Annotated in this window: 91 protein-coding genes (1 of these 91 running past the window's edge); 60 read left to right on the top strand and 31 right to left on the bottom strand. The window is 36.4% G+C overall.

Annotated elements, in window-relative coordinates; genetic code table 11:
- From A8L32_RS07950 to A8L32_RS07925, 6 genes are all read left to right on the top strand, one after another.
- A protein-coding gene (locus tag A8L32_RS07950) for a cellulase family glycosylhydrolase (protein WP_066629913.1) crosses the window boundary here: on the top strand, positions 1-748 show its 3' end. It extends 770 nt beyond the left edge of the window; 748 of the gene's 1518 nt are visible here — the last part of the coding sequence; its start codon lies off the left edge, out of view; the stop codon is at positions 746-748.
- 81 nt (positions 749-829) lie between these two features.
- A complete protein-coding gene (locus A8L32_RS07945) occupies positions 830-2464 on the top strand; it encodes a sodium:solute symporter (RefSeq protein ID WP_066629910.1) in 1635 nt (544 codons plus the stop codon).
- A 143-nt stretch (positions 2465-2607) separates the two neighbouring features.
- The gene (locus tag A8L32_RS07940; RefSeq protein WP_066629907.1) at positions 2608-3726 is read left to right on the top strand and encodes an alpha/beta hydrolase-fold protein; all 1119 of its coding nucleotides are present in this window, start codon (positions 2608-2610) and stop codon (positions 3724-3726) included.
- Between the two features lie 645 nt (positions 3727-4371).
- Positions 4372-6345 carry a sialate O-acetylesterase gene (locus A8L32_RS07935; RefSeq protein WP_066629904.1) on the top strand — a complete coding sequence of 658 codons (1974 nt, stop codon included), beginning with the start codon at positions 4372-4374 and terminating at the stop codon, positions 6343-6345.
- Positions 6346-6458: 113 nt separating this feature from the next.
- The gene (locus tag A8L32_RS07930; protein WP_066629902.1) at positions 6459-8477 is read left to right on the top strand and encodes a glycosyl hydrolase; all 2019 of its coding nucleotides are present in this window, start codon (positions 6459-6461) and stop codon (positions 8475-8477) included.
- 281 nt (positions 8478-8758) lie between these two features.
- On the top strand, positions 8759-9646 hold the full coding sequence (locus A8L32_RS07925; RefSeq protein WP_066629900.1) for a hypothetical protein: 888 nt from the start codon (positions 8759-8761) through the stop codon (positions 9644-9646).
- Between the two features lie 53 nt (positions 9647-9699).
- Here A8L32_RS07925 and mgtE read toward each other — a convergent pair whose 3' ends face one another.
- Together mgtE and rsmA are read right to left on the bottom strand one after the other, a co-directional pair.
- Positions 9700-11064: a magnesium transporter gene (gene mgtE, locus A8L32_RS07920; protein ID WP_066629897.1), complete on the bottom strand. Its 1365-nt coding sequence runs from the start codon at positions 11062-11064 to the stop codon at positions 9700-9702.
- Between the two features lie 23 nt (positions 11065-11087).
- The gene (rsmA, locus tag A8L32_RS07915; RefSeq protein WP_066629894.1) at positions 11088-11873 is read right to left on the bottom strand and encodes a 16S rRNA (adenine(1518)-N(6)/adenine(1519)-N(6))-dimethyltransferase RsmA; all 786 of its coding nucleotides are present in this window, start codon (positions 11871-11873) and stop codon (positions 11088-11090) included.
- 199 nt (positions 11874-12072) lie between these two features.
- On the opposite strand from rsmA, the gene A8L32_RS07910 reads away from it, so the two are divergent.
- The 4 genes from A8L32_RS07910 (at position 12073) to A8L32_RS07895 (ending at position 16447) form a co-directional block, all read left to right on the top strand.
- The gene (locus tag A8L32_RS07910) at positions 12073-13056 is read left to right on the top strand and encodes a lysylphosphatidylglycerol synthase transmembrane domain-containing protein (protein ID WP_066629883.1); all 984 of its coding nucleotides are present in this window, start codon (positions 12073-12075) and stop codon (positions 13054-13056) included.
- The gene (locus tag A8L32_RS07905; RefSeq protein WP_066629877.1) at positions 13056-13997 is read left to right on the top strand and encodes a lysylphosphatidylglycerol synthase domain-containing protein; all 942 of its coding nucleotides are present in this window, start codon (positions 13056-13058) and stop codon (positions 13995-13997) included. The genes A8L32_RS07910 and A8L32_RS07905 overlap by 1 nt, the downstream gene beginning before the upstream one ends.
- Before the next feature lie 126 nt (positions 13998-14123).
- Positions 14124-15251: an SPOR domain-containing protein gene (locus A8L32_RS07900; RefSeq protein WP_066629875.1), complete on the top strand. Its 1128-nt coding sequence runs from the start codon at positions 14124-14126 to the stop codon at positions 15249-15251.
- An 89-nt stretch (positions 15252-15340) separates the two neighbouring features.
- The gene (locus A8L32_RS07895) at positions 15341-16447 is read left to right on the top strand and encodes a glycosyltransferase (protein WP_066629866.1); all 1107 of its coding nucleotides are present in this window, start codon (positions 15341-15343) and stop codon (positions 16445-16447) included.
- A 65-nt stretch (positions 16448-16512) separates the two neighbouring features.
- Here the strand turns inward: A8L32_RS07895 and A8L32_RS07890 are convergent, their stop codons facing one another.
- From A8L32_RS07890 to A8L32_RS07870, 5 genes are all read right to left on the bottom strand, one after another.
- The gene (locus A8L32_RS07890) at positions 16513-17619 is read right to left on the bottom strand and encodes a 3-oxoacyl-ACP synthase III family protein (RefSeq protein ID WP_233145468.1); all 1107 of its coding nucleotides are present in this window, start codon (positions 17617-17619) and stop codon (positions 16513-16515) included.
- A 75-nt stretch (positions 17620-17694) separates the two neighbouring features.
- Positions 17695-18462, bottom strand: coding sequence for a UDP-2,3-diacylglucosamine diphosphatase (locus tag A8L32_RS07885; protein ID WP_066629864.1), 768 nt, complete (start codon positions 18460-18462; stop codon positions 17695-17697).
- An 89-nt stretch (positions 18463-18551) separates the two neighbouring features.
- Positions 18552-19655 carry a TlpA disulfide reductase family protein gene (locus A8L32_RS07880; protein ID WP_233145467.1) on the bottom strand — a complete coding sequence of 368 codons (1104 nt, stop codon included), beginning with the start codon at positions 19653-19655 and terminating at the stop codon, positions 18552-18554.
- Between the two features lie 128 nt (positions 19656-19783).
- Complete coding sequence (locus tag A8L32_RS07875; RefSeq protein WP_066629858.1) at positions 19784-20944, bottom strand: TlpA family protein disulfide reductase; 1161 nt, start codon at positions 20942-20944, stop codon at positions 19784-19786.
- A gap of 52 nt (positions 20945-20996) precedes the next feature.
- Positions 20997-21719: an RDD family protein gene (locus A8L32_RS07870; RefSeq protein WP_066629854.1), complete on the bottom strand. Its 723-nt coding sequence runs from the start codon at positions 21717-21719 to the stop codon at positions 20997-20999.
- 132 nt (positions 21720-21851) lie between these two features.
- Between A8L32_RS07870 and A8L32_RS07865 the strand changes: the two genes are divergently transcribed.
- From A8L32_RS07865 to bioD, 13 genes are all read left to right on the top strand, one after another.
- Positions 21852-22841 carry a stage II sporulation protein M gene (locus A8L32_RS07865; protein WP_066629851.1) on the top strand — a complete coding sequence of 330 codons (990 nt, stop codon included), beginning with the start codon at positions 21852-21854 and terminating at the stop codon, positions 22839-22841.
- Between the two features lie 10 nt (positions 22842-22851).
- Entirely contained in the window at positions 22852-23724 is an 873-nt protein-coding gene (locus A8L32_RS07860; RefSeq protein ID WP_066629838.1) for a hypothetical protein, read from the top strand.
- The gene (locus tag A8L32_RS07855) at positions 23717-24451 is read left to right on the top strand and encodes a DUF4129 domain-containing protein (RefSeq protein ID WP_066629835.1); all 735 of its coding nucleotides are present in this window, start codon (positions 23717-23719) and stop codon (positions 24449-24451) included. The genes A8L32_RS07860 and A8L32_RS07855 overlap by 8 nt, the downstream gene beginning before the upstream one ends.
- Positions 24452-24453: 2 nt before the next feature.
- Entirely contained in the window at positions 24454-25656 is a 1203-nt protein-coding gene (locus tag A8L32_RS07850) for a DUF4350 domain-containing protein (RefSeq protein WP_066629832.1), read from the top strand.
- Positions 25657-25666: 10 nt separating this feature from the next.
- On the top strand, positions 25667-26647 hold the full coding sequence (locus A8L32_RS07845) for an AAA family ATPase (protein WP_066629829.1): 981 nt from the start codon (positions 25667-25669) through the stop codon (positions 26645-26647).
- Positions 26648-26698: 51 nt separating this feature from the next.
- Complete coding sequence (locus tag A8L32_RS07840; RefSeq protein WP_066629827.1) at positions 26699-28039, top strand: DUF58 domain-containing protein; 1341 nt, start codon at positions 26699-26701, stop codon at positions 28037-28039.
- Between the two features lie 362 nt (positions 28040-28401).
- Entirely contained in the window at positions 28402-28719 is a 318-nt protein-coding gene (locus A8L32_RS07835) for a hypothetical protein (RefSeq protein WP_066629825.1), read from the top strand.
- A gap of 37 nt (positions 28720-28756) precedes the next feature.
- Positions 28757-29734 carry a biotin synthase BioB gene (gene bioB / locus A8L32_RS07830; protein WP_066629821.1) on the top strand — a complete coding sequence of 326 codons (978 nt, stop codon included), beginning with the start codon at positions 28757-28759 and terminating at the stop codon, positions 29732-29734.
- A 107-nt stretch (positions 29735-29841) separates the two neighbouring features.
- Positions 29842-31128: an adenosylmethionine--8-amino-7-oxononanoate transaminase gene (gene bioA, locus A8L32_RS07825; protein WP_066629819.1), complete on the top strand. Its 1287-nt coding sequence runs from the start codon at positions 29842-29844 to the stop codon at positions 31126-31128.
- A gap of 2 nt (positions 31129-31130) precedes the next feature.
- A complete protein-coding gene (locus A8L32_RS07820) occupies positions 31131-32297 on the top strand; it encodes an aminotransferase class I/II-fold pyridoxal phosphate-dependent enzyme (RefSeq protein WP_066629817.1) in 1167 nt (388 codons plus the stop codon).
- 33 nt (positions 32298-32330) lie between these two features.
- Positions 32331-32990: a DUF452 family protein gene (locus tag A8L32_RS07815; protein ID WP_066629814.1), complete on the top strand. Its 660-nt coding sequence runs from the start codon at positions 32331-32333 to the stop codon at positions 32988-32990.
- Positions 32991-32992: 2 nt separating this feature from the next.
- On the top strand, positions 32993-33772 hold the full coding sequence (bioC, locus tag A8L32_RS07810; RefSeq protein WP_066629812.1) for a malonyl-ACP O-methyltransferase BioC: 780 nt from the start codon (positions 32993-32995) through the stop codon (positions 33770-33772).
- A 66-nt stretch (positions 33773-33838) separates the two neighbouring features.
- Positions 33839-34519 carry a dethiobiotin synthase gene (gene bioD, locus A8L32_RS07805; protein ID WP_066629810.1) on the top strand — a complete coding sequence of 227 codons (681 nt, stop codon included), beginning with the start codon at positions 33839-33841 and terminating at the stop codon, positions 34517-34519.
- Between the two features lie 58 nt (positions 34520-34577).
- On the opposite strand, the gene A8L32_RS07800 is transcribed toward bioD, so the two are convergent.
- From A8L32_RS07800 to priA, 8 genes are all read right to left on the bottom strand, one after another.
- Positions 34578-36143 carry a lytic transglycosylase domain-containing protein gene (locus A8L32_RS07800; RefSeq protein ID WP_066629807.1) on the bottom strand — a complete coding sequence of 522 codons (1566 nt, stop codon included), beginning with the start codon at positions 36141-36143 and terminating at the stop codon, positions 34578-34580.
- 27 nt (positions 36144-36170) lie between these two features.
- Positions 36171-36827: a DUF5683 domain-containing protein gene (locus tag A8L32_RS07795; protein ID WP_143525037.1), complete on the bottom strand. Its 657-nt coding sequence runs from the start codon at positions 36825-36827 to the stop codon at positions 36171-36173.
- A 54-nt stretch (positions 36828-36881) separates the two neighbouring features.
- The gene (locus A8L32_RS07790; protein WP_066629803.1) at positions 36882-37763 is read right to left on the bottom strand and encodes a ParB/RepB/Spo0J family partition protein; all 882 of its coding nucleotides are present in this window, start codon (positions 37761-37763) and stop codon (positions 36882-36884) included.
- 121 nt (positions 37764-37884) lie between these two features.
- Positions 37885-38685, bottom strand: coding sequence for a ParA family protein (locus A8L32_RS07785; protein ID WP_066629800.1), 801 nt, complete (start codon positions 38683-38685; stop codon positions 37885-37887).
- A 230-nt stretch (positions 38686-38915) separates the two neighbouring features.
- A complete protein-coding gene (locus tag A8L32_RS07780) occupies positions 38916-39917 on the bottom strand; it encodes a bifunctional heptose 7-phosphate kinase/heptose 1-phosphate adenyltransferase (RefSeq protein ID WP_066629797.1) in 1002 nt (333 codons plus the stop codon).
- Between the two features lie 68 nt (positions 39918-39985).
- A complete protein-coding gene (locus A8L32_RS07775) occupies positions 39986-41032 on the bottom strand; it encodes an NAD(P)/FAD-dependent oxidoreductase (RefSeq protein WP_066629794.1) in 1047 nt (348 codons plus the stop codon).
- Positions 41033-41145: 113 nt separating this feature from the next.
- Positions 41146-43185: a TonB-dependent receptor plug domain-containing protein gene (locus A8L32_RS07770; RefSeq protein ID WP_075590278.1), complete on the bottom strand. Its 2040-nt coding sequence runs from the start codon at positions 43183-43185 to the stop codon at positions 41146-41148.
- Between the two features lie 293 nt (positions 43186-43478).
- On the bottom strand, positions 43479-45947 hold the full coding sequence (gene priA, locus A8L32_RS07765) for a replication restart helicase PriA (protein ID WP_066629784.1): 2469 nt from the start codon (positions 45945-45947) through the stop codon (positions 43479-43481).
- A 336-nt stretch (positions 45948-46283) separates the two neighbouring features.
- On the opposite strand from priA, the gene A8L32_RS07760 reads away from it, so the two are divergent.
- From A8L32_RS07760 to pfkA, 6 genes are all read left to right on the top strand, one after another.
- The gene (locus A8L32_RS07760) at positions 46284-47171 is read left to right on the top strand and encodes a DMT family transporter (RefSeq protein ID WP_066629781.1); all 888 of its coding nucleotides are present in this window, start codon (positions 46284-46286) and stop codon (positions 47169-47171) included.
- A complete protein-coding gene (locus A8L32_RS07755) occupies positions 47168-47656 on the top strand; it encodes a YkgJ family cysteine cluster protein (RefSeq protein WP_066629773.1) in 489 nt (162 codons plus the stop codon). Before A8L32_RS07760 ends, A8L32_RS07755 begins: the two co-directional genes overlap by 4 nt.
- 75 nt (positions 47657-47731) lie before the next feature.
- The gene (gene porQ, locus A8L32_RS07750) at positions 47732-48757 is read left to right on the top strand and encodes a type IX secretion system protein PorQ (protein ID WP_066629766.1); all 1026 of its coding nucleotides are present in this window, start codon (positions 47732-47734) and stop codon (positions 48755-48757) included.
- A 154-nt stretch (positions 48758-48911) separates the two neighbouring features.
- Positions 48912-49616: a (d)CMP kinase gene (cmk, locus tag A8L32_RS07745; protein ID WP_066629763.1), complete on the top strand. Its 705-nt coding sequence runs from the start codon at positions 48912-48914 to the stop codon at positions 49614-49616.
- Between the two features lie 88 nt (positions 49617-49704).
- Positions 49705-50586, top strand: coding sequence for a 4-hydroxy-3-methylbut-2-enyl diphosphate reductase (locus A8L32_RS07740; protein WP_066629761.1), 882 nt, complete (start codon positions 49705-49707; stop codon positions 50584-50586).
- A 5-nt stretch (positions 50587-50591) separates the two neighbouring features.
- Positions 50592-51575 (top strand): 6-phosphofructokinase, encoded by a 984-nt coding sequence (pfkA, locus tag A8L32_RS07735; RefSeq protein WP_066629759.1) that lies wholly within the window; start codon positions 50592-50594, stop codon positions 51573-51575.
- Between the two features lie 79 nt (positions 51576-51654).
- Here pfkA and A8L32_RS07730 read toward each other — a convergent pair whose 3' ends face one another.
- Complete coding sequence (locus A8L32_RS07730; RefSeq protein WP_083631224.1) at positions 51655-52908, bottom strand: ABC transporter permease; 1254 nt, start codon at positions 52906-52908, stop codon at positions 51655-51657.
- Between the two features lie 238 nt (positions 52909-53146).
- Between A8L32_RS07730 and purH the strand changes: the two genes are divergently transcribed.
- The 9 genes from purH (at position 53147) to A8L32_RS07685 (ending at position 63965) form a co-directional block, all read left to right on the top strand.
- On the top strand, positions 53147-54736 hold the full coding sequence (gene purH / locus A8L32_RS07725) for a bifunctional phosphoribosylaminoimidazolecarboxamide formyltransferase/IMP cyclohydrolase (protein ID WP_066629758.1): 1590 nt from the start codon (positions 53147-53149) through the stop codon (positions 54734-54736).
- 12 nt (positions 54737-54748) lie between these two features.
- Positions 54749-55771 carry a rod shape-determining protein gene (locus A8L32_RS07720; RefSeq protein WP_066629756.1) on the top strand — a complete coding sequence of 341 codons (1023 nt, stop codon included), beginning with the start codon at positions 54749-54751 and terminating at the stop codon, positions 55769-55771.
- 189 nt (positions 55772-55960) lie between these two features.
- On the top strand, positions 55961-56788 hold the full coding sequence (gene mreC, locus A8L32_RS07715) for a rod shape-determining protein MreC (RefSeq protein ID WP_066629753.1): 828 nt from the start codon (positions 55961-55963) through the stop codon (positions 56786-56788).
- Positions 56785-57303 (top strand): rod shape-determining protein MreD, encoded by a 519-nt coding sequence (gene mreD / locus A8L32_RS07710; RefSeq protein WP_066629750.1) that lies wholly within the window; start codon positions 56785-56787, stop codon positions 57301-57303. The genes mreC and mreD overlap by 4 nt, the downstream gene beginning before the upstream one ends.
- Positions 57304-57315: 12 nt before the next feature.
- Positions 57316-59157 (top strand): penicillin-binding protein 2, encoded by a 1842-nt coding sequence (mrdA, locus tag A8L32_RS07705; protein WP_066629747.1) that lies wholly within the window; start codon positions 57316-57318, stop codon positions 59155-59157.
- The gene (gene rodA / locus A8L32_RS07700; protein WP_066629745.1) at positions 59144-60562 is read left to right on the top strand and encodes a rod shape-determining protein RodA; all 1419 of its coding nucleotides are present in this window, start codon (positions 59144-59146) and stop codon (positions 60560-60562) included. The genes mrdA and rodA overlap by 14 nt, the downstream gene beginning before the upstream one ends.
- A gap of 288 nt (positions 60563-60850) precedes the next feature.
- Entirely contained in the window at positions 60851-62158 is a 1308-nt protein-coding gene (locus A8L32_RS07695) for a KamA family radical SAM protein (protein WP_066629743.1), read from the top strand.
- A gap of 103 nt (positions 62159-62261) precedes the next feature.
- Positions 62262-62942: a phosphatase PAP2 family protein gene (locus A8L32_RS07690; RefSeq protein ID WP_075590277.1), complete on the top strand. Its 681-nt coding sequence runs from the start codon at positions 62262-62264 to the stop codon at positions 62940-62942.
- A gap of 69 nt (positions 62943-63011) precedes the next feature.
- A complete protein-coding gene (locus A8L32_RS07685) occupies positions 63012-63965 on the top strand; it encodes a lysylphosphatidylglycerol synthase transmembrane domain-containing protein (RefSeq protein ID WP_066629739.1) in 954 nt (317 codons plus the stop codon).
- Positions 63966-64008: 43 nt separating this feature from the next.
- Here A8L32_RS07685 and A8L32_RS07680 read toward each other — a convergent pair whose 3' ends face one another.
- From A8L32_RS07680 to metH, 5 genes are all read right to left on the bottom strand, one after another.
- Positions 64009-65421: an LPP20 family lipoprotein gene (locus tag A8L32_RS07680; RefSeq protein ID WP_066629737.1), complete on the bottom strand. Its 1413-nt coding sequence runs from the start codon at positions 65419-65421 to the stop codon at positions 64009-64011.
- Between the two features lie 16 nt (positions 65422-65437).
- Entirely contained in the window at positions 65438-65899 is a 462-nt protein-coding gene (locus tag A8L32_RS07675) for a regulatory protein RecX (protein ID WP_066629735.1), read from the bottom strand.
- Positions 65899-67269: an NAD-dependent succinate-semialdehyde dehydrogenase gene (locus A8L32_RS07670; RefSeq protein WP_066629730.1), complete on the bottom strand. Its 1371-nt coding sequence runs from the start codon at positions 67267-67269 to the stop codon at positions 65899-65901. The genes A8L32_RS07675 and A8L32_RS07670 overlap by 1 nt, the downstream gene beginning before the upstream one ends.
- A 182-nt stretch (positions 67270-67451) precedes the next feature.
- Complete coding sequence (gene metF, locus A8L32_RS07665) at positions 67452-68405, bottom strand: methylenetetrahydrofolate reductase [NAD(P)H] (protein ID WP_066629728.1); 954 nt, start codon at positions 68403-68405, stop codon at positions 67452-67454.
- A 67-nt stretch (positions 68406-68472) separates the two neighbouring features.
- Complete coding sequence (gene metH, locus A8L32_RS07660; RefSeq protein ID WP_233145466.1) at positions 68473-72282, bottom strand: methionine synthase; 3810 nt, start codon at positions 72280-72282, stop codon at positions 68473-68475.
- Positions 72283-72575: 293 nt separating this feature from the next.
- Between metH and A8L32_RS07655 the strand changes: the two genes are divergently transcribed.
- From A8L32_RS07655 to A8L32_RS07640, 4 genes are all read left to right on the top strand, one after another.
- Positions 72576-74030: an SGNH/GDSL hydrolase family protein gene (locus A8L32_RS07655; protein ID WP_066629727.1), complete on the top strand. Its 1455-nt coding sequence runs from the start codon at positions 72576-72578 to the stop codon at positions 74028-74030.
- 62 nt (positions 74031-74092) lie between these two features.
- Positions 74093-75601 (top strand): MBOAT family O-acyltransferase, encoded by a 1509-nt coding sequence (locus A8L32_RS07650; protein ID WP_066629725.1) that lies wholly within the window; start codon positions 74093-74095, stop codon positions 75599-75601.
- 200 nt (positions 75602-75801) lie between these two features.
- A complete protein-coding gene (locus tag A8L32_RS07645; RefSeq protein ID WP_083631223.1) occupies positions 75802-79599 on the top strand; it encodes a sensor histidine kinase in 3798 nt (1265 codons plus the stop codon).
- Between the two features lie 64 nt (positions 79600-79663).
- Positions 79664-80359, top strand: coding sequence for a zinc metallopeptidase (locus A8L32_RS07640; protein ID WP_143525036.1), 696 nt, complete (start codon positions 79664-79666; stop codon positions 80357-80359).
- A 160-nt stretch (positions 80360-80519) separates the two neighbouring features.
- Here the strand turns inward: A8L32_RS07640 and A8L32_RS07635 are convergent, their stop codons facing one another.
- The 5 genes from A8L32_RS07635 to A8L32_RS07615 form a co-directional block, all read right to left on the bottom strand.
- Entirely contained in the window at positions 80520-80711 is a 192-nt protein-coding gene (locus tag A8L32_RS07635) for a hypothetical protein (protein ID WP_075590276.1), read from the bottom strand.
- 237 nt (positions 80712-80948) lie between these two features.
- On the bottom strand, positions 80949-81497 hold the full coding sequence (locus A8L32_RS07630) for an FMN-binding protein (protein WP_066629714.1): 549 nt from the start codon (positions 81495-81497) through the stop codon (positions 80949-80951).
- A gap of 86 nt (positions 81498-81583) precedes the next feature.
- A complete protein-coding gene (locus A8L32_RS07625) occupies positions 81584-82792 on the bottom strand; it encodes a hypothetical protein (RefSeq protein ID WP_066629712.1) in 1209 nt (402 codons plus the stop codon).
- Positions 82793-83136: 344 nt separating this feature from the next.
- Positions 83137-84777 (bottom strand): hypothetical protein, encoded by a 1641-nt coding sequence (locus A8L32_RS07620; RefSeq protein WP_066629710.1) that lies wholly within the window; start codon positions 84775-84777, stop codon positions 83137-83139.
- 26 nt (positions 84778-84803) lie between these two features.
- A complete protein-coding gene (locus A8L32_RS07615) occupies positions 84804-85694 on the bottom strand; it encodes a glycosyltransferase (protein ID WP_083631222.1) in 891 nt (296 codons plus the stop codon).
- 275 nt (positions 85695-85969) lie between these two features.
- Here A8L32_RS07615 and A8L32_RS07610 point away from each other — a divergent pair, with 275 nt between their 5' ends.
- Positions 85970-86977 (top strand): DUF4097 family beta strand repeat-containing protein, encoded by a 1008-nt coding sequence (locus A8L32_RS07610; protein WP_066629705.1) that lies wholly within the window; start codon positions 85970-85972, stop codon positions 86975-86977.
- Between the two features lie 89 nt (positions 86978-87066).
- Here A8L32_RS07610 and A8L32_RS07605 read toward each other — a convergent pair whose 3' ends face one another.
- Positions 87067-87885 (bottom strand): prohibitin family protein, encoded by an 819-nt coding sequence (locus A8L32_RS07605; RefSeq protein WP_066629702.1) that lies wholly within the window; start codon positions 87883-87885, stop codon positions 87067-87069.
- 112 nt (positions 87886-87997) lie between these two features.
- Between A8L32_RS07605 and A8L32_RS07600 the strand changes: the two genes are divergently transcribed.
- Positions 87998-88867 (top strand): DMT family transporter, encoded by an 870-nt coding sequence (locus A8L32_RS07600; RefSeq protein ID WP_066629699.1) that lies wholly within the window; start codon positions 87998-88000, stop codon positions 88865-88867.
- A 437-nt stretch (positions 88868-89304) separates the two neighbouring features.
- On the opposite strand, the gene A8L32_RS07595 is transcribed toward A8L32_RS07600, so the two are convergent.
- From A8L32_RS07595 to carB, 4 genes are all read right to left on the bottom strand, one after another.
- The gene (locus A8L32_RS07595) at positions 89305-89850 is read right to left on the bottom strand and encodes a GNAT family N-acetyltransferase (protein ID WP_066629697.1); all 546 of its coding nucleotides are present in this window, start codon (positions 89848-89850) and stop codon (positions 89305-89307) included.
- A gap of 382 nt (positions 89851-90232) precedes the next feature.
- Entirely contained in the window at positions 90233-91666 is a 1434-nt protein-coding gene (locus tag A8L32_RS07590) for an MATE family efflux transporter (RefSeq protein ID WP_083631221.1), read from the bottom strand.
- Between the two features lie 435 nt (positions 91667-92101).
- Positions 92102-94732 carry a T9SS type A sorting domain-containing protein gene (locus A8L32_RS23510; protein WP_066629694.1) on the bottom strand — a complete coding sequence of 877 codons (2631 nt, stop codon included), beginning with the start codon at positions 94730-94732 and terminating at the stop codon, positions 92102-92104.
- Between the two features lie 279 nt (positions 94733-95011).
- Entirely contained in the window at positions 95012-98236 is a 3225-nt protein-coding gene (carB, locus tag A8L32_RS07580) for a carbamoyl-phosphate synthase (glutamine-hydrolyzing) large subunit (protein ID WP_066629691.1), read from the bottom strand.
- Positions 98237-98518: 282 nt separating this feature from the next.
- Here carB and A8L32_RS07575 point away from each other — a divergent pair, with 282 nt between their 5' ends.
- The 16 genes from A8L32_RS07575 (at position 98519) to A8L32_RS07500 (ending at position 114987) form a co-directional block, all read left to right on the top strand.
- On the top strand, positions 98519-98995 hold the full coding sequence (locus A8L32_RS07575) for an arginine repressor (RefSeq protein WP_066629688.1): 477 nt from the start codon (positions 98519-98521) through the stop codon (positions 98993-98995).
- Positions 98996-99020: 25 nt separating this feature from the next.
- Positions 99021-99701, top strand: coding sequence for a GNAT family N-acetyltransferase (locus tag A8L32_RS07570; protein WP_066629685.1), 681 nt, complete (start codon positions 99021-99023; stop codon positions 99699-99701).
- 50 nt (positions 99702-99751) lie between these two features.
- The gene (locus A8L32_RS07565; RefSeq protein ID WP_066629682.1) at positions 99752-100954 is read left to right on the top strand and encodes an argininosuccinate synthase; all 1203 of its coding nucleotides are present in this window, start codon (positions 99752-99754) and stop codon (positions 100952-100954) included.
- Between the two features lie 7 nt (positions 100955-100961).
- Positions 100962-101927, top strand: a complete 966-nt coding sequence (argC, locus tag A8L32_RS07560) for an N-acetyl-gamma-glutamyl-phosphate reductase (RefSeq protein WP_066629961.1) — start codon at positions 100962-100964, stop codon at positions 101925-101927.
- Positions 101928-102124: 197 nt separating this feature from the next.
- A complete protein-coding gene (locus A8L32_RS07555) occupies positions 102125-103246 on the top strand; it encodes an aspartate aminotransferase family protein (protein WP_066629679.1) in 1122 nt (373 codons plus the stop codon).
- A gap of 53 nt (positions 103247-103299) precedes the next feature.
- The gene (locus A8L32_RS07550) at positions 103300-103887 is read left to right on the top strand and encodes an NUMOD4 domain-containing protein (protein WP_066629677.1); all 588 of its coding nucleotides are present in this window, start codon (positions 103300-103302) and stop codon (positions 103885-103887) included.
- Between the two features lie 63 nt (positions 103888-103950).
- Positions 103951-104751 (top strand): pyrroline-5-carboxylate reductase, encoded by an 801-nt coding sequence (proC, locus tag A8L32_RS07545; protein WP_066629675.1) that lies wholly within the window; start codon positions 103951-103953, stop codon positions 104749-104751.
- A gap of 63 nt (positions 104752-104814) precedes the next feature.
- Positions 104815-105900 carry a glutamate 5-kinase gene (gene proB / locus A8L32_RS07540; RefSeq protein ID WP_233145465.1) on the top strand — a complete coding sequence of 362 codons (1086 nt, stop codon included), beginning with the start codon at positions 104815-104817 and terminating at the stop codon, positions 105898-105900.
- 24 nt (positions 105901-105924) lie between these two features.
- Complete coding sequence (locus A8L32_RS07535; RefSeq protein WP_066629666.1) at positions 105925-107172, top strand: glutamate-5-semialdehyde dehydrogenase; 1248 nt, start codon at positions 105925-105927, stop codon at positions 107170-107172.
- A gap of 70 nt (positions 107173-107242) precedes the next feature.
- A complete protein-coding gene (locus A8L32_RS07530) occupies positions 107243-108196 on the top strand; it encodes an N-acetylornithine carbamoyltransferase (RefSeq protein WP_066629663.1) in 954 nt (317 codons plus the stop codon).
- A 91-nt stretch (positions 108197-108287) separates the two neighbouring features.
- Positions 108288-109067, top strand: a complete 780-nt coding sequence (gene argB / locus A8L32_RS07525; RefSeq protein ID WP_066629959.1) for an acetylglutamate kinase — start codon at positions 108288-108290, stop codon at positions 109065-109067.
- Positions 109067-110149 carry a M20 family metallo-hydrolase gene (locus A8L32_RS07520; RefSeq protein WP_066629660.1) on the top strand — a complete coding sequence of 361 codons (1083 nt, stop codon included), beginning with the start codon at positions 109067-109069 and terminating at the stop codon, positions 110147-110149. The genes argB and A8L32_RS07520 overlap by 1 nt, the downstream gene beginning before the upstream one ends.
- A gap of 201 nt (positions 110150-110350) precedes the next feature.
- A complete protein-coding gene (gene argH, locus A8L32_RS07515) occupies positions 110351-111685 on the top strand; it encodes an argininosuccinate lyase (RefSeq protein WP_066629658.1) in 1335 nt (444 codons plus the stop codon).
- Between the two features lie 9 nt (positions 111686-111694).
- A complete protein-coding gene (locus tag A8L32_RS07510; protein ID WP_066629655.1) occupies positions 111695-113035 on the top strand; it encodes a citrate synthase in 1341 nt (446 codons plus the stop codon).
- 341 nt (positions 113036-113376) lie between these two features.
- Positions 113377-114483, top strand: coding sequence for a glutamine-hydrolyzing carbamoyl-phosphate synthase small subunit (carA, locus tag A8L32_RS07505; RefSeq protein ID WP_233145464.1), 1107 nt, complete (start codon positions 113377-113379; stop codon positions 114481-114483).
- A gap of 87 nt (positions 114484-114570) precedes the next feature.
- Positions 114571-114987 (top strand): DUF6146 family protein, encoded by a 417-nt coding sequence (locus A8L32_RS07500; protein WP_066629652.1) that lies wholly within the window; start codon positions 114571-114573, stop codon positions 114985-114987.
- Positions 114988-115343: the final 356 nt, after the last annotated feature.

Raw genomic sequence — 115343 nt, 5'->3', positions numbered from 1 at the left:
TTACGAAGTGCACGATTATACAGATTATGAATTAGTGCGAAGCGGAGGTTTTAAAAAATACCATGGCGACATTGCTCAATTAATGAAGCATACCAACAAACAAATCATTTTTGGCGAGTTGGGTTTTAGTCGCAATGGAAAAGAGAATCAGGAAAAAGCAGCTCAAGATCCGTATGCTTGTGAAGATAGTCAGTTTGATGTTTTTAAATATAGCTATGGTGTAGATATGGCCGATGCTGTTATTCAAAGTATGAATGCAGGTTACTCAGGTGCTGCGGCTTGGGCTTTGGATGACGCGATGCATACCTGTGGCGATTTGGGTAACAAAAACGAATTGAAGCGTTGGGGAATGTGGAATAGCTTAGGTGCAGAGTTATGCAATAATCCCGAGGATGAGAATATGAGACCTTGGTTTTATTCATGGTCTTTGCTATGTCGCTATTTTCCTACAGGAAGCGAAATTGTAGAAACAGATACCACAGGTATTGAAGGACTGCGTTTAACAGCTGGCGTATACAAGGATGATGTTACTGTTGCTTTAGTAAATAATTCGGGTATGGCACAATCGATATCACTTGGCGTGCAAAGCTCAAAGCCTTTAAAGAAGTTTGTTTATATGGATGGAGAAAGAGCTGTTGATGAGAATGGTTTTCCTGTTCCTACAGAGAAGGATATTAAAGCAAAAAACGGACTTAAACTGGATGTGCCAGCCAATAGTTTTATTCTTCTTACATCACTTGATTATTAAATTAATAGAACTGTAAAGTCTTATTTTTTAGGATGATTTCTAGGTCTTAATACTTTATACTTTTGTCTTTATACTAAAAATATGAATATAGGTGCAATAGATATTACTATTCTGGTGGTTTTCATCGTTGGAATTGTATGGTGGGCTTTAAAAAATGGAAAAAGTGAGGATTCAGATTCTTACTTTCTAGCAGGAAGAAATATGACTTGGCCTGTGGTTGGTTTGTCGCTTTTTGCGGCAAGTGTGTCAAGTTCTACCCTAATGGGACATTCAGGCGAAGGATTTATTAGTGGAATAGCTGTTTTTAATTATAACTGGATTTCAGTTTTAGTAATGGTGTTTTTCGCGTTGTTCTTTCTGCCATTCTATATTAAGTCGGGCATTTTTACCATGCCTGAGTTTCTTGAAAAACGATTCGATAAACGTTCGAGATATTACTTTTCGTTTATAACAATATTTGGTAATGTATTCCTTGATGCGGCAGCCACTCTGTATACTGGAGCTCTAATTATTAAATTAATCTTTCCGGAAGTAGATTTGTTTTGGATTATTGTAATTATGGCTGCTGTAGCGGGATCTTACACTATTGTAGGAGGTTTATCTTCTGCCATTAATGCCGATATGATTCAAGCTACTATCCTTATCATTGGTTCTGGTATTCTTTATTTCTTCGCTTTGGATGAAATAGGTGGATGGGAAGAATTGTATAATCGCTTTGGTGAAGGTGTTTGGCTAAAGCTTACTCGTTCTTTGGATGATCCTACCGTACCTTGGTTAGGTATGTGGGTCGGAATACCCATTTTAGGTTTCTATTTTTGGGCCAATAACCAGGTAATGGTGCAACGTGTATTGTCGGCCAAGTCCATCGATCAAGGTCGTAAAGGAGTTTTGTTTGTAGGCTTTCTTTATCTATTCACTCTATTTATTTTCATCTTACCTGGATTAATCGGGCGAGGTATTAACTTATTTGGAGTTGAGAATCTTCCTACGGATATGATTAGTGGTGGAGCCTTAAAAGAAGGTTTTGGAATTAATACCGATCAGGTTTATCCTCGATTAATCGTGAAGTTATTGCCAGTAGGCTTGATTGGTTTAATATTAGCTGCCATGATTTCCGCTTTAACCTCTACCTTAAGTGCTACCTTAAGTTCGGTATCTACCTTATTTACCATGGACTTTTACTCGCGTTTCGATAAAAAAGCAGATAGCAAAAAGTTAGTTAAAGTGGGTAGAATAACATCCATTGTTGTTTTAGTTTTTGCCGTAGTATGGGCGCCATTTATCGCCAGTTTCGATTCTTTAGTATCGTATTATCAAGAGGTGGTTTCGTATTTAGCACCACCCATTGTAGGTACTTTCTTTTTAGGATTATTTTGGAAGCGTTCAAATCAATTTGGTGCCCTTTGGGGATTAATATCAGGTATATTAGTGGCTATAATTATTATGGTGGCCAAATATGTAATGGATGTAACTATCCCGTATCACTTCTTAATTATTGCGCCTGTAGTAATGGCCTTTAGTATGAGTGTAAATGTGTTGGTGAGCTTATTGACTCGTTTGCCAGATGCAGAAAAGGTGGCGCAAAACACCTGGACGGTTAAAATATGGCACGAAGAAACAGAAGAGCTTAAAGGGGTGGTTTGGTACAAGAATTTTAGAGTGCTGTCACTGCTTTTAGTCATCGCATGTTTTACCATGTATTTCATTTTTAGATAAAACCAAATATTAACTACCACTTCAAAAACAGCTTATTTTATTTAGAATAGGCTGTTTTTGTTTTTCAAAATAGCGACGAACTAATTCTTGAAAGATAGTGTTGTTGCATTCTTCAATCTATAAACCTTAATTTTAATAAAATCATGAAAAAGCTAATCTTCATAGTTATGTGTTGTATGAGCATGTTTGTTTTAGTGCAAGCTCAGCAAGCCATGTCAGACAAAAATTTTAAGTCAACCGAGGTGTTGCCAAATAATAAAGTGGCGTTCCGTATTTATGCCCCAGAGGCAAACAATGTAAAATTAGTTGCCGATGGCATTTGGGATAAAGTAGAGTTCAAGAAAGATAAAGATGGCGTTTGGGAAGGGATTTATAGCAATGTGCAAAAAGGGGCTTATCATTATCACTTTGTGGTGGATGGTGTAAACGTATATGACCCAATGGCCTCGTCTTCACAAGAAACAAAAGCATTGTTGCTGGTTGGTAATGGGCATGACTTTTTTGGAATGAGAAAAGATATTCCTCATGGAGCAATGTCGCAGCGTTATTACTTTTCAAATACTTTGAATAAAACCCGTAGAGTGCACATTTGGACGCCAGCAGGTTTTGAAAAATCAAAAGAAAAACTGCCTGTGTTATACCTGATACACGGAGGTGGAGGAACGGATATGGCTTGGTCAACCATTGGTTGTGCAGGAAATATCTTCGATAATTTATTGGCCGAAGGTAAGATTGAGCCTATGATTGTGGTAATGCCTAATGGCACTATTGAAACAGAGCATATTTTAGATCGAGTTCCTTTGTTTAAAAAGGATTTTATGAATGATCTTGTTCCATTTATAGAAGAAAATTATCCTACTTATGCAGATGCTAAGCACCGTGCCATTATGGGGTTATCAATGGGCGGTTTAGAAACGCTTGAAGTGGTCACTAATCATCCTGATGAATTCAGTTACATAGGCGTGTTAAGTTCTGGTTGGTGGTTAAGTGATAGTTGGAAGGCAAAAAGAGGAACCGTTGATGATAAACAAGCTCGATTGGATCAGCTCAAAAAAGTATCTAAGGTATTTAAGCAGTCTGTGGAGCTCTTATATTTTACGCAAGGAGGAAAGGAGGATTTAGCTTATGATAATGGAATGGAAACACTTGATCTTTTTAAAGAAGCAGGTATAACTTATAAATATAGCGAAAGACCAGGAGGTCACTCTTGGTTGGTATGGCGAAAAGATTTGCGGGATATTTCTCAGCTTCTTTTTAAGTAAATATATAGTATTGAGTATGATTAGAGGAGTCCAGCATTGGGCTCCTTTTTTTCGTTTAACCCGGATTATGTATTAGAATATTGTAATGAGGAATGAAAGTACAATTATTGCGATAAGAGAAGGCAAATTTAAGCTTGATTAAACTTTGCTGAGCGTAGCAATAATCAGAAACTAAATAATCAAGGACTTGTTGAGACGAATCATAGCACCGCTATGGTAAGTTGAGACAAGTTAGTTTACTTCTTGATTAGAAGTAGTTTCATTTCGTAATAGATTTTCTAATGCATATTGCGGGTTTAAGAAGTATTCAACTATGATGATTTCAGGAAATCATTAGTATTTAGTTTTAATTACAAATTTATATTGAGTTGATATTTAGATTTTTGATGTATGTAATTTAATGAATGTTTTTTGATGTAATAGTGAAAATATTAATAAAAATAGGAAGGCGTAAGGAGATCTTGATAGCTAAAATGTACAGGTGCATATCAAGTGTTTTCTTACAAATACTGTTAATAAATTCCCCTCCTTAATTAAGGAGGGGAATCGATTTACATGATTCTAAAATGTTTAATTCATTAGCTTGACGACTATGGCCTGCCGCAAGCAGGTTTATACTTAGTCTTAATATTAATTTATACACATATGAAAAAATTATCTACACTTATTTTATTAGCGATTCTAAGCTTTTTTAATGCTTATTCAAATACGACTAGTTCATCTATTGACGGAACTTGGTATGTAAAAGAGATTGGTATTTATGCCAATAACTTCAACTGGGAAGAATGGGGATGGGACAAGTATGAAATGATTACAAATTATTTGCCTGCTCTTAATCCTGAATTGGATAATGTAATTACGTTTACCGAAACAGGAACTAATGGCGATGGCAAACCAATTGGAACCTATGAAAATAATGTTGGTGAAGATGGGCTTAATGGTGCATTTACAGATACTGATAAGAGTTGGGACTTTACAGATCGTTTACGTACCGTACCTACTGGAACAGGTACATGGGTGTTGGACGGAACGGCTGTAACCATTACAGTTGGAGGCGTAGATTATATATTGAATATCGAAGCAGGTTCAAGTGCTGATGAAATGTCTTTGGCAACACCTCTAGATTATTTATCAGATCAGGTTAGTTGGACTGATACCGACTGGAGTTACGAGGAGTTGGCACACACTTCGCAAAAAATGTGGTATAGTCTTACCAAAACAGTGAGCGAGCCTGATCTAGAGCCTGTAGCGCCTATGAATGTGCAGGTAACGAATGTTACTAGTGATAGCTTTACTCTAACGTGGGAGAATGATCCACTTTCTACGGGAACAAATATTTTTATTGAAGACCCTGAAGCAGCTTCTGGGAATATATATGTAACAACGGCAGCACAAGGCGTTACTAGTTATGTTTATACGGGAGATCAAAATGGCGTAACCATCAGTGGTGATAAAGTGTATATTGCCCGACTTGAGGCACTTCCAGATGCGGATTACAATGCATACACTGAAGCTCTAGTGAATATGAACGAGCCAAATGGAAATACCTTCGCTTACGATCCTAACTTTCATATTTATATTTGTTTCGGACAATCCAATATGGAAGGAGCCGCTATACCTGAAGCGCAAGACAGAGTGGCCAAAAGTCGTTTTCAAGTGATGCAATCATTAAGCTGTCCTAACTTAGGAAGAGAAAGCGGCAAGTGGTATTCTGCCATTGCTCCTTTGTGCCAATGTTATACAGGCCTGTCTGTGGCTGATTATTTCGGACGCACCATGGTAGATAATCTTCCAAATGAGGTAAGTGTTGGAGTGGTGCATGTAGCTATTGGAGGTTCCGATATTCGAGTGTTTGATAAGGATATTTACGGAGATTATTTAGATACTTATCCTGATGCCTGGTTTCAGGATAAATTAGATGCTTATGGCAGAAATCCATATCAGCACTTAATCGATTTGGCCAAGGAAGCACAAAAAAGTGGGGTCATTAAGGGTATTCTTCTTCATCAAGGAGAAACCAATGCTGGAGATGCAAATTGGCCATCTTACGTACAGTCTGTATATAATAATATGCTAACAGATCTTTCCCTGAATGCAAATGAAGTTCCATTACTAGCTGGGCAAGTAGGCCATTCCGACCAAGGAGGTCAGCTTTCAGATATGAATACAATCATCGATCAATTACCTTCTACCGTTTCAACGGCTCATGTCATTTCTTCAAGTGGATGTACTATTCAAGATGATAATATTCATTTTGATGCCGCTGGTGTAAGGGAGTTAGGAAGTAGATATGCCAATAAAATGATGGAGATATTAAATGGAGGTGCTACTGATGTAAATGACAATAGGTTTGAAGGATATAAATTAGGCCAAAACGTGCCGAATCCTGTTTCTAACTCTGCAAAAATATCATTTAATATCGCTCAAGCTGGTCAGGTGTCTTTAAAGGTATATAGTGCTCAAGGAGCTGAAATTACAGAGCTGGTTGGGTCGTCTTTAAATGCTGGATCTCATTCTGTCGAATTTAATTCAGACAATCTTTCTTCAGGTATTTATTTTTATACGATCAAGGTAAATGGTTATGTAGAAACCCGAAAAATGATTGTTTCATCTCTTTAACTTAAGGGTTTCATATAAGTAACTGGCATGGTTTTAAGTATCATGCCAGCTAGCTTATGTAATTATGTATCGGTTTATGTCGAACTCAGGTTATTAATTAAAACTAATGATTTATGAAAAACTCTACCTGCTTGATATTTGCTTTGTTTATTAGTGTTTTAATCCCTACGCTAAGTACAGCTCAAACAAAATTCAAAACACTTAACTACCTGTATAGTATCTCAGGAAATCAATTACTATCTGGTCAGCATAATGATCAAAAGCCCTATCAGGGTTCACCCACCGACGCCAGTTATTGGACAGAAGAGGTATATAATGTAACGGGTAAATATCCTGCTATCTATGGTTGTGATTTATTGTTTCATGGCAATGCTGATATGCGATGGGAAATAACCTACGAAGCCGAAAGTCAATGGAATAAAGGAGCCATGGTAAACATGATGTGGCATGCTTGTCCTCCAACCCAATCGGAACCATGTAACTGGAACGGAGGAATAATAAGTGCGCTCTCTTCCGTGCAGTGGAGCGACCTGTTAACAGATGGCGGAACTTTAAATGGTATCTGGAAAGACAGAATTGATAACATAGCTGCTCCTTATTTACAATACTTAAAAGGTAAGGGTGTTGAGGTTGTTTGGCGTCCTTTTCACGAACAAAACCAAACTATATTTTGGTGGAATTCAATGGGTGCCGAAAATACGAAGGCGCTTTGGAAAATGACGCATGATTACATGAGCAACGACTTAGGTTTAACTAATCTAATTTGGACTTGGGATGTGCAAGATATTCATGCCAACTATGCTCAGTATAATCCTGGCGAAGATTATTTTGATATTGCAGCGGTTGATATTTATGGCAATGGTTTTTACGATTTAAGCTTTTATAATTCCTTAGTAGCTGAAGCCAATGGAAAGCCAGTTGCTTTTGGAGAATGTTTTCATCTTCCATCAGAGTCGGTTATCAACAATCAGCCTCAAATGTCGTTTTTTATGACTTGGGCCTATGGCTTATATGTGGATGCGAACGATAATGCCACCAATACCGTTCAACAAATTATAGATACGTACAACAACCCTAAGATAATTACCCTTGATGAGATGCCCGGATGGCAAGGGGATATAGTCACAAAGCCTACTGCTATTGTCGATTTTGAAGATATTCCGTACCAACAAGGCGGATGGAATGGAACGGCTGAGGTAGTTAATAACTCAGATGCAAGTCAGGTGAACTCTTCGGCTAATGTGTGTAGATATACTACCCCAGCTAATAAAGCATGGAACAATTGTGCGTGGGTTATTTTTGAAGAAGATATCAAATACTCGGAGTTAGATTACATTGAGTTTGCTGTGCGTGCGCCGTCAGCTTCGCAAATGTATGTAAAGCTCGAAAATGATGATGTGACTGGCGAAACGCAGATTGATGCATATGTCACACCCAATGAAGATAGTGATTGGCAGCTGGTTCGACTTGATTTTTCTGAAATTGTTGGAGCTGAAAGTGCTACGGCTACTTTTAATAAACTGGCCTTCTTTTTTAATGTGAATGATAATGTAGGAGGTGAAGAATGGCTGTACGATAATGTGATAGTCTATAAGCAGGAATTAAATACAAGCCCTGTTGCTGATGCAGGTACCGATTTAAATGCACAAGAAGGAGAATTGGTTGTATTGGATGGTTCAGGTTCTGTAGATTCTGATGGGGATGAGTTAAGTTATAATTGGTATGCACCTGTTGGTGTTAGTCTGGATTTGTCTGATCCAGCAAAACCTACATTTATGATTCCTCAGAATACCGATGTTTCGGAATATGAAGTTAAGCTAGTGGTAAACGATGGTTTTACAGATTCGGAAGAAGATAAGGTAGTCGTTAAAATTGAAAATGCCACAGTGCTTGTAAAGAAGAATGTAATGCAAGTATCGGTATATCCTAATCCATCCCAAGGGATTGTTTTTGTAGATGTCACTAATGACGCAAGACTGGAAATATATAGTCTAACAGGTATTAAAGCAATGTCTATTCAGGGATTTAAAGGTAGAAACGAGTTGGATTTATCATCTTTAAATAAGGGTATGTATTTTTTATTGATTCAGGATGAGTATTATAAAGAAGTAGTTCATCTAGTGCTGAAATAGAAATTGCTATTGCGTTTTAAAAGCTATTTAAAAGGAACTCGTTTGGGTTCCTTTTTTAGGTTTCAATAAACTCCAAAGTTATTTTTGGAAATAAAAAATATAAAAACATTCCTTTTGTAAGTACTGTAAATAAAGGATTCGTGCATAAAACTATCTTTTTTTATAAAAAATATTAATCCTCGTTTAAACCTTTTTAAAGTTTTTATATCCAAGAATACGAAGAACGAAAAAAGAAGATATTCTTAAAACGAATGAATAAATCAGTTTAAAAAAGATAGGTTATGAAAACGAAAAATTTATTACTAAGCGGAGCCCTTTTTGCAGGATTATTAATGTTTAATGCATGTGATGATAGCCCAACGGTTGATACACCTGCAGAGCCAACAGTAGATACCGATATTACCGAACAGCAGATAGCTATCGACGATGTGGTAGAAAGTGTATTTGATGAGTTAGATGCAACTTTATCTACAGATTATGAAATGGGAAGTACTACGGAGTTGAAAAGTGCAGGTGAGCAAGTTGGTTGCCCTACTGTAATTGTAGATAGACCTGAAGATGCTAAATATCCTAAAACAGTGACCTTTGATTATGGTACCGAGAATTGCGAAGATAAGCATGGTCGTTTAAAAAGAGGTAAAATCATTGTTACTAAAACTGGGCCACATTGGCAAGCAGGTTCTGAGAGAACGGTTGTTTTTGAAGACTTTTTTGTAAACGATAACAGCGTTGAAGGATCTCGTAAGTATAAAAATGAAGGTTTAAACGAGGATGAAAATTGGGAATTCTCGGTGAATATTGATGTAACCGTTGAAACGACTGAAGAAATTAGCTGGACCAAAAAAGCTGACAAGATTAGAACGTTGATTGCAGGTGGCGACACAAAAGGGTATCCTTGGGATGACCAGTTTTTAATCACTGGTACTTCTTCAGGAACAAGCTCAATGGGTTACTCCGTGGCACGAGAAATTACAACTCCAATTCTTCGTAAAAGAGACTGTCGTTTTGCAGTGTCAGGAATCATTGAAATTGTAAAAACAAAAGACGGTGAAGCTAAAACTACTTGGTTAGATTATGGCGATGGAACATGCGACTACAAAGCTGTAGTAACAGACGAGGAAGGAAACACAAAAGAAATAATGCTAGGCAAAAGATTTAAGAAAAAATAGTTAGTAAACTTGTTGATTATTGAAAGGGTGCTTCGTTTGAGGCATCCTTTTTTTTATACGAAAATATTATAACAAATAGTGGCAATAGTCAAATAAACAAACATGCCAATAATGTCATTTAACGTGGTAACGAAAGGCCCCGTTGCAACTGCAGGGTCAATGTTAAGTCGTTTCATAAATAGCGGAATAAAGGTGCCAAATAGGGAGGCAAATACAATGACTGAAAATAAGGCTACCGAAACCGTATAGGTTAAGGCAATATCTTCTCCAATAATTAAATTATAGGCCAGTATGATAGCTGAAAGAATGGATGCGTTTAATAAAGCGATACCTAATTCTTTAAACAGTTTACCCCATGTGGTATCAAGTCCCATGCTTCCTGAGGCTAGCGACTGTACAATGATAGCAGACGATTGCATACCAATGTTTCCGCCCATAGCACCAATTAATCCCATAAAAATAGCTAGTTCAGGGTGTGAGTCCATCAGTTCTACAAAACCGCTGACAACTCTCGAACTCAATACGCCACCTAGCATTCCAATTAATAGCCATGGCATACGCGCTCTGGTGTGTACCCAAACGCTATCCGAAGTTTCAACGTCATCGGTAATACCCGATGCTAACTGGTAATCTTTTTCTGCTTCTTCACGGATAAAATCTACCACATCATCAATGGTAATGCGGCCCACTAAACGGCCTATGCTATCAATAACAGGCAGGGCTACCAAGTCATATTTTTCCATGATGGTACTAACTTCTTCAGCAGCAACATCTGTCTTTACCGAAATGAGATCATCGTTATATATATCTTTTACGGTTTGTGTTTCAGGAGTTAACAAGAGACGTTTTAAAGATAGGGTTCCTTTTAGTACACCATCATTATCCACCACATACACATAATACACTTCGTCCATCTCCTCACCCTGACGACGCATACTTCTGAGGCAAGTTGTCAAATTCCAAGACTCTTTTACCTTGATGAATTCTTTGGCCATTAAACCACCCGCCGTATCTTCGTCGTAGTTCAGTAGATCTACAATGTCGCCAGCCGACTTAACGTCATCCATGTGCGAAAGCACCTCCTGCTGGCGGTCGTCATCCATCTCACCAAGTACGTCCGCCGCATCATCTGAGTCCATTTTGTCGATGAAGCGCTTGGCAATGACTTCACTCGGTAAAGCACCTAAAAAACGTTTACGCTCATCTTCCTCTAGTTCGGTAATTACATCCGCAGCAGTTTCGTCATCTACCAGCAGGTAAACGAATTTAGCTTGCTCCAGATCGAGTTCCCTAAATAATTCAGCAATATCTGCAGGGTGCAGTTCATCCAGCTTAGTAAGGATTTTCTTTTCCTCTTTCAGCTCAATTAAGCCTATTATCTCATCTACGTATACACGTGTTAAAGTAAACTTTGCCATAAGTGAGGTGGTTACTTAAATGGTTATTGCTGTTGCAAATTAGCTTCTATAAATTGAGTTAACTCAACAAACTCTTGAACGCTTAATTGTTCAGGACGTTTCTTGAAAATTTCCATTTCAGGTACTTTTTCTCTGTTAAACTGAATGGATTTTAATGAATTACTCAAAGTTTTTCTGCGCTGATTAAAGCCTGTTTTTACAACTCGAATAAATAACTTTTCGTTACAGTCGAGTTTTTTAACATCGTTTCTTAAAACTCTAATCACCCCCGATTTTACTTTTGGAGGAGGGTTGAAAACGTGCTCTGGTACAGTAAATAAATACTCCACCGTATAGTAAGCCTGTAAAAAAACACTTAAAATACCGTATGTTTTGCTACCTGGTCCAGCAGCTAATCTTTCGGCCACTTCCTTCTGTAACATTCCTACTACCTCAGGTATTTGGTCTTTATACTCCAATACCTTAAAAAATATCTGGCTCGATATATTATATGGAAAATTACCTATAATGCTAATAGGCTCTTGCGTTATTGTTGTTAAGTCCATTTTCAGGAAATCGCCCGAAATAATGTTTCCTTGTAACGAAGGAAAGTTTTCTTCGAGGTAGGCAACCGATTCAGTATCAATTTCAACAACCTTAAAATTGATGCCTTCCTGAGGAATCAGATACTTCGTTAAAACCCCCATTCCAGGACCAATTTCTAATACATTGGTTTTGTGGTTGGTTAAACCATCTGCAATTCTTTTTGCAATGCTTTCGTCAGTTAAAAAGTGCTGACCTAGATGTTTTTTAGCTTTAACGTTTCTCATCCTTCTGTTTGTATTTAAAAATCAGTTCAGTACAGGATTTACTTATTTGTTATCAAAATGTATAAACTATTGTCAAAAGGTTTTGTCAAACAAATAATCTTTTATAAAATTGCACTCGCAAAAATCTGCCGCAAAGGTAAACTTTTATATCTAATTTTCCTTTTTAATTGCAGTAGGGGCCTCATATAAAACAAACGCATTGAAAAAAACATTACTGAATATTTTAAAATTTCTGATATACTTTAGTATCGGAGGATTCTTAATGTGGTATGTATATCGTAATTACGATATGCAAGAAATAAAAGCAACCTTAAATAAAGGGGTCAACTTTTGGTGGTTATTTCTTTCAATGGTAATTGGTTTAATCAGTCATTTTAGCAGAACGGTAAGATGGCAAATGCTCATAGAGCCAATTGAAAAGAAAACCAGCGTAACCAATACTTTTTTTGCAGTAATGGTAGGATACTTTGCTAATCTTTTGATTCCGAGAATGGGAGAGATTTCGAGATGTGGGGTGTTAAGTCGTTACGAAAAGATATCCGTTTCAAGATTAATAGGTACCGTAGTAGTTGAGCGTTTGATGGATGTTATTATGTTACTGCTTTGCTTGCTGTTGACATTAGCCTTGCAGTTTAATGTGGTTACAGATTTCCTGTTTAAAAATGCCGATTTATCAAAGGTTACCAATATATTTACTTCTGTTTGGACCTACGTTATAATTTTTGGAATAGTAGTTTTACTTCGATTCCTTAAAAAATGGTTCTCTAAAACTTCGCCTTATATGAAGTTAAAGGGACTATGGGCTAAGTTTTCAGAAGGTTTTTTAGCGGTTAAAAATGTAAAGAATAAACCTGCCTTTGTATTTCATACGGTATTTATTTGGGTAATGTACTTCCTGATGATTTACGTATGCTTTTTTGCATTTGAGTTTACTTCTCATCTATCTCCAATGGCTGGTTTAGCTGCTTTTGTATTGGGTAGTTTGGGCATGGTTGCTCCTGTTCAAGGAGGAATGGGGCCTTGGCATTTTATGGTAATTTCAACCTTACAAATGTATGGGATTGCAAAAAATGAAGGTGCTGCATTTGCCTTAATCGTTTGGAGTTCTATCAATGCTATGATTGTAATTATGGGAATTATATCCATGATTATTTTGCCTATTATAAATAGAAAAAAAGCATAATGAAACTCTCGTTTAAAACGGGAAAATGGTTTGGGGTTTTAATAGCCACCATTAGTTATGCGTATATCATTTATCGACTTTTAAACTTTAAAAGTGAGGTGCCACTTTCTTCTATCTCGCCAATAGAAATACAAGACTGGCTTTGGCTAATTCTTGTGCAGATAATACTACTCTTATTCAACTTATTTTTGGAAAGTAAAAAGTGGCAAGTACTCCTGAATTCATTAAAACAGGTGGGCTTTAAAGCATCATTCAAGATGGTTTTAGCAGGCTTTGCTTCCGGAATCTTCACGCCTGCTAAAATTGGAGAGCCAGTGGGTAGGATCCTATTCTTGCCAAAGGAGATTTGGGCAAAAGCCAGTTTGTTAAATTATATAGGTGGAGCTATTCATAATCTTGTAATTGGCGCAGTAGGTTTACTTTGTCTGTTAACATCCTGGAATATACTTTCCGAAAGTGGAGCACTGGCTTTAAATGCGATGCTTTTATTTTTAGTTATATCTTTTTGCGGACTGTTGCTGTGGTTAAAAAGGAGTTGGTTAAAAAAACAGTTGTTGCGATGGAGTAAATTTGGGACAACAATTGTTAAACTATGGGATTTTTCAAAGTCAATATCTAGGAAGGATTTGAATAATGCCTTTCTTTTAAGTATTGCTCGTTTTGCAGTTTATTGCGTGCAGATGATTTTACTTTTATATTTTTTTGATGCGCAATTAAATATTATTCTACTGGCCTTGGTACCAGTGTATTTTTTATTGATTACACTAATTCCTTCTTTTTTTCTAGCAGATGTAGGAATTAGAGGGTCTGTGGCGCTTTATGTGTTTTCGCATTTAGCCATGTCGGATGTAACTATTGTGTTAATGGTTTCTATACTTTGGTTTATTAATCAAGTTGTTCCTGCCGCACTTGGATCATTGTTAATACTAGGTAAAAAGTAAAAGAATAGTTGATTTTTAACCTGCTAGCACTAAAGTTTTGTATTTAGTTATCCTTAATTCTTAAAAATCATTATCTTTAGTTCGATTTTTCCGCGTACTAACCTAATAAAACCGATAAACACCATAATGGAAAAATATATTCTTGATTTAATTTCAGAAAATAATAGAGTTATCATTCCCAACTTTGGAGCATTCATTGTTTCTAAAGAGCATGGGCCTAGTATACTATTTAATAATTTCTTAAGTTTTAATGATGGCCTTTTGGTTAACTATGTTGCCGAGCAAAAGGGTATTGAGACTGTAGCTGCTACCGATGAGGTATTTAACTTCGTTGACGGACTGAAGAAAGAATTAGATGAATCAGGCGAGTATGTCATTAAAAAGCTAGGTACTTTTAAGAAAGATGAAAATGGTATTCTTCGATTTAATCAATCGGATGATTTTGCAGCTCAGTTTACTGAAGGCTTAGTTAAAAGTGATGAAGCTTCTGAAGAAAAGTTGGAGGGAGCAGAAACTTCTGAAGAAACATCAGAAACAAAAGACGGGGTTCTGATACTAGATGAGGAGAAATCTGAAGATACTAGTATTAAGGATGAGGTAGAAGAAAAGGCTGTTGATGTTGAAAAAACTAAAGTTGATGATGAGCCAGCTAAACCTATTGTAAAAGAATTCCCGAAGAAGGATAATAAGGTGATTGTTACTCCTCCTGTATCTACTAAGGCTGTGGAAGAGAAGAAAAAACCAGAGCCTATCAAAAAAACAACTTATAAGAAAACAGTAGTTAAACAAAAAGAAGATAAGCGAGGTTTAATTGCATTTATTGCAATAGCTGTTATAGTTGTTTTGTGTGTTGTTGGCTACTTCGTATTTTTTAATAAGCCTGAAAAGGAGCCAATTAAAATTGCACAGAAGGAAATTGTAAAGCCTAAACCTAAAAAAACACCTGTTAAAAAGGATACTACTCTAGCTGAGAAAAAGAAGGTAGTGAAACCCAAAGAAGAAGCTAAGCTTGTAGTTCCAGCTCTTGCTAAGGGACAGTTTCATATTATAGTAGGTGGATTTAAAAATGTGGAGAATGCCAATAAAATGGTAGATAAGCTTAAAAGCGAAGGTTATACAAATGCACAAATGATTGTAAAAGATAAAATGCATTTGGTTAGCATTGATAATAATGTTTCGTACTCAAAGATGGAAGCTAAGCAGCAAGAAATCTTAAGCAAGCAGATGGGAAGTTGGCTATATAAAGTAAAATAAGCTAGCAAAAGATATATTTAATCCCGAATCTATTCATTGGATTCGGGATTTTTGTTTACTCAAAACAGTAGTATATTCTCGAAAGTGTTATGTGGTTTAGTATAATAGTTATAAGCGTATTGTTGGTTTATATAGGGCTGATTGCTAATTTTATATTAGGCTGGAATAGAATAAAACCATTTAAGGCTTCAGGAACCTCAAATGCAGAAGCGCTACTTTCTTGCATAATTCCTTTCCGAAATGAAGAACATCATTTAAAACAACTGATAACAAATCTAAATCGTCAGCAAAATGCTAATTACGAAGTTGTTTTAGTAGATGATAATAGTACCGATGGTTCGTATGCTTTGGTTGAGCAATTAATAAGTTCATTGGATCATTTTAAGCTCCTTAAAAACAATCTCGGGGAAGGGAAAAAGTTGGCGCTTAAGCAAGGTGTTACAGTGGCTAATGGAGAATATATCGTATTCTCTGATGCGGATTGTATGCATCCTCCATCATGGTTAAGTACCATTGGATCCTTCTTAAATAGCAAAAATACAGATTTGTTAATTGGTCCCGTAAAATATCATTCACCATCAAACTTCTTCGAGTGGTTTCAGGCAGTTGATTTTTTGAGTCTGATTACGTCTGGCGCTGGTGCCGCTGGACTTAATAGGGCTATTATGTGCAATGGTGCCAATTTAATTGTAAAAAAAGCGCTCTGGTTACAAGCGCAGGATTCATTAAACGAAAGCTATGCATCAGGTGATGATATATTTTTATTGCAGTATTGCAAAGATCAAGGGAAGCAGATTGAATTTTTAAAGTCATCAGCAGCTATAGTGCAAACGTTTTGCGAAAAAACGCTTAAAGGGTTTTTAAGGCAGAGAGTTAGATGGGCTTCTAAAAGTAAAGCCTATACCGACAAGTTTACCATATGCGTAGCATGGATTGTTTTTATTTCAAATATGGTTATGCTTACAATTCCTTTGTGGTTTTTCTATAATATATCAATGGCCTCTGTGGTGGCTGTGTTTGCGATGTTCAAAATTCTGATTGATTATATATTGCTAAAAAAAGGAGCTGCTTTCGTTCAGGATAGAATTAACTTTTTTAGCTATATAAGCATTGCCATTATCTATCCTTTTTATATAGTTGCTTCTGTTTTAATGGCTGTAAAAGGGCCTCGTATTTGGAAGGGTAGAAAAATTTAATAATAAGAAAGGGATATCCCGTAAAGAATATCCCTAATATATTTTAATAGTTTTATCTATTATACTTATGGCATTTTGTACATGTAGGCATTAATGTTCATACCCGCACCTACAGAAGTCATCATCACATAATCGCCACTTTCTAAGGATTGTCCTTCGAGTTTGCCACGAACAATTAAATCGAACAAAGTAGGAACAGTTGCTACTGAGCTATTTCCTAAAGTGTTAATAGTCATTGGCATAATGCTGTAGTCTACATCTTTTACTTTGTACAGCCTATATAACCTTTTTAAGATAGCTTCGTCCATTTTAGCGTTTGCTTGATGAATTAGTACCTTTTTAACGTCAGTTAAAGTTAAGTTGTTGGCATCAAGACACTCTTTGGCAACAGAAGGAACCGTAGTAAGGGCGTAGTTGTATAGTCTACGACCGTGCATTTTAAGGTACATATGGTCATCATCCAAATCTTTATTGTATGAATTACCCATCTGTAATAAATCAATATGTTCTTCTGAATCTGTTCTGGCCGAATGTTTCAGGATACCTACAGGCTCTTCGCTTTCAACGCCTTCTAATAAAGCAGCCCCTGCACCATCTGCAAAAAGCATAGAGTCTCTATCGTGCGCATCCATCATTCTGCTTAATGTATCTGCTCCAATTACCAAGGCGCTTTTAGCATCGCCTGATTCAATGTAGTATTTGGCCTGAACCATGGCTTGTGTCCAGCCAGGACAGCCAAAAGTAATATCGTATGCTATGGTTTTAGGATTCTTGATTTTTAGTTTTTGCTTTACTCTGGAAGCCAGTGTAGGAAGCATGTCAGGAAAGTGGCTGCCATGTTTAATGTCGCCCAAATTGTGCGCAACAATAATATAATCCAACTTCTCCCTGTCGAAGTTTGCTGCTTCAAGAGCATTTTCTGCAGCAAAGGTGGCAATGTCTGAAGTTACATGTTTTTCATCAGCACATCTACGCTCCGTGATATCAGTAATTTGTTCAAACTTTTGAACGATCTCCTCGCCAGGAGTTTCAATTTTGCTACCATCACTGTTTAAAAATAATTGATTAGCGAAATCAATGTTTTTAACTACTACAGGAGGGATATAAGATCCCGTACCAGTAGCTACAGCATAAATTTTCATTATTTCCGATTTTTGCATATGTATATCCATACCTCTTGCTTTTTACCCTATGCATTTGGTAAGGATATTTATTGCCTGCGCTAACGCAAACAAAACAACTACTATTTATTTTAAAAACTTTAACTCAAATTTAGACCCATCCCAAACTCCATATGATCTGTGATTTACCCAATCTCCCAGATACACAAACTGGCTACGTTCTTTAAAATCTTGATGTAGCGCAAGGTGGCGGTGTCCAAATATAAAGTAGTCAAAGTGTTCTTCTTCTAATATATCTCTGGCATGAAGCATCAACCATTCTTTGTCTTCACCCAAATATTGGTTCTCATCAGAGTTTTCATTTTTAATTCTGCTTTGCTTCGACCATTTGCGGGCCAATCCAACACCAAAGTTGGGGTGGACTCTAGCAAACATCCATTGAAGCAATTTGTTCGTGAAAACTTTTTTAAGCCAATTGTAACTTTTGTCGTACGGCCCTAATCCATCGCCATGAGCCAGATAAAATGATTTACCATTAAACTCTGTCTTTACAGGATCTCGATGTACAATCATACCTGTTTCTTTAGGTAGATAATCGAAAACCCAAATGTCGTGATTACCCGTAAAAAAATGAACTGGAATACCACTATCGGTGAATTCGCATATCTTACCAAAAAATCGACTAAAACCTCTTGGTACCACATGACGATACTCAAACCAAAAGTCAAAGATATCACCTAACAAATATAAAGCCGCAGTATCTTCCTTGATTGAATCCAACCAGTCAACAAATACTTTTTCGTGTTTACGGCTATCTTTAATGGAAGGAGCACCTAGATGAACATCCGATGCAAAATATATCTTTTTCCCTTTTTCCAACTCTTTCTCTATCATAAATCAACGCACAAAGATATTAGATTTATTTACGCAAAAAAGGGAAATTCGAAACGAATTTCCCTCATAAGTATTTTAACGCAAAAACTTTAGTTTAATACGTCAGCTAGTTTTTCATCCAAAATTCGTCCAAACAAATCTTTACCAATGATTTCACCCTCTTTGCTAATTAAGAAATTAGCGGGTAATTTACTGATATTGTAGGTTGTAGCTGGCACAGAACTGGTAAATCTTAAGTCGCTTACATTTATCCATGGAAGCTTATCTTTTTTAACCGCCTCTTCCCATAAAATTTTACTTTTATCAAGCGAAACTTGGTAAACTTCAAAGCCTTTAGGTTTGTATTTACTGTAAATTTTTAAAAGTCTTTTGTTTTCTTCCATCGATTTTTGATCCCAAGAGGCCCAAAAAGAAAGTAACACCATCTTTCCTTTTAACGATGAAAGCTTTATTTTTTTGCCATTTAAGTCTTCCTCTTCAACTTCTGGTATGCTTCTTACTTCATTGGCCTGTGATAATAGTTCTTCACGCAATTGTCTTGTTCTTTGCTCCTTTTTAATGCCTAGAATAAATGATTTTAATTGCTTTACTCTAGGTGCTTCTGGATACATCAAATCTAAACTTGTAGCTACTGCAGTGTACATGTTTAAATCCTTTTTTTGATTAGGGTCAAGAATTAGAGATCCATCATCAAAACGTTGGAAAACAGCGTAATAACTGGCAAAGGAGCGAGGGTTTGTCATAACAAAATCAAAAATAAAGTTCTTTTGATTGTTTATTGACTTAATCATTTCGTCCCTAACTGCTTTACGTTGTTCGGTTTCTAGTTCTGGAATATTGTTATAAACTGTAATTAAGCTATCAATATCGTTTTTAGTTGTTTCTAACTTTTGATTAAGTGTTTTAATGTATTTAGAACCCATCGAGTTTTTAACAGAATAAGATTCTGTTAAATTTTTAGCATTAGCAGTTACTTCAATTTTTTCGGTAGAATCAGCTAAAAGCGTAATTAGGTTGTTATCTGCCAATTTTAATAAAAGAAAAGTAGGGTGCTCTAGTTTTTGCATAGAAAACTTAAAGCTTCCATTTTCTTTTAATTGAACAGAGTCTAAATCCTCTGTACCATCTAAGTTTAGCTTTTGAAAATATAATGTCTTTCCTTCTGCATCAGAAATGTTACCACTTACCCTCATGGTGTCCTTGTTTGAACAAGATGAAATAAGGAATATAAATCCTAGGAAAAGAATAATTCGAAATGTATTCATTTGTTTATTAGTGTTTTGTGTTATTTGTGTCTATGTATGGAAGCACCAAAGATACATTATTTTTTAATATAGCTAAGGATGCTTTGATTGAGCTGATCTCCCCAAATATTTCGTTGTAAAATGACACCTGTACTATCCACAACAAAGTTGCAAGGTAAAGATCTTACTCCCATTTCTACAAGATCTAACGATTCAACAGAATTGGTATCTAGTAAATGCCAATATGGTAATTTATACTTTTTGATGGCTCCTAACCAACTCTCTTTATCTTTGGTATAAGCCACCATAATGGTTTTTAATCCTTTGGGGCCATACCTATACATCAGTTGTTTGCTTTGCTTAAGTTTGGCATCGTCCATTAAATCCTTGCCCGACCACAATATGATATGACATGGCTTACCTTTTACTTGGTTTAAAGTAACTATTTCATTCCAGTTGGTTCTCGCCCTTAGTTCAGGGAAAGTACCGCCTTGATGATAGCGTTGCTCAGCTCGGATAGCTGTGAATGCTTGCATGATTTGTTGATCGTATGCTTGGAATAATTCAGCCGTTTCTGGATTACTGGTTAGTTTCTCTGCATTATCTATAAATAACTGAATGTCTTTTTGCAAGTTAAATATGGAAATGTTGCCCGCTTTTTGATTTAGCATGATATATTCCAATATGGGCGATTCATTTCCCTTAGTAATATCTATACTTTGCTTTCTGTATTGTTCAATCAGTATTTCTTTTTGCTTATATAATGCTTTGTATATCGAGTCATTGTAGTTTTCTGAATCAATCTGATTAAGCCTATCTGATAATTGATCCATCTCTTTGGCAAAAGCTATTCTGTTTTTATTGAGCTTCCAAAGTGTTGTGTGGAACTTTGAATTGTTGCTTTTAATCGAATTGGTGAGTTGGCTGGCATCTGCATTCAGATTAATGTAGTCGCTGGGTTTTAAAAAGAGATTTATTCTACTTGCATCGGCAAAATCTAAATAGTAGAACCCCGCTTTTTTAATGCTTTGTTTGGCAACTGAAAAAGTGCCTTCTGTATCAATGGATATAGTATCTAGCGCATTGGATGTATCAGATTCGTTGAAGAGATAGATCTGTTGGTGTGCATAGTTAGAAACCAAACCTTCTATTAAAGGAATTTGTTTTACTTTTTTTTCAGAGCACGAGAACAGTAATAATGTAATTATGCCAAATATACTATAGGTGAAGTTGCGCATCTTGTCAAGTTTAGAATTCTATTACCGAATAAATATCACGAAAATATTGATATTACCTATGCATGTAATTAAAATCCTTCAATAAATCTTGTAAAAATTGTTTGGCGGAACCATTAATCTCCGTAATGCCCAATTTCTTTTTTAAGGCATTTTGTAGTTTTACTTGCATGGGGTGGTAAGCTATGTCAGTTCCTGTGTCATTTTGCGAATTGACAAAGTTAAGTACCTCGTTAATGGTTGTAGCGTCTTCGTCGCTCAGGTTGGATGACTGAACATAAACAGGTGTGTAGTCGTCAGGAACTTCTACATAATTGGTATCTTCAAAAAGATTTTTACTCGATACTTTAACTACTGTAGTGTCTGTTGCCAAGTCGCCTAATCTTTGTGATTTTTTACTGCTGATGATAGAAATAATGGCTACGGGGCCAAAAAACAGATAGATATCGATAATACGCATGACCCATCTGATAAGGCATGTTCCCAAGGTTAATTCCGATCCATCTAGCTTAGCTACTTTTATTTTAAGTACCATTTTTCCAAAGGTTTGTCCATTCATAAAAACCTCAGATAATAAAGTGTAAAATACAACGGGTATGGTAAAAATACTATGCCATAACTGCAAATCACCTGATTGCTGAAGTATAACTATCCAAATGATAGACCAAGCAGTGGTAACAAGAGAATCAAAAAGAAAAGCAAGAATTCTATCTCCAACTCCAGCAATTCTATATTCTAAATCAATGTTTTGTGTAGTAGAAACATTTACAAACTCCATAAGTGTACAATGTAATCGGTTATGATTAAAATATCGCTTGCCAAATGTAACAAATTTACATTGATTAGTTATATTTGAAAAATCGTTGAAAGCCTGTTTTATTTAATTTATACTTAACCCCAAGTAACAATTGTGAAAGAGATAACCTTTATTAACCGAAATAAATCTCGGTGGAGTAGCTTTGAGGAAAATATGAAAAAGGGCGATCAGTTAGAGCCTGATCAATTGGCAGATCAGTTTATTCAGTTGACCGATGATTTAGCTTATGCCCGTACTTTCTTTCCCAAGTCAGGTTCTATTTCTTACCTTAATGCGCTTACGGTTAAAACCCATCAAGAAATTTATAAAAACAAAAAGGAAAAGTCTAGTCGATTAAAATCCTTTTGGTTGACTGAATTGCCACTCGAACTTTATCATAGTAGAAAGTATTTCATTATTTCGATGATTATTTTTGGATTGGCTGCTGCCTTAGGTGCTGTTTCTGCATTAAATGACGATAGTTTTTTAAGGCTAATTCTGGGAGATTCTTATGTAAACACAACACTTGATAATATTGAAAAGGGCAATCCTATGGGTATATATGAATCGATGGGTGAGTTTGAAATGTTTTTTAGAATTACCTTCAATAATATAAGAGTTTCGTTTATTGTATTTGTGAGTGGTATGCTAACTGCTATAGGTGTAGGTATGCTACTAATGCAAAATGGTATTATGCTTGGAGCATTTCAAACATTTTTTGTGCAAAAGCAACTTTTTTCTGTATCTACGCTGGCTATTTATATTCATGGTGCCTTGGAGATACCAGGTATTGTAATAGCTGGAGGTGCTGGCATAATATTGGGTAATAGCTTTTTGTTTCCAGGTACGCTGCCTCGTTCTACCTCATTAATGATAGGTGTAAAAAGAGGTGTGAAAATAATAATTGGTCTTATTCCTGTGTTTTTTGTGGCAGGCTTTTTAGAAAGTTTTGTTACCCGACATTACGATACTATGCCATTGGTTATTAATCTATTTATAATTATTGGATCATTATTTATGATAATGTGGTACTTTTTTGTGTATCCTAATAGAATATATAAACGTGTAAAGGCACACGCCGCGAGTAGTAACAAAGATATTTAATAGATAATTTATGATTGAAGAAAAAGTTGTAGTTAGTAAAAAAAGAGATTTTAGCGATGTGCTAAATGTGGCTTTTGCATTTATACGTCAGGAGTATAAAAAAATGGGGCGTATGTTATTAATATATGCAGGTATACCTGTATTGGTGCAAGCAATTTTAGCCACATTGTTTCTAAATAGCACAATGTCTACTATTTTAGGTAATATTAATAACCCTGAAGTAGCAAACGAATTTGTTAGTCAAATTCCAGTTAAGGTTATATTATTAGTATTGATATTTGTTGTAGTTCAAGTATTATTAACCGGAATGACTTACTGTTATGTTGTATTGTACAAGGAAAAAGGAGCAGATAATTTTGAGATAAATGAAGTGTGGGATAGATTTACCGGGCTATTCTTGTCAATTATTGGGTTTAATATACTTTCTGTTATTATTATCTTTTTTGCGGCATTTATGCTATTTTTTCCGGCTATATATATTGCCGTACCATTATCTTTAATATTAATAGTTAAAGTTGCAGAAAATAATGGTTATGGTGACTCTTTTTCAAGGTGTTTTTATTTAGTTAGGAGTCATTGGTGGCAAACTTTTGGGCTTGTTATTGTAACGGTTCTTATTGTTTATGCTATTGGTCAAGTTTTTAATATTCCGGCACGGTTGGTAGGAGGAATGGGAGGTATATTAGTTGAGGATTTTTCATTTAGTAAGTTGCCAATGTTATTAATAATGATTTTTTCAACTGTAGGCAATGCTTTATTGGCTCCATTATCACCGCTGGTAGTTTCCTTTCAATATTTTAGTTTAGTGGAGCATAAAGACAATACTTCATTATTAGATAAAATTGATAAAATAAACGAAGCTCCTAATTCAGAGGATGAATAAAAAGTCGGTATATATTCTTTTTGTAATGTTCATCCATTTTGTGGGTGGTTTCCATTTGCTTGCCCAAGATTCGCTTAAAGTGGATGCTTGGGATAGATCTGCTGTGGATTACAGGCCAGCCTCCAAGGAAGTTATGGAGGAGTATAAACAAATGGATGAATATATCTACGACCGATTTCAAAAGCCTGAGAGTTTTTGGGATAAGGTTAAACGTTGGTTAATTGCCAAGTTATTTTCTTCAAAATATAGTGGAAATATAGTTTTTTATCTATTGATAGGGTTTGCAGTTTTAATATTACTGTTTGTGGTGTTGAAGCTACTCGGTGTTAGGATTTCTGGGCTATTTATTTTTGCCCAAGATACCAAAGTGGATAATTTAAAGTTTAAGCTGGGGGAAGATGATATTTACAATGAGAATTTAGAGCGCACCCTAAGTGCTGCAATAAAAAATAAGGCTTATCGCGAGGCGGTTCGTTTAATGTACTTACTAGCTTTACGTCACATGGATAGTGCTGAGCTAATAGATTGGAAACCATGGAAAACCAATAAGGAGTATTATTACGAGTTAAAATCAGCCCATCAAAAGGAGATGTTTAGTCAACTAGTGTTGAGCTACGAATATATCTGGTATGGCCAGTTTGAGGTGTTAGATGATAAATTCTCTGAGGTGCATAGCTTGTTTCAGCGATTTGAACAAACCTTAAGTAGTGGTAAAAAAACGGCGTAGATATGGCAAAGCAGATGAAAAATAAGGTTTTAGTTTATGGGGTTGTGGCTGTGTTTGCACTTTATGTCGTGATTCTAACGCTAACCCCAACGCCAATTAATTGGAGCTACAGTTTCTCTAAAAACGATAAAATACCTTTTGGTAATAGTATTCTTTTTGAGGAGTTGGGGCAGTTATTTCCTGCCGAACAAATAAAAACTAGTCACTCGGCTATCTATAACTTTCTGGAAGATTCAGTAGACGAAAAGCAGAGTATCATTTATATTAACGATCGATTTAATGCAGACGAATTAGACGTTGGAAAACTACTTGATATAGTAGAAGGTGGAAGCAGTGTATTTGTAGCTGCCATTCATTTCTCCGAAGTATTTAAAGATACTTTAGGTTTTAAGGTGGATGAGTCTATGGATTTTAACTTTATGGGGCAGGACTCCACTGTACTTAAATTGGTCAATCAAAAACTAAAAACACCTTGGGGTTACAAGTACACAAAAGGTTTTCATAAAGTAAGCTTCGAATCATACGATACGCTTCGGACGAGCGTTTTAGGGATTAATGAGCAAGCTAAAACCAATTTTGTGCGAATAAATTACGGCAGTGGAAACTTTTATATTAATACCAATCCACTAGCATTTACCAATTACAACTTATTAAAGGATAATAATTACGAATACGTTTTTAAAAGTTTATCTTATTTACCTTATTCTTCTGTTATTTGGGATGAACACTATAAGCAGAAGGCTTTGTCAGCATCTCCGTTCAGGTATATTTTATCCCAAAAAGCTTTGAGGTATGCCTGGTATTTGTTGTTATTTGGTATTCTTACCTATATGGTTTTTGGGGCTAAGCGTCGTCAGCGTATTATACCTATAGTTACCGCACCGCAAAATACCACCCTCACTTTTATTGAAACCATAGGCCGTTTGTATTTCAGAAAACAAAACCATTTAGACATTGCTAAAAAGAAGTATACTTACTTTTTAGAGTTTCTACGCTCAAAGTATTTTATACAAACATCTGAAATTAGCACGGAGCTGTACAATGAGATTGCAGAAAAATGTGATGTGCCACATCGCACAGTGAAACAGCTTTTTGAAATAGCACAAAAATTAGAACTGGTTAAATCAATTTCTGAGGAGGATTTAGATCAGTTCAATAAAAAAATAGAATTCTTTTACGATAAATGTAAAGCAAACAAAAAATAAAACTCACGATATGGAGAATCAAACCCCGTTTGAAAATAGACTTAATTTAGAAGAGTTAAATAGGGCTGCATACCAAATAAAAAGCGAGATAGCCAAGGTTATTGTTGGGCAAGAGAAAATTGTGGACTTGATGCTTACCGCCTTATTGGCTAACGGGCATATTTTGTTAGAAGGTGTGCCAGGAGTGGCAAAAACGATGCTGTCAAAGCTCATGGCCAAAAGTATATCCACCGAGTTTACGCGTATTCAGTTTACACCCGATTTAATGCCTTCGGATGTGTTGGGAACCTCCATTTTTAATATGGGAAAGTCGGAGTTTGAATTTAAAAAAGGACCAATTTTTTCTAACTTGGTTTTAATAGATGAGATAAACCGTGCTCCTGCCAAAACACAAGCTGCTTTGTTTGAGGTGATGGAAGAGCGTCAAGTGACTATTGATGGTGATTGCAAACAGATGGATGCTCCATTTATTGTGTTTGCTACTCAAAATCCAGTAGAACATGAAGGAACATATCGTTTGCCCGAAGCGCAATTGGACCGTTTTTTATTTAAGATTGAATTAGATTATCCTTCGTTAGAGGATGAAGTGCAGATTTTAAGTAATGCGCAGAATAGAGAAAGCGTAAAGGAAATTTCTTTGGTTAATCCAGTTATATCAGCCGAGCAAATTATTGCTTTACAGGCCTTAGTAAAAAAAGTATTGGTAGAGCCTAACCTAATCAGATACATCGCACAAGTGGTGGAGAAAACTCGTAAGTCAAATGCCTTGTTTTTAGGAGGTAGCCCGAGGGCTTCGCTGGCCATATTAAATGCCGCTAAAGCTTTTGCTGCTATCGAAGGACGCGATTTTGTTACGCCTGAGGATATTAAATTTGTGATGATTCCAGTGCTTACCCATCGTGTTATACTTACACCCGAAAAAGAGATGGAAGGCGTAAAGACCAATACGGTAATTCAACAAATTGTTGATTCAGTTGAAATTCCTAGATAGTATAAATAACTAGAGCTATTGACTAAACACTAATGACTATTATCTCATTTCATGCGTAAATTCTGGAAGTCACTATTCTTAACAAATCGATTTTTTCTATCCCTAGCCATAGTGATGGTGTTAATGGTGTTTGGCCAATATTATAAAATGTTTTTATTGGCCGGGCAATTAGCATTTGGGCTATTAATCTTACTTTTTGTTATAGATATGATGCTTCTGTTTACGGGTAAAAGTTCAAACAGAATAAAGGCTGCCAGAATACTTCCTGAGAGGTTCTCCAATGGAGATGAAAATGAGGTTAGCCTTACCTTTACCAGCAGTTTCCCTTTTAAAGCATCCTTAACGCTAGTTGATGAATTACCCAAACAATTTCAGAAGAGGGATTTTAAAGAATTATTTAAGCTCTCGCCTGGTCAGGAACGTAAGTTTAGTTATCAAGTAAAACCTGTTAAAAGAGGTGAGTATCACTTTGGAGCCTTAAATCTATTTGCCCGTACACCTATTTCATTTATCTCGCGTAGGTATATTTTTAATCAGGATGAGATGGTGAAAGTATACCCTAGCTTTATCGAAATGCGTAAGTTTGAGTTAATGGCTATTTCCGACCGTTTAACCGAAATTGGGGTGAAGAAAATACGTAAGGTTGGTCATCAAATGGAGTTCGACCAAATTAGAGATTATATTACGGGCGATGATTACCGAACGGTTAACTGGAAAGCTACCGCGCGTAAAGGTCATTTAATGGTTAACCAATATCAGGATGAAAAATCGCAGCAGGTTTTTAGTCTAATAGATATGGGGCGTACCATGAAAATGCCGTTTAATGGGATGACTTTACTGGATTATGCCATCAATACTTCGCTTGTTATCTCAAATATTGCCATGCTCAAGCATGATAAAGCCGGTTTGTTTACCTATAGCAACACCATTCATTCAATGGTTCCGGCAGCCCGAAATGGTAGGCACCTGCAAAATATTATGGAGGTGTTATATAATCAGGAAACGGGCTATTTAGAGCAGAATCTTGAATTACTCTACGCTCAAATTAAAAGTAAAATTCATCATCGTAGTTTAATGATGTTATATACCAATTTTGAGAGTTTGAGTTCGGCTCGTAGACAAATTCCATTTTTAAAGAGTTTAGCTAAAAATCATCTATTGGTGGTGGTCTTCTTCGAAAATACTGAAGTATCTAAAATCACGGAAAAGAAAACAGACAGCATTGAAGATATTTATATTAAAACCATAGCCGAAAAGTTTAGCTACGATAAAAAACTGATCGTTCGCGAATTGAAACAACATGGCATCCATGCTGTATTAAGCGCACCGGGTGATCTTTCTGTAAATACAGTAAATAAATATTTAGAGATTAAATCCAGGGGGTTGTTGTAGTTTAGATTTTTAAGTTATAAGGTGAATATCTCCATAGGAGTGACATGTTTATAGCTTGGTTTTTATTATCCAAGACGACTCCTTAGAAGTCAAATATGCACCATAGTTGAAGCCGCAAAATCCTTTGCCTATAAGTTTAAATTTTTATGCTTATAGGATTAAAAGTTATAGGCATAAAAATCAATTCTTTCAGAATAAGATCTTATTTTGTAATAGACCTCCTAGGTTTTAAAAACCTGGGAGGTGTGAATCGTACTTTTTTGTTTATTACTTTTCCATTTTTAAAAATGTGTTGAGGAACAATGTTTTTGTATTATCTGCAATGGTTAATTCTTAAATAAATGCATTAGTTTTGTGGCGTAATGAATCACAGTCATTTATATCGTAGCGAATCCATAAAACTTCATTTTAAACAATGGAGCAATAAAGGCTATGCGGCATTTTGCTCCATGGGCAAGGTGGTTCATATCGATAATTTGGCTATTTCATTAACACAATGGATTGGTAATTTAATTGAATTGGTTGAAGAAACTGTTCAATGTCGCCTGTCTCAAGAAGTGGATGAAGCAGCTGAAGAATTACTGGAGCAAGATATGCTTCAGGTATTACCTGTTGTTGTTTCAGCAGATGTTGAGTGTGTAAATAAAATAATAAGAAATAATAATACTAACTGCCGTTAATTGGATATACTCCGATTAGCGGCTTTTTTTTTGCGCTATGGTAAACGAATTAAAACAAAGAGTATTAGATGGAGGGGCAATTACCGAAAAAGAAGCCCAATGGTTATTGAACGAGGCTGATAGAGAAGAGCTTTGTGCTGCAGCTAACGAAATTCGTATTCGTTTTAAAGGTAACGAAATGGAAATGTGTAGCATCTTAAATGCAAAATCGGGTAAGTGTACACAGGATTGTAAATGGTGTTCTCAATCTATGTTTCATAAAACGGATGTGGAGGAATACGAGCTGGTTGATCTTAAATTGGCTGAGAAACAAGCCAAGGAAAATGCCGAAAAAGGAGTGAATAAATTCTCTTTGGTAACGAGTGGTAGGGCTATCTCAAATAAAAATTTGGACGAGCTTTGTGGCGTGTATAAAAATATTCAGCAGACTACTCCTATTCATCTGTGTGCTTCCATGGGATTATTAAATCTTTCTCAATTGGAGAAATTAAAAGAAGCTGGTGTAGAAAATTATCATTGTAATATTGAAACGGCACCTTCGTTTTTTCCTAAAGTGGTTACCTCACACACAATGGATGAAAAGATAAGAACCATCAAATATGCGCAGAGTTTAGGTATGCATGTTTGTTCAGGCGGTATTATTGGCATGGGCGAAACGGCTGAGCAACGTGTAGAAATGGCATTTACATTAAAAGACCTGGGAATAGATTCCATTCCGATTAATATTTTAATGCAAGTTGAAGGTGCTGAGCTGAAAGTAGATAATGAAATATCTGATGAAGAAATTTTAACTGCTTTTGCCATGTTCCGATTTATTAACCCAAAGGCAAATATTCGTTTAGCAGGAGGGAGAAGCTTAATTTCTCATATTCAGGATAAAGCATTGGCTTCTGGTGTGAGTGCGGCTTTGGTAGGGGATTACCTAACTACTATTGGTACAAACATTGAGCAAGACAAAGAGATATTTAAAAATGCTGGCTTTTCGTTAGCCCAGAACAAGTGTGAACATGCTTAAATAGTATCAAGACTCAAGTATCAAGACACAAGATTTAAAAGTTTAATAATGTAAATGCACTATTAAGTCTATACTACTTGTGTCTTGATACTTGATACTCATAGAATATGAACAAACAAACTTTAGAATACGACAGAGAACATATCTGGCATCCGTATACTTCCACTACAAATCCATTACCCGTGTATCAGGTGGAAAAAGCGGAACGATGTACCATTCATCTTACAACAGGTGAGCGATTAATAGATGGCATGTCGTCGTGGTGGGCTGCCGTGCACGGATATAATCATCCGGTTTTAAACAAGGCTGCTGAGGATCAGTTGCAAAAGATGTCGCATGTGATGTTTGGTGGTTTTACCCATCAGCCGGCTGTTGATTTAGCAAAAAGGCTAATCGACATCACACCAAATTCTTTGCAAAAAGTATTTTATTCCGATTCAGGTTCGGTAGCTGTTGAGGTCGCTATGAAAATGGCTATGCAATACTGGTCGAGCAAGGAAATGCCGGAAAAGCAAAAGTTCGCTACCATTCGTAACGGCTATCATGGAGATACTTGGCATGCCATGTCGGTGTGTGATCCAGAAACAGGCATGCATCATATTTTTAACGGTAGTTTACCCATCCATTATTTTGCGGAACAGCCAAAGTGCAGGTTCGAGGATGAATTTAATTCAGTAGATATTGAGTCGTTAGCAAGCATCATTGAAAATCATCATCACGATTTAGCTGCAGTCATTCTAGAGCCTATTGTTCAAGGAGCGGGAGGTATGTGGTTTTATTCGCCAGCATACTTAAAACAAGTTCGCGATTTGTGTAATCAGTATAATGTATTGCTTATCGCAGACGAAATTGCCACTGGTTTTGGACGAACAGGCGAGTTATTCGCTTGTAATTATGCCAATATTTCACCAAATATTATGTGTTTGGGTAAGGCCATTACGGGTGGTTATATGAGCTTTGCTGCAACGTTGGCTACCAATGATGTGGCCGATACAATTAGCAATGGTTCGCCGGGTGTTTTTATGCACGGACCAACGTTTATGGGAAATCCATTGGCATGTGCTGTGGCTAATGCCAGTATTGAATTGTTGCTACAAAGCGATTGGCAAGTGAAAGTTAAACATATCGAAGCGCAATTAATTCAAGGCTTAGCCAAGTGCAAAGCATTAAATATGGTAAACGATGTTCGATGTCTGGGTGCTATTGGAGTAGTTGAACTGAAAGAATCTGTGGATATGGCGGTTATTCAAAAGGCCTTTGTTGAGAAAGGAGTTTGGGTGCGCCCATTTGGAAAGCTGGTATACCTAATGCCACCGTTTATTATTTCAGATGCGGAATTGGAAACCTTGTGTACTGCTTTATATGAGGTTGTTTCTGAAAATATGGAGGTGTAGAGATGAACCATTTTGAAGATGTAATAGCACAAGTTGAAAAGCAAGGTTTATCCAGAACCTTAAAGGCTATCGAAAACGACAAAGATGGTTACTGTGCCTTTCGTGGTCAACGTATGTTAAATTTATCATCAAACGATTATTTAGGCTTAGCTACCAATGCCCAGCTGAAGCAGGATTTTATGCATCAGCTTGCTGAAAATCCATCATGGCTTTTCTTCGGAAGTGGTTCTTCTAGATTGTTGACGGGGAATACTTCCTTATACGATGAAATGGAAACCGCTCTAAAGAATTGGTATAAAAGTGAGGCAGCTTTGTATTTTAATAGTGGTTATCATGCCAATACAGGTCTCCTTCCCGCTTTAAGCGAGAAAAAAGATTTAATATTGTCGGATAAGTATTGTCATGCCAGTATTATAGATGGTATTCGTCTTAGTAATGCTGAGCATGTTAGATATCGCCATGCGGATTACGATCATCTGGAATCTATTTTGGAGAAGCGAAGGCATCTGCACCAGCATGTTTTTATTGTAAGTGAATCCATTTTTAGTATGGATGGAGATGCTGCTGATTTGAAGCGTTTGGTGGCTATAAAAGAAAAGTACAATGCTATTTTGTATGTGGATGAGGCACACGCTGTAGGGGCAATGGGACAAACCGGACTTGGTTTATGCGAGCAGCAAGGAGTAACTTCTAAAATTGACATTCTAATTGGAACCATGGGGAAGGCGATGGCTTCAGTTGGAGCTTATGCTATATTGAATGATACCTTAAAGCAAGTGTTGGTGAATAAAGCACGAACGCTCATTTTTACCACAGCTTTACCTTCAGTGAATATGGCTTGGTCTAAATATATTATAGATAAGATGCCCTCTTTTAATAATGAAAGAGAGTCTTTGCAAAAGTTGGTTTCTTATTGTAATGGAAAGGCAAAGGAATTGGGGTTTGAACCTTCTGGAGGATTTATTCTACCCTTTGTGGTGGGAGAAAATGACGTGGCAGTTCAGTTGGCTGAGCATTTACAACGCAAAGGTTTTTTAATTTTCCCCATTCGTCCGCCAACCGTTCCTAAAGGAACGGCTCGTTTAAGAATGTCTTTAACAGCCAATTTAAAAATAGAGGATGTAGACATGGCCATGGAAGAAATAGAATCCTTTATACATAAATCTTGATACTTGTGTCTTGCTACTTGATACTATAAGAATATGAAACATACCTGGATTAAAAACGACAATACGAAGCTTATCGTATTTTTTAATGGATGGGGATGTGATGAGCATCAATTTACCCATCTAAATGCAAATGATTATGATGTATTAATGCTAAATGATTATCGAAATTTGACACTAGATAATAGTGTTGTTGATGCGATTAATACGTATAGGGAAATCAATATTGCAGCTTGGTCGTATGGCGTTTGGGTAGCACAATATATGTGGGGAGAGTTAAATTTATCCAAACATAAAGCTGTAGCCATTAATGGAACCACCATGCCGGTTAGTAAAGCTTACGGTATTCCAGAAATCATTATGCAAGGAACTTTGGATAATCTTTCGGAAAGGAATATGATGAAGTTTCAGCGAAGAATGGTTGGAGGTAGTGAAGGTTGGAAGGCTTTTGAGACTATCAAACCTCAACGAGATATAACTGAGCAGAAAGAAGAATTGGCGGCACTTATTCAGCATTTTAAAACAGCCTTAGGAGAAGAGAGTTTTTACGATAAAGCAATAGTTGCCTCTGGCGACCTTATTTTTTCAGCGGATAACCAAAAGCAATTTTGGAATGATAAGGCAGAGGTAAAGGAAATAGAAGCGGCACATTATTGCTTTTTTGATATAGAGAATTGGGATAGTTTATTGTCATAATTATGATAGAAACAATAGAGAGACAAGAGGTCGATAAGGAGCTATTGCGAAAGCGTTTTCGTTGTGCGGTTAAAACGTATAACAAGCATGCCGTTGTTCAGCAAAGTATGGCTCATGAGTTGGTAGCAATGGCCAGCCAATGTATTCCGAAATACCATACTAACATGGCTGAGTTTGGCTGCGGTACAGGCTTGCTTACCCATGAGGTTATGCAAAAGTTTGTATGCGACCAATATTTGGCCAACGACTTAGTGCCCGATGTCGCAGAGGATATCAACTTTATCGTTAAAACAGAAAGCACCGCTGACCTTAAGTTTGTGCAAGGAGATGTGGAAAATGTAGATTTAGGTCAGCAGCAAAATGTGATATGGTCGGGTGCAACTATTCAATGGATTCAAGACTTAGATAGGTTCTTTAGTCGCTTATACGATGCTTTAAGTGAGCATGGATATGTGGCTCTCTCCTCTTTTGATATTGATAACTTTATGGAAGTGAAAACCATTACGGGTAAAGGTATTGATTATAAAACGATGGAAGAGGTGATGCACTATGCCCAGCATTATTTTAAAGTATTGAATTATAAATCATGGCATCAGCAGTTGTGGTTTGATACGCCACGAGAGGTGTTAAAGCATATGCGTTTTACTGGAGTCAATTCTGTTGCTAAAGCACAATGGGGTAAAGCGGATTTAGCTCATTTTAATAATGAGTACGAAATGTTTAGAGGCGAGCAGGGCTATCCTTTAACTTATCATCCATTTATAATTATATTACAAAAATAATAAGCTTTAAGCCAATAGTCGGTCCATTGCGCTAATGACTAAAAGCTAATCAATAAAAATTATTCAATGTCAACATATTTTATTTCTGCCATAGATACAGATGCGGGTAAAACGGTAATTACAGGATTACTTGGTCGTTATCTTAAAAGTATTGGTAAGGATGTAATTACCATGAAAATGTCGCAAACTGGATGCCCAGAGTATTCCGAAGATATTGAGAATCATCGTAAGATAATGGGCATGCCGATGTTGGGTATTGACTTAAAAGGTGAAACTTGTCCATATCTGTTTAAGTTTCCTGCTTCTCCGCATTTGGCGGCAGAGATGGAGTGTGTTCGTATTGATGAAGATGTGATACTGCAAGCCATTAAAGGTATAGAGATGCAATATAAAGAAGTGCTGGTTGAAGGTGTTGGAGGTTTGATGGTGCCTATAAACGATGAGGTAATGGTGGTTGATTTTGTAGAGCAAAACCAGTTGCCTGTCATCTTGGTAACTTCAGGGCGTTTAGGTTCTATCAATCATACCTTGCTTTCTTTGGAGGTAATGAAGAAACGTAATATACCTGTATATGGAGTGATCTATAATCATTACCCTATAACCGCTCCGGAAATTACTGCAGACTCTGCCAAAGTGATAAAATCACATTTGAAAAAGTATTATCCCAATGCTTTATGGGGAGAAGTCCCTGTGGTAGAAAATATGGAAGAAATACCAGCTTTGGAATTGGAAGAAGGTTGGTTTTAAAATAAAAGGGCAACTACTTAGTAAGTAACTGCCCTTGCATAATATTTTTCTTTTATCTCTAGCTCTTTGGTCTAATCTTTAACTTCTGACCAGGATTAATTTTTGAAGAGCTGCTAAATCCGTTTAACTCCATAATATCGTTGCTCGAAATACCTGGATATCTCTTGGCAATAGACCATAGATTATCGCCACTTCTTACCGTATAATATTCGTAGTTTGCATCTAACTTTTGAGGTGTTTTGCTAACTGCTACTTTGTTGGTAGGAACTGTTTTTCCATTAGCTGCTTGCTTTTGAGCATAGCTCATGGTGTTTACCTTTTTGTAATAATCTACCTTATTTTTAGGTACATATATCACAAGTTTCTGTCCTACTTTAATAACGTTTCTTCTAATGTTATTCCAATAACGTAAGTCATTGGTCCGTACATCATACCAATCAGCAATTAAGCCAACAGCATCTCCTGAACGTACTGTATAATATACTTTAGCTTTGTTTTTAGGAACAGATGGAGCATTGTATCCATTCGATGGACTTACGACTAGTCTGTTTGAAGCAAAATATTTTTCTCTATCGTGTTTGAATATAGAATCTTCTAACGTGATGAATTTTTCAGTAGCTTCAAACGGAAGCTTTAAGCTATAGGCTTTTTTCTGAGCAGGTACAACATCTCTTCTGTATTGAGGATTTAAAGCTCGTAATGTTTCAATAGGAAGTCCTGTAACGGCTGATACTTGTTTGAAATGTAATAAATCCGAAATCATTAAAGTATCGGTTGCCTGAACAATATCAGCTGGTTTAGGCTGAATCATATGTTCGTTGTGATAGGTCATGGTGTAGGCTGCTGCAATAAAAGCAGGTACGTAACCTCTGGTTTCTCTAGGTAAACGATAATATATTTGCCAAAAATCTCTTTTCCCTCCTGAGCGATAAATAGCTTTGTTCACGTTACCAGGGCCGCAGTTGTATGCTGCAATAACCAAGTACCAATCGCCATACATCTTATATAAATCTTGTAAAAAATCAACCGCAGCTTGTGTAGCTTTCATTGGGTCTCTTCTGTCATCCACATACGAATCAACCTGAAGTCCATACATTTTACCTGTGCTGTACATAAATTGCCAAAGTCCCGAAGCTCCTGCCCTGGAAAATGCTTTAGGGTTTAAAGCAGATTCTATGATTGGCAAATACTTTAATTCGATAGGTAAGTTTGCTGCATCCAGGGCTTCTTCAAACATTGGAAAATAGTATTCAGAAAGCCCTAGCATTATCTCCACTTGCTCCCTTTTCTTTTGTGTATATAGCTCAATATATGCTTTAACTTTTGAGTTATAAGGGAATTCAAGCGGTGAAGTGATGTTCTGTAATCGCTGAATATATACTGAATCCGGAATGTTTTTAGGGTAGCTAAGCGGAGTTGAAGTAACGATGGTTTCGTTGGTAACTGCTACACTATCTAAATTTTCTGTAAAGAAACCTGACTCAACTTTTCCGTCTAGTTTAACGGAGTCTTGCACTAAAGTGTCAGGGGTAATGGTTAATGAGTCGGTTAACTCAATCTCTTGCGCCTCTATTGAATGGAAGGCTGTGGCTATGACAGCTCCAATCATCAAATACCTTAACATGTTAATTATTTTAAGTTGTTGTGTTGTTTAAAATGTAAATCGCACTTGTAATCCTACACTACTGTAACCACCGTATAAAGGTTTCACTGTGGGTTCAAAATGCATGCTTAAATCGTTACTCACATCAAATGTTTTAAAGTGAGCATCCACACTAGCATCCACCAAATTTAATACATAAACCAATCCAAGTCCAATATAACTAAGGTCTCTGTATTTTTTGTAGTACTGTTTTTTATTTTTTAGTGCTGTTTCGTACCATTGGGCGTTAGAGGGGCTAGATAAGAAGGCAATCATTTTTTCTTCACTATCAATATTTCCAGGCCACATGTCTTCGTCCAAATAATAAGTATTGCCTGGGTCCTGTAGTAAATAATCCCTGTGTGCCCTACGATACCTATTGTAATATTTAGTATTGAAAGCAATTCCATATATCACACCACCAAAGGCTGCAAATACAATAGGTACTTTCCAGTATTTTTCATTGTATACTTGCCCTAATCCTGGCATAATGGCCGAGTAAAAAGTGGCTTTGTGCGGGGAGTGCACTTGAATAGCAACAGGTTCAACAAAGGTAGTATCAGTTAAAACAGAATCTACCCTGCTGTTTTGTGCCTTGATATTATGGGAATAGCCAAGCATCGTTACTACAAAAGCAACGAGGAAAATGATCTTTTCTTTCTTCACCGATAAAAAATTCAAATAAATATTTTTTTATAACTGGTGCTGCTACAGCAAAAACTATTCCTTAGTATTAGCTTGATCTAAAATAGCTATAATTCTTTCCAAATCTTCGTCCGATTTAAACGGAATAACAATCTTTCCATTGCCTTTATCACCTCTACTAAATTGTACTTTGGTGTTAAAAACAGAAGACATTTGATCGCTTAATTGTTTATATTCTTCTGGTAAAGGTGCCTTTTCTTGAGGTGCACTTTCTTCGTTTTTAGGTGCATTTAATGCTCTAACAACTTCCTCTACTTTGCGAACAGAATAATCGTTAGCTACGATTTCTTCGTAAATTTTTATTTGGGCTTGTGCATCTTCAATACCAATGATGGCACGCGCATGCCCCATTCCTAATTTCTTATCGCGTAATCCTAATTGAATCTCGCCTGGAAGTTTTAATAAGCGAAGGTAATTGGTTACGGTAGCTCGTTTTTTACCTACACGCCCCGACATGCTTTCTTGCGTCAGGCTACACTCGTCAATTAAACGTTGGTAACTAATGGCAATCTCAATCGGGTCAAGGTCTTCACGTTGGATGTTTTCTACCAAGGCCATTTCTAGCATGGTTTCGTCATCCGCCGTACGAACATAAGCAGGCACCTTATCTAGTCCAACTATTTTAGAAGCTCTAAAGCGTCGCTCACCAGCAATAAGCTGATACTTATTACCACTCTTACGAACAGTCAGTGGTTGAATAACGCCAATTTCTCTTATCGAATTTGCTAATTCCTCCAGCTTCTCTTCATCAAAGCGAGAACGAGGCTGCCAAGGATTGGCAACAATCTTACTCACATCAATTTCATCCATTCCCTCTAAAGGTTTCCCTCTAGTTATTTCATCAGCATTATCTATAAGAGCTCCTAGCCCTCTTCCTAAAGCACTTTTTTTAGCCATTCTAATTCTATAATTAACAGTCGGGACTTTCCGATTGTCGCCTGTTTGTTCTTTGTAATAACGAAACCGTTCTGTTTGCAAATAGCAAGAAGAGAACGGTTTGTTGTATTTGAGTAATCGACTACTTAACGATTTTGTCTTTGTTGTCGATTTTTGTCATGTTATTTTTTTGTAATAGCTCGCGCGCTAAGTTTAAATAGCTCACGGCGCCTTTACTCGAAGCATCGTATTCAACCACGGCTTTACCGTAACTTGGTGCCTCACTTAACTTAATGTTTCGCGAAATAAGTGTTTCAAATACCATATCTTGGAAGTGACGCTGCACTTCTTCAACCACTTGGTTCGATAATCTTAAACGAGAATCGTACATTGTCAATAAAAACCCTTCAATCTCTAAAGTTGTATTTAAGCGGCTTTGAATGATTTTTATGGTGTTTAATAATTTACCTAGCCCCTCAAGTGCAAAATACTCACACTGAACAGGAATGATAACTGAATCGGCTGCAGTAAGCGAGTTAACCGTGATTAAACCAAGCGATGGAGAACAGTCGATTAAAATAAAATCGTATTGATCTCTGATTTGGTAAAGCACATCTTTAAGTACGTTTTCTCTGTTCGGGCGATTTAGCATCTCAATTTCGGCACCTACTAAATCAATGTGCGACGGAAGGATATCTAAACCTTCAATCTCTGTTTTTAGTAAAGCATCTTTAGGATCGATACCATCTACGATACATTCGTAAATGCTAGCATCAATTTCTCTTAAATCGAATCCATAACCAGAAGTGGCATTTGCCTGTGGATCGGCATCAACAACCAAAATTTTGTACTCTAAAACCGCCAAGCTAGCAGCCAGATTAATGGCTGTAGTTGTTTTTCCTACGCCTCCTTTTTGATTTGCCAGTGCAATGATTTTCCCCATATTACGGAAATTAAAATGATGATTTAATTTTTATAATTACTTAGCTAACCGTCTTCGCATTTCTTTGTAGTTTAGTTATATAGTGTGCTCACTAGGTGTTAAACTATCCGAAATTTACTTTCTAATAAAAGCCAGTCAAAGTTAAACTTTTAATTAAAAAATCATATACGAAAAAAGGTATAAAAGTGATCCTTTCATTTAAAAGCTATAATGACTTGTAAAATAAAATCTTACAAATCTATTTTTTGTACGCACTCCTCCATTAACAAGCTTTTGTTAATGGGCACTACGCCAGATTCTTCACAAACTAAACCGCCAGCCATATTGGCAATTCGAGCAATTAATCGGGGTTCTAAACCTTGTATTAGGCAAAGAGCGCTTACGCTGATTACAGTGTCGCCTGCTCCAGAAACATCTGAGATGCTTCTAATTTCGGCTGGAATAATAGCTGATTCCCCATCTTTACGGTTGATAAATACCCCGTGTTCCGATAAAGTGATCATTAAAATATCGATATTCTGATCTTTTTGAAATGTTTTCCCTGCTTGAGCTATAGATTCATTTTCTCCTTTTTTAAGCTCCAGCTTACAACCTTCGGTAAACTCTTTAAAATTAGGCTTGAAAAAAGTAACTCCCTTGTAATCGTTAAAGTTCCTCTTTTTAGGATCAACTAAAGTTGGGATGCCTTTGCTCTCGGCCACTTCAATCACATTTTTTATTACCGAAGGAGTGATGACGCCTTTGTCGTAATCTTCAAAAATAATAGCATCAATACGATGTGTTTTAACTACATTTTTTAAACTGGACAAAAGTTTGGTCTCCGAATCTTGATTAATGGGCGTGCAAATTTCTTCGTCTACGCGTAACAGGTGTTGGTGCTGACTAATTACACGGGTTTTTACCGTAGTCATGCGATGATGGCATGTAACAATACCATCTTTACTCAGCTTTTGATCTTCTAATAATTGAAAGAAATCGTGGCTACGAATATCGTCTCCTATTACAGAGCACAATATAGGATTGGCACCCAAGGCCTGAATGTTTAAAGCTACATTAGCCGCTCCTCCCAATCTATTCTCGCGACCAATTCCCGATAAAATAGGAACAGGTGCTTCTGGTGATATGCGATTTACGTCGCCCCATAGGTACGAGTCAATCATTACATCGCCTAGTATTAGGATGTTTTTGTCGTTAAAAGACTCAAATAATTCTTTAAAATAATCGTGCGGCATGCTTTTGATTTTGCACAAATATATAAAAAATGACCAAGTGCAAAAGTGATCGTTGTCGAGTACGTAGTTTAGGGCTGTTTCCTAAATCGATTTATATCAACTTCGGGATGAAAGGGTTTGCCCTCTATGAGATAATTGACCATTTGTTTAGAGAAATATGGAGCCAGCATAACACCTTTGGTACCTAGTCCGTTAAAGTAATGCACGTTTTTATACTTAGCGTGAGAACCCAGTACAGGTCGCCTATCGTTTACGGTGGGGCGGATCGCAGTTTTGTGTTGTATAAGCTCAAAGGGTTTGTTCAGTATATAGGATAATCTTTCTTTCAGGTAATCCAGATCTTTCGGGTAAGTATTAAAATCGATATCACTCCAATTATAAGTTGAGCCGCATAGGAACTCACCTTCTGATTTTTCCAGAATAAAACTCATCTTATTGATGATATATTCCAGTTTAAAATTGTCAATAGAAAGGGTGAGTACATCTCCTTTGGTTAATTTGTATTTGACTTCAGGAAATAAAGGGTTGTTGATGGCAAAGGCTCCTTCGCAAAAAATGATATTTTTAAAATGGGTTCCTTTCCAGCTTATATGTGTGTCGAATATTTCTAGGTCGTTAAAATCAAATGATTCATAAATAAGAGAGTTCTCCTGTTGCAATAATTGATGAAAGCCTTGGCTTAGTGCATTTAAATCAATGTAGCCAGAATGCGCAACCGTAGCTGTTCCATAATATTCGTGGATACCATTTATTTTTGTTCCTTTCTGGAGCTCTTGAATGTATTTGCTAATGAGCGGATCGTTTTGTTTTATTTGCCAACGTTGGTACTCATCCTCGTTAACCAGCTTTATAATAGCTTTACGATGAATTAATGGTTGATGAATAGTTTGTTCTAGTTTTTTGAAGGTTTCAAACATAACGGGTAATACATCATCTACCATCCAGCTTTGTGTAATGCGTCTAAAAATTAAAGGATTGTACATGCCAGCAGCCACTGAAGTAGCTGATGTGAGGTTTTTGTTTGCTACAGCTAAAAATGACTTCCCATTTGCCATGAGCTCGTTGGCGATAGTTATACCAGCCAAGCCTTGTCCTACAATTAAATAATCCTTCAATTTTTTTCTTTTTATTGTGGGTGTATAACTAGAAAAAGAAGGTATTGTTTAAAAAAAATCCGCTACAGCAACATGTGCTTATAGCGGATAGGAAATAGTTTTTTTATATCCTACTATTCAAAATCTAACTTGTAGCTAATCTTGGCCACAAACTCTCTTGTTTTACCAGGGTAAGGAGCATGCCAGTCGTAATAAGGTTGAATAAAGTCGTAATCCTGATCCAGTATGTTATATGCTCCAAATCCAACATCTAAACCTTTTGTAAAAATATTTTTGTAGTTAAAGTATAGATTCAATAGTGTAATAGGATCCACCTTATTAATCAATACGTCTTCTAGGTCTTCGTCGTACATAGTCATTGCATACCTTTCACCAAGGTAGGTAAGTGTTGGGTTGATGCTGAAATTATTGGTGATATTAAAACTAGAGTTTAAGCTAATTTTATGTTGAGGTGTTCCTAACATGGCAGACTCTTTGGAAGGTACCATGTAGTTTTCTACTTCGTTAATGTTTTTAGAACTGTAATAAGAGTAGTTCATATTAGTATAACCCCAAGCTTTATTTATTTTAAATTCCAACTCAAAGCCTTGAGAGCCACTCTTACCCGCATTTCGATAACCTTCTGTGGCTAAGTCGTAATCGTAGGTGTAAACAATGGTTTTATCGAGATTAACGTTATATATGTTGGCCGTAATAATCATGTCGGGCGTTATTTTATATCCTGCTTCCAGTTCGATAACCTGGGTGTTCTCTGGTTTTATGTTGGGCTCTTGGGTACCATTTAAGTAGGCATTAAAGTTGATGTTTTCAATGCCAGGCGATCTAAAAGCCATGGAGTAAAGTAGCTTTGCATGAAACTTATTGCTCACCTTTGTAAAGCCAATACGTGGAGCAAAAGCAGAACCAAATTCACTGTGGAAATCGCCTCTAACTCCTACGATTGTATTTACAAAATCCGTTTCGTAAATAGCCTGAGCAAAGGCTGAGAAGTTGTTAAAACTTATTTCAGTGGAATTATCGTAATATACCCCCTCGTCGGGAGAGCTGATTTTACCTTTTTCAGTAAAATATTCTAAGCCTGCTAATAGGTTAAGTTTTTCTGAGAAATCAATACTGGTTGATAGGTGTGGCCTTATCTTGGTCACAGTTCTGTTGTAAACCAGACTTAAATCGTCTCCTACGGGTTGCTCTGTTGTTTTCCAAGGTTGATTACTGATGTAATTAATTTTTGGCGTTAGTGTTACTTTATCCGAAATTTTCCAGTCGTATTTAACTTCACCTAGGATGCTTGCGTAATCTAAGCCATAATCTTTCGAAAGAATAGCGTCATATAAATCGCGCATACGTGTTTTGTAATTATCATAAATAAAGCGAAGGCTAAGATCTTTGTATTTTAAGCCCGTATTTACTTGAAAGGATTCCAGATTTGATTGATCCGTCATGTTGTAACTATCTCCGTAAACATCAACGTAATCTCTGTCGCTTCGGTTGCCTTTCATATATGAGCTTGAAACGCTAAATTCAAAGTCATCTGTTTTATTTCCCAGAGATATACTCATTTGTGGACTTGTGGAGTTTTTAGTGCTTCCAACTTGTGCCGTGGCTTGTAGCCCTTTTAGATCATTCCCACTTTCGGTGATGATATTGATAACACCTAATTCTGCAAAACCTCCATAAATAGATGATCCAGGTCCTCGAATAATTTCAATATGATTAATGTTATTGACGGAATAATGGTTGCCATATAATACCGTGGAGTACGATAGTTCATTCATCTCCTGATTGTCAATCATCAATAAAACTTTGCCTTCGTGACCCCAATTACCACGCATGGTTATTCCAACTGCACCCTGCACGTCAACACCAAATTCAATTCCAGGAACTAACCTAAGGATGTCTACTAAGTCTCTCGCTCCAGATTTTTGTATTTCTTGCTTTGTTACAACGGATACAATGGCTGGCGACTCTTGCTGAGTCATGGCTGTTTTTGATGCCACTGATATTTCCATATTCATCAACTGATCCAAGGATAGGTTAAATAAGTCGACTGTATCTGTTTGGTTAATCTGGGATTGTGCAGGAATGCACCATAATAGTAACATTAAAGCGAATACGGTCTGCAGTTTCTTTTTACAACGGGTAATGTAATTCATATTGTAGATTTTTAATAATTGACTAGAGCTGTAATCGCAAAAGGATTACATGATAAAGTTTAAGGATGGGGTTAGTTAAAGTAGAATAGTAAGCGTATAATTATGTGTATTAAAGTTAAGAAAAAAGGTGGCTGACTACTTAATTGAACTTAGTTTCTTATTGTGTGAGGTGATATTCCAAAATTTGAACATAAAGTTCGGAAAGTTGCGCGCTAGCAGTGTAAAATATAGATGTTGTATTTTTTATTAGACTTTGGAGGTTAAATGCAAGCAAGCGGAAGAGCGCTTACCCTCTACATCGGATCGACATCTGCCTGAATAACCACAGCTTTAAAACCTGGGTGAGTAATAACGGTGTTAATGGCATCGCGCAAGAGCTGCTTTGTTTTAGGTAAGGAAACACCTGCTTCCAATTTTAGCATGACTTTACGAATGTGCCAATTCTGAATTTTACTAATGGTGGGGGCTTGTGGTCCTACTACGCGTTCATTAAATATGCCACGTAAATACTGACCAAAATAATCAGAGGCAGACTGAACTGTATTTGGGTTTCTGTGCTTTATCGTTAAGTGAATCAGGCGATAGAAAGGAGGGTATTTAAAAGCTTCCCTTTCTAAAAGTTCATTGTTAAAGTGGTTTTTATAATTGTTGTTAATCACATCCCGTATAACCGGGTTATCTGGATTGGAGGTTTGTAAAACCACCGTTCCTTGTTTGTATTTTCTTCCGGCACGTCCTCCCACTTGCGCCATCATCTGAAAGCTACGCTCAAAGGCTCTAAAGTCAGGATAGTTGAGCATGCTGTCGGCATTTAAAATGCCCACCACGCTTACATTATCAAAGTCAAGCCCTTTCGAAATCATTTGGGTTCCAATTAAAATATCCACCTCGCCACGCTCAAAATTACCAATAATGGTCTCGTGCGATTTCCGCGTTCTGGAAGTATCTAAATCCATTCTGGCCACCTTAATGTCGGGGAACATCAGTTTAATATCCTCTTCAATTTTCTCCGTACCAAAACCTTTGGTCTGTAAAGCTGGAGAATCACAAGCCTTACATGTTTTTGGTAAGTAGCTAGAATGACCACAGTAATGGCATACCAGCTGATTGATGTGTTTGTGGTAGGTCAAACTTACATCGCAATAATCGCACTTAGGCACCCAAGAGCATTCGTTACATTCCAAGTAAGGAGAAAAGCCCCTTCTATTTTGGAATAAGATGGCCTGCTCTCCATTGGCAATGGCCTTATTAACCTGTTCCATTAAGGTAGCAGAAAAATAAGACTGCATCCTTTTTTTACGTTTCTCCTCTCGCACATTTACGGTGAGGATGTTGGGCATCTGAATGCCTTCGAAACGTTGGAAAAGTTCTACCAAGCCATATTTACCCAGTTGTGTATTTTTATAGGTCTCGATGGATGGCGTTGCCGTACCCATCAGCACTTTGGCTTTGTGCATATGAGCCAATACCAAAGCCGCATCACGTGCATGATATCGGGGTGCAGGGTCAAATTGTTTATAGGTGTTTTCGTGTTCTTCATCTATAATAATTAAACCTAAATTATCGAAAGGCAAAAATATCGATGAGCGCACGCCAATAATCACTTTGTAGTTCTCTTTGTATAAAATATCATTCCATACTTCCACGCGTTCGGCATCGCTGTATTTAGAGTGATAGATGCCAAGCGTATTGCCAAATACCTTTCTTAATCGGGAGGTGATTTGGGTGGTTAAAGCAATTTCAGGTAATAGATAAAGTACTTGCTTGCCTAGGTCTATTTGCTCCTGAATCATATGGATATAAATCTCCGTCTTACCACTGGAAGTTACTCCATGAAGTAAAACAGCATCCTTCTGTTTAAACTGCTCTTCTATTTGTTGCTTGGCAGTTGTCTGTGGTTCGTTTAACTGGTGCAGACCCGAAATAGAGAGTTGGTCTGTCTGTAAACGAGAAATGGCCGCTTCCACTTCCAATAAAATACCTTTTTTAATTAATTCGTTAATCACGGAAGGAGAAGCACCGCTTTTTATTTTAAGCTCGTTTTTATCAATTGCCTTGCTAAAGTTGTTGGCATGCGCACCGCCAATCATAGTAAAAAACAACATCAGCACTTCCAACTGCTTTTTAGCTCTGCTTAATTCAGTAAAAGCATTTTGTAGCTTTTGTTCCTGACAATATTCGGGTGCCAGCTGAACCAGTTTTTTAGTCTTAGGTTTATAACCATCTTTTAAACGCTCACTCACGAATAAAGCACCTTTATCAAGCAGTGATTTAAGTACAGGCAAAGAGTTTTTAAGTTCTGTGATGTTATTTAAATCCTGAACAGTTCCTGTTTTCTTATCCGATAGAAAATCGAGTATTAATGTTTCCTTTTTAGAAAGCTTTTCTTCAGGAGCCCAATCTGGGTTGTAGTGCACTTTCGTTTCACTCTCAAGCTTTAAGCCAGATGGTAAAGCCGCTTTATACACTTCGCCCAGCGTACACATATAATAATCAGCAATCCATTGCCAAAAATTAAGTTGGGTTGTGTTTACAACAGGATGTGTATCTAGTATAGACAGAATTTCCTTGGTTTCGTATGCCTCTGGTTTCTGGTCGTGTAAATTAAACACAATACCCGAATAGAATTTTTTATTGCCAAAGGGAACAACCACACGCATGCCAGGCTCTATCTCATTCATCCATGCTTCAGGCACTTGGTAAGTGAATAAACGAGGTAAAGGAATAGGTAATATTATGTCAGTGTAAAAAGTGTTGCTCATACAATTGAAAATTCATGCAAATGTATAGAAATTTTGTGTGGTAGAGATATAGTATGTCTATAGAGTGGTGCTGTTATAAGTTGAAGGGACGTTTCAAGTTTAACAACCGACATTATTAAGGAAGACTAAATGGGTAAGCGAGCAATCCAGTCGACAGACTTTTGCCTACTTTTTGCCTGAATAAATAAATAGGAGTCTGCGATTTAGGCAAAAAGTAGCATTATTTCTTATAAAAGGTGTCCTTGTTATTTTAAAAGTAATTTCCGGGAGTACTGATTCTACTCAACTTATTTATCCATACAAAATACCTACTTTTGCGCTTCATTTATTTCAGGTATGTCAAAAATAAATAAGTCATCCATCATATTTATCATCGCTTCCATGATTTGCTGGGCCTTTTCCTTCGTATGGGTAAAGGTGGCCTACGAATCGTTTGGGCCTATTACAACCGTGTTTTTGCGATTGATAATTAGTGCGGTGTTATTGTTTGTTTTTTTGATCATTAGCCGAAGGTTAACCAAGATAAAAAAGGAAGATTATAAGCTTATTTTATTGCTGTCCTTTTTTGAACCCTTTATGTATTTTATGGGAGAAAGTTTTGGTATGCAATTGGTGTCGAGTACGCTGGCTGCAGTCATTATTTCAACCATTCCTTTATTTGCTACGCTGTTTGCCTTTTTGTTTTTAAAAGAGCGAATTACGCCATTGGCTATTATCGGAATGGCCATTTCGTTTTTTGGTGTAGGTACCATGATTTTTGAAAATGGCTTTGAGTTAAAAGCTTCGCTGCTGGGTATATTATTGATGTTTGTGGCAGTGCTATCAACCATTGGTTATTCTTTAACGCTTAAAAAAGTGGCTGAGAAATATTCGCCAGTTAATATTATAGCTTATCAGAATTTTGTGGGCATTTTTATGTTTCTACCATTTTTTATGATGTGGGAATATAAAGAGGTACAAGAAGCTACGCTGACCAGTAATTCTTGGTGGGCTATCATTCAGTTAGCTGTTTTTGCTTCGTCGTTGGCATTTATATTATTTACCAAAGCGCTTAAGAACCTAGGCGTAACAAAGTCAAATATGTTTATTAATCTGATACCAGTATTTACCGCAATATTTGCTTGGTGGTTGCGTGGCGATGTAATTGATGGGCAAAAAGCAATTGGTATAGTTATTGTTGTAAGTGGTCTGTTTGTATCGCAGATTAAAAAGAAAAAACAATGAAGTTAGATTTAGAGCGATATAAAGAACTGGCTGATAATAAAGCCAAAGAAAACAAAGCTTTTGTAACTCGTCTTAGAAAAAAGAAACCTAAAACTTTAGATAACTCTGCCTATAATGCACATGTTGAGGCTTTCGAGAAAATTGATTGCCTGGAGTGTGCTAATTGCTGCAAATCTATTAGTCCTATTGTTATTGATAGGGATATTGATAGAATTGCAAAGCATTTAAAGATGAAACGTCCAGATGTAATTGATCAGTATTTTGAAATAGATGAGGATCAGGATTATGTTTTTAAAGAAACACCTTGTCCTTTTTTGATGCCTGATAATTATTGCATAATATACGAAGCACGTCCTAGGGCTTGCCGAGAATATCCGCATACGGACCGAAAACGTTTTTATCAAATATTAAACCTTACTCACCGAAACTCTTTTGTGTGTCCAGCCGTTTATGAGGTGCTGGAATCGTTGAAAAAAGAATATTAAGGATTGCTGGTGTGTAAAACACTAAAAAATAATATTTACCGTTTATTGAAAAGGCTAAGAGAATAAAGTAACTATATGCAGAAGTATTTTTTGATAATATTGTTGATGATGGTTGGGCAAAAGATGATGGCTCAGCGTGGGGGCGAGAGTACGTATGATTTTCTGAATTTGACTAATTCGGCCAGAGTTGCAGCCCTTGGAGGTACGAATATTTCGATCATGGATAATGATATAAATATGGCTTACCACAACCCAGCTTTGTTGCAACAGGAAATGAATAATGCGATGGTGCTTAACTTTGTGCCGTATATGACGGGTGTAAAATACGGATATGTAGGGTATGCCAAGCATTATGAAAACGTAGGAACTTTTAGCTTTGGGATTCACAATATTAATTATGGCGATTTTCAACGCACCAATGATATTGGTGAAGAAATGGGAATTGCTACTGCTGCTGAGTATTCTTTTAACTTGACTTATGCACGTCAATTATCGCCCACTCTATCGATGGGGTTAACGGCAAAACCTATTTACTCAAAATTAGATGCCTATACTTCTTTTGGATTAGCGGCAGATTTTGGCGTTCATTATCGCAAGCCTGAAAATAACTTTTCGATGGCTATTGTGCTTAAAAATGTAGGGTCGCAAATTACTTCATATCACGAAACGCAAGAAACGATGCCATCTGATTTGCAGATTGGATTATCTAAAAAATTAGCACATGCTCCCTTTCGATTTTCAATAACTGCGCAGCATCTGTTAAACTGGGACTTAACCTATACGCCAACTGATACCGAGAATGAAAATGGGTCAAGTTTAGGTACGCAAACCAGTGATGCTAATTTTGGTGACCAGCTAATGAGGCATATGGTTTTTGGAGTAGAGTTTTTACCTTCAAAGAATTTTCATGTAGACTTTGGTTATAATCATCGTCGCAGAAAAGAATTAGGCTATGAAGAGCGCATGTCAACGGCAGGTTTTTCCTGGGGATTTGGCTTTAGAGTATATAAATTCTTGTTTTCCTATGGTTCGGCACGTTATCACTTAGGAGGATCTTCTAATCATTTCTCCATTTCAACTAACTTGTCTAATTTTAAGTAGCTTGAACGGATAGTTGTATTCTGGTGTTTTTATAAAGTAGCTGCCAAAACGTAAGTTAAAATACAGATAAAACATCAATTTTTTCGAAATTCCTTACGACAGAAGATAGATTCTCAAACAATCATCGTATTTTTGCTGGCTCAAATATTTTACCATGATTGATAATACCTCCAAGCTAGTGATAGCTATTGATGGTTATTCTTCCTGTGGAAAGAGCACAGTAGCCAAAGATTTAGCAAAACTTTTAAATATTATTTTCATTGATTCGGGGGCTATGTACCGATGCGTCACGCTATTTGCCTTAGAAAATGAAATTATAAAAGGAGGAGCTATCAATGTTGATAAGCTAAAGGAAGCTTTAAATCATATTTCTATCACTTTTAAATTTGATGCCCAAGCAAAAACAAACGAGACTTATTTGAATGGAGTTTCGGTGGAGAAAAAGATTAGAGGCTTGGAAGTGAGTAATCACGTGAGTATGATCAGTGCTCTTGGATTTGTGAGAGAAAAAATGGTGGAGTTGCAGCAGAAGATGGGAGAAACAGATAGCATTGTAATGGATGGTCGTGATATTGGTACGGTTGTTTTTCCTGATGCTGATTTGAAGTTGTTTATGACAGCATCGCCAGAAATTAGAGCCGGAAGACGATTTAAAGAGTATCAGGATAAAAATGAAGATATATCTTTTGAAGAGGTGCTGGAGAATGTAAAAAAGCGTGACCATATTGACGAAACACGTGATGAAAGTCCATTGAAGAAAGCAGATGATGCCGTGGTGTTGGATAATGGAAATATAGGAAAAGAGGAGCAGTTGGAGTTTATTGTTGGAGAGTTGAAGAACAAAGGCTTAATAAAATAGTATTGTTTTATTAAACTCAATTTATACTGCAATTATACCTTTAAGAAGTGTTTGTATGCTTCAGAAATATAGATTATAATTGAATAATATGTCATCGTTACATATAGAAATAGACCCTGCTTCGGGATTTTGCTTTGGTGTTGTTAAAGCAGTGGAGGCAGCGGAGGATGAGCTGAAGGATGGAACACAATTCCATTCGTTAGGAGATATTGTTCATAACAATATGGAAGTGGATAGATTAAAAGAGATGGGTTTGCAACCTATTTCAAACGATGATTTATCAACATTAAAAGAAAAAAAAATTCTTATACGTGCCCATGGTGAACCACCTATCACCTATCAAAAGGCTAAAGAAAACGGACATCAGTTGATTGATGCCACTTGTCCTGTTGTATTAAAATTGCAATCACGCATTAAAAAGTCGTGGGAGGAATTAAAGCAGCAAAACGGACAGGTAGTGATTTATGGTAAAGTTGGACATGCTGAGGTAATTGGCTTGATTGGACAAACTAATAATGAAGCTGTCATTGTTGAATCGATGGAAGATGTTTCGACAATTGATGTAAACAAAAACACGCATTTATATGCGCAAACCACCAAGAGTATTGATGAATTTAAGCGAATTGCCACCTATCTTAAAGAAAATATCAATGCCAATTGTGTGTTTAAATCGTTTGATACCATTTGTCGACAGGTAGCAGGACGATTACCAAAGATTGTGCTTTTTGCCCAAAAGCATGATGTAGTGGTGTTTGTTGGAGGAAAGAAGAGTAGTAATGCTAAAATACTTTTTAATAAGTGTCTGGAATCTAACAAGCAAGCGTATTTTGTAAGTAATGTAAACGAGCTTAAAAAAGAATGGTTTGACAAACCTATTAAGTCTGTTGGCATTAGTGGGGCTACTTCCACACCGCCTTGGTTAATGGAAAAGGTAGCCGAACAAATTGAAATAATAACAAAAGACAAATAAACATTATGGGACAACTAAAAAAAGTTGGAGTACTTACTTCGGGGGGTGATGCTCCAGGAATGAATGCCGCATTGCGTGCAGTTGTTAGGGCAGCTATTTATAACAAGTTAAAAGTAGTCGGTATTTCTCAAGGGTATCATGGTATGATACTGGATAGAATGGAAGACTACACTTCGCGTTCGGTAAGTAACATTATTCATCAAGGTGGTACCATATTAAAATCGGCGCGAAGCGAAGGTTTTAGAACTAAGGAGGGGCGTAAAAAAGCTTACGAAAATCTGAAAAAAAGAGGCATTGATTGCTTGGTGGTAATTGGTGGCGATGGAACATTTACAGGAGCTCGTATTTTTGCGCAAGAATATAATATTCCTATTGTAGGTGTTCCGGGAACAATAGATAATGATTTATTTGGAACAGATTATACCATTGGTTATGATACGGCTTTAAATACAGTTGTTGAGGCGGTGGATAAAATTAGAGATACAGCCAGTGCGCATAGTCGCTTGTTCTTTATTGAAGTAATGGGACGTGATGCTGGTTTCTTGGCATTGCGAAGCGGAATTGCATCTGGAGCTGAGGCTATTTTAGTACCGGAAATTGATACAGACTTTAAGCAATTATATACTTTCCTTGAAAAAGGATTTAATAAGGATAAGAATAGTAGTATTGTTTTAGTGGCTGAAGGAGAGAAAATTAGTGGAGGTGCTATTCAGGTAGCTGAGAAAGTGCAAAAGGAATATCCTGACTATGATACGCGAGTGACTATTTTAGGTCATATTCAGCGTGGAGGTTCTCCATCAGCTTTTGATAGAGTAACAGCAAGTCGTATGGGAGTTTCTGCTATTGAAGCATTAATCGACGATCAAAAGAGTATTATGATTGGTTTAGTGAATAAGGAAATTACGCACGTTCCTTTTAATCAAGCATTAAAAAATAAGAAAAAGCTTAATCCTGCATTAGTAGAACTTACCGAAGTTCTTTCTATATAATAAAGGAGTTAGTTTAAGATAATAGCAAAGCCGTTCAGTAATGAGCGGCTTTTGTTTTTTCACACTTCTCTTTTTGAGATTAATTATTTATCGCTACAACCGGATCCATTTTACTTGCTCCATTTGATGGGATATATCCAGATATCACACCCAGGAAAATAGAAATCGATAAACCTCTGAAAATATTCCAGAAGGTTAGCGGTATAGCTAAGTCCATAACTGAGTTAGCTACTGTAATTATTATAAATATAAGTAGTAGACCTGTAGCTCCTCCCAGTAAACTTAGAAAGATACTCTCGAAAAGAAATTGCCATAGTATAAATCTCCGTTTGGCACCTAAGGCCTTCTGTATGCCAATAATTTTAGTGCGCTCCTTTACCGATACAAACATAATGTTGGCAATGCCAAAACCGCCTACTAATATGGAGAAACCGCCAATAAGCCAGCCTGTAATGTCTAGAATGGCAAACAGTCCATCAAACTGCTTTTGAATAATGCTGACTCTGTTTAGTGCAAAGGTGTTGCCTTGTTTAGGTTTGATCTTTCTTTCTGCCCTTAGTATGCCTTCTAGTTCATTCATTAAATCCTCAACGGCAATACCTTCTTTGGCTTTGGTTATAATGGTGGGTTGTACGCTTTCGTTTCTAATATTGAATATCCCTTTGGCAAAGTTGATGGGCATTATACCGTTGGTGTCTAATGTGCTGCCAAACATATCTTCTCCTTGACGAAGAACCACGCCAATAACGGTAAGTTTTCTGCCCGCTACTTTTACTCTTTTTCCAATGGGGTCTGAATCTCCGAAGAGTTTATCCGCAATATCGGCCCCCAGAAGAATTACATTTGCCCCATTACTAAATTCAAAGGGGGAGAAATATCGGCCTTCTCTAATTTCAAAATTCCAATTTTTATCAAAGTTTTCAGAAACACCACGGATAAGAACCTCATCATAGGAGTTGTCTTCAAAGATGACTTTTCTTTGTGTATTGATAAAAAAAGTTGAAGCTTCATTTAGTTGTGATTTTCGCTCAATAGCTTTTTGCTCATCTATAGAAGGTAGCGGTCGGTTTAAATATCGCCACCAAGGGTATTCGGTTTCTCCTTCGGGAACTCCCCAAGGCCACTTTTGTACATATACCGCACTTTCGCCCAAGGTTTGTATGCTGTCCTTAATTCGGCTTTCTAAATAATCGATTAAAGTAAATACAGATATGATAGAAAAAATACCAATAGTTACTCCACTGAGCGTTAAAATAGTTCTGAGTTTATTCGATTTTAATGCGTTTACAGCAAACAATAAACTCTCTCGTAAAAATTTATATACAATAATCATTTTGGTTCACTCAAATGTTTAGTGGGAGTACCCTTTTTTTATCCACTATAAAACTATCAAGAAAATTAATTACTACCTTGTTAAATGTGCTTATTTTCTTAATTTTGCCCGAAGTGGCGTGTTTTTTCATATTTATTTGGCTTACAAACCGCATAAAGAGAAAAAATGACTAATTTATCGCTGGAAAAATTCGCCCTTACAACCTTGAAATTTTCAAAATTGCAATAATAAATAAAAGATGAGTAGCTCAAGAAAAATTAAATCAGCTCTTATTTCCGTGTTCCATAAGGATGGATTGGATGAAATTATTACCACGTTACACCAACAAGGCGTAACCATTTATTCAACCGGGGGAACTCAAGCTTTTATTGAAGGCTTAGATGTACCGTGCGAACGCGTGGAGGACTTGACAAGTTATCCATCTATTTTAGGCGGAAGAGTAAAAACACTTCACCCTAAAGTTTTTGGAGGAATCTTAGCTCGTAGAGATAATGAGGATGATTTAAAGCAGTTAGAGGAATATGAAATTCCTGAAATAGACCTGATTATTGTTGATTTATATCCGTTTGAAGCGACTGTAGCTTCAGGTGCTCCTTTGCAAGATATTATCGAAAAAATTGACATCGGTGGTATTTCATTAATTCGTGGAGCTGCTAAAAATTATAAAGATGTTATTATTGTTCCTTCAAAAGATCAATACGCAGACTTATTAAGCATCTTAAAAGAACAAAATGGTGAGTCTTCTTTAGAAGATCGATTTAAGTTTGCTGCTGCCGCTTTTGGCGTTTCTTCTCATTACGATTCTGCTATCTCCAACTTCTTTAATAAAGATAAGGATGATATGGAGCGTATTAGCTTAAACGATGGTGAAGTTTTACGTTATGGCGAAAATCCACACCAAAAAGCAACTGTTTATAAATACAACAATATTAAAGAGGGCGCTTCTTTAGCCAATGCAAAAGTATTGCAAGGAAAAGCTTTGTCTTATAACAATATGCTTGATGCTGATGCTTCTTGGAAAGCAGCTAGTGACGCATATCATTCAGTAACACATATCGAAGGTAAGCAAGCGGTAGCGGTGGTAAAACATCTAAATCCATGTGGTTTAGCTGTTACTAACGATATTACTAAATCTTTGGAGTTAGCTTGGGCAGGTGACCCTATTAGTGCATTTGGTGGTATTATCTGTTTTACGGGTACTGTAACTGGCGAAATTGCTAATTGGTTTGCAAAACGATTTGTTGAAATCATTATTGCTCCAGAATTTACGCCTGAGGCCTTAGAGGTTTTCGCTAAGAAAAAGAATCTTCGTTTATTAGAAACACCTATCAAAAATGAAATTACTGGGGAGAAGTTAATTCGCTCAGTAAGTGGTGGTATCTTAGTTCAAGATGAAGATGAAGGTGTAGATACTGATTTTAAAAACGTAACTAAACTAGAGTTTGAGGCCACTAAAATGGAATTAGCTAAGTTTGGTATTACGGCTTGTAAGCATTTAAAAAGTAATGCTATCGCTATTGTTACCGAGGACGAAGATGGTTCTTTCTGGTTAACAGGAGCAGGTATGGGACAACCAAACCGTTTAGATAGTTTACGTCATTTAACAATGCCTCGTTTCGATTTGAAAGAAGGTGTTGATATTAAAAACTCAGTAGTTATCTCTGATGCATTCTTCCCATTCCGCGACAGTATTGAAGCGGCCAACGAATACAATGTAAAATACATTGTTGAGCCAGGAGGAAGTATACGTGATGAAGAGGTTATTGAGGCTTGTAACGAATTTGGAATAGCTATGCTATTTACAGGAAAACGTCATTTTAAACACTAAAATCCAGACCCTATGGGATTCTTTTCATTCTTATCTCAAGATATTGCCATTGACCTTGGAACGGCCAATACAATTATCATTCATAATGATAAAATTGTAGTGGACGAGCCTTCTATTGTGGCGCTTGACCGCAGAACTGATAAGCTGATGGCTATCGGTGAAAAGGCACGTCAGATGCATGGTAAAACACATGACAATATCTATACAATCAGACCACTAAGAGATGGTGTAATAGCCGACTTTAACGCTGCTGAGCAGATGATTAGAGGGATGATTAAAATGATAAACACCAATTCAAGGTTGTTTACTCCTTCGTTAACCATGGTAATTTGTATTCCTTCGGGAAGTACTGAGGTTGAGATTAGGGCGGTACGTGACTCGGCTGAACATGCTGGAGGACGTGAGGTATATATGATATACGAACCGATGGCAGCAGCGTTGGGTATTGGTTTAGATGTAGAAGCGCCTAAGGGTAGTATGGTAGTTGATATAGGTGGTGGTACAACTGAAATTGCTGTGATTTCGTTGGGTGGTATTGTAACCAATAAATCTATCCGTATTGCGGGTGATGATTTAACGGCTGATATCATGGAGTATATGCGTCGTCAACACAATATCAAAGTTGGTGAGCGTACGGCTGAGGAAATTAAAATTCAGGTAGGTTCTGCTTTGCCTGAGTTGGAAGAGCCTCCAGTTGATTATATCGTTCAGGGGCCTAACCAAATGACAGCTTTACCTATTGAAGTACCTGTTTCATACCAAGAGATTTCTCATTGTTTAGAAAAGTCAATCTCTAAAATTGAGACGGCTATTTTAAGTGCTTTGGAGCAGACACCTCCTGAGTTATATGCCGATATTGTAAATAATGGTATTTATTTAGCTGGTGGTGGAGCCTTATTAAGAGGTTTGGATAAAAGATTAACTGATAAGATTAATATTCCTTTCCATATTGCAGAAAATCCATTGCATGCCGTAGCTAGAGGAACAGGAATTGCATTGAAAAACAGACATAAATTCTCTTTCCTGAAAAGATAAGAATAGGTGTTTTAAGATATATAACCCGAATTTGGACAAAGCTTCAAATTCGGGTTTTCTTTTTTTTATTAAAATCTTACGATTTTAGGACAGTAAAAAATTATTCTTTCCATTGAAAAAATTAACTTTACGTTTGGTTGATCAACAATTGAGACTTTTTCCTTAAAATTCTGAAAACACAACAGCTTAATGAGAAATTTTTTAAGGTTTATACTTAAACATCATTTTACATTTCTTTTTATATTATTTGAATTTGTAGCATTTATACTTATCGTATCATATAATCAAAACCAGCGGGCTATTTACCTGAGTTCTTCTTCGCGTATGGCTGGAGGATTGTTTGAGAGTGTTAATAATGTAGAGTTATATTTTGCCTTAAAAGAGGTGAATAGAGAACTATCCAATGAAAATGCCTATTTAAGAAGTCAAATGCCTACATCTTTTAAACAGTCGAAAGATTATTTTTCTTTGGTAGGCGATAGTGCTTCTGTTCATCAATATAAATATAGGGCTGCCAAGGTGGTTAATAACTCGGTTCGAAAACATTTTAACTACATCACATTAAACAAAGGATCTAAAGATGGTATAAAGCCAGATATGGGTGTTTTATGTAATCGCGGTGTGGTGGGTATTGTGATTAAGTGTACTGATAATTTTAGTACCGCATTGTCAATGTTGAATCCGCGTTTAAAGATTTCTGCAAAACTTAAAGGGTCAGATTTTTTCGGCTCAGTAAGCTGGGATGCAAGATCTACTCAATATGTTATTTTGGATGAAATTCCAGAACATGCCTTTGTAAACCTAGGCGATCAGGTAATCACAAGTGGATACTCTTCAACTTTCCCTGAAGGAATTTTAATTGGTATGGTGGATGAAATTAATCACCCTGAAGGTGAGAGCTTTTATAAGATTAAGGTAAAATTGAGTCCTGACTTTTCACAATTAAGTTACGTAGAAGTAGTAGAAAATATTTTTCAAGAACAGCAATTACAACTGGAGGAGGAAAGCAAGCAATGATTAGTTTAATACCTAGATATATATTCAATTTTTTCTTTTTTGTACTACTTCAGGTACTTATCCTGAATAAGATGGAGTTTTCGGGTTATCTGAATCCCTATTTATATGTAGTATTTATTCTTACTTTACCTTTTGAAACGCCAGGTTGGTTATTGCTGACGCTAGCAGCAATTCTTGGATTAAGTGTTGATTTATTCTCCAACACGCCAGGGATGCATATGGCGGCTACTCTAATTTTAGCGTATATCCGACCTTTTATACTTGAGCGATTTGCACCACGTGACGGTTATGAACCAGGAACGTTGCCCTTGCCATCGTATTATGGTTTTGGATGGTTTTTAAAATATGCTGTCGTTTTAGTGTTGATTCATCACATGTTTTATTTTGTGATAGAATCTTTTTCAGTAGAGAATTTTATGCGAATTCTTGTTAAGACCTTGGGAAGTACGATATTTACTTTAATTATGATGGGCGTTACCATGCTATTTACATATCGTAAAAAGCGAAGAATTTAAATTGTGTAGAGCGTGGAAAATATAAGTAGACGAACCATAGTGATTGCTCTAATATTTATTTTTATAGGTATTACTTTTGCTATTAAGCTTTTTATACTTCAGGTGTACGATCCTTCGTATAAATTCTCAGCAGCAAATAATACGCAAAAAGAAATCATTAATTTTCCTGCCAGAGGGTTGGTGTATGATAGGAATGGAAAACTAATTGTTTCCAATCAGGCTGATTATGACTTGATGGTAGTACCTCGTGAATTAAAGTCTATGGATTCACTTGATTTTTGTAACGCTCTTGAAATATCCATTGAAGATTTAAGACAGCTCTTTGCAGGTATGCGAAGTAGACTTCGAAACAGGAAAATATCACGTATTAAGCCCTCTGTATTTTATAGACAGTTATCTGCCAAGCAATATGGCTATCTGCAAGAAAAGTTATATAAGTATGATGGTTTTTTTGTTCAGCGGAGGACATTGAGAAAATATGAATATCCTAATGCAGCCCACATTCTTGGTTATATTAGTGAAGTTGGAGCTTCGGATATAAAAAAAGATGATTATTATATCAGTGGTGATTATCATGGAAAAAATGGAATAGAATCTACTTATGAGAACTTTCTGCGAGGGGAGAAGGGGTATAAGTATGTTTTAGTTGATGTACATGGTAGAGAAAAGGGGGCTTTTAGAGATGGACAATCTGATATTCCAGCAAAGGCAGGTAAGGATATTAAATTAACCATCGATGTTGATTTGCAGCAGTATGGTGAGCAGTTAATGCAAAATAAAATTGGGGCTATAGTTGCTTTAGAACCAAGTACTGGAGAAATCCTTAGTTTAGTTTCTGCCCCACATTTCGACCCTTCTCTTTTGGTAGGTAAGAAACGTGCGGGAAATTTTGCTGCGTTAAATGCAGATACTTTAAAACCTCTTTTTAATAGAGCGATTATGGGACGATATCCTCCAGGTTCTACTTTTAAACCATTAATGGGAGCTATTGGTCTTCAAGAGGGAGTGTTGACGCCAGAAACCAAGTATGAATGTAATGGAGGTTACTGGGTAGGTCGTTTTCATCAAGGTTGTCATGCACATTATAGCCCGTGGGATTTAAGAAAGGCTATTGCTAATTCTTGTAATGCTTATTTCAGTCAAATATTTAGGAGTGTTATAGATCAGCCTAAAACATCCACAGTTCAGGATGGTTTTGAGTTGTGGAAAAACTATTTGGTGAATTTTGGTCTGGGATATAAGTTAGGTGTTGATTTTAGTAATGAAGACCGTGGGTTTATTCCTAATAGTGATTATTACGACAAGTGGTATAATAAAAGCTGGTCTTCTTTAACCGTTGTATCTCTGGCAATTGGTCAGGGTGAATTAGGAACTACGCCAATTCAAATGGCAAATATGTGTGCAGCTATTGGTAACGAGGGTTATTACTATACACCACATATTATTAAAGAAATTGAAAGTGATACCATTCCTTCGAAATATAAGGCGAAAAGAGCAACAGGAATTGATAAGGAAAATTTTGAACCTATTAAAGATGGGATGGAAATGGCTGTTTGGGGTGATATGGGTACGGCTGGTCTTGCAAGGATTCCAGATTTAACCATTTGTGGGAAAACAGGAACGGCTCAAAACCCGCATGGAGAAGATCATTCGGTATTTATGGCTTTTGCACCTAAGGAAAATCCTCAAATTGCTATTGCAGTGTATGTTGAAAATGGAGGATATGGTTCTACTTGGGCTGCGCCAATAGCAAGTTTAATGGTTGAAAAATATTTGAATAAAGAAGTGCATTCATCACGCAAATGGATTGAAAAGCGAATGTTAGAAGGAGACTTGGTTCATGGTTCAGAATAATTATAACAAAAAGGTAGATTGGGTTACAATTGTTATTTATGCAATACTTGTATTGTTTGGATGGATTAATATATATGCAGCCAACTATAACCCTGAAAATCCAGTGTTTTTTGATATGGGTATGGAATATGCCAAGCAGTTAATATGGATTTCGGCGTCTATGGTTCTTATTTGGGTAATATTCATGACCGATAGTAAGTTCTATGTAGCCTTTTCAAATATACTTTATGGAGTGGCAGTATTTCTCTTGTTTAGTGTTATTTTTCTCGGAAAAGAAATTAATGGTGCCAAGTCTTGGTTCGAGCTAGGGCCTATTCGGTTTCAGCCAGCTGAATTAGCCAAGATTGCTACAGCACTTACGTTGGCGCGTATGATGAGTCGTCATGATTTTACATTTAAGAAGTTTAAAAATTTAGCCAGTATTATTGCTATTTGGGCATTACCAGTACTCTGCATTTTTTTACAAAACGATACAGGTTCTGCTCTAGTGTTTTTTGTTTTTATTCTTCCATTCTATCGAGAAGGATTACCAGGTAGTATCTTGGTGTTTGGCTTAATGGGAGCTATTGTTTCTGTGCTCACTTTGGTTTATCCGCCTTATTCAGTGTTGGCTTTAATTATTGTAGGAGCCTTAGTTGCGCTTTTTGTAAAAACTGATAAAAAGATTACGGGTATTGCATTGATGTATGGTGTTGGTGCATTTGCCATAGTACTTGGCTTGTTTTATATAGTAGGATTAAATTTAAGATGGGAGTTGTTTATGCTAGTGGGCATATTGGCCTTCTCCATTGTTGTTTTAATAAAAGGTTTTTCTAAAAAGATAAAGGCCGTTGTTCCTATTGCTATTTTTATGTGGGGAGCGGTAGTCTTCACTTTCTCATCAAGTTATTTTGTTAACGATGTACTTTCTGAGTATCAGCGAAACAGAGTTTATGTATTACTGGGATTTAAGGATGATCCTTTGGGTGCAGGTTATAATGTAAATCAGTCTAAAATAGCCATTGGTTCTGGCGGTTTTAGTGGTAAAGGTTATTTGCAAGGAACGCAGACTAAATTTGATTTTGTCCCAGAACAAAGTACCGATTTTATCTTCTGCACAGTCGGTGAAGAGTGGGGGTATCTAGGAACGCTAACTGTGGTAATTCTGTTTGTTTTTCTGATGATTAGGCTCATTTTTTTAGCAGAAAAGCAGCATTCTTCTTTTAGTAGGATTTATGGATATTGCGTAGCTTCTATTTTTTTCTATCATTTTACTATTAATATTGGAATGACGATAGGTTTGGCTCCAGTGATTGGGATTCCTTTGCCATTCTTTAGTTATGGAGGATCTTCGCTATGGGGATTTACTACCTTGTTGTTTATATTCTTAAAGTTAGATACAAATAGAAGTGAACTTATCAGGTAATTTCTTACATATTTTACTTATTTTTGTGTCCGTTTTAGCTGAATGTATTGTAATGCATTCTTAATCTGTGTGTTAAGTGTGTTTTGAATCAAAGTTAAACGTTTGTCACTATGGCAATATTTTTGTAATTTTATAGGAATCTGTCTGTTTGGGTGTGGGGACACCTACTGTTTTTTAATAAAATATTAGAATTGCTTTCTAATTGAAATTGAATGGACAGATTGTCTTGTTTTTTTACAGGTGATGAGGTTGTGTTGATTGATTAGAAATATTAATAGACTGTTTGGAATGAGGTATCAGACTTACGCGTTGCATAATTTTAAAAGTATTCCGCAAATTGAAAGATTATCGGAAGAGGATTTATTAAATATTGAGGTTGTTGGAAGTGTTCTTCCATTTAAAACAAACAACTATGTAGTTGATGAATTAATAGATTGGGATAATTTTAGGGAAGACCCTATGTTTATCTTAAATTTTCCTCAAAAAAGTATGCTTCCTGAGGATGACTTTAATAGAATGGCTGAATTATTATTGTCTAATGCAGATAAAGCAACTATTCGTGAAGAGGCTAATATCATCAGAGAGAAACTAAATCCTCACCCAGCTGGTCAGTTGGAGTATAATGTACCTGAACTCAATGGAGAGCGATTAAATGGTGTTCAGCATAAGTATAGAGAAACCATGTTGTTTTTCCCTTCTCAAGGGCAAACATGTCATGCTTATTGTACATTTTGTTTTAGATGGCCTCAGTTTACTAATATGGATGGAGATATTAAGTTCTCCATGAAAGAGGCCGATTTAATTGTAGATTACATTAGAGAGCATACTGAGATTACGGATTTACTAATAACGGGTGGTGACCCAATGGTAATGAAAGCTAAATCTTTTGATGTTTATATTTCAAAAATATTAGATGCGAATATAGAACACTTAAAGACCATACGTATTGGCTCTAAGTCATTGAGTTTTTGGCCGTACCGTTTTTTAACAGAGCCAGATGCTGATGATATGTTGGCTATCTTCAAAAAAATAACGGAAGCAGGTAAGTCAGTTTCTTTTATGGCTCACTTTAATCATCCGCAAGAGCTTAGTACGGAAGCGGTTAAGCAGGCTGTTCAAAAAATTAGAAATACTGGAGCTATCATCAGAACGCAATCTCCTGTTTTAAATCACATTAATGCACATAGTTCTATTTGGGCAGAAATGTGGCGTAAGCAAGTGGAGTTAGGCATGATTCCTTATTATATGTTTATTGCTCGTGATACTGGTGCTCAGGATTATTTTGGAATACCGGTGGTAAGAGCTTGGCAAATATTTCAAAAAGCATATACTCAAGTAAGTGGTGTTGCACGTACTGTTAGAGGGCCAAGTATGTCATGTACTCCAGGTAAAATTAGAGTTGTTGGGGTAACTGAAATTAGAGGTGAAAAAATTATTGCGCTCGAATTTATTCAGGGTAGAAATAGCGATTGGGCAGCTCGTCCGTTTTTTGCAAAATACGACTGTAAAGCACAATGGGTAGATGACCTTAAACCTGCCTTTGGCGGTGATAACTTCTTTTACGAAGAGGAATTGGCCGAGATGTTATTGAAATAACCATAGCTTAATATGGTATTCGTTTCATAAGATTTTCATTTTCACTTAATATTTTATCTTTGTGCGTAATAAAAGAGCTAAAATGGCAAATAACTAAGTGGAAATGAAAAAGTATATTCCTTCATCATCAAGAGTTTTTATTATATGTACGTTTGTTTTTGCTGTAGTTGGTGCTGCTTTATTGGCCATTTATAGTAAAGGTGAATTACTATTAGCTTTAAATAGTGTAGCTACTAAACCGTTAGATGAGTTCTTTAGGCTGTTTACACACCTTGGTCTTGGTGGAGTTCTGGGTATCTTAGCAGGTATTTTCTTATTCATCCGTTACTATTACTCCATTTTATTTGCTGCGTCTTTATTGAGTGCAGGTATCTTTACTTACTTGTTAAAGCAGGTTATTTTTCAAGGAATGCCGCGTCCAACCAAATTTTTAGGTGTGGATAGTCTTCATCATATTATCGAAGGATTTAAGTATCACGGTTCTGGCTCTTTTCCATCAGGTCATACGATGACGGCTTTTGCTGGAGCTTTTGCTGTAACCATAGTATTAAAGAGTAAAAGAGCAGGTTTTATCGCCTTTGGCATCGCGTTTTTAGTGGGTATTTCTCGAGTATATTTATGTCAACACTTTTTTATGGACATATATGCTGGAGCTTTGATTGGTACTGCTTACACTTTGGGGCTTCATTATTGGTTAGGTCATCATCTGGGTTGGGACACAAATCCAAAATTTAATGGTAATCTTATTTCAACAATAAAAGCTAAAAGGTTAAAGGCTAGTTAATGTCTTAGTATTATTGCAAATAAGCATTAATTTTATCTCCCATTATTTACGATATAAAGAATCTACAGTTTGTCATTTTTAAAGAAGCATTCAAAAGCCATTAAGTTGGTGGTTAAAATTGTATTATCGGCATTGGCCTTGTATTATGTATTTTCAAAAATAGATTTTAAGCAAACCATTGGTGCTATTAAAGGTATTAATATCTATTATTTGATGCTCTCTGTGTTGGTTTATGCAATATCACAGGTGGTTTCTGCTTTCCGACTAAATACTTTTTATAAATATGTGCCGGTAAAAATAAGCTCCATTACCAATATTAAATTGTATTGGTTGGGGATGTTTTATAATTTATTTTTGCCAGGAGGAGTTGGCGGAGACGGGTATAAAGTGTTTTTAATTAATAAATATAAAAATGCACCGGTTAAGCGACTGATAGGGACTGTATTTGCCGATAGGCTGAGTGGATTAGCGGTTATTTTAGTGTATTTATGTGGATTGGTATATTTTATCGATTATAATTTTGATGAGGTAACCATGCCTCAGGGTGGATATAAGTTGGTGCATGATATTTTAGTATGGATTAATCCTTACCTGAATTACTTTATTTTCTTGATTCCTTTGGTTGCGGCTGGATATTATATGTACCTGCGCATATTTAGTCGTCATTTGGTAGGGGCTACCTGGAAGGTGTTTTCGTACTCTATACTTATTCAAGGCTTGCAAATGATATCAGCCATTATCATTCTAACTTCAATGGGCACTGAGTTAGCAGGGCGACAAGACGATTATTTGTTTTTATTCTTATTGTCGAGTATTATGTCGGCTATTCCAATATCGTTGGGAGGACTTGGTTTAAGGGAAATGACCTTTATGTTTGGCTCGCAATATTTGGGATTAAATCCAGACCATGCAGTAGCTTTGAGTCTTCTGTTTTACTTGATATCGTTGTTTGTATCTATATTTGGAGGTTACTACGCATACAATCCAAAAGCTATTTTTAAAGGAGTACCTGAGGTAGAATAAGAAAAATGGCTATCAGAAAAATTCCAATAGCCATTTGATATCGTTATAAATTTACTTTTTCCATCTTAGGAAAGATTTCGTCGATTAACTTTTGCTTTGCTTTTTTGCGAGCGTCTTTCAACGCGTATTCAAAACTACCTGGTTGCATTCCTCTTAATCCATTAAAGCCATCTGAGAATATTTCCATTTGGGTTTTATTATCAATAACAGATATATTAAAATCAGTAAATACAATAAATACTGAATATCCTTGCCCTTTACGCTCATCCCCTGAAATAAATTCCGAATCTATTTTAACTGTAAATTCGGCATTTTCTTCATCTTGCGTAATGTTAAAATAGCTTTGAGCAAGTTCTGAGCGAACGATATTACCAAATGCAGCATTTTGCGCTTTGTCACCAAATATCACCTCGTTAATAATAACGTGAGCAGTTGATTTTTGTACTTCAACATTAAAGCTGGTATGAGGAAGATATTCTTTATGAAAGAAAGCTTTTAGCAATACTTTATCCTCTTCAGTTTCCTTTTCTAAAAATACATTCAGGTTAAACTCAGCTTTAATTTGCTGACTTTTACGTTTAGATATTAATCGAGTGATATCACATGTGGCTTTACCATCTCTATCTGTACTGGCAATGTTTGATAATTCACCATCTCCTTTAGTAAAGTAATAATGTAAAGGAATGTTGGCTAGTGCTCTGCTATCTCCAAGTGCATCGGTATATGTAGCATGTAAAGTTAATGGAACCTTAAGCTCTTTGCTAAACTGAATGGTATAGTTAGGTTGATCGGCCTCCAGTTTTACCTTTCTGAATGCCGCTTGTATGGCGCTGAAAATATCGCTACCTAAATTTAAATTACCATTGATATCCATATATGTTAAATCTTCACCTACATGTGGTTTAATGGTTTTTATGGCTTGCACATACAATAATAATCCTTCGTATATACTTCCGTTTTCAACCGCTTTTTTACCATCGTAATAATAGGTGGCGCACATTTTTTTAGCGTAATCAAGTTTCATCTTTTTACGCATGGCATACTTCTCTTTACTTAAGCGTACCATCACCCAATATTCTTTTTTATCTTCCCAAGTTAATACTTCATAGCCTTCTAGTGTTGCTTCTACAGATTCGTAGGTGCTGGCTTCAAACTCCTCTTTTACTTCATAGTTATCTTCAAACTGACGTAAAATGGAGTTGGCCGAAATATTTACCTTAATCTCTGAGCTTAATTGTTTTAGCGCTTTGTTTCTGGCTTCGGTACGGTAGGTAACTTCGCCTCCTTGTTTTAAGGACATAGATCTGCCTATATAAAATGCAGGATCTGCAGGTCGTTGCTTTACCCAATCAGGTTTTCTTTTAGCTTCTGCGGAAGAGAACGAAATCAAAGCAGGCAATATCAGCAAAAAAAATAGCAATGAGCTATTGAGCTTTTTTAGTGTATAGGTATTCATAGGTTATTGTTTTAAATTATATTTCAATTTTTTCAGAATCGAGGAGGCGATAAATTAAATCGGGCTCAAAACCTCTTGACGAGGCGTATCGAATTAATGAAGCCTTAATCTTGTATTTATCATCACCTTTTAAACTCCTTCTTTTGTTTATCAATAATTGCGCCAAAGCATCTGCATATTCATCTTGGTTAATTTGACTTAACGCATCCTCTACTGGCTGACCATATATTTGCTTGGCCTTAAGTTGCCATTTTATTTTAATTTTACCCCAACGATTAAAAATAAATTTATCCTTTACATAAAATTTTATGTACCTCTCTTCATCAATAAATTTTTCTTTAATGAGCTGGTCAATCACTTGATGACTAATACGAGGTTCAACATTCCAATCTCTTAGTTTTTTCTCGATATCGAAAATGCACTTTTCTTGTCTGGCGCAAATATTTGAGGTTTTTACTAATGCTTCTTCAAATGTCATTACTTGATATATACCGATTTAATATTTACAAATTCGTGGATTCCGTACACTGATAATTCTCGTCCGTACCCACTTTCTTTTATTCCTCCAAAAGGCAGACGAGGGTCTGATTTTACGAAATCGTTTACAAAACAACAGCCAGCTTCTAGTTCGTGTTCGGCAATGTATTTACCTTTTTCTATATCCGAAGTAAAAACGGCCGCTCCTAAACCAAAACTTGTGTCGTTGGCTATTTGTATTGCTTCTTGTTCGTTTTTGACTTTTATTAGGGAGGCTACAGGCCCAAAAAGCTCCTGGTTGTATGCGGGCATTCCGCTTTTAACTTCTGATAAAACAGTGGCAGGAAAATAAAAACCATCTATATCGTAATCAATATCGCCACCGCATAAAATTTTAGCTCCTTGCGAGGCTGATTTATTGACTTGGCTAAGTAGGTCTTCTCTAATATTATGGCGCGCTAACGGTCCTAGTTGATTAAACTCATTAAAAGGGTCGCCCATGGTAGCTGATCTCATTTCAGCAACAAACTTTGCTTCAAATTCATCGTAAATACCTTCACTAATAATAAAGCGTTTAGCTCCAATACAGCTTTGCCCAGTGTTTAGTAATCTGCCTTTAATGCAAGCAGCCACTGCCTCGTTAATATTAGCATCATCTAAAACTAAGTAAGGATCACTTCCTCCAAGTTCCAGAACGCATTTTTTTATGTATTTTCCGGCGGTTTGAGCTACAGCCTGACCTGCTTTTGTACTTCCGGTAAGTGTAATAGCTGCAATTTTTTTATTTGCTATCATCCTTTCAACCCTACGATTTGAGCTTAATACAGCGCGAAATATGTCTGCAGGAAAGTCAGCTTCGTTAAATAAATCTTCTAAAGCAATGGAGCAGCCTGGAACATTTGAGGCATGCTTCAACACCATTGTATTGCCTGCCAAAATAGTAGGTATGGCACATCGAAATACTTGCCAAAAAGGAAAGTTCCATGGCATAATGGCCAAAATAACACCAATGGGTTGGATAGAGGTGTACGACTCAGAAGCTTCGGTGTCAATTGTTTTGGGTTTTAGAAACTCATCTATGTTGTCGCAGTAGTAATTACACAACCAGATACATTTGTCAATTTCCGCACGTGCTTCTAAAATGGGCTTTCCCATTTCTATAGTGATGAGGAATGTTAATGCTTCTTTTTTAAGCTCAAGTAATCTGGCTAGCTGGCGTACATAATCTATGCGTTTATGTAGAGCTGTTTTTTTCCAAGACTTATACGCCAGATTTACATCGCGAATAACATTGTCAATTTCTTCCCATTGCGACTCGGGGTACTCTCGTATAAGCTCTCCATTTGCTGGGTTGATGGATTTTAATAACATAGCTATTCTTATTAATTGCCGTAAAGATGAAAACTATTGCCTAATTCTGATTAAAGTTAATGTGAAATTTGGGAAGTTAAAAGCCCTTTGTATGAAGATGCTCGTAAGTTTTGAAAATTAGACGTAAAAAAGTCCGACTCAAATCATGAATCGGACTATGTGATGTTGTTTTATGAAGCCTATTAATAAACAGCTTCGGCTACTTTTCGAGTGCTGGCTGTTGCCATCATAGTGTAAAAGTGAATAATTGGTACGCCATTCTTTTTTAGGTCTAAAGCTTGTTGAGTACACCATTCCACTCCAACTTGTTTTACCTGGTCGTTGTCCTTGCACTTACGCAATTCCTTGGCAAAATCCTCAGGAATTTCGCAACTAAAAATTTTAGGAAGAACTGTTAGCTGGTTGGCTGTGGTAATAGGTTTAATGCCTGGTATAATAGGTACGTTAATTCCGTTAGCTCTACATTTCTTTACGAAATCATAGTATTTTTGATTGTCGAAAAACATTTGAGTCATAACGTATTCTGCACCAGCGTCTACTTTTGCTTTTAAAAATGATAAATCAGAATCCAGATTAGGGGCTTCTTCATGTTTTTCAGGATAACCAGCTACACCATATGCAAACGGAGTGTCAAACGGATCAAGACTTGTTCCGTCTAAATAAACACCTTTGTTTAAGTTGTTTACCTGCTCCGCTAATTCGATAGCATAGTTATTGCACGATTCGTCTCTAGCTGGATATTTATCTTTGTGCGTGTCGTCACCTCTAAGCACCAAAACATCATGAATACCTAAAAAGTTTAGGTCTATTAAAGCATATTCTGTTTCGGCTTTAGTAAAACCTCTGGAAATAATATGAGGAATTACCTTGATGCCGTATTTGTTTTGGATTGATGCTGCAACAGCAACGGTTCCAGGACGTTTACGAACAACCTTTTTCTCAACAAAACCTTTGTCGTTGGTTTCAAATTTATATTCCTCGCGATGCGAAGTGATATTGATAAACTGCGGGTTGAACTCCTTCAGTGAATCAATGGTTTTAAATACTTTATCAATGTTGTTTCCTTTAAGCGGTGGTAGTAGCTCAAACGAAAACTTGGTTTCTTTATCTTTTAAAACTAACTCTGCAGCTGTCATAATATTTTGGTTCTATATTTTATCTAATTGAATCTTTAATCGTAATGAATGCCAATTTACTCTTTTGCTATTTATAGCTAAGATTAATTGGAATCCATTTTTCCATTTCTTCTATCGAAATTCCTTTACGTTCTGCTAAATCTTTCACTTGGTCTTTGCCTACTTTTCCAATACCAAAATACATCGATTTTGGATGGCCAAAGTATACGCCGCTGACAGAAGCATTTGGGAACATACTAAAATGTTCTGTTAAAGTAATGCCTACGTTTTTTTCTACATCCATCAGGTCAAACAATAAGCGCTTTTCGCTGTGGTCAGGACATGCAGGGTAACCTAGTGCAGGACGAATTCCTCTATAGCGTTCCCGAATAAAGTTCTCGGTATTAAATTCTTCATCGGGTGTATAACCCCAAAATTCTTTACGAACCCTGAAGTGTAATAATTCAGCAAAAGCTTCCGCTAATCTGTCTGCTAATGATTTTAAAAGAATAGCACTGAAATCATCATGGTCATCCTCGTACATTTTCTCCCACTTTTCGATGCCTAAACCTGCAGTAACTGCAAATCCTCCAATGTAATCTTTAACACCAGTAGATGCAGGAGCGATAAAGTCAGCCAAGGAATGAAAAGCTTCTTTTCCAGGTTTATCTTGTTGTTCGCGTATCTGATGAAAGCGTAACTTTTCTTCCTTACGCGTTTCGTCTGTATAAACAATAATATCGTCACCTTCTGCATTGGCAGGGAATAGTCCGAAAATAGCTTTGGCAGTTACCATTTTGTCCCCCTCAATTTTATCGAGCATGGTTTGAGAATCTCTCCAAAGCTTTAAGGCTTCTTTTGCTTTTGCTTGTGCACTCTCAGATTTAAATTTATTCAGCCATTCGCTTTCTTGTTCTGCAGTTTGTACTCCTTCGATGCCATCGTAGTTTCCTGTTAAGTTCCAGGCCTGATAAAAGAATGTCCAGTCGATGAACTTACGAATTTCGGAAATAGCATAATCATCAAATACTTTTACCCCGAGCATGTTCGGTGTATGCACTTCATCCTGACTCCAGTTGATTTTAAAGTTTTTAGCTCTGGCTTTATCGATAGGAGCAATGACGGTTTGTTTTTTATTGGCGTTTCGCTCACGCAAGTCAGCGTATTCTTTTTTAATATCTTGGGTAAACTTTTCTTTCCCATTTTTAGAAAGCAAAGCGCTTACAACTTGTGCACTTTTAGATGCATCCTTTACATGAACAATAGGTTGGTCGTATGCAGGTTCAATTTTAACTGCAGTATGAACTTTTGAGGTTGTTGCTCCTCCAACCAATAGTGGAATTTGAAAGTTTTGATTTTTCATTTCCTTGGCTACGTTCACCATTTCTTCTAACGAAGGCGTAATTAAGCCACTCAGACCAATTATATCTACTTCTTGAGCAATAGCCTCTTTTAGTATTTTCTCTGTAGGAACCATTACGCCAAGATCGATAACCTCGTAGTTATTGCAACCTAAAATAACACCCACAATATTTTTCCCAATATCATGAACATCGCCTTTAACGGTTGCCATTAAAATTTTTCCATTGCTTGAAGAGGCTCCTGTAGTTGCTTTTTCTTCTTCGATAATTGGCTGAAGAATGGCCACAGCTTTTTTCATAACACGAGCAGTTTTCACCACTTGCGGTAAAAACATTTTTCCACTTCCAAAGAGGTCTCCAACCACATTCATACCATCCATTAATGGTTGCTCAATAATTTCAAGTGCTGTTGGATATTTATCTAAAGCTTCTTGTACATCAACATCTAAATAGTCGCTGATTCCTTTAACTAAGCAATGTGTTAACCTTTCTTCTAGTGTGCCTTCGCGCCAAGCGGCTAGTTTAACTTCGCCCTCTTCTTGCTTTACATTCTTTATCGTTTCGGCATAATCCACCAATCTATCGGTAGCGTCTGGTCGTTTATTAAACACGATATCATTCACATACTCCAGTAATTCTTTTGGAATGTCATCATAAACCTGAAGCATAGCAGGGTTTACAATTCCCATATCTAAACCTTCTTGAATGGCATGATATAAAAATACTGAATGAATGGCTTCGCGTACTACATTATTTCCTCTGAACGAAAATGATAGGTTGCTAATGCCACCACTAATGTGTACGTGCGGTAAATTTGCTTTAATCCATTTACATGATTCTATGAAATCTACAGCATAGTTATTATGCTCTTCGATACCTGTGGCTATGGCTAACACGTTAGGGTCGAAGATGATGTCTTGTGGTGGAAAGTTAACGACCTCGGTTAAGAGTTTGTAGGCTCTTCCACATATTTCTTTTCTGCGTTCTAAATTGTCGGCTTGTCCTTTTTCATCAAAGGCCATTACCACAACGGCTGCACCATATTTTTTAATGGTTTGAGCTTGTTCAATAAACTGCTCTTCTCCTTCTTTAAGGCTGATACTATTAACAACAGATTTTCCTTGAAGACATTTTAATCCTGCCTCTATTACTTCAAATTTAGAAGAATCCACCATCACTGGTACGCGAGAAACGTCGGGGTCGGACATGAGCATGTTAAGGAAGGTAACCATTTCCTCTTTGGCCTCTAACATGGCATCATCCATATTAACATCAACAATTTGAGCACCGTTTTCTACCTGATGACGTGCAATGTCAACTGCCTCTTCATATTTCTTTTCTTTGATAAGGCGCAAGAATTTTCTTGAACCTGCTACGTTACAGCGTTCTCCAATATTTACAAAGTTGGTGTCTTCGCGCAGTTGTAATGATTCTAATCCACTTAAGTTAGTTATTTTAGGAGCATCAACTTTTTGATGCACATCATATTTTTCAGAAACTTTTGCTAAGGCTGCAATATGTTCTGGTGTTGTTCCACAACATCCCCCTAGTATATTAACTTTACCATCTTCCAGCCATTTACTAATTAGCTCGGCCATTTCATCGGGCGATTGGTCGTATTCTCCAAACTGGTTTGGTAAACCTGCATTGGGGTGTGTACTCACATAAAATGGAGCTTTCTGTGCTAACTCAGTCACGTAAGGTTCTAATTCTTCGGCGCCTAATGAACAGTTTAAGCCAATACTTAAAATATCCATGTGAGAAACAGAGTCGATAAAAGCTTGAAGAGTTTGACCGGATAATGTTCTACCACTGGCATCGGTAATAGTACCCGAAATCATGATAGGTAATTTTGTGCCTAAAGCCACAAAAACTTCATCAATAGCCAATAGAGCCGCTTTGGCATTTAAGGTATCGAATACCGTTTCAATCATCAATAGGTCAGAACCTCCTTTAATCAAAGCTTCTACTTGTTGCTTATAAGCATCTTTCACCTCATCGAAAGTAGCAGCTCTAAAGCCTGGGTTATTTACATCAGGAGATAAAGACAAGGCTTTATTTAATGGACCAATAGAACCACAAACAAATCTTGGTTTTTCAGGAGTCTTTAGAGTGTACTCATCTGCAATTTCACGAGCAAGTTTTGCCGATTCGTAGTTGATATCCCACACAGCAGCTTCCATATCGTAATCTGCCTGAGAAATAGTGGTAGCATTAAAAGTATTGGTTTCAATAATATCGGAACCTGCTTCTAAATATTTAGCATGAATTTCTTTGATGATATGTGGTTGCGTTACCGAAAGTAGGTCGTTATTTCCTTTAATAGACATATGGTAGTCCTTAAAGCGTTCTCCTCTATAATCTTCTTCCTCTAACTTATAAGTTTGAATTAAACTTCCCATAGCGCCATCTAAAATAAGGATGCGCTCTTGAATCGCTTTGTATAATTTTTGTGTTCTATCCATATGCATATTTACTTCCAACATTAACTTATCAGTGGTGTTAATGTTCGCTCTGTCTTTATTAAAATATGACATTCGTCACATACTGGTGAAAAATGAGGTGCAAAAATAGCAAAAAATACTGGTTTCTTAGGGGTTAAGCACAGCTAAAAATGTTTAAAATATAAGGTAAGGCAATAGTTTTTTTATAGCTAAAGCTGAGTGGCTTGCTCATGTGGCTTGACTAGTCTACTCAGATCATCTGATTAAGCTACTCACATGGTTTGATTAGGCTACTCAGGTTATATGAGAATACTTATGGAGAAGTTGTTTGGTGTGATAACTTCAAATCTTTACTTTTACAATATGTTTTATGCGGAAATGCTTATATGATTAAACCTCCCAAAATATTTTTATATTTTCTGATTATTTTCTTTGCGTTAGGTACGCTTAGTTATTTTATTCCTGCTGTAGGATGGAAACTGGGCGATACAGGATTAACATTCCGATGGATTTCTTTGGAGCAGATTTTAAAAAGAGAGCAGCAGGCAGCGGATTCGTTGTTGGTGGCGAGTATAGATTCTGTTCGAATAGATTCAATAACAATAGAGGGTTTACCCCTTGTGGATAGTTTAGCTCAGGATACATTAGTCGTTGATAGCATATCAAGTATACCTCAATTGAAATATCCTGAAGAGTTTAGAGAAATGCTTTATGGATTTTATCAGAAGGTTTCTACAGCTAAGGATTCTAATAAAATCATTCGTATTCTTCATATGGGAGATTCTCAAATAGAAGGAGATAGGATTTCTAAATATTTAAGAGAGCGTTTTCAGCAAAAATTTCATGGTTCGGGGCCCGGGTTGGTTCCTTTGTACGACCCACAGAAACAGTTTCCGTCCGTATGGATAAAAAATGAAGGAGCATGGAGTGAGCATGTGGTCTATAATTATCCTAGATTAATTCAGGATAATCAGTACGGTATTATGGGCAAGGTTTCTAAAATAGATTCAGTAGGAGAGTCTACTGTTTTTATTGAGAGGTCGGGTTTAGCTATGCCTAAAGCTACTAGGTTTTACAAAACACGCTTATTCTTAAAAAGCATTCAGGAGCCATTAACTATCAATGCTTATTGGGGGCGCGATTTAATTAGTACGGACTCTTTGGCGGTAGATGAAAATATAACTGAGGTGAATTGGACTTTTGAGGAAGCTCCTAAGAAATTTTCATTAAGTTTTGAATCTAAAGAGAGTCCTCTGTTTTTAGGACTAAGCTTGGATAGTGTGAGCGGTGTGGCCTTGGATAATATATCGATGCGAGGACAATCGTCGCCACGACTGGATAAAACTAATCAGGAATTGTATCAATCGATGGCCGAATATATGAATATTGGCATGGTTGTTTTGCAATACGGAACCAATATGGTGCCAACGGTTACGGAGGAGTATGATTTCTATCGTATTACCTTCTATCGCCAACTGGAGATATTAAAAAGAACGATGCCTGGAGTTCCTGTGGTAGTTGTTGGTGTTGGAGATGTAGCCAAGCTGTCGGCAGGTAAAGTAGAATCTTATCATCATATCGTAAAAATTAAAGAAGCTCAGAAGCAAGCAGCTTTTAAGGCTGGTTTTGCATTTTTCGATTTGTTTGAGGTAATGGGAGGTGAAGGCTCGATGATTACTTGGGTGAATGGGGACCCTAAGTTGGCCATGTCTGATTATACCCATTTTAATAAACCCGGAGGAAAGAAAGTAGCACAATGGATTTTCGATGCCATCATGAGTGAATTTAATAATTATCAGGAAGCAGAGAAGGATTCTATTATTGTTAAATCTCAAAAGTAACATTTATACGTTCAACCAGTATAATACCTATCTTTACATCATTTTAAAGCTAATAATCTCGCTTGGAACAGCTCATTTCTATATTAAAGTATGACCCGGATGCTGGTTTTGTTTTTACACATTATCTGTTTTGGCTTTTCTATGGAGTGGTTTTGTTAGGGAATGCTATTTTGTATAAAAAGAGTGTGTTACGAAATGCTTTTTTGTTTTTAGCGAGTATCTTTTTTTATTATAAAGCAGGAGGTTATTATTTTTTCTTGTTGTTGTTTTCAACATTGGTTGATTATAGTATTGGCTTAGGAATTGGTCATGCCCATAAAAAAACGACACGGAAGGTGCTATTGATATTAAGCCTCATGGTTAATTTAGGGGTGCTAGCTTATTTCAAATACAGTTATTTTATTGCGGATATTATCCATCAGACTTTAGATGTAAACATAGAAGTAGTTAACTATTTTACGGTATTTACTAATGCTTTATTTAATACAGAAATTGATGCTGCTCGAATTATCTTACCCGTAGGAATATCATTTTTTACCTTTCAAACCATTAGCTATTCAGTAGATGTTTATCGAGGTAGGATAGAGCCTGTTAAGAATATATTAGATTTTGGCTTTTATGTATCATTCTTTCCCCAGTTAGTGGCTGGGCCAATTGTCAGGGCGTGGGAATTTATTCCTCAATTGCATCAAAAATATGCCTTGTCGGAAAAGCGATTTTGGTGGGCTGTATGGCTTATCATGGGCGGCTTGTTTAAAAAGATGGTCATCTCCGATTATCTATCGGTCAATTTAGTAGATAGAGTATTTGATGCACCCATGATGTATAGCGGTGTGGAGTTATTGATGGGGGCTTATGCCTACGCTTTGCAAATTTATTGCGACTTTTCTGGTTATACCGACATTGCCATTGGTGTGGCTTTAATACTCGGTTTTAAATTACCAAATAATTTTAATTTGCCATACGTAGCTACATCTGTAACTGACTTTTGGAGGCGCTGGCATATCTCATTATCCTCGTGGTTAAGAGATTATTTATATATCCCGTTAGGGGGTAGTCGAAAAGGAACAGTTCGGAGAGGAGTTAATTTAATGATAACCATGTTGCTTGGCGGATTATGGCACGGAGCAGGATGGTTGTTTATTATTTGGGGAGTGCTTCATGGATTAGCTTTACTTATTGAAAAGGTGTTGTTCGGAATGTTTAAAAAAGCAGGATTAAGAGTGCCTAAGTTTATTGGGTTTCTTATAACATTTCATTTTATTGTACTTACCTGGATTGTATTCCGATCGCCAGATTTAGAAACTTTACAATTGTTCTTTATTCGTTTAAAAACCGCATTCTCGTTATACGATTTAAAGCTTTTGTTCGATTCGTATTCTAATGTGTTAATAGTCTTGTTTATAGGGTTTATGTTGCATTGGCTTCCTTCTGAATTAGAAAGGTTAATTAAAATCAAACTAATTAAGGCTAATATTGTTATAAAGATGATATTAGTTATTGCTTTTGGTGTAATTATTTATCAATTTAGCCTAATGGATATAAAACCATTTATTTATTTTAGGTTTTAGTTCATTTTCATTGTCTTTTCTTTAAAACCTTTTTTCTTTGTCAACTTAGATACGAAAAAAGGATTCCTTTAGTTTAATGTAAATTTCAAATGCTTGAAATAGTGCATTTGGTACCGTGTTTTTGAAACTGTGATATAGCTTTCAAAATCCATTGTCTTGTGTCTGGATTTATTTATCTCGATACTAATTATTTTAATATTATGAGATCACGATTTATATATTTTGCTTTTTGCATGCTTGTGTTTCCGTTGGTTTTAACGGCGCAGCATCATTTCTTTCGACAGTATTCATTAGAAGAAGGATTGCCACAATCTGAGGTGAACGATATTGCTGAGGATCAGTTTGGATACCTATGGTTGGGGACCAATGGAGGTGGTTTGTGTAGATTTAATGGTGTAGAGTTTGAAATATTCACCAAAAAACATGGCTTACTCGAAGATTTGGTCATGGGGCTTTATAGTGATAATAATTACGACTTATGGATTGGGTCGCCTAAGGGCATTGTGAAATATGATGGGGAAAATTATCATCCATATTTAAAATCAGATACGGCCCTATTTCAGGATAGAATACAATTTTTAGAAACAGTAGATGGATCGGTTTGGGCATTGGCTAGAGCAGTTACAGGCAAGCGTGTGATTTATCAGTTTCTTAATGGTGAGGTCGTCAACTTTACCGATCAAAACCCCGAGATATTTAAAGATCAAAAGATATTTTTTATGTCGCAGGCTGGGCCTCGAAAAGTTATGATATCTACAAGTGCTGGTGTTTGCGAAATAGAAAATGGTAAAATAAACGAGTCTAAAATTAAGGATGAATACGGACTGAAAGATCATATTATCGTGCCTTTATTGCAAGATAAATACAGAAATCAATGGGTGTTATCTTTTGATAAAAAAGGACTTTCGCAGGAACTTTTACAATTAAGTTTAGATGGAGAAACAAAGAAAGTCAATTGGCCAAATAATATGCCTTTGGATAAGGTTTTTAGAGTTTATGAAGATAGAGATGGCGGCGTGTGGGTGGCTGTTGCATCAGGAGGAATTGTGTATTTTAAAGATAACGAACCAACCATTTTTAACAAAGCCAATGGATTAAAAACGTCATTAGTAACTTCGTTTGGTGAGGATAGAGAAGGGAATATGTGGTTTGGAACAAGTGGTTCTGGTCTGTTTAAATATGGCGGTGATAAATTTGTTTCTTTTAATGAAGATAGCGGATTAGGGGGTAATATTATACGAAGTATTTTTCAAGCTCGTAATGGACATATATACTTAGGAGATGATAGTAATACTTTGTCGGTATATGATGGAAATAGAGTTAAGCAACTAGAAGCCTCGAAAGACAAAAATATTGGGCAAACAAGAAAAATGTTGAGCCTTCCAAACGGAAACATCTTGTTGGCAACACTTTCTGGCCTTTATGAATATGACTATAAAAAGTTTACCCGAGTTGGTGATAAGTATGGTTTTGCTAATAAAGTTCCTGTAATAGATATGCTGAAACAGGGTGATGCTATATATTTTGCTGTTTATGGAGCAGGTTTACTCAAGTATACTATTGGCGGTAAAAAGGAATGGTTTAAACCAAGTAACTCAGGCTTGAAGTCCTCGTTTATCACCAATTTATTCACCGATTCTAAAAAGAATTTATGGATATCTACAACCAAAGGTGTTTATAAGTATGATCATGAATCTTTTGTACATTTTACGGATAATGATCAATTAAATTCCGCATGGGTGTTGCAAACAGCTGAGGATAAAATGGGTAACCTGTGGTTTGCCACATTTACAGGCGGTTTAAATAGATACGATGGAGAGCGTTTTACTTTTTACGATTCATCGAATGGTGTAAGGTCAGATAATATTTATTCCGTCATTGCCGATAATGAAGGAAATATTTGGGCAGGAACACAGAATGGAGTTGACAAACTAACTATCGATCAGAGTGGGAAAGTGATTTCTATTCAAAACTTTGATAAAGATGATGGTTTTATTGGAATTGAAAATAATGGGGGCTGTAACTTATTGGATAAAGATGGAAGATTATGGTTTGGTACTATTAATGGAGCCATGATGTATAATCCTGCAGCTGAGCGCACCAATTATCTGGAACCGCCCGTTTATCTGCGAAAGGTTTTATTGAATTTTGATAAACCAAATTGGGAATCAGATTCCCTTAAGGCGGAATATGATTCTATAAGTCCATGGTTCTCATTGCCCGAAAATCTTAGCTTACCGCACGATAAAAACCATTTGGCCTTTGTGTTTGATGCCTTAAGTTATATGGTTCCTGAAAAAACAAAATACAAATGGAAGTTAGAACCCATCGAAAATAACTGGTCACCTGAGAATGATTTTAACATGGCTTTTTATCCTGCCTTGAGTCCTGGAAGTTATACTTTTAAAGCAATTGCTTGTAATAATGATGGTGTTTGGAATGAGGAAGGAGTTTCTTACTCGTTTGAGATTAGGCCTGCTTGGTATCAGTATGTGGTGTTAAGGATTATTGTGTTAATTTTACTTATTGGCGGTGCTTATTTATTAATCAGAATACGCATTGGGAAAGAAAAGTCTTTAAAGTTTGAGCTAGAAACCAAACTCAGTCAAAAGGAGTTAGAGATTGAGAAGCATCAGACAGAGATAAGTGCGCAAACCAATGTTCTGCTCGAACAGAAGTTACAGCTGGAGGAACAAGCCATGTCTTTGCAAGCAGCCAATAACGATTTAGAGCGTTTAACAAGTATTGGTCAATTAGTTACCTCCAATCTTTCTGAGGAACGAATTTCGGAGTTGTTATATCATTCTGTTTCTAAGGTGATGAGTACCGATATTTTTTCGGTTGGGATGTTTAATGCCAACGAAAAATCCATCGATTTTACATACGCTTATATCATAAATGAACGTCAACCTTTTGTACGATATCTGATAGAAGATAAGGAGCGTTTGGCTGTTTATTCATTTACACATGATAGAGATATTTTTATCAATGATTTTTATAACGAATACAAACATTATATCACTCAAATTCGCCCAGTGCCAACAGGAGCAGAGTCTGAATCGGTTATTTATGTTCCATTAAAAACGGCCAACGAAATTATTGGAGTTATCTCGGTTCAGAGTTTAAAAAAGAACGCTTATACGCATTATCATCTTAACTTTATTAAGAACATTGCTAATTATGCTTCTATCGCATTTGAAAATGCATCTAAATATCAAACCTTAGTTCAAGAGCAAAGAGATCTGCAGGATAAACATGAAGATATTTTGGGAGAGAAGGATATGTTAGATAAGCAGAAGAAGGAATTAGAGGAGTTAAATATTGAAAAAAATCAATTGTTCGCGCTGTTTGTAAAAGGAATGCAGGAGCCTTTGAATGCAGCTATTGGAAAGATGCAAGGTTTTATGCAGGATCCTGTAAATCAGTGTTCTGGTGATCAAAAGCAATTTTTAAGTAATATGCTAGCGATACTGCAACAGCAAAATGAAGTGGTGAGTAAGGTTTTAGAGGTTAAAAATATTGACAATGAGGATTTTGATTATGAGGCACATCGTTTCGAAATTCTTCCCGTGATAAATGGGGTTTTGGATAATTTAAGACCCAGAGCTGATGAGAAAAGCATCAACATAAATCTAAGTGCGAAAGATATTGCGGTTGAGTTAGATATGAATCTTTTGGTGAAGATTATGGAGAACTTGGTATCTAACGCAATTCGATACTCTCCTAAGGAATCAGTAATACAACTTATTGTGCTAGAGATAGGAGATAAAGTAAGGATTGAAGTGCATGATAAAGGGCCTGGATTTACCGAGGAACAAAAGGAACGTATCTTTGAAAAGTATAGTACATTGGAGGCTTTTGAAGAGCATGAGGTGCCAAGTTCCGGATTAGGATTGTATATCGTTAAAAAGTATGTCGATGTAATGAATGGCAGTATTCGCTGCGAAAGTGTCAGTGGATTTGGTGCTTCGTTTATAATGGAGTTTCCCAAAGCCTAAGTTTTTATAATTGGCAGAGTTTTTGAGAATGACTTCAGTAAGTAAATTTTTAAAAAGATAAATGATGGGTTTAATAATCATATTTGTAGGATTTATGCTGTTGAGTTGGATTGTAAGCTCACGGTTAAAATCAAAATTTAAAAAGTATTCGCGCATTCCTTTAGGACATGGAATGACAGGTAGAGATGTTGCTGAAAAAATGCTTCGAGACAACAATATACATGATGTGCGTGTAGTTTCGGTTCGAGGACAGTTGACAGATCACTATAATCCGACCAATAAAACGGTTAATCTGAGTCCTGAGGTTTATGCAGGGCAAGGTGTTTCTGCTGCAGCAGTGGCGGCACATGAATGTGGTCATGCGGTTCAGCATGCCGAAGGGTACGCACCTTTGGAGATGAGGTCGGCACTTGTACCTATTCAAAATGTAAGTTCAAGAGTATTGAATATCATGTTTATGGTAATGATTTTTGGAGGTATGATGCTTCCAGGTATTTTGCCTTACGACTTAGCCATGCAAATTATAATAGGCTGTTATGCTGTTTTTACTTTGTTTGCTTTTATTACACTTCCTGTAGAAATTAATGCAACACAGCGTGCTTTAGTTTGGTTGGATGATAGTGGAGTTGCAAGGGGTGAGGTTCATGATCAAGCTAAAGATGCACTTAAGTGGGCAGCTTATACCTATGTAGTTGCAGCTTTATCTGCATTAGTAACATTGCTATATTACATATTGCGATATGTAGGCAGTGGTGATTAATTATGTAGGATAATATAATATATAACCTCTTTTCTAAGTTTATAGGAAGGAGGTTTTTTTATTCCATCAAAAAAGGGCATAAAAAAACTTCCAATTAATCAATAAAAGGAAGTTTTAAATGTGTGAGTCTTGTTTCTCGCATTCAACCTGGTCGGTTTTTTTATGATGCGGTAACTTGATTGTTTGATGCATACGATAACTTTCCTTGGTTAATCATTGAAATAACATAATTCATTCCTTTCTTCTGAGAAATTTTTAAATTCTTAAAAATCTCACCAATGTGAACTTGTTGCTTTTTAGATACAAAAGAAATAATTTCCGTTTCTAACGTTGAGGTCTCTTTCTCCATCATAACATTTCTAGTTTAAAGGTTAATAAAATATACTTCAATACTTATATCAATTATGAAGCCAAAAATCATTTTTTGAAACCATTTTTTAAACATTTATATAAAATGGTCCATATTTTAATTTAACTATGATTAAACGAATAATGTTTCAATAATTAGGATGAAATTTTTAAAGCTTTGAGTAAATAATTAGAATCGATGATAAACGAGTTATTTAAACTGAAAATTGAGTTGAAACAATTATTTTTCTAGGTAATTAGATAGCAAAGTAGTTTTTATTTTAATGTCTTCAGTAATTGCATTTACTGATATGGTTGCACCAGAAATAGTGTCGACCTCTTTACCTACTTCTAAATTTTTTTTGCTACTGTAGCCCCTATATTGTTTTAGCCACCCTTTAGCCATTACCTCATGACCGTGTGTGGCAGCGTAGTTAAAAATTTTTACAAAAGTAACCTGGCCCGTTTTATCAAAAAATATAAAGTAATCAAAGTATTCCGAAGGACCTTTATTTTCGCTAGAGATAGCACATCCGCCTGCTCGGCAACTATTAACTCTTCCTATGTATACAAAACTCTCATTTGAACCATTAAGCTCATAGAACTTACCTTTGTAATACGCTTCCGTTAGTTTAATTTCAGTTAATGCACTGGTGTCAGAACTAAGTTGTTTTTCTAGCTCTTTGATGAGTGACCTATGGCTATAGTTAATTTCTAAATCGCCAGCTGTAATATAAGATGATGTAAAATTAAATGCTAGTAACAGTACTAAAAGTATTTTTTTATTCATGCGTTTAAATTTTACTTTTCAAACGAAAAGAACTTGCTCAAGTTAATATCCCTTGAGCAAGTATTGTGTAAATTATATTTTAGATGTTAAAACATTAAGCCAAATCCTGCATTGAAGGTAGTTTTTGCTTTATCATCTGCATCTGTTTTTACAAACTGTAAATCTGTTTTAAAAGCTGCATTGGGCGCCACTTTCCATGTTAAACCTGTTGTGATTACGTTGGCAGCATATGATTTGTTGCGCTCAATTCCTTCTTCTAAAGTTTTCTGAGTATCATAACTTTCTAGTCTAACAAAAGGTATTAATTGTGTTTTTACCTGACTCATGCTTCGGAATACATTATAACCTACCTCTGCATAATAGCCAATCATTGATTTACCTAAATCATTATTAACACCATCTTTACCCGTAAATTCGTTGTAAGCTTTAGTATTACCTAAACTATTGTAATAAAGCTGTCCTTTAAGTTGAAATCCGCTGTTTGAATATCTGAAATCGGCACCAATCATATTGATACTTACTACAGATGAATCAGCAGCAGCAATAGCAGCAGCGTCGTTTTTATCCAAACCATCATACATCGTACTTTGTGATTTTCCGAAATACCCTGATAAACCGATGTTTAATCCTCTGATTCCAAAATATTCTACTTTGGCAGCAAGGTTAGGCGAACTGATGTATGATTCTGCACCTTTTTGTCGCCCTTTTCTTAAACCATCTTTACCTCGAAATTTACCACCTTCATCATAACCATTAAAACCGTTCATGATATAGGCTTGATACCTAAGGCTAGCTGGAGCTATGTTTCCAGTAAAACCAACCCCAATTTCTCTCCAAGTTGTAGGAGCAATTAATTTATCAATATGTGGACGTTCTACTCCGTTAAATGTGTTTGGTTCATGATATTCGTTGATGATTCCCATAGGAGCTAAAAGCAAACCTCCTCTAAGATTCAATGAGTTGTTTATTTTGTATTGTAAAAAAGCCTGCTCTATATAAACCTCGCTTACATGCTCAAATTCTACTTCTGTAATAAACTGTGTGCGCTCGTTAAATTGGTATCCAAATAGCAGAACAATTCGATGAACATCAAGTAAACCATTGCTTTTTACATCAGAATCTAATGCTTGATTGTAGTGAACTTCGCCATATCCTCCAATGGTTAAATTTCCATCCGTCCTTAATAATCTTTCGGCAGTGTTAAAGTATTGGTTGTCTTGATTACTAGATTGTGTCTGTGCATTAGAGATAAGACTGCATGCTAAAAGAGCAATAAAAAGGTAAAGTGTTTTCATTTTATATTTATTAAATTATATTTTTTCGGCTAGCGTGTTCTTGTATAAAATCAATACAAACGTATGCCTAATAGCGCGGGCGGGAAATACCTATTATTAGGTATATAATTGCTTAATAGTAGAATTAATTTACGAAATGTTCTAAAAGAGGCTTTGATGTTAGTGTTTAAGTTGCAGTAGGATAGGTGTTTATGGTGTGCGGTATTCGTTTGGTAGTAGCCATTATGCTATCCCTACAAGTAATGAGTGAGAACTGGATAGATGTAGTAGTATATAGAAGAAAAAGCCTACTGATATGCTAGACTTTTGTTCTTTTTGCGATGTTAAGAATTTACGGTTCTCGGTTAAAACCCAAAGTTTAATCCAAAAACAAACATCTTATCGTCATTTAAATAAGGTTCAGGAGTATATATTTCTGTATCCTCTCCAGAGAATTGGTAGGATTCTATCTCGGTAAATATGTATGCGTCATTGATGATTTGGTACAACAACCTAAGCTTAAGTGCGCTCTTTCTATATCTTTCTTCAACTAAAAACGGATACCCTTTTCTGTCGTCACCCCATAGGTTGGTAATCTCTCCACTTTCTTCTAGTTCTTTCTGGTTGTCTTTCCCTTTTCTAAAGTAGGTGTAAGATAATTTAATATCTAAACCTTTAATGGGTTTGTATCTGGCAGATAGAAAATATTCTTCTGCATTATCCTTGAGGTAATTTCCCATCATATACTTATTGCTTTCGTAGGTTAATGAAGGAATAAAATGGGTATAGGTAAAAGGATTGGTTCTGGTGTATTCAAAAGTAGTACTTAAGTTGGGCAGTATATCGGTAACCCGTCCGCCAACTTTAAAACTGATATGATTAGAATGCTCGTCTTCGTCAAACATCTTTGAAATAGATATTTCATCGATAAATAAGCTGGTGTACAGGTGAACGTTTTTAATTTGACGACTACTGATATCAAAATACATTTGAGTATTGTGGCCTGCACTATTTCGTGAGCCATTATAAGAGTGGTCTACCGATTTGTAAAAAAGTACTGGGATAAAGAATGCCGCATTAACATTACCATCACTATAAATAATACTGTTTCCGATGGAGAAATTTAGTTTTTTCCAAGGCTTGAAAGTAAAGAGGTTGGCAGCAATAAACTTGTTGGTGAATACTCTGCGGGTATCTTCATATAAATTGTATGATCTGCTACTGTCCTCCACCTCGGAAGCTAACCAGCCATGCGTATAGTTGAGTTCGAACCAATCAATAGGTTTAAGGTTAAATTTAAACTGGGCAAAACTAGGTGTACGACCCGACATAATATTAGAGCCATTGTAATTGTTTCCCCACGTATAATGATCCTTAACAATACCAACGCTACCACTTTTCCAGTTGTAAATAATTCCACCTCTGGCTTCGCTATAATCTTTGCTATCTGCACCTAATTTATAAACGGCTCCAGTGTGTTGGGTTATGTATTGCGGACCACCTAGAGCTTCGCTTTCGTAATTGTCGCGTAGGCTACCATAAAAGGATAAGTTTTTACCAATATAACCGAAAAACTCAGCTCCGTTCCATCGATGTTGCACAAAGCCATTCGAGTTGTAATATCCTCTTCCACCAGCAATGGCATTTACCGAAAATTTAAAAGTTGAGTCACTATGGTAAAAAATATCAAATCGCTTTTTAAAATCCTTGCCAACCTTAAGTTCTTTGTTGAAATCTTTTAGGTAAAAATCAACCTCCTCTTTTTGCCTTTGAGTAAGGGAATTGTTGACTTTAGCTTGTGCTAAGAATTCTGCAATCTGCATTCTTGAGTATGGCTTTACGCAAGTATTCACGTCAATAATACCCTTGTTGGCCAGTTCGTCAATAAAGTCATAAACAACTTCATTATCTAAATGATAAGGTACGTGTTGCGCATGAACAAGGTGAGTTGAAAGAATGAGGTTAATTAATAAAAGAATTAAAACTTTCAATTTTAATTGAATCATTATATGAGGTTTAGGAGAATCTAAAATTAAGCTTTGTTTTTAAGTACTTTTCTGTAAGTGTCAAGTAATCTTTCTGAGATAAATTCAACATCCATATACTTTACTTTTTCGCGACCATTCGTTCTTTTGCCAAAGTGCAAGGCTGTTTCTAAAGCATTGGCTATTTCTTCGGGGTCGCTTTCAACAATAAAGCAGCCATCCACATCTTTGGTTATTTCAGCTACATCACCAACATCGGTTGAAACGATGGGCAGTGAACAGGCCATAGCCTCTTTAACCACACTTGGAGAACCTTCCCATTTTGAGGTAAGCAACAATACATCCGCTGCATAATAATAAGAAGGAACTTTATCAATCTCAATATTATTGACAATGGTTAGCTCTATGTCTTCCGTTTCTATATGTGTAAAAGCTTCTCTGGCTAGCGCAAAGTTTTTCTCTTTTCTTTCTGGGTCAGATACCCATAGCACATGGGCTGAAGAATTAAAACTCGCTTGACGACGTGCAATTTCCCTATCGATAGGTCGAAAGCGTCTGAAATTAATGCCGTTGGGTATGATGTTGGACTTAGGTATTCGCAGTGTAGCGTGCATTTTTGGCGACTTTACAATAGTAAAGTCCCAGAATATTTTAGCAAAATATCGAGTGATTCTAGCGGCAGTTTTTTCCAACCTAAAATCGGAACCCATGATAGATACTATTAACGGTCTTTTACCCGCAAAGGCAGCGGTGAAACCCGAATAGCCGAATTGAGCATGTACTAAATCAAAGTCTCTTTCCTCAATAAACTTTTTGAGTTTCTTAATGTGTGATATATAACAAAAAAATCCTTCTCCAGTGATGTCGTAATACTCAATCTCCGCTCCTGTTTTTTGAAGCGATTTACCTTGTGTTTTAACAAGATGAGTCCTAGCCATAAGTCCTTGGCTACTATATACAAAAAGAATTTTTAATTTGCTGAAATCCACCGCGCGACAATTAGATAATTGTAAAAGTAACTAATTTACTCACAAAATAAGGGATTATTAGGTAATTGAAGCTTATAAATCCATAAAAGTCAATTATCATAAAATGAATAATGCTTTTTGAACTATTGATGCATATCATACAAATAAAACAAAACTTGAAACTAAAAAAAACTCCTATCGTAACTATTTTGTGTTGTAACAAATAAACTTAAATAAAGTGATATATGAGAAGACTTATACTTAGTTTAATAAGCATTGTATTTTGTGTGTATGGAGTAGCGCAAGAAATTGCTACGGAAAGCGAAAAAACATTTAGTGGTTTTAATAATATCATAATTAACTCAGATTTTTGTGCCCTGACAATTAATAAGTCAGAAAGTGCAGATACTGGTTTTAATGGTGTAATTAAATCGGCAGAAAATAGGGAAGCCTACAAGTTTGAATTTTTAGAGGAAGAAGGAACCTTAAAAATAAATGTGATAAAGCCAGAGCAATGGAAATCGCACTGGGGTGAGATTAAGTTAACTGTACCTACTGGTGTGGCTATAGAAGTTACTAGTCAGTCGGGTAAAACGGTTGCTGAAAATTTATCAGGTGTGAGCATTAAAGTGGTATCCAGATCGGGGCATGTGGTATTAAAAAATATTGAAGGGAGTGTATCTTCCACTTCACCAGCAGGAGACTTAACGGTTAATGAATTTCAAGGAGACTTAAAATCCAGAACAAAATCAGGTGCAGTTATAATTAATAATCTGGCAGGTAATGCGGATGTTGGATGTGCTAAAGGAACCTTGGTAGTTAATCATGTAAAAGGAAATCTTGTACTAGATGGAGGTGAAGGCAATATGGAAGTGGAGAATGTAGAAGGTGAAATTTCTTTGAAATCAACCAACGGAGATACCAAATTATCGATTGCTACAGGCAACATTATTTGTCGAAGCTTTAATGGCGACATCAAGCTTTTTAATACCAATGGAAGCTATAAGGTGCAATCATCTACGGGTAATATAACAGGAACGCGTGTTCAGTTTACAGCATCTTCTTCTTTTACTTCTACCGAAGGAAATATTAAAATGCAGATGAACACTAAGAAGGATTTGGCCTTTGTATTAAAGTCGAACAACTCATATTTAAGAGCTATGGGTAAATCGAAAAAGAAATCGCTTAAAGTAGGAAAAGGAAGTATAGTAATTACAGGCACCAGTACTTCTGGAAGTCAGGCTTACTATTAAAGTATAACTCTATGTATGGTAACTAGAGAAGAAAAGGGCTCACATCGTAAAAAAATGTGAGCCCTTTCGTTTGTCTTGTTTTTAACTTTTTAGTTGTTCCCTAATATCATTGGCAATCCATCTTTTCCAGAGCCAATAACCACTACTTTCGAATTTTGTGATTCAGCTAATTTTAAAGTAGCATCAATACCTTTTTGCTTAAGGATGTTAGCTGATAAACTAGCACTAATAATTCGGTTATAATTAGCAATACCTTCTGCCTCAATTGATCTTCTTTCCGCCTCACTGCGTTCCTTATCCAATTTAAATTGATAAGCTAAAGCTTCCTGCTCTTGCTGCAATTTATTTTCAATAGCCGCCTTGATTTGGGCAGGTAATTGAATAGAGCGAATTAATAAAGCTCTAAGTTCAATGTTATTGTCTTTAAGAACTTGTGACGCTTCAGAAGCAATTAAATCTTCCACTTCAGCACGCTTGGTCGAGAAAAGCTCCTCGGCAGTATACCTACCAGTTACACTGCGCACCACAGAACGAATTTCTGGGATAACCAGTACATTGATATAATCTTTCCCAAATTTCTGATGTAGAGGTCCAATTTTGTTGTAGATAGGATTAAAACGAACGGTGATATCCATATTAATTGACATACTGTTTTTATCCAACACGTCCATGGTTTCTTCACGGGTTTGTTCCTTAACTATGTATACGATCATTTGGTTCCAAGGAGCAATCACTGTTAATCCAGCAGCTTTAATGTTATCAACATCTAAACCCATAGTATAAGGTTTAAATACAACACCTCTTTCGCCTGGTTGTAAAATGTGAAACATACGGCTGCTAAAAATGACAAGAAGTACAATGGCACCTATAAATAGTCCTAAAATGATGGGTGATACTTTGTTGTTCATAGTTCAAATATTTAATAATGTTGTTTACGATGTTAAATCTACAAAATATAATTAAGGGAGTTGGTTCTTGTTTTGTTTATCTTCGTTCAGAATTTTTTAATCAGGAAAAGTAATGCAACAAATTAAAGGGTATTTACTGATTTTAGCTTCGGTTATTTCGTTTGCACTTATGTCTGCTTTGGTAAAAATGATACCGCAAGTAGACTCTACAGTAACTACGTTTACGCGTTTTGCCGTGGGAGTGGGCATACTAGGTATTTTGGCCATGACAGGGCGTATTAAACTCAATTTTGTGAATAGTCCTTTGTTGCTGTTGCGAGGTTTTACGGGAGGATTAGCGGTATTTATGTTGTACTATTCTATTGTACATTTAGGCGTAGGTAAGGCCACTGTTATAGTTTATTCGTATCCAGTTTTTGCTACACTTTTTAGTGTGTTGTTCTTTAAAGAGAAGGTCCGACTTGTGCAATGGGTATTTGTGTTGATGGCATTTGGTGGTATTTTTCTTCTCTCGGTAAAATCAGGGATGAAGTTTAGTGAAGTATCCAAATATGAATTAATAGCATTGGCCAGTTCTTTACTATCTGCCGTCTCTGTTGTGTTGGTTAAAAAGTTGCACAATACTGATTCTTCGTATGCCATTTTTTTTGCACAAAGTATTATTGGCTTTTGGCTGTTTTTGTTTCCTTCTACGGCTGCGTCGCAGCAAAGTGATATGTCAATAGCAGTAATTTTAATAGCGTTAGGTGTTGTTTCTGCCATTGGACAGTTGGTAATGACTGAAGGTTATAAATATGTACCTGTTTCACGAGGGTCGTCAATGCATATGATGGTGCCTGTGCTGAATATTATATTGGGTTACTTATTTTTTGATGAGGTGCTAAGTGTAAGAGAATTAAGTGGAGCAGCTCTTGTGGTGCTTGCTTGTGTGGGTGTGATATCTACAAAGTCTATCAGGTTTAAGTTTTTTAAGCCTTGGTAGGAGTGGAGTATTAGCCCAGACTTAAGGGCATAAAAAAAGTCCTTACCTTAATAAACTGTCACCCTTCCATCGGAGTGACCTACTTTTATCTGGTAAAAACCTTTCGTTTACATTACAAATGTATAGCTATTGCATTAACTCAAGGTTAAAGTCGCGTTAAGTAATTTTTAAATCATGACCATTTATGTGTTTAGGATGATTTTAATATTCGATAAATGAGACTTAATATGAAACGATTTTCAAAAATCAAAAAAAGCTTTACCAAACTTAAGGGCATAAAAAAAGTTCTTACCATAATAAACTGTTACCCTTCCTTTGGGGTAACCTACTTTTATTGGGTAAAAACCTTTTGTTTCTGATGCTAAAGTATAGTAGCTACTTTAATTGAATTTAACCTAGATGTTAAGAAACGGATAAAGTTAAAGGTTTGGCCTCTTTTATAGGTTTAGTGTCATTATAACATTGTCAATATATTCGCCATTTTCTGTTTTGATAAATTTGTTTTGCCTTCCATTTTCTATGAAACCAAACTTTTTGTAAAGATGGATTGCACCTATGTTGTTACTAAATGTTTGAAGCCATAAAACTTCTATCGCAGGATTTTTAGTGCTCCATTCTTTAATGGTGTTTATCATGAGCGCTCCAATGCCTTGATTTTGCCAATCTTGGTGAATTCCCATTCCAACATGTACAGTATGATTCAACATCTTTCGTTTTTGAGCGGTGAGGTCAATGTTTCCGATAATAGTTCCATGACTTTCTGCTACAAGTAAAAGACTATTTTCGTTGTTTATGAAATCTTTAATCCATTCCTCGCGCTCCTTGATTGTAGGTTTAAATTCGCTTTCTGTTAATGGAATAAAACCATTTTTTAGGTAGGATTTTGCACATTCTATTAGTTGAGTTGCATCTTCAGGTTCAGCTTCTCTAATTGTAATCTGATTTTCTTGTTTTGTTTTGTGTATGCTTGTTGCAATTTTCATTTTCTAAAGGGTGTTTTTATTGTTGCCAGTATTAATAACCTGAGTTAAATTAAAATTAAAGAGCTCAGATTTTCTTAGATGATTGATTTACAATGCAAATTTGATAAGCATAGCGAGCTATGGTGAGAAAATTTAAAGTAGTAAATTGATTATGTAAGAAAAAACAATGTTGTTTCACTAAAAAAACATCAATTTTCATCGTCATATTAGTTTGTCTTAGCCCGCTGCGTCTTCACTAACATTCCTTGAAACTTTATATTTATAAGTGATCTGAGCCAATAATTTTATGTCGAACTCAGGTTAGTATATACATACTGGCAAATAGTAGCCATTAGCTACTGGATGTTATACCAATAGCTAACAGCAAATAACTAATTACTTTTTATACTTGAGTGTTTTTCCATTTGCCTCTTTTAAATAAGATAAAGGCAATGCTGGTCATGGTTACTTCGGCAATAATGATTGCTAAAAATGCACCTTGATAACCAAGCGATGTGTAGGTTGCGAGTACGTAAGCAGTGGGAATTTCAATCATCCAAAAGGCCACCAAGTTTATTTTGGTAGGTGTTTTAGTGTCGCCAGCTCCGTTAAAAGACTGTACCAACACCATTCCTAAACCATATGATATAAAACCAAAACTTACTATTCTTAAACACTGACTCCCTATTTTAATAATGTTTGGCTCTTGCGTAAAAAGCTCAATAAAAAAAGTAGGCCAAGCAATAAATATAGTACTGATTAATCCTAAGAATATCATATTTACTTTGGCTGTAAACCATACCGATTTTTCGGCTCTTTCAGGATGTTTAGCACCCAGATTTTGCCCTACCAGAGTAGATGCAGCATTGCTTAATCCCCATGAGGGAAGCAGAACGAAAATGATAATTCTAATGGCAATGGTATATCCAGCCACGGCCTCGCTACCAAAGCTTGAAACTATGCGAACCAAACCTATCCAGCTGGCTGTAGCAATCAACGATTGAAATATTCCGCCAGAAGCGATGTTCAGTACCTTCCATATTCTTTTCCATTCAAACCTAAGTTTGTTTTTAAGAAGTTTAACTCGGGCAGAACCTTTAAATAGAATATAAAACTGAACCAATACGGCTACACCGCGACCAATATTAGTAGCCCAAGCTGCACCTTCGATACCTAGTTCTGGGAATGGTCCTAATCCTAGAATTAAAACAGGGTCTAAGATGATATTTAAGCCATTGGCAATCACCAATATTTTAAGCGAAATAGCAGCGTCTCCTGCTCCTCTAAAAATAGCATTGTTAGTAAAAATGAGCATGATTACCACATTGCCAGCCAGCATAATAGTAGCATATCCTCCAAAGTCTTCAATTAAGGTATTGGATGCTCCCATGAGTTGCAATATCTGTCTGGAGAAAATAGCGCCAGGAACCGCAATTAGCAATGATATGATAATACCTGCTGTAATGGCTTGCCAAGCGATATGAGCCGCTCTTACAGGTCTCTTTTCTCCAATTCGGCGTGCTACTAGGGCGGTTGTTGCCATACTTAAACCAAAAGCGATGGAATAAACGATGGTGATGATCGATTCTGTAATTCCAACGGAGGCAACCGCATCGGCACCTAATTTAGAAACAAAGTAGATGTCTACAATGGCAAAGATCGATTCCATCACCATTTCTAACACCATGGGGATGGCCAGTAAAAAGATGGCTTTGCTGAGTTTAATTTGCGTGTAATCGTGGGAGGTGCCCATTAAGGCTTCCCAAATATTTTTGCAAAGAGAAAGGAATCTTTGCGATAAGTTATGCTGTTGTTGAGTTGTTTTTATTTCAGTCATTTTGATGTCGTTGTAATATAAAACGTTGGGATAAACTTGCTTGTTTAGCAATAATGAAAAGGTAATTTGGAGTGTGCACACACACGGAAACTGAAATGTTTTGATAAGACTTCATAAAATTAATTTTTAGTGATTAATAAATAATTGAAATGTATACAGCCCTTGTTTTAGGATGTATGTTTTGAATAAATAAAATGAATGGAATAACTACAACCGCCTCATAAGAAGAGGAAGTCTATTTACCAAGTGGTACAATAGACTGAGGGCGATATGTAATAGAGCGTCTTCATGATGATGCAAAGTAAAGGATTTTTTTTGAGGAGAGCCTAATTTAAGGTTAACTTTTTTAGTGAACAGGCAGAGAAACAATGCATATATAAAAACAAAAGCCACTGAGGAAATCCCCAGTGGCTATATTTTAAACTTGGTATGATGTTAATGAATTAATATTCTTTTTTGCTCCTTTTTAGATTGGTTTTCTACGGAGAGTATGTATACTCCTGGAGTTATATCTGACACGTTTATTTGCGTGAGTTCTGATGTAACTGTAGTGTACTTAATCGTTTGTCCAGATAAGTCAATTACACTGATAGTTGCATCAGAAAAATCTGATAAATTAACGAAAAGAGTGTTTTTTACTGGGTTTGGATAAGCCTTAAAGCTGCCAGAATTGGTGCTTTCATCGTTTATGTCGGTAACTACGGATACAACATTAAAATTTTGTTCTATGGCGGCATAGTTGGTGCTGTAGTTACCTACTAAAGGACGTAAAAACATTCTAAATATATAGTTTTCAGCTATAGCTAATGGGGCATCCAAAGTGACTGTTAGTGTACCTGTTCCACTTCCCTCAGATATTCTAGCACTAATGTTTTTTACAAAATTATCTCCGGTATCGTAAATAGCAAAAAACACCCTTCTTTCCTCATTTACGCTGTAGTTGTAATCTAGCGAAATGGTTGTTGCATCAGTAGATACTTCTGCAGGAGGGTTTACAAAACTTACACTTTCAACATCTGGTTCAGGTTCCGGATCTGGATTTGGATCTGGAGTAGAGGCACAATCAGAAGTCTCAGACCAGTATTTACCAGCTGTTGCCTCTGTCATTTTTACGTAATCCCATAAGTTATATTCACTTTTCTTGGCTATTACAATTTTGTCAATCTGAAATCCATGCGATCTACCACCAATTTCCACTGTGTAAGTTCCAGCTTCAGGAAAAGCGACATTAATTTCTCCTTGTTCATGGTCTTGCTCGGCGTTACCCATTAACCAAAATCCTGGATCACTACGGCCTAAGCACTTAACAGGAGATGTAAGTGTATTTCCTTTTAACAATCCAATGTCTCCTTGAAAATAAACCCATGCATCGTTAGCTAAATCAGTACCTTGTTGTCCCGTTACTTTTCCTCGCTCCTCTTCGCTTTGACGAACAAACCATCTAAAGGCGTAAGTTCCGGCAGTATTAATTTTAAACGAATATGTTAATACTTCTGCGGGGGCAGGACCACCTTGATACTTATTTGCACCATCGAAATAGATGTATTTACCACCTGAAGCAAATGTTTCATCAGTACCTAATTTCCATGAACCTTTTAATTCAATGCGTTCTGCTTCAAAAACAAGAAGTCCATCCTCTTCCTCGACATTACAATCTTCAGGATCGATTGTTGTTCCTAAACAAGTGAAAACAATTGTTTCCCAACGGCCACGAGCATATGCATATATACCAGGTTCATCCTCATTCTCTAAAACCTTGCCATTTGAATGAGTATTTGATTCAACCTGGATAACATCACCATTTTTAACGGTAACATCTTTAAAAGTATGCGTGTATTTGGTGTAATCTGTTGTACTCTCTATGTTTTGGAATTCACCTATCAACTCTCCACCTACTCTTAATCGGTACGAGCACTCGCCATCTGTTTCTAAAAGCGAGGTTATAGTTACATCATACATTCCTGTTTCTCCATCAAAAACTTTAGTGACCGCTCCATATTGATCTTTATATGCAGCAGCATTGATGCCTACACAATATCTTTGAGAAGGCCATTTATCATCTTTATAGCAAGGCACCAAACCACTCACCTGTGTAAAGTCAAAGTCATCTACTCCATTATAACTGACATCTTCACAATCTGAAGGAACAGGAATATCTTCCATAATTCCATTGCCAATGAAGTTTTTAAATTTTACCGAATTGCCATTTTCATCGTTTTGAATAAGATAAAAAATCATTCCAGCATCTGAACAATCGGCTTTTGTAGAAACTACCATGCGGTCGTAAATAAACTTTACACCCGGATCTTGGTGATCACGCATCCAGTGAAAAACGGAATAATCGTATACGCCACCTTCTTTAGCAGCAAATCCAGCATCGTTATCGCTTAAGCTATTTTGATCTTTTATTTTATGATAATTAAGTCTGTCGCCACTTAATGCCACCGCTTCGTCCATGGTGTGGTGTTTATCTTCGTCAGCTACAGGCTGAAGGTCAAAGTTTGGATCCCCTCTGCGTAAGTGGTTATCGTTATATCCGCTATGCGAAATGATATGAACATACGTAAGGTTATCTATTTTGCCGTTATCAATAGCTTTTTGTACTGCGCGATAAAACATCTCCGATGGTCCCATATTAAAATAATATAAAGGATCGGAAGCGGTAGATTTACCTATTTCGATGGCTAAATGCGTTACTGCAGCTGCGTTATTTGTCGACGCATCCATAATACCATTAGTGCTAGCATCGAATCCCCAATTTGCGATGGCATAATCCGCCGCAATCTTCATTTGGTTAGTTGCCGTTGTGTGTGCTGGCGCTTCCATAAAGTTGTTGTAGGAATAATGTACTAGATATTCTTGTAGCTCTGCTTTTGCAAGCATAGCAAATGCTGCAGGTGTGCCTCCATAATCATCTGGGTCGCCCTTAGGCCATTTGTGTAGGTTGTCGGGTTGGTTGTTGCCGTCTGCACTTACGGCAATACGGTTGTTGTTCCAGCCTAAAGCTTGCGAATAAATTTGTGTTGCTAAAAACAAAAAAGCAACAAAAAATGTAGATTTTTTCATGTTAATTATAATGTTTAAGGGATTGTAAATTCTCTCCTTCCTTTGATGGAGAGGCTGCATTTAAATTATGATACTAAGCTAGTATTCAGTGCATCTATATTTAATAAACGTAACTTAACATGAACTTTACTACATCTATTTTACCTCTAACTAAAACTATACATCGCTATTTTTTTACAATAAAAGGTTGTTCCTGCGTTTCTATAAAATAACAAAGCCACTGAGGAAATCCCCAGTGGCTTTGTTGTTCATATCTATTACCTATAATAGGTAAGTGTTCTATTTGTATTCTTGCCAAGTTTTAATTGGAATATCCTCTTTACCCATTTTTGCAAATGCTCTGATAAAAGCTCCTGCTAAACGAGCGTTTGTAACCAAAGGAATATTAAAATCGATAGCACCACGACGTATTTTGTAACCGTTGTTTAGCTCGCTTTTAGATAAGTTCTTAGGAATGTTAATTACTAAGTCTAATTTTTTATCTCTAACTAAATCAAGTGCATTAGGCTTTTTACCTTCGTCGCTTGGCCAGTAAACCAACTCACTTTCAACGCCATTTTCAGCAAAGAATTTCTGAGTTCCACTGGTGGCATATAACTTGTAATCTTTATCTTGAAGTATTTTAGCTGCACTTAATAGTTCCATTTTAGAACGAAGTGGACCTGCTGAAATCAATATGTTTTTCTCAGGAATTTCGTATCCTACAGAAAGCATTGATGTAAGAATAGCCTCGTCGAAGTTATCGCCAATACAACCAACTTCACCTGTCGATGACATATCAACACCTAATACTGGATCGGCTTTAGCCAAACGAGCAAAAGAGAATTGTGAAGCTTTAATACCTACACAATCTAGGTCGAATAGGTTTTTATTTGGTTTCTCAACATCCATTCCTAACATTACCTGCGTGGCTAAATCGATAAGATTTACCTTAAGAATTTTAGAAACAAATGGGAAACTACGAGAAGCTCTTAGGTTACACTCAATAACTTTAAGCTCGTTATTTTTACCAAGAATCTGCATGTTGAAAGGTCCTGAGATATTTAAAGCTTTCGCAATCTCACGAGCAATTTTCTTCACGCGACGCATGGTCTCAATGTATAGTTTTTGAGGAGGGAATACGATGGTAGCATCACCCGAGTGAACTCCGGCAAACTCTACGTGCTCCGAAATCGCATAAGCTACTAACTCACCATCTTTCGCTACTGCATCTACCTCAATTTCTTTGGCTTCTTCAATAAATTCAGAAACTACTACTGGATATTCTTTAGATACGTTAGCTGCTAGTGTTAAAAAGTGCTCTAACTCGTCCTTGTTACTTACCACATTCATGGCAGCACCAGAAAGTACGTAGCTAGGACGAACTAACACCGGGAAGCCTACTTGATCAACAAACTTGAAGATGTCATCAACTGAAGTTAACTCACTCCAACGTGGTTGGTCAATGTCTAAGCTATCTAACATAGCAGAGAACTTCTGACGGTTTTCTGCACCATCGATATTAGCAGCAGATGTTCCTAAAATAGGTACATTTTGCTTGTCTAATTTCATGGCTAAGTTGTTAGGGATCTGGCCTCCTACTGAAACAATAACTCCTTTAGGTGTTTCAAGATCAATAATATCTAGTACACGCTCTAAAGAAAGTTCGTCGAAGTATAATCGATCACACATATCGTAATCGGTACTTACTGTCTCTGGGTTGTAGTTGATCATTACTGATCGGTACTTCTGATCGCGAATAGTGTTTAGCGCATTTACACTACACCAGTCAAACTCAACAGAAGAACCAATGCGGTACGCACCACTACCTAATACAACAACCGATTTATTATCCGCTTCGTATTCAATGTCGTTTTCGCTACCGCTATAAGTTAAGTACAAGTAGTTAATTTGTGCAGGGAATTCACCAGCCATGGTGTCAATTTGCTTAACTACAGGTAATATATTACGTTTTTTACGCTCAGCTCTTACTTTTAATAAGTCATCGCCAATTACTTCGCTAGTGCTTTTAAATACAGAGCGTGCAACTTGGAAATCAGAGAATCCAGAGCGTTTAGCATTTCTTAATAAGTCTGAAGGTAATTCTTCAAGTTTACCGAATTTCTTTAATTCCGTTTCAATGTTACTGATGTTCTTTAATTTCTCAAGGAACCAGTGGTCAATTCTACTCAGATCGTGGATTTCCTGAATGGTCATACCCATTTGGAAGGCCTCTGCAATAGCATAGATACGTTGATCAGTAGGTTCTGCTAATTCAGTCTTGACATCAATACCTTTTAATGGTTGGTTGGCCACGAACCCGTGCATACCCTGACCAATCATACGAAGACCTTTTTGAATAGCCTCTTCAAAAGTACGACCAATGGACATGATTTCACCAACTGATTTCATACTACTACCAATCTGCTTACTTACACCGTTGAATTTATTTAAATCCCAACGAGGAATTTTACAAACAACGTAGTCAAGAGCAGGCTCAAAGAAAGTAGATGTAGTTTTGGTTACCGAGTTCTTTAACTCATGTAATCCATAACCTAACCCTAATTTAGCAGCTACAAATGCTAAAGGATAACCTGTTGCTTTAGATGCCAAGGCACTAGAACGAGATAAACGTGCGTTTACTTCAATTACTCTGTAATCTTCAGAGTGAGGATCTAATGCATATTGTACGTTACACTCACCAACTACTCCGATACGACGGATAATTTTAATAGCTAACTCACGTAATTTATGATATTCTGAATTTGATAATGTTTGCGATGGAGCGATTACAATACTCTCCCCTGTGTGTATTCCAAGTGGATCGAAGTTCTCCATGTTACAAACTGTAATACAGTTATTATGGCGGTCACGTACTACTTCGTACTCAACTTCTTTCCAACCTTTAAGTGATTCTTCAACTAAAATCTGGTTAGAGTAAGAAAAAGCGTTTTCAGCTCTTTCAATCAGCTCTTGTTCGTTATAACAGAACCCAGAACCCATACCTCCTAATGTGTAGGCTGCACGAACAATGATTGGGAATCCAATTTCTTTAGATGCTTTAACTGCTTCTTCAACCGATGTTACAGCCAAACTCACAGGAGTTTTAACATCAATTTCTCTAAGTATGTTTGCAAAAATCTCTCTATCCTCAGTGTTGATGATAGATTGAACAGGTGTACCTAAAACTTCTAGGTTGTACTTTTCTAGCGTACCAGCTTGATAAAGTTTAGTACCACAGTTTAGTGCTGTTTGTCCACCAAAAGCCAATAATATACCCTGTGGTTTTTCTCTTTTAATTACCTCCTCTACAAAATAAGGGGTAACAGGTAAAAAGTAAACTTTATCGGCAATGTTTTCCGATGTTTGAACAGTGGCAATGTTTGGATTAACCAAAACCGTTTCAATACCTTCCTCTTTTAATGCTTTAAGGGCTTGTGAACCTGAATAATCAAACTCTCCTGCTTCGCCGATTTTTAGCGCACCCGAACCAAGTATTACTACTTTTTTAATGTCTTTGTTCATTATCTTAATGGCTATTATAAATTGATGTAATCGTATTCTTATGCATTTTTTATTCTAACAAAATAACTTTTAAGAATTTACATTGTTCACTGTTTCTCTAAGTTATTCTTCCTAATCCTACGTATAATCCTACCTTTAAAACTATGCTTAAATGCTGTGAATTAAACAACAACGCATAATTACGCAAATTATATTGGCTGCAAAAATACAAATATTTTGCAAATTCCCTTTGAATATTTTAAAAAAGTGAATATTTTTGCAATGCAATTGAATATTTATACAATGAAGATAAAAGCACAAAGATTAGCAGCTATTCAAAATATCATTAGCTCGCAAAAAGTGAGTAGTCAAGAAGAGCTTCTTCTTATTCTAGAGAAGGATGGATTTATGACTACCCAAGCTACTTTGTCGCGCGATCTTAAATTTTTAAAAGTGGCCAAAATTCCTCATCCTGATAAAGGGTATGTATACGAATTACCTTCGGGTGGATCGAAAGCGCATGAGGAGATTCAGGACGATTTTCCTATTGGAGGAGTTGAATCAATTGATTTTACAGGGAGTTTAGCGGTTGTAAAAACCAGACCTGGATTTGCAGGAGGAATTGCATCTATTATAGATAGTCACGATCCGTATGAGATTTTAGGTACCATTGCAGGTGATGATACTATTTTATTGATTATCAGAGAAGGTGTTTCTAAAGGTCACATTCTTGAAATATTGTCCATGTTTATTCCTGGATTAAAGGATAAAGCTATATAGTTGATTGGAAGGAGTTGAATAAACAATGATCGAAGAATTTAATATAGATGTAGCAGGAGAATCTCATTTAACGTATGTAGATGAAATTCTGAATACCATTTCCGATGCCGCTAAGGTAAGAGGTACTGGTATTGCTAAGCGTAGCCCTGGCTATATCATTCAAAAGATAAACGAAGGCAAAGCCATCATTGCTTTACAAAAAGGTGTTTTTGCTGGATTCTGCTATATAGAGTCATGGGGGCACGATAGGTTTGTGGCCAATTCAGGGCTTATTGTGGTAGATGCTTTTAGAGGCAAAGGTTTAGCGAAAGCCATTAAATCAAAAGCCTTTGAGTTATCGCGTAAAAAGTTTCCAGCAGCTAAATTGTTTGGTTTAACAACGGGTTTGGCTGTAATGAAAATTAACTCAGACCTAGGCTATAGGCCTGTAACATTTTCAGAGCTAACCGATGATGAAATGTTTTGGAAGGGCTGTAAGAGCTGTGTCAATTACGACATTTTAGTTCGTACAAATCGTCGTCATTGCCTTTGTACGGGTATGCTTTATGATCCTGAAAAGATAAAAGATGAAGAAAAGGACAAAAATATTGGCGTATATGGGCGCTGGCTAAGGTTTAAGCAGTCCGTTTTTCTTAAGGGAAATAAAAAGAAAGAAAGTAGTAAGTTGTCTTATTTAAAAAGATTACAACTTAAATTAATATCGTAAACAAGCATGCGAGGCGGTTAGTTGGCATCGCATATTAATATTATAAAGAAATGGAAAAAGTAGTTTTAGCTTTTAGTGGTGGTTTAGATACTTCTTTTTGTGTAAAATATTTAAAGCACGAAAAAGGACTTGATATTTACTCGGCCATTGCGAACACAGGAGGTTTCTCAAATGACGAGTTACAAACTATTGAGGAAGGTGCATACAAGTTAGGGGTTACCCAACACGAAGCCTTGGATGTAACAGATATATATTATCGTAATTGTATCCGTTATATGATATACGGGAATATCCTTAAAAACAATACTTATCCATTATCTGTAAGCTCCGAAAGAATTTTTCAGGCTTATGCCATTGTTGATTATGCCAGAAAAATAGGCGCAAAATATATTGCTCACGGAAGTACTGGTGCAGGAAATGATCAAATTCGTTTTGATTTAACGTTCCAAATCATTGCTCCAGAAATCGAAATTATCACCCCAATTCGTGATTTAACGCTTTCGCGTGAAGCAGAGATTGATTATTTAAAGAAGCATGGTGTAGAGAGGGACTGGAAAAAGATGGATTACTCCATTAATAAGGGTCTTTGGGGTACAAGTATTGGAGGTAAAGAAACTTTAACTACCAACGAAACATTGCCTGAGGAAGCTTATCCATCGCAAGTGCAAAAGGAAGGAACGGAAGATTTAGTAATTGAGTTTACTAAAGGTGAAATTGCTTCGGTGAATGGCGAAACTTTCGATACAGGAATTGATGCCATAAGAAAAATTGAAGAAATTGGTAGTGCATATGCTATAGGTCGTGATACACATGTAGGAGATACTATTATTGGCATTAAAGGTCGTGTAGGATTTGAGGCTGCAGCACCGATGTTAATAATTAAAGCACACCATTTATTAGAGAAGCATACGCTTACTAAGTGGCAAATGTACTGGAAAGAGCAATTGAGTAACTGGTACGGAATGTTGTTGCACGAAGCGCAATATACAGAGCCGGTAATGCGTGATATCGAGAAGTTTTTAGATAACTCTCAGGAGAATGTAAATGGTAAAGTAACGCTTCGTTTACATCCATATCGTTTCGAATTGGTAGGTATTGAGTCGGATAACGACTTGATGAACTCTGGTTTTGGTGATTACGGTGAAATAAACAAAGGTTGGAGTGGAGATGATGTAAAAGGATTTACATCGATACTTGGAAACCAATTAAAGATATTCAACAAAGTTAACGAAGGTCAACTTGATATTAAATAAGCAGCAGATGATTAAAGTTGGAATAGTAGGAGGTGCAGGATATACTGCAGGTGAGTTATTAAGGATTTTGCTAACGCACCCTAATGCAGAAATCACCTGTATTCAGAGTACAAGTAATGCTGGCAATCCAATTTCAGCAGTGCATACTGATTTGTTGGGCGACACAGATTTAACTTTCGTTCCGGATTTAGACACAAGCATAGTAGATGTTATTTTCTTGTGCATGGGACATGGAAAATCAGTAGAGTTTCTAACAGAAAATGAGATTCCAAGCCACATCAAAATCATCGACTTAAGTCACGATTACAGATTGGAGCGCGAAGGGAATGACTTTGTTTATGGTTTGCCAGAGTTAAATATGGAAGCTATTAAGTCGGCTAATAAAATAGCCAACCCAGGGTGTTTTGCTACAGCTATTCAATTGGCCTTATTGCCTTTGGCGGCTGCTAAAAAACTAAGCGAAGTACATGTTAATGCGGTAACAGGCTCTACTGGAGCGGGACAAAAGCCAACATCAACTTCTCATTTTAGCTGGAGAAACAATAATGTATCTGTATATAAAGCTTTTTCTCATCAGCATTTAGGCGAGATTAAACAATCGTTAAAGCAATTGCAAAATGGTTTCAACGAGCCGGTAAACTTTATTCCGGTACGTGGAAATTTTGCTCGAGGAATTATGGCTACAGCATATGTTGATTGTGACATGACGCAAGAAGAAGCAGTAGCACTATATAAAGAATATTATAAAAATCATCCATTTGTAACGGTGTCGGATATAAACCCGCATCTGAAGCAAGTGGTAAATACCAACAAAGGAATTTTATTTGTTGAAAAACATGACAACAAGCTGTTAGTTATTAGTATGATTGACAATCTTGTAAAAGGAGCATCAGGACAAGCTGTTCATAATATGAACTTAATGTTTGGACTGGAAGAAAAAACAGGTCTTCGCCTTAAATCAGTGGCATTTTAAAACCGAGTATTAACCAATACATTAACCTTCGGAATTAAAACATCATTTAAATATTTAAGGAATATCGATTCTAAAAAAAGATTTAAATAATGTGTATTTATTAAAAGGAAGACTTGTTAATAGTCCTGTAGGGAAGCCAAGAGCCCTACAGGACTATTCTTATTCTTAAATCAGTAACATTGAAAAATATTAATGAGATGAAATTATTTGATGTATACCCATTGTTTAGTATTGAGCCAGTGAAAGCACAAGGTTCTTATATTTGGGATAAAGACGACAATAAGTATTTAGATTTATATGGAGGTCATGCTGTTATCAGTATTGGTCATTCTCATCCTCATTATATTGAACGAATTTCAACGCAATTAAATAAAATTGGGTTCTATTCCAATTCAGTTCAAAACCAGTTGCAAAAAGATTTAGCCCAAAAGCTAGGCGAAGTTTCTGGCTTAAATGATTACGATTTATTCCTTTGTAATTCAGGTGCTGAGGCTAATGAAAATGCTTTGAAGTTAGCTTCGTTTGTAACAGGTAAGAAAAAGGTCATCTCCTTTGAAAAAGGGTTTCATGGAAGAACATCTGCCGCAGTAGCTATTACTGATAATCCTAAAATAATTGCTCCTATCAATAGCAATCACGAGTCGGTTATTTTGCCGTTAAACGATTTAACTGCCGTTGAAAAAGAATTGCAAAATGAAGATGTATGTGCTGTAATTATTGAAGGAATTCAAGGGATTGGTGGGATTATCGTTCCAGATGCTACTTTCCTTGAGCAATTAGAGGTGTTGTGTAAAAAATACGAGGCCATATTAATTTTAGACGAAATACAATCAGGGTGCGGACGTTCAGGTAAATTCTTTGCTTATCAGCATAGTAATGTAAAGCCTGATTTGGTTACCATGGCTAAAGGAATGGGCAATGGATTTCCAATTGGAGGTGTACTTATCTCCAATAAGTTTGAACCATGGTTTGGCATGCTAGGAACTACCTTTGGAGGAAATTACTTGGCTTGTGCTGCTGCATTAGCTGTGTTAGAGGTGATTGAGAAGGAAAATTTGGTGGAGAATGCCAGAGAAGTTGGTAACCATATTATTAATAAAGCTAAAGAAACCTTAAAAGGATGTGAAATTCGAGGTGAGGGCCTAATGATTGGCTTAGAATTTGATTATGAGATAGTCGAGTTAAGACGAAAGCTTCTTTTTGAAGACAAAATCTTTACTGGAGTATCAGGCAAAAATACAATTCGAATATTACCTCCATTAAACTTAAGCCTTGAAGAAGCTGATTTATTTATGGATAAACTAGCGGATTCTTTATAAGAGTGCAATTGGCCTGATGTTCTTTTTCTATTAACATTTTAAAAGACAAGGTCATGGTTAAATTTTTCTGGAACGAAGAATGGAAGGACATTCAATTTGAGGAAGGCGCACTGAGAAAAAAGTATGCCATTTCTAATTATGGAAGAGTAATTAGTTATGCAGACGAGCTTAAAGAGGGCAGCCTGATAAAAGGCGGGAGACTAAGAGGGTACGCTACCCTACCAGTACGACCTTTCGGCAAGTCAAAAACCTATTACATTCATAAGTTAGTAGCTCAATATTTTATTGCCCACATTAAGGTGGATGCTAAGTTTGTTATACATATTGATTACAATAAGAATAATAATTTTGTAGATAACTTAAGGTGGAGTACTAAAGATGAAGTATTTGCACATCAGCAACACAACCCTTTGGTGCTTGAGGCAAGAGAAAAACAAAAAGGACGCAAAACAGTGCAAGGGCACAAACTTACTTCAACTGAGGTAATGCGTTTAAAACGAAAAATATTTGATCCCAATCGCAAATCGCGTTTGAAAATCATTGCCAAGCAATTTGGTATTAGCGAAATGCAATTATACCGAATTAAATCGGGTGAAAACTGGGGGCATGTAAAAATTGAAATTGACGGCGTAGAGTATTAGCTGTAGGATGACCTTTATTTTGTTGTTCTGCAAATAATCTCGAATAGCAAATAAAGGCTCACTATGAATAATAAAAAAATTGCCATCATTGGTGGTGGAAACTTAGGACAAGCAATTGCAAACGGAATTGTAAATTCCAATATTGTACCTGCATCTAATCTTACTGTTACTCGTCGCCGAGTACAACTGATTCAAAATCTTAAAGAATTAGGCATCAATACTATTTCCGATAATAAGGAAGCTGCAGCAGATGCTGATATAATATTCTTAGGTGTTAAGCCCTATCAAATCCAACAAATTACAGAAGAGATAAGTCCCGTGGTGAAAGATTCTGCCATGGTTATTTCTTTAGCTACTGGGGTTGATGCTGCATCTATCGAAAAATATTTTGGTAAGGAATTGGCCATTTTTAGAGCCATGCCTAATACGGCTATTGCTATTGGCGAGTCAATGACTTGTATTTCGTCGCATAAAGCAAGCGAGGAGCAAGAAAAAGTAGTGCTTACTTTATTTGAACAAGTAGGGCAGGCTTTAATTATTCCAGAAGAGTTAATGGCATCGGCAACAGTACTGGCAGCTTGTGGTATTGCTTTTGCTTTAAGGTTTGTGCGTGCAGCTACGCAAGGGGGTATTGAAATAGGTTTTGGGGCAGATTTAGCTTTACAGATTGCAGCGCAAACAGTGAAGGGGGCCGCTGATTTATTAATAAAAGAAGGCTCGCATCCAGAGCATGAAATTGATAAAGTAACTACGCCTCGTGGTATAACTATTTCAGGATTAAATGAGATGGAACACCAAGGTTTTAGTTCGTCGTTAATTAAAGGTCTACTGACCTCTTTCAATAAAATTGAAAACGGTAAATAGTAATTGACTTACTAAAAACTAAGTATTATTATTGCAACAATATCAATAAGCTAAATAAATTCAGTGTTTAAGTCAATTATTATAAAAATAGGCTCTAATGTATTAACCAAGGATGATGGCACGCTTCATTTCGATAGAATGTCTCATTTGGTTGATCAAATTGCAGAGTTGCATCAAAAGAACAAGAAGATTATTTTGGTTTCGTCGGGTGCTGTAGCTGCAGGAAGATCGATGGTGCAGGTAAACCGTAAAACCGATACGGTATCTTCGCGTCAATTGCTTTCTTCTGTTGGTCAGGTGAAGCTTTTAAATACCTATTCAGGATTATTTGAGAATCATCAGATTCAGTGTGCGCAGGTTTTAGTAACCAAGCAAGATTTTAGGTCGAGGGAGCATTATCTGAATATGAAAAATTGCCTTACCACCTTGTGGGATAATGGAATTGTTCCTATCATTAACGAAAATGATGCAGTATCTGTAACAGCTTTAATGTTTACGGATAACGATGAACTGGCAGGTCTGTTAGCTACTATGATGAGCAGCGAGGCTTTGTTTATTTTAAGTAATATAAATGGTATTTATAATGGCGATCCGAAGGCCGAAGGTACTGAGGTGATTAGAACCATTAATAGTGCTAATGCAGATCTTTCGGAATATATTTCTACCACCAAATCAAACTTTGGACGTGGAGGTATGTTAACCAAATGTCATATAGCGCAAAAGACAGCTGCTTCGGGTATCTCGGTACACATTGCCAATGGTACTCGTGAGAATATTCTAGTGGACTTAAATAAAAATGCAGAAAGTATTGAGCATACTCGTTTTATTCCAGGAGAAAAATATCCTGCAGTAAAAAAATGGATCGCATACTCCGAGGCCTTTGCAAATGCAGAAGTGCATATTAATGAAGGGGCTTACGAAGCTCTCAATTCTGATAAAGCAACAAGTTTGTTGCTGGCAGGTGTTACAAAATTAAATGGTGATTTTAAAAAAGGAGATTTGCTTAAAATCATCACCGAAGACGGTAATGCCGTGGGAATAGGCAGAGCTAAATACGATAGAAAAAAAGCAAATGATCATATGGATGACGTGAAGTATCAACCGCTCATTCATTACGATTATTTGTATTTATTTTCAGAAAAAAATTAAGTAAAATCCAAAATCTAATATACAATGCAGTGTTTACCTCAATTCGAAAAAGTTAAAGATGCCGCCCGTGGATTATCCCGCGTGAGTCAGGCAGATATTATTCAGCTGTTAAATAAACTAGCAGAAGAAGCCGAGAAAAACATTCCAGAACTTTTGGAAGCTAACCAAAAGGATTTGGATCGTATGGATATTAACGATCCCAAATTCGACCGCTTAATGCTAAACAAAGATCGAATTGAAGGTATTGCATCGGATATTAGAAATGTAGCTCAACTTCCTTTTCCTGTAGGAGAAGTGTTGGAAGAAAAGAAGTTGGATAATGGCATGGATTTGCAAAAAGTTCGTGTGCCATTGGGTGTAATTGGCGTTATTTACGAAGCTCGTCCTAATGTTACTTTCGATGTATTTTCACTTTGTATGCAATCAGGAAACGCCTGTGTACTTAAAGGAGGTAGTGATGCTGCATTCTCAAATAAAGCTATTGCAACCTTAATACATAAGGTGTTAAAAGAGGAAGGTTTCAATCCTGAGGTTTTACAATTGTTACCTCCAGATAGGTCTGCAGCAACAGAGTTGATGAATGCTGTAGGTTATGTGGATATCTTGATTCCAAGAGGTTCGCAGAACTTAATAAATTCGGTACGTGAAAATGCTAATATTCCAGTAATTGAAACTGGTGCTGGTATTGTTCATACCTATGTGGATGCTACGGCAGACTTGAAGAAGGCAACCAGTGTTGTGGTAAATGCTAAAACCAGAAGAGTTAGTGTATGTAATGCATTGGACTGTTTGGTACTGCATAAGGATCAATTATCCAACTTAGTAGAAATGGTGGATGGTATGAAAGCTTTTGATGTGGAGATATTTGCTGATGAAGATGCGTATGCAGCATTAGAAGGGAAGTATCCTGCTTCATTATTACAAAAAGCAACTGAAGAATCTTTTGGTACAGAGTTTTTATCACATAAAATGTCTATCAAAACGGTAGATAGTTTAGATACTGCATTGGATCATATTTATAAGTTTAGCTCTAAGCATAGCGAAGCCATTGTTGCGGAAGATGCAGAAGTTATTCAACGTTTTTTTAACGAAGTGGATGCAGCAGCAGTATATTCAAATGCATCAACGGCTTATACCGATGGGGCTCAATTTGGTTTAGGTGCCGAAATTGGTATCAGTACGCAAAAGTTGCATGCTCGCGGACCAATGGCTTTGCGCGAACTAACTAGCTATAAGTGGTTAATCAAAGGAAACGGAAACGCCAGACCGTAAGGTAAGCTTGGCAAGAAGATGAAGCTTATTTGGTCTTTGTCTTTATACTTTAATCTTTATACTTATAAAAATGAAAAGATATTTAAAAGTTGACGATATAGGGGATTTAAAACAAGCGCTTAAAGATGCGTTTGAAGTAAAAAATAATCCCTACGCATTCCAGGATTTAGGAAAAAACAAAACCATTATTTTGGTATTTTTTAATTCTAGTTTAAGAACTCGCCTAAGTACACAGAAAGCTGCCATGAACATGGGAATGAATGTGATGGTGCTAGATATTAATAAAGATGGCTGGAAGTTAGAAACCGAAATGGGTGTTGTGATGGATAGTGATAAGCCAGAGCATATCAAAGAAGCTGTTCCAGTAATCGGTCAGTATTGTGATTTAATTGGAGTTCGTTCGTTCGCAACTTTCGAAAATAAAGAGGATGATTATAGCGAAAGAGTAATCAATCAGTTTATACAATATTCTGGTGTTCCTGTAATAAGTCTAGAATCTTCAACCCGTCATCCACTGCAAGCTTTTGCCGATTTAATTACTATCGAAGAGCATAAAACTAAGGCTCGCCCTAAAGTGGTGTTGACTTGGGCTCCACATCCACGTGCTTTGCCTCAAGCTGTAGCCAATTCTTTTACGGAATGGATGAAAGAATCAGATGTTGAGTTTGTAATTACACATCCTGAAGGGTATGAATTGGCAGATGAGTTTACGGAAGGTGTTACGGTAGAACACAACCAAAGAAAAGCTTTTGAAGGTGCTGATTTTATTTATGCTAAAAACTGGTCGTCGTACAAAGATTACGGACAGGTGGTTTGTGAAGATAAAGACTGGACGGTGAATGAAGAAAAAATGGCGCTTACAAATAACGCCAAGTTTATGCACTGTTTACCAGTTCGAAGAAATATGATTGTTACCGATGGTGTGATAGAAAGTGAAAATTCTTTAGTGGTTCAAGAGGCGGCTAATAGAGTTGTTTCTGCACAAACGGTGATTAAAAGAATGTTGGAATCTTTGCAGAAGTAAAAGTCTGCAGATTTCGTTTAAATGATAAATTATTTAATCAAGCATCAAAGCTATTAGTTAGTCTTGATGCTTGATGTTTGATATAAAAAACATGCAAGATATTACCATAGTTAAAGTTGGAGGAAAAGTTGTTGAAACACCAGAATCGTTACAAGAACTTTTAACTGATTTTGTTGCTCTGCCAGGTTTGAAAATATTGGTTCACGGAGGTGGGCGCTCAGCTACTAAAGTGGCTGAACAGTTAGGTATAAAAACACAAATGGTGGAAGGTAGACGAATTACTGATATCGAAACACTAAAAGTGGTTACTATGGTGTACGCTGGCTTGGTAAATAAAAATATCGTTGCTTCACTTCAGGCCAAAGGGGCCAATGCCATTGGTTTAACAGGAGCGGATTTGAATTTAATCAAAGCCGTAAAACGTCCTGTTAAAGATATCGATTATGGATATGTTGGCGATGTGGTTTCTGTGCAAGTGGAGGAGTTGAAAGAGTTGATTAATAAAAATGTGGTTCCTGTGGTAGCTCCACTTACGCATGATGGAAACGGAATTATGCTAAACACCAATGCTGATACCATGGCTTCGTCTTTAGCATGTGCATTGGCGGAGCATTTTAGTGTAAACTTAGTGTATTGTTTCGAAAAGAAAGGTGTGCTAAGCAATCCTGATGATGACGATGCGGTTATTGAAAATTTAACACACTCGCTTTTTAAAGAACATCAAACAACAGGGGTTATTGCTGAAGGTATGATTCCAAAATTGGATAACGGGTTTAACGCCTTAAACAGCGGAGTTAAAAAAGTGAATATAACCAATACGCAAGGTTTAAAAGGTGGTTTGAATTCAGGTACACTATTAACAAACGGATAATGGATAAATTTCAGACCATAGCAAACGAAGTTATTGAACTTCTGAAACAATTAATATCCATTGAGTCGTTGAGCAAGCAAGAAGATGCTGCTGCTGATTTAATGGAATCTTTTCTTAAAAACAAAGGATTAAAGACCAATCGCAAAATGAATAATATTTGGGTTTGGTCTGCTGATAAAGTGGATAGTAAACCAACTATTTTACTGAATTCGCATATCGATACCGTTAAGCCGTCTTCGAAGTGGACTTACGCTCCGTTTGAGCCAACTTTGGAGGGAGATGTGTTGTATGGTTTGGGAAGTAATGATGCTGGGGGGCCACTGGTTTCCTTACTAGCTACGTTCTTACTGCTTTCAGAAACTGAGCAGCCTTTTAATTTGGTTTATGCCGCTACAGCGGAAGAGGAGATTTCGGGACGTAATGGTGTGGCTCAGCTTTTTGAAGAAATTGGCACTATCGATTTGGGAATTATAGGAGAGCCTACGCAAATGCAAATGGCGGTGGCCGAAAAAGGATTGCTTGTGTTGGATTGCGAAGCCAAGGGTAAGGCAGGTCATGCTGCCAGAGACGAAGGTTTAAATGCGATATACGAAGCACTGCAAGATATTGAATGGTTTAAAAACTATCAATTCCCAGAGGTTTCTGATCTTTTTGGCCCTGTGAAAATGACGGTTTCTCAGATTAATGCAGGAACGCAGCATAATGTGGTTCCTGATTCGTGTAAATTTGTAGTTGATGTGAGACTTAATGAGAAGTATAGCAACCAACAAGCTGCGGATATTATTCAGAGCAAAGTAAAGTGTACAGCTACGCCAAGAAGTACTCGTTTAAATAGCTCGTATATACCGCTAGATCATCCTGTAGTAAATAGAGGATTAGAAATAGGAAGGACTTATTATGGTTCGCCAACCACTTCAGATCAGGCTCTTATGAGTTTTACTACTTTAAAAATGGGACCTGGAGATTCTGCTCGATCGCATACGGCTGATGAGTATATTAAATTAAGTGAAATTAAAGAAGGTGTTAAGATCTATTATGAGCTTCTAAATGGCTTAGAGATAAGAGATTATAGTAAAAGTTAAAAAATGTGACAAATGTCATAAAAATGAAAAGTTAATTTGAATTTGTAAGTTTATTAAATTATATTTGCCTCAATTATAAGAAACAAGGATAACGCAATTAACAATCCGTAATTACCACCATTAAATATTGGGGCTTAACATCTATAAAATACAATCATTTACGAATGTGTTTGAAGTATTTTTGTGCGAAAATTATATTGAATGAAACTTTGGGATAAAGGAATAAAAGTAAACGATAAAGTAGAAAGCTTTACAGTTGGCAAAGACCGAGAAATGGATCTTTACCTTGCTCCTTTTGATGTTATTGGCACCATGGCTCACATTACGATGCTAGAAAGCGTAGGTTTACTTGAAAAAAGTGAGCTTGAAGAGCTTTTAGTAGAACTTCAAAATATATACGCCGATGCAATAGCTGGCAATTTTAAAATTGAAGATGGTGTTGAAGATGTGCACTCGCAGGTAGAGATGATGTTAACAGAGCGTTTGGGTGATGTGGGAAAAAAGGTGCATAGCGGAAGATCTAGAAATGATCAAGTTCTATTGGATCTTAAATTGTTTATCCGAAGTAAAATTGAAGAGGTTGTAGAAGCTGTAAAAGAGTTTTTTGAGGCACTACAAACTCAAAGTGAAAATTATAAAGACTGTTTAATTCCGGGGTATACGCATTTACAGGTAGCTATGCCATCGTCATTTGGATTATGGTTTGGTGCATATGCAGAAAGCTTGACGGATGACATGCAAATGTTAAAGGCTGCTTGGAAAATAACCAACCAAAATCCATTAGGAGCAGCGGCTGGTTACGGAAGTAGTTTTCCTTTAAACAGACAGATGACAACCGACCTCTTAGGTTTTGACAATATGAACTACAATGTAGTTTATGCCCAAATGGGAAGAGGGAAAACAGAGAAAAATGTATCTATGGCGTTAAGTTCTGTTGCCTATACGGTGGGAAAATTTGCTACAGATGCTTGTTTATATATGAGTCAGAATTTTGGATTTTTAAGCTTGCCTAATGAGTTGACAACTGGGTCGAGTATTATGCCACACAAGAAAAATCCTGACGTTTTTGAGTTGATTAGAGCAAAGTGCAATCAATTGCAGGCTCTTCCTGATTCCATTGGAATGATTACCGGAAATCTTCCTACAGGATATTTCAGAGATCTTCAACTGATAAAAGAGACTTTTTTACCTGCCTTTGATGAGCTAATAAGTTGTTTAGACTTAGCTACTTTTGCGGTAAATAATATCTCGATTACAAAAGATGTTCTCAACAACGAAATGTACAAATATGCATTTAGTGTTGAAGAGGTGAATAAACTGGTTTTGCAAGGTGTACCTTTTAGAGATGCATACAAGCAAATTGGAGGGATGATTGAGGAAGGAAAATTTGAACCAGAATTAACCGTTGAACATTCACACGAAGGAACCATAGGTAATCTGTGTAACCCTCAGGTGAAACTAAAAATGGAAGGCATCATTAACGAGTTTAACTTTAAAAAAGTTAATGAGGCAATTAACACTTTAAGTAAGAAATAAAATAGAAGTATGGTATTATTGGAAAACTTGGCTAAGATGGCCGTACAATCATGTGAAATCGAAAAAGGACTTTTTGACCAAATGGGTGTTAAGAGGGGCTTGCGTAATTCGGATTTCTCTGGTGTACTGGTTGGCTTAACTCATATAGGTAATGTAGTTGGATACGATAACAAAGATGGTAAGTTAATCCCAAGAGAGGGTGAGCTTTACTATCGTGGTATTGAACTTAAAGACCTATCTAAAGGATTCCTTTCAACTGGTCGTCATGGTTTTGAAGAAACAGCTTATTTGTTATTAACAGGTCAGCTTCCAAACTCAACAGAATTAACTGATTTTACTGAGTATTTGGCAGAACAAAGTGAGTTACCTCCATTCTTCTCTAAAAATATGATTCTTTCATTACGTGGACGTGATGTAATGAATATGCTAGCTAGATCTGTATTAGGTCTGTATGCTGCCGACGAAGATGCTGAAGATTTTAGCGAAGTGAATTTAATGAAACAAGCCATTAGCTTAATTGCTAAGTTTCCAGTTATTGTAGCTTATGCTTACTACGGAATGCGTCATTCATTCCAGCGTAAATCTTTGATTATTCGTCACCCACAAAAGCATTTAAGTTTAGCGGAGAATTTCCTTTATATGTTAAAAGGAAAAGATTATACGAAGCTTGAAGCTGATTTGCTTGATTTATCGTTGGTTATTCACGCTGAGCATGGTGGTGGTAATAACTCTTCATTTACTACCAGAGTGGTAAGTTCTGCTCAAACAGATACTTATTCTGCCATTGCTGCTGCATTAGGTTCTCTTAAAGGTGGACTACATGGAGGTGCAAACCTTAAGGTGATTGATATGATGAATAATATCAAAGAAAACGTTAAGGATTGGAGCGATAAAAAAGAAGTTTCTGAATACCTATTGAAATTATTAAACAAGCAAGCATTTGATCAAACAGGTAAAATTTACGGAATTGGTCATGCTATTTATACTTTATCTGATCCTCGTGCCGTTCTATTAAAAGAGAAAGCAAGAGAATTAGCGGATGAAAAAGGTAGAATGGATGAGTTTAAATTGTACGAACTTATCGAGGAATTAGCACCAGAAGTATTCTATCAGTTTAAAGGTGAAAATGCCAAAGTAATTTGCGCTAACGTTGACTTTTATTCAGGATTTGTATACGAATGTATCAAAATCCCTAAAGAAATATATACTCCAATATTTGCTGTTGCCAGAATCGCAGGATGGGCAGCACATCGTATAGAGGAGGTTACATTCTCGAGCCGTCGTATTATTCGTCCGGCATACAAGTGTGTAATTGATCGATCTACTTATCTTCCTTTGGAATCGAGATAAGTGTTTTTGTTGATTGGGTAATGAAAAGGCTGTCTGTGGGGGAAAAGATCAGACAGCCTTTTTTACGTTTAAATTTTTGCTTTGTGTAGATTGTTATATGCAAACTCCCTACCTATATTATGTGCATCATTATAACTTCTACGATGCATTTGTAAATTACTATTTCCTCTTACGTATTTCCGTAGTGTATATTTATTCATAATGTTAGAATATAGTTAATATATATGCATTTTTAAATCTTTTATTAGTGGGAAATATATTTATTTACTACCTTTGCGCCCGATATAAAAATTGGAGTTTGACTTAGCAGATACTGCAAAATAAATCTCCAACATAAAATAATGGATTATCTTGATGTTATGCCTGAAGTAAAAGGAATTAAGTTGGTGCTCGAAGATGGAACTGTCTTTGAAGGAAAGTCGTTTGGATATCATAAATCAATTGCTGGTGAGGTTGTTTTCAACACCGCAATGACAGGTTATCCTGAAAGTTTAACAGATCCATCGTATAAAGGTCAGATTTTAGTCTCTACTTACCCTTTAATTGGTAATTATGGAGTGCCTAAAAATGGTAAAGACGAACATGGAATTCCTTTGTTTTATGAATCAGATCAGATTCATATTTCTGGACTAATAATTTCTGATTACTCATTTGAATATAGCCATTGGAATGCTGAGAACTCATTACGTGAGTGGTTAATTCAAAATGAAATTCCAGGTATTTTCGATATCGATACGCGTGCCTTAACTAAAATCCTGAGAGAAAAAGGATCTATGTTAGGTAAGATAATTGTTGATGAAGATAAAGATATCGAGCAGTACGATCCTAACTTCGATAATTTGGTAGCTCAAGTGAGTACTAAAGAGCGCAAGGTTTACGGAAACGGAAAAAATAAAGTTGTTTTAGTAGATACAGGAGCAAAATACAATATTTTACGTTGTCTTTTAAATAGAGATACTACAGTAACAGTAGTGCCTTGGGATTACGATTTTACACAAGAGGATTATGATGGTATCATGCTTTCTAATGGACCAGGTAACCCAGAAATGTGTGCAATTACGGTGGAGCATATCAAAAAAGCAATAGAAATTGGTAAGCCTATTTTTGGTATCTGTTTAGGAAATCAATTGTTAGGTATCGCCTCTGGAGGTAGCACATACAAATTAAAGTATGGACATCGTGCCCATAATCACCCAGTAATTAAAGTAGGTACTGATAACTGTTTTATTACTTCGCAAAACCACGGTTATGCATTAGATAATGATTCGTTAACAGACGATTGGGAACCTTTATTTGTACATATCAACGACAAAAGTAACGAAGGTATCAAGCACAAGTCTAAACCATTCTTCTCTACTCAGTTTCACCCAGAAGCTTCTTCTGGTCCAACGGATACCGAGTTTTTATTCGATGATTTTATTAGCTTGATTGAAGAATATAAAAAATAAATATTCCGCTTTCGGAATCTACAAAGCCCCTTGATTTTATCTTGGGGCTTTTTTTGTACCTTTAACTAATCACCAAAACTATTTACCATGAGAAATCTTCCTGTGATCATTATTATTCTGTTTATTGCTTTGGCATGTAATACTACAAAACCTGTTGCAAAAGGAGATACAGAAACGGCGCAAATAAACGAAGCGGCTAAGGATTCAACAGAGTATGAACTGATTATTTTTGATGTTAGATATAATAGTTTTTTGGCCACCCAACCAGCCAAAGAATTCTATAGTAACGAATATTACCAAAATTGGAACATGCGATATGTAACAGAGTGGAATATTAGACATAGTAATCCAATACGGTACGGTGATTTTTATGAAACCCAAATTGATTATAGCGCGCAAATAGATTATGGCATAGACTTAAATTATCAACTGTATTATTACTTCCTATTTATCGAAAGAGAATATGGTATTGTATTAGTCAGGAGAGGGAGAACTGCACGCTAAGGTGCCACATTAACCATGCTTGTATCTGCTTGTTAAGGTTGTTTTAATTATTATTTGTAGAAGGTAAGTAGGGTGGTTAGGTCAATAGGTTGATAGTGGATTAGATCAATGCTTACTCTGTTAGTGCAAATGTAATTCGTTTTAATCATGTTCATCTTGTAAATCATGTCTCAAGTGTTGCAGACAGGATAAACAAGTATAAAACTTAGCTATTAAGTTGGCGCTGCATTTGCTATCCTTGCGTGTGGGATGATAACTATATACTTACCCTGCAGCTCAAATAAACTATTTAATTGGTATTTCACCTTGTTAACAGAATCTGTACAACTCTCAAACACCCTTTAATACCAATTCTA

Source organism: Labilibacter marinus, assembly GCF_001659685.2.
In the GTDB taxonomy this organism is placed as follows: domain Bacteria; phylum Bacteroidota; class Bacteroidia; order Bacteroidales; family Marinilabiliaceae; genus Saccharicrinis; species Saccharicrinis marinus.
This window is presented reverse-complemented; position numbering and strand designations above follow the sequence as displayed.

What these genes read in the sequence shown, in the direction of transcription:
- purH (WP_066629758.1), top strand. Translation starts at nt 53,147, where the DNA reads ATGAGTAGCTCAAGAAAAATTAAATCAGCTCTTATTTCCGTGTTCCAT.
- mgtE (WP_066629897.1), bottom strand. Translation starts at nt 11,064, where the DNA reads ATGGCAAAGTTTACTTTAACACGTGTATACGTAGATGAGATAATAGGC.
- A8L32_RS07930 (WP_066629902.1), top strand. Translation starts at nt 6,459, where the DNA reads ATGAAAAACTCTACCTGCTTGATATTTGCTTTGTTTATTAGTGTTTTA.
- A8L32_RS07695 (WP_066629743.1), top strand. Translation starts at nt 60,851, where the DNA reads ATGAGGTATCAGACTTACGCGTTGCATAATTTTAAAAGTATTCCGCAA.
- A8L32_RS07890 (WP_233145468.1), bottom strand. Translation starts at nt 17,619, where the DNA reads ATGGATATACATATGCAAAAATCGGAAATAATGAAAATTTATGCTGTA.
- metF (WP_066629728.1), bottom strand. Translation starts at nt 68,405, where the DNA reads ATGACAGCTGCAGAGTTAGTTTTAAAAGATAAAGAAACCAAGTTTTCG.
- A8L32_RS07945 (WP_066629910.1), top strand. Translation starts at nt 830, where the DNA reads ATGAATATAGGTGCAATAGATATTACTATTCTGGTGGTTTTCATCGTT.
- A8L32_RS07860 (WP_066629838.1), top strand. Translation starts at nt 22,852, where the DNA reads ATGATTGAAGAAAAAGTTGTAGTTAGTAAAAAAAGAGATTTTAGCGAT.
- pfkA (WP_066629759.1), top strand. Translation starts at nt 50,592, where the DNA reads ATGGGACAACTAAAAAAAGTTGGAGTACTTACTTCGGGGGGTGATGCT.
- A8L32_RS07510 (WP_066629655.1), top strand. Translation starts at nt 111,695, where the DNA reads ATGGTATTATTGGAAAACTTGGCTAAGATGGCCGTACAATCATGTGAA.
- A8L32_RS07530 (WP_066629663.1), top strand. Translation starts at nt 107,243, where the DNA reads ATGAAAAGATATTTAAAAGTTGACGATATAGGGGATTTAAAACAAGCG.
- A8L32_RS07575 (WP_066629688.1), top strand. Translation starts at nt 98,519, where the DNA reads ATGAAGATAAAAGCACAAAGATTAGCAGCTATTCAAAATATCATTAGC.
- A8L32_RS07680 (WP_066629737.1), bottom strand. Translation starts at nt 65,421, where the DNA reads ATGAATACCTATACACTAAAAAAGCTCAATAGCTCATTGCTATTTTTT.
- priA (WP_066629784.1), bottom strand. Translation starts at nt 45,947, where the DNA reads ATGAGCAACACTTTTTACACTGACATAATATTACCTATTCCTTTACCT.
- A8L32_RS07820 (WP_066629817.1), top strand. Translation starts at nt 31,131, where the DNA reads ATGAACCATTTTGAAGATGTAATAGCACAAGTTGAAAAGCAAGGTTTA.
- mreC (WP_066629753.1), top strand. Translation starts at nt 55,961, where the DNA reads ATGAGAAATTTTTTAAGGTTTATACTTAAACATCATTTTACATTTCTT.
- A8L32_RS07800 (WP_066629807.1), bottom strand. Translation starts at nt 36,143, where the DNA reads ATGTTAAGGTATTTGATGATTGGAGCTGTCATAGCCACAGCCTTCCAT.
- A8L32_RS07720 (WP_066629756.1), top strand. Translation starts at nt 54,749, where the DNA reads ATGGGATTCTTTTCATTCTTATCTCAAGATATTGCCATTGACCTTGGA.
- A8L32_RS07600 (WP_066629699.1), top strand. Translation starts at nt 87,998, where the DNA reads ATGCAACAAATTAAAGGGTATTTACTGATTTTAGCTTCGGTTATTTCG.
- A8L32_RS07880 (WP_233145467.1), bottom strand. Translation starts at nt 19,655, where the DNA reads ATGAGGGTAAGTGGTAACATTTCTGATGCAGAAGGAAAGACATTATAT.
- A8L32_RS07940 (WP_066629907.1), top strand. Translation starts at nt 2,608, where the DNA reads ATGAAAAAGCTAATCTTCATAGTTATGTGTTGTATGAGCATGTTTGTT.
- argB (WP_066629959.1), top strand. Translation starts at nt 108,288, where the DNA reads ATGCAAGATATTACCATAGTTAAAGTTGGAGGAAAAGTTGTTGAAACA.
- porQ (WP_066629766.1), top strand. Translation starts at nt 47,732, where the DNA reads ATGCAGAAGTATTTTTTGATAATATTGTTGATGATGGTTGGGCAAAAG.
- A8L32_RS07605 (WP_066629702.1), bottom strand. Translation starts at nt 87,885, where the DNA reads ATGAACAACAAAGTATCACCCATCATTTTAGGACTATTTATAGGTGCC.
- A8L32_RS07760 (WP_066629781.1), top strand. Translation starts at nt 46,284, where the DNA reads ATGTCAAAAATAAATAAGTCATCCATCATATTTATCATCGCTTCCATG.
- A8L32_RS07905 (WP_066629877.1), top strand. Translation starts at nt 13,056, where the DNA reads ATGAAACTCTCGTTTAAAACGGGAAAATGGTTTGGGGTTTTAATAGCC.
- A8L32_RS07785 (WP_066629800.1), bottom strand. Translation starts at nt 38,685, where the DNA reads ATGGGGAAAATCATTGCACTGGCAAATCAAAAAGGAGGCGTAGGAAAA.
- argH (WP_066629658.1), top strand. Translation starts at nt 110,351, where the DNA reads ATGAAACTTTGGGATAAAGGAATAAAAGTAAACGATAAAGTAGAAAGC.
- mreD (WP_066629750.1), top strand. Translation starts at nt 56,785, where the DNA reads ATGATTAGTTTAATACCTAGATATATATTCAATTTTTTCTTTTTTGTA.
- A8L32_RS07885 (WP_066629864.1), bottom strand. Translation starts at nt 18,462, where the DNA reads ATGATAGAGAAAGAGTTGGAAAAAGGGAAAAAGATATATTTTGCATCG.
- A8L32_RS07620 (WP_066629710.1), bottom strand. Translation starts at nt 84,777, where the DNA reads ATGATTCAATTAAAATTGAAAGTTTTAATTCTTTTATTAATTAACCTC.
- A8L32_RS07835 (WP_066629825.1), top strand. Translation starts at nt 28,402, where the DNA reads ATGAATCACAGTCATTTATATCGTAGCGAATCCATAAAACTTCATTTT.
- A8L32_RS07740 (WP_066629761.1), top strand. Translation starts at nt 49,705, where the DNA reads ATGTCATCGTTACATATAGAAATAGACCCTGCTTCGGGATTTTGCTTT.
- bioC (WP_066629812.1), top strand. Translation starts at nt 32,993, where the DNA reads ATGATAGAAACAATAGAGAGACAAGAGGTCGATAAGGAGCTATTGCGA.
- A8L32_RS07675 (WP_066629735.1), bottom strand. Translation starts at nt 65,899, where the DNA reads ATGACATTTGAAGAAGCATTAGTAAAAACCTCAAATATTTGCGCCAGA.
- A8L32_RS07555 (WP_066629679.1), top strand. Translation starts at nt 102,125, where the DNA reads ATGAAATTATTTGATGTATACCCATTGTTTAGTATTGAGCCAGTGAAA.
- A8L32_RS07550 (WP_066629677.1), top strand. Translation starts at nt 103,300, where the DNA reads ATGGTTAAATTTTTCTGGAACGAAGAATGGAAGGACATTCAATTTGAG.
- bioD (WP_066629810.1), top strand. Translation starts at nt 33,839, where the DNA reads ATGTCAACATATTTTATTTCTGCCATAGATACAGATGCGGGTAAAACG.
- carB (WP_066629691.1), bottom strand. Translation starts at nt 98,236, where the DNA reads ATGAACAAAGACATTAAAAAAGTAGTAATACTTGGTTCGGGTGCGCTA.
- A8L32_RS07535 (WP_066629666.1), top strand. Translation starts at nt 105,925, where the DNA reads ATGCAGTGTTTACCTCAATTCGAAAAAGTTAAAGATGCCGCCCGTGGA.
- A8L32_RS07590 (WP_083631221.1), bottom strand. Translation starts at nt 91,666, where the DNA reads ATGACTGAAATAAAAACAACTCAACAACAGCATAACTTATCGCAAAGA.
- A8L32_RS07790 (WP_066629803.1), bottom strand. Translation starts at nt 37,763, where the DNA reads ATGGCTAAAAAAAGTGCTTTAGGAAGAGGGCTAGGAGCTCTTATAGAT.
- proC (WP_066629675.1), top strand. Translation starts at nt 103,951, where the DNA reads ATGAATAATAAAAAAATTGCCATCATTGGTGGTGGAAACTTAGGACAA.
- carA (WP_233145464.1), top strand. Translation starts at nt 113,377, where the DNA reads ATGGATTATCTTGATGTTATGCCTGAAGTAAAAGGAATTAAGTTGGTG.
- A8L32_RS07500 (WP_066629652.1), top strand. Translation starts at nt 114,571, where the DNA reads ATGAGAAATCTTCCTGTGATCATTATTATTCTGTTTATTGCTTTGGCA.
- A8L32_RS07625 (WP_066629712.1), bottom strand. Translation starts at nt 82,792, where the DNA reads ATGAAAACACTTTACCTTTTTATTGCTCTTTTAGCATGCAGTCTTATC.
- A8L32_RS07850 (WP_066629832.1), top strand. Translation starts at nt 24,454, where the DNA reads ATGGCAAAGCAGATGAAAAATAAGGTTTTAGTTTATGGGGTTGTGGCT.
- A8L32_RS07690 (WP_075590277.1), top strand. Translation starts at nt 62,262, where the DNA reads ATGAAAAAGTATATTCCTTCATCATCAAGAGTTTTTATTATATGTACG.
- A8L32_RS23510 (WP_066629694.1), bottom strand. Translation starts at nt 94,732, where the DNA reads ATGAAAAAATCTACATTTTTTGTTGCTTTTTTGTTTTTAGCAACACAA.
- A8L32_RS07670 (WP_066629730.1), bottom strand. Translation starts at nt 67,269, where the DNA reads ATGTTATTAAAATCCATCAACCCAGCAAATGGAGAGCTTATACGAGAG.
- A8L32_RS07875 (WP_066629858.1), bottom strand. Translation starts at nt 20,944, where the DNA reads ATGCGCAACTTCACCTATAGTATATTTGGCATAATTACATTATTACTG.
- A8L32_RS07895 (WP_066629866.1), top strand. Translation starts at nt 15,341, where the DNA reads ATGTGGTTTAGTATAATAGTTATAAGCGTATTGTTGGTTTATATAGGG.
- A8L32_RS07780 (WP_066629797.1), bottom strand. Translation starts at nt 39,917, where the DNA reads ATGCCGCACGATTATTTTAAAGAATTATTTGAGTCTTTTAACGACAAA.
- A8L32_RS07520 (WP_066629660.1), top strand. Translation starts at nt 109,067, where the DNA reads ATGGATAAATTTCAGACCATAGCAAACGAAGTTATTGAACTTCTGAAA.
- A8L32_RS07645 (WP_083631223.1), top strand. Translation starts at nt 75,802, where the DNA reads ATGAGATCACGATTTATATATTTTGCTTTTTGCATGCTTGTGTTTCCG.
- A8L32_RS07925 (WP_066629900.1), top strand. Translation starts at nt 8,759, where the DNA reads ATGAAAACGAAAAATTTATTACTAAGCGGAGCCCTTTTTGCAGGATTA.
- A8L32_RS07900 (WP_066629875.1), top strand. Translation starts at nt 14,124, where the DNA reads ATGGAAAAATATATTCTTGATTTAATTTCAGAAAATAATAGAGTTATC.
- A8L32_RS07570 (WP_066629685.1), top strand. Translation starts at nt 99,021, where the DNA reads ATGATCGAAGAATTTAATATAGATGTAGCAGGAGAATCTCATTTAACG.
- A8L32_RS07635 (WP_075590276.1), bottom strand. Translation starts at nt 80,711, where the DNA reads ATGATGGAGAAAGAGACCTCAACGTTAGAAACGGAAATTATTTCTTTT.
- A8L32_RS07730 (WP_083631224.1), bottom strand. Translation starts at nt 52,908, where the DNA reads ATGATTATTGTATATAAATTTTTACGAGAGAGTTTATTGTTTGCTGTA.
- A8L32_RS07615 (WP_083631222.1), bottom strand. Translation starts at nt 85,694, where the DNA reads ATGGCTAGGACTCATCTTGTTAAAACACAAGGTAAATCGCTTCAAAAA.
- A8L32_RS07815 (WP_066629814.1), top strand. Translation starts at nt 32,331, where the DNA reads ATGAAACATACCTGGATTAAAAACGACAATACGAAGCTTATCGTATTT.
- A8L32_RS07565 (WP_066629682.1), top strand. Translation starts at nt 99,752, where the DNA reads ATGGAAAAAGTAGTTTTAGCTTTTAGTGGTGGTTTAGATACTTCTTTT.
- bioA (WP_066629819.1), top strand. Translation starts at nt 29,842, where the DNA reads ATGAACAAACAAACTTTAGAATACGACAGAGAACATATCTGGCATCCG.
- A8L32_RS07640 (WP_143525036.1), top strand. Translation starts at nt 79,664, where the DNA reads ATGGGTTTAATAATCATATTTGTAGGATTTATGCTGTTGAGTTGGATT.
- rodA (WP_066629745.1), top strand. Translation starts at nt 59,144, where the DNA reads ATGGTTCAGAATAATTATAACAAAAAGGTAGATTGGGTTACAATTGTT.
- A8L32_RS07845 (WP_066629829.1), top strand. Translation starts at nt 25,667, where the DNA reads ATGGAGAATCAAACCCCGTTTGAAAATAGACTTAATTTAGAAGAGTTA.
- cmk (WP_066629763.1), top strand. Translation starts at nt 48,912, where the DNA reads ATGATTGATAATACCTCCAAGCTAGTGATAGCTATTGATGGTTATTCT.
- A8L32_RS07630 (WP_066629714.1), bottom strand. Translation starts at nt 81,497, where the DNA reads ATGAATAAAAAAATACTTTTAGTACTGTTACTAGCATTTAATTTTACA.
- metH (WP_233145466.1), bottom strand. Translation starts at nt 72,282, where the DNA reads ATGTCATATTTTAATAAAGACAGAGCGAACATTAACACCACTGATAAG.
- A8L32_RS07595 (WP_066629697.1), bottom strand. Translation starts at nt 89,850, where the DNA reads ATGAAAATTGCAACAAGCATACACAAAACAAAACAAGAAAATCAGATT.
- A8L32_RS07755 (WP_066629773.1), top strand. Translation starts at nt 47,168, where the DNA reads ATGAAGTTAGATTTAGAGCGATATAAAGAACTGGCTGATAATAAAGCC.
- A8L32_RS07870 (WP_066629854.1), bottom strand. Translation starts at nt 21,719, where the DNA reads ATGGAGTTTGTAAATGTTTCTACTACACAAAACATTGATTTAGAATAT.
- A8L32_RS07655 (WP_066629727.1), top strand. Translation starts at nt 72,576, where the DNA reads ATGATTAAACCTCCCAAAATATTTTTATATTTTCTGATTATTTTCTTT.
- A8L32_RS07610 (WP_066629705.1), top strand. Translation starts at nt 85,970, where the DNA reads ATGAGAAGACTTATACTTAGTTTAATAAGCATTGTATTTTGTGTGTAT.
- argC (WP_066629961.1), top strand. Translation starts at nt 100,962, where the DNA reads ATGATTAAAGTTGGAATAGTAGGAGGTGCAGGATATACTGCAGGTGAG.
- A8L32_RS07855 (WP_066629835.1), top strand. Translation starts at nt 23,717, where the DNA reads ATGAATAAAAAGTCGGTATATATTCTTTTTGTAATGTTCATCCATTTT.
- bioB (WP_066629821.1), top strand. Translation starts at nt 28,757, where the DNA reads ATGGTAAACGAATTAAAACAAAGAGTATTAGATGGAGGGGCAATTACC.
- rsmA (WP_066629894.1), bottom strand. Translation starts at nt 11,873, where the DNA reads ATGAGAAACGTTAAAGCTAAAAAACATCTAGGTCAGCACTTTTTAACT.
- A8L32_RS07840 (WP_066629827.1), top strand. Translation starts at nt 26,699, where the DNA reads ATGCGTAAATTCTGGAAGTCACTATTCTTAACAAATCGATTTTTTCTA.
- A8L32_RS07770 (WP_075590278.1), bottom strand. Translation starts at nt 43,185, where the DNA reads ATGAATTACATTACCCGTTGTAAAAAGAAACTGCAGACCGTATTCGCT.
- A8L32_RS07935 (WP_066629904.1), top strand. Translation starts at nt 4,372, where the DNA reads ATGAAAAAATTATCTACACTTATTTTATTAGCGATTCTAAGCTTTTTT.